This is a genomic window from Rickettsia koreansis (assembly GCF_046532895.1).
GTDB lineage: Bacteria > Pseudomonadota > Alphaproteobacteria > Rickettsiales > Rickettsiaceae > Rickettsia > Rickettsia rickettsii.
In genome coordinates this window covers 1-115,343 of the sequence record NZ_WHLZ01000001.1, presented here as the reverse complement: position 1 = coordinate 115,343, position 115,343 = coordinate 1, and the positions used below count along the sequence as shown (strand labels likewise).

Here is a 115,343-nt window from a genome sequence, read left to right as displayed (position 1 = left end):
ACTTTCAAACTTATGGCTACAACTAAACTATCTTGTAAGTACTCTAGTAAATTATTTTGCAGTAATAATTTTACTAAAGTCCTAGCACTATTTTGAGAATAAAGTAATATAAAATCAATATTATTTTTAAATTCTTTTATAATAGATACGGGCAGCTCATTCAAATATTCTACATTATAAATGATATGTCTAGCTATTTTGCTAGGTAAATCTTTAGTAATTTCATTTGAAGATAAATATATAGTCTGCTCATATAAATCAGAAGGAAAATGCTTAATCAAATCTTCCACGTTTTTAGCAGTATACATTACTTTCTTGCCTAATAATCGTTTTGACTTACTACCTACTACCCAAATATCTTGTTTTAAGTTATGACCGGTTAAGATACTTGCCGCATATTTACTAGTTATTATTATATTTGAGTAATTATCTAAAATATCTATATTAAAATCTAGAGTTTTATATTTAATTAAAGGACAATGAATATCACGTAAATCTAAATTATATTTACTTATTTCCTTTATAGTTTCATTATTTTCTTCAATATGTCTAGTTAATAAAACCGATTTCATACAATATTTGTACTCCAATATAAAAAGCAACTGCCCAAATAATAATAGCAGCTATTTTATTAATTATAGTTAAAATCGTACTACTTTTATTTAGCTTTCTAATATTATAACCTGCAACTGCTAAAGAAAAAAACCATATCCAAGATATAAGTATGCAAGTTAAGGTAAATATAATTTTTGCAATACCGCTATACTTTAAAGCACTAATACCTATTACTATAATCGTATCCATAATTGCATGCGGATTTAATATTGACACCGATATAGCAAATAAAATTTGTTTTTGAGCTGAAAAAGCCCCGGAATTCATTGTAAGATCAATAGGCGGCTGATTCCAAGTATTATAGCCCATATAAATTAAGAAAATAAATCCAACAATAAATATAGATAATTTTAACCAAGCAATTTCAAGAATTAACAAAGATATCCCAAAAACTGCCATACATATAAGCATAGTATCACATATTGAGGCTGCAATTATGCTAGGTAAAGCCTTGCTAAACTTTGGCTGTTTTGCTCCTTGATTGAATATAAAAATATTCTGTACTCCGAGCGGCACTATTAAACCGAGAGCTAAAACGATGCCATGTAAAAAAGCACTTAATATATCATTATTCATTGTAAATAATTTTAATGTCATTTCCTTATTTAATATACTCATTATATATGGGTTTAATATAGATAATATTGATAAACTAAACTTTGTTTCCACATAGAAATAGGCTAAGGTTCTATTGTTAAATTAAAATATGATTGATTCCAAGTATTATATTCCATACAGATTAGAAAAATAAATCCAATTATGAAAAAAGGTATTGCTATATACCAAATCATAAAAATAAAGAAGAAATCATGATTGAAAACGATTATATGTATAAGTATATTATAACATATCGAAACAACAATTACACTAGGTAGAGCTTTTTTGAAGTTACGATATTTTGTACTTTGATTTAATATAAAAATACTTGGTATAATGGAAGAAATAGCAAAATACGGTATTAAAAATATTATACTTAATATATATCATTCATTATTGTAATTTAGTTTTTATTTTTAATAAAATTAATAAAGACGGAATAGTTATAATAGTAGTAAATAAAAAGAAATTTTGCCAACCGAAATTTACTACCATATAGCCTGAAATTATAGGAAAAATTGAGCGCGAAATCCCCATCATCGATGAAAGAAAAGAATATTGAGTAGCTCGAAATTTACCTTGACAGAGTGCAGAAATAAAAGCGATATAAGCAGTCATTGTCATACCGCCGGTAATACTTGCTATTCCTATCGTAATAAATAATAATAAAGAATTTTTACCGTTTATTTCAAGGAAAATAAATAAAATATGTCCTAAAGCATGAATAATACCAAATAAAAATATACTATTTAATATATTTTTATGTTTCATAATAACACCGCCGACAAGTCCACCGATTATAGCTCCTACAACTCCACAAAACTTTCCAACGCTTGCTATTTCAAAAGCATCATACTCAAGATGAAGCAAAAACGGATTAATCATAACATTAATTAAGTTATCCGGTAACCTATATAATACTAGGAAAATTAATATAAGAATAATGAAATAAACAGAACCTATAGGTTTTAACGCATTATATATAAAATTTATTATGTTTTTTTTATTTTGATTATTTTTTATATCATTCTTGGTTATCTGTATATGTATGTTCTCATTTAAATAACAATACTTAATTCCTACCATCAATAAAATTAAATAAATAAATACTAAACCGGCAAAGATTTTATATATTTCATTAAATGTTAAATAAAGAGATAAATAAATAGCTCCAGAACCGGCTAAAAGCATACCGACCCGATAACCGAATATATATATTCCTGAAGTAAACCCAAGAGATTCTTTAGGTACTATTTCCGTTCTTAAAGCACTTAATATAGTATCTTGTGCAGCACTAAAAAAAGAAATAATTAAAGCCGTGAAAGCAAATAATAATAGATTAGTACTAGGATCTAGAAAGCTGAAAATATATATAAGAAATATCAATGCACTACTAGTTAAGCAAATCCAAGATAATCTATGACCAAATATGTTGTTTAAATATTTAATTTGCACTGCATCAAAAATCGGTGCTAACAAGAAATTAATAGAGTAGGGAAGCGTTATGAATGATAATATACCGATTGTTTGCAGTGCTATATCTTCTTTAGCAAGCCAATAATTTAAAGTATTACCGGTAATCATTAGATTAAAACCGCTAATAAACCCAAACAACCAAATAATACATAAACGAGAGTTATTTAACATGAATTTATATACTTCGAGTAAATGAAGAATTGATAGACGAAGATCAACTTCAAAAAGAGCAAGGAGTCTATAAGGCGAGGAGCGGAGCATATACTTTTTTGAAGTTGATCGGAGTATATATGCCTTTAACTCTAAGTTCCTATAGGCTTAATATGCAAAAATGTGAGTATTCTGTTTATTTGCGGCATGTAATGTAATCATGTTATTTTAATTTCTCAATATCTTTCTTATCTAATTTTGTTATTTTCATAATAGCTTCTAAAGAAAGTCCTTCTTTTTTTATTTCTTTAGCCATAGTAATTTTCTCTTTTTTTCTACCTTCTTCAATACCTTCTTGTTTCCAGCTATGAGCTAAGCTATTCATAAGGTTTCCTCCTAATGCAGGGTTTAAATGCGATTTAAGCATTTTTTCTATTTCTATTTTATCATTTTCCCTAATCTTATTCAAGGTGTAGAGGACAAAATTAGCTCTATATAATTAATCTATACCGATATTAACTTTAATAAATTCACAAGATCAGCTACTTCTTGCCATCTCTTTAATAACTCTCGTTCGTGGATATGTTTAAAAAAAACTGCAAGATTCCAGACCAATCTTTTTCTTTTAATTTTTCATCAGAAATATTTTGAACATTAATGAACTGATAATCATTAATCCATGTATTTTTTACAAGTTCACTGTTCTCAAATAACTCCCATAGAGATATGTGGCAGTAGGTAGGTTTCAAAGAACTCTTGAGTAACTATAGGGTTTTCAAATGCAACTCTTATAACCTCGTCATGTTTTGGCTTGCTATTTTTCTTTTTAGACATAAATGTTATTTTTTGACAAAAAACATTATATAAGGTTCTTTATTATGAGTATATAAATAACTAATAAATTTTTTATCGCTATTTGTAATAATTATTGCTCTTTTGTTATTAATGGTTAAAATCCATGCATTAATTTTTATAATATGTAAATGTCTCGTACGAATTTAATACTAGTTGCATTTCAGCATTATATTTATCCCTTATCGATGAGATGGAACTGTTGTACATATTTTGAGACTCAAAGCCCTTATTTTTCTTATTGCATTTTACACTATGCAGGACCTAAGCCATGGACTACCGATAAGCAGAAATTATGGAAGAAAAATCAGGACAAATTAGATAAGATCACAAAATATTACTGGTGATATAAAGAAATAACACCTTGGAGTAGTATAAATTAATTATTTTAATTGACTTTAGCACTTAAGAGATTTAAAAGTTAACTTTAATATGTAAGGTTACAATAAAAATGTTACCGCCTAAAATTTTCTTTGAAAAAGTTAAAGGAATAATTTGGCCTATAGAAAGGAAAGAATTAAAGCTATTTATACCTATGGCTTTAATGATGTTATGTATCCTTTTTAATTTTGGGGCTTTAAGATCTATCAAAGATAGTTTAGTAGTACCCTCTATGGGGGCTGAAATTATTAGCTTCTTAAAATTATGGTTAGTATTACCCTCGTGCGTAATTTTTACCGTACTTTATATTAAACTTAGTAATAACTTAAATTTTGAATATATTTTCTACATTATAGTCGGCAGTTTTTTACTATTTTTCTTATTATTTGCCTATATTATTTATCCAAATCAAGATATTTATCATCCTAATGATGAAATGATAAATAAATTAATTGCTTCATACCCTAATTTTAAATGGTTTATTAAAATAGGTAGTCAATGGAGTTATGCACTGATGTATATTTTCGCGGAATTATGGAGTGCAGTAGTCATAAACTTAATGTTTTGGCAGTTTGCCAATCACATTTTTGATACTTCTAAAGCTAAAAGATTCTATCCCGTTCTTGGAATGGTCGGTAATATCGGTCTTATAATAGCAGGCAGCGTACTTGTCTTTTTCTCAAGCGGGCAGGACGTCATTGATTCAGAATTATTACCGGATTCTTTTAATTCATCTGCCGGAAATGCTATAATGCTTCAGCCAATCATGTCAATTATTGTTACTGCAGGAATAATTGCTATGCTTCTATTTAGAATAATAAATAGATTTATTTTAACAGATTCCATAAATGTTTTAGATGCAAAAAAAGTTACAGCTAAAATGAAAACAAAACTTTCGGTAATTGAAAGTATCAAATTAGTAATTCACTCAAAATATATAGGTCGTATTGCCTTATTAATAATCTGTTATGGATTATTAATAAATATAGTTGAAGGACCTTGGAAAGCAAAAATAAAAGAATTACATCCAAACACTATAGACTATGTTAACTTTATGGGCAGGTTTAATATTTGGATGGGGATATCATGCGTTACTTTCATGATAATAGGCAGTAATATTCTTAGAAGACTCGGTTGGCTCATTTCTGCATTATTAACTCCTATTATGTTGTCTATTACCGGCTTGATGTTTTTTATCTTTATAATTTTTATTGAAGAAATAGGAGAATGTTTCGGTGATTTTAATCTTCTATATGCAGCGATTATTGTTGGAGCAATTCAGAACATACTGAGTAAATCGTCCAAATATTCATTATTCGATTCAACAAAAGAAATGGCGTATATTCCTTTATCTTTAGAGCTTAGAACTAAGGGAAAAGCTGCCGTAGAGGTAATAGGTACTAAATTCGGTAAATCGCTTGGAGCATTTATACAGTCTTTGATATTTATTATTATTCCGACTGCTACCTTTGATTCTATTATAATATATTTATTAGTAACTTTTATAGTTATGATGAGTTTATGGATTTGGAACGTTATAAAATTGAACAAGGAATATATAGAGCTGTGTAAGTAAACGTCATTGCAAGCGGGCATTGTTGCGTAGATACCACCCAGTCATTGCGAGCAGTCGTAGACTGCGTGGCAATCTCATGAAATAATAACAAACTCCTGAGATTGCTTCGTCAAAATTTTCAATTTTGCCTTGCAATGACGAAAAAACTTATCCATACAACAACAGAAAACACACTATAATACCGATTTAAAGATGAAAAAAATTCTTAAAATAATATTATTTATAACTATCTTTATTATACTCGCATATAGTGGGCTGTGGTTTACTATTATGTTCTCTTTATCACACTCTATAAATCAAAAATATGCCGGTACCAACCTTAATATAGAAGAGGCTGATAATAATCCTAATCAGCAATATCTTATTAAGTTTTCTAAAGTTCAGCCATATGGTTTTCCTTTCAAATTAGGTATTTCAGTAATTAATTGGCAAGAAGAGAGTATTAATAGAATAACTGAATTTACCACACCGATAAATATCGGTTATGATTTACTTAAGCAGAAATTATTTATACATTTTTCCGGAGAAGCATTCGGAAAATTTAAGCCGGTTCAAAGAGGCTTTGGAGTAAGATTTTATAATGAGAACTGTATATTATCAACAAAAATACCGTTAAATTTAAAATTATTTGAAATAGTACGATTTAAAAAAGATTTATTTGAAGTTATAAATTTAATAGAAAATATTAAATTTACTTCCGGTAAAACAGAAATTTTTGACTTAGTCGATAATCAAAAATTATATGAAGAAGATCATACTATACTTACTATGTTATTTGACAAAAGTAAGTATTATACAAGTAAACAGGATTTCCTTGATAACATACCGCAAAAATTAGCAATTTATTATGAAACCGAAATAGTACAAAGTAACCTTGAAGATAGAATAATACCTGCCGGCTTATTATTATATCGACCCGCTTGGAATAATCATTTCAAATTTTCCGGTAATTTCTTGATTAGTACTAGTAGTGTGCATTTTAAAGATATTGCTAAAGATTTAACAATTGAAGTTACTAATGCAAAAATCAATAGTAATAACTTTGAAAATAATATTAATTTATTATATAAAGGTAAGTTAAACGATTTCGGCAATAATAATATTGATCTTTTGGTAGATTCGCAATTTAAGCTAAAACCTGGTTTTATAATAGGTTCATTAGAATTTATAAAGAAATATTACGATAAGCAAACCTATTTATTTAAACTTTCTGATAATAAGCTATATAAAGATTTTAATAATGAACTAAGCTATATTTTAAATAATAATAAACAATATAATTTTAGTATTTTTGAAGATAGGGAATATAATTTTAATTTAAATATTAATTTAGTGACTGAATTAAACAAATTAACTAGAGCACAGATAAATGCTTTAAGTCTCTATTCAAACGCATCGGGATTTAATATAACAAATGAAACTATAGTAAATACTCTTAAAGATTCTTACAGTAAAGGTACAATAGTAATTAATGATTACTCTAGAATAATAGATGTTTTAAGTGCATATATATACGGAGTAGGGGATTTTAAAGATTTTTCAGAAGAGAGTAAGGAAGTATACGGGAATGCTTTGAAATCATTTTTAAAAACTATTTCCGATCACCCGAATTCATCTAATTTAATTGATGCTAGCATTGAGTATGTGTTTGATTTGTCCGATTTAAACAAAGCTAAAATAGGTAATATAGATGATATAAATAAACTTATACCTTTATATTATTTATCTTTATATCAAGCAGCAGTAAAAAAAGTGCAACCCGGTGAAAATGTAAAAGAAAAAATTATGGAGTTAATTCCTAATGTTAATCAAAAAATATTAGAGGAATGTATACTCGATGAACTTCGTTAATCATCATATTGAATCATTAGCTGTTTAAAAAGTGATGAAGAGTTAATAGAAAAGGTCGGTAAATATTTACTAGAAGCAGGAGGTAAAAGAATTCGTCTGCTTTTAACTCAATGACAGAACAATTTATAAAAATACCAACCATGAATATTATAGTAAAAATACAGCAAGATTTAAAAGATGAAGTAACTAAGTTAAACAATTTAATCATTAGCTGTTTAAAAAGTGATGAAGAGTTAATAGAAAAGGTCGGTAAATATTTACTAGAAGCAGGAGGTAAAAGAATTCGTCCGCTTTTAACTATAATAACTGCTAAAATGTTTGATTATAAAGGCGATAATCATATAAAGCTCGCAAGTGCCGTTGAATTCATTCACACCGCCACATTGCTTCATGATGATGTAGTAGACGACAGCACTTTAAGAAGATTCAAACCTACGGCTAACGTTATTTGGGGCAGTAAAACAAGTATTTTAGTGGGTGATTTCCTCTTTAGTCAGTCTTTTAAGTTAATGGTAGCTTCCGGCTCTATTAAAGCTATGAATGTTCTAGCTAAAGCTTCAGCAATTATTTCCGAAGGGGAGGTAGTACAGCTAGTGAAGTTAAATGAACGACGTATTATAACTATAGACGAATATCAGCAAATAATTAAATCTAAAACCGCCGAACTATTTGGAGCTGCTTGTGCAGTTGGAGCTATTATAGCAGAGCAGGTAGACCATATTTCTAAAGATATGCAGGACTTTGGGAAATTACTCGGTACGATATTTCAGGTTATAGATGACTTGCTTGATTATTTGGGTAATGATAAACAGGTAGGCAAAAATATTGGCGATGATTTCTTAGAAGGAAAAGTTACGTTACCGCTGATTTTTTTATATAATAAGTTAGAGCAAGATAAGCAGCTTTGGCTTGAAAATATAATTAAATGTGATAAGCGTACTAACGATGACTTTGTAAAAATACATGACTTAATGGTAAAGCATGAAATTTACAATGAAACAGTTAATTATTTGAGTAACTTAGAAAATGAAGCAAGTAAGTTATTAAATAAAATTCCGGTTCAGAATATTTATAAAGACTATTTGTTTTCGATTATTAAATTTATGTTGGATCGCTCTTATTAAATTGCATTCGTAGCTCAGCTGGATAGAGCGTTGCCCTCCGAAGGCAAAGGTCGTTGGTTCAAATCCAATCGAATGCACCATCACTAATGTAGATAAATTATCATTTATTTTCCATAATATAGATTATAGAACAATTACTTAATAATGAAAATTTAGATTAGGGTATGTTTAGGGATTGTAAAAATATTGAAAATTGACGAATGGCTGGGACGGGAGGATTCGAACCTCCGGATGACGATACCAAAAACCGTTGCCTTACCACTTGGCGACGTCCCAATGTAGAAAATGTATAGACTTTATACCAATAAATAGCGGAAACGTCAATATAAATTTATTTCATTATTAAGCCAATTCCTCGCTTGCGTGGATAATAAATCATAAATTTTAGCTCTAATTTTGTTATAATATTCCTTGATATAGTTTATTTCATCAATATTAAGTAGTTTCATATCAGTCAATTTACTAGCATAAGGCACTAGGCTTAAGGTCTCAAACTCAAGCCATCCATTATTTTCTTTTACATACATCAAATTCTCAATCCTAATACCATATTTGCCAGGAATATAAAAACCCGGTTCATTAGATAAGATCATACCTGCTTTAAGTATTGTTTTATTATGAAGATTTATGCTTTGCGGTCCTTCGTGAACACTTAAGAAGCTCCCTACCCCATGCCCTGTACCGTGTGAATAATCTAGCATTTCTTGCCATAAATATTGCCGAGCGAGTATATCAAGATTAGCTCCTGTGACAATATTTTTTGGGAATTTGGCTTTAGCTAAAGCAATATGTCCTTTAAGTACTTGCGTATAACGCTTTTTCTGCTCATCTGTCGGTGTACCTATTACTATTGTTCTAGTTATATCGGTAGTAGCACCTTGATACTGACCGCCGGAATCTATCAGTAATATCCCCTGCCCTTCAATTTTTTTAGCAGTTTTTTGGTCAGCTCTATAATGAATAATAGCACTATTTTCCTGAAATCCGCAAATAGCAGGGAAACTATCCGAAACATATCCCTCTTGTTTAGCTCGTTGCTCTGTAAGCTTTAAACCGAGGGAATACTCGGTCAATTCGTTATTTCCTATGTCATTCCCGCGGAGGCGGGAATCCATATTATGTTTTTCTGGATCCCCGTTTTCACGGGGATGACATTGAGCAAAATCAGCAAAAAATTCACATAAAGCTACTGCATCTTTAATATGCAAATCGATTGCATGCTTAATTTCTACATCATTCTTACAAGCTTTAAGCATTAAGCATGGATCGGTAATTTGTTGTACTTTTTTATCAGCTACTAAGTCCATTATATGAACAGATGCTATAGTATCATCAATAAAAATATTAGACATCTTCCCACACTTCACTTCTAGAGGTAATTTAGACATCGATCCGATACTCGCATCCTCACTTACGCTTTTGTACGCTGCGGTGCTGCGTTGCGTATCTCCTTTAAGTTCCTCTCTATAAGCTGGTTTGGAAAGATGTTTATTCTCGCTATCTCTTAAAATATTTTCAAATTCTTCTTCCGGTAAAATCGTTATTTCAGGACGAGCATTAATAATTTCGGCATCGATTCTTGTAGGATTTATAAACAAATATAATTGTGTAGAAGTGAGTATAACTTTTGCAAACATTAAAGGCGTATAAGCAACGTCACTGGCCCGCAAATTTAGTAACCAACATATGGAGGAGCTATCGAGAATGACTAAGGCAGATTGCTCGGTGTCATTCCCACTTTCCTCTATGTCATTCCCGCAAAAGCGGGAATCCAAAAAAATTTCACGACATTTACTTATTTTATCAGTATGACTAACGCCCGCAAACTTAATATCATGCAAATAAACTTTAGAGTTTGGCTCTAGCGGCTGATTTGGCCAAATCTTATCAACTAAATTTCCATTAATCTTCTGAAAATTGAACTTTAAATTTGATATAGTGGGATAAGTAAATAATTCAGAATCGTATCCTATTTTTGCATCTTTACCAAACTTAGATATATCTTTTAAGTCAAAAAGCTTAAAAAGCTCTAAATCCAGCTCTTTATTTGCTTGCTCTAAATAACGTCCATCGGTAAAGAATAACGCTGTATCTTTATATATAATAGCTATACCGTTTGAACCAGTAAAACCTGTTATATATTCAAGTCTCTTTGCGTAGTTTGGAACATATTCACTCATATATTTATCGTTAGACGGAATTATATAACCGTCTATATCATATTCTGTGAATAAATTTCTAAGCAGATTAATACGGATTTTTGCCATGTTTATATCTCTTATGTCGTGCTCTTGCCCGCTTGGAGACTGAGCCGTCATTGCAAGGAAATTACTTAAGTAATTGACGAAGCAATCCAGTTAAAAAATTCTGATTTACAGAATTTTTTTTATTATTTTTTCTGGATGGCCACACTCCTTGCAGTCACTCGCAATGACAGCTCAGCATCCAGCTAGGCAACGCTCATAGACGGGAATGACATTTATACCATCCATAATACAAAGGAATACCAAAGATAGTAAAAGAACTAGCTATAATCAGAGTTTTAACAGGTGTTTCATAGATAACCCATGCACAAAAGATAATCGATATTATAGCTATAAGTAAATAATAATAAGAAAAATTTTCTTTTGAGCTAAAAATCACCTTTAAAAAAGCTAAACTACAAATTAAATAGACGAATAAGAATGTGATTGCCGAGAAATCTATTATTTGTGTAATCTGTTTGGCAAAATTATCATTTGCCGTAAAGACTAATAACGGCACAATGCCAAGGCAGCTTACAATAATTCCGTGAGTTGGAGCGTTATTGCTATTTTTCTTAGCAAAAAATTTCGGTAATAAACCGTCTTCTGCAAGCCCAAGAGCTATCTGTCCGCTAGTTAGCACCCAAGCATTGAGCGTACCTATACATATAATCGAGGCTATAACCGTAATTACGCTTGACCATTTACCTCCGAATAATAATGAAGCGGCATCGGTATAAGGAGCTTTAGCACTCATAAGTTCAGAAGCAGGGATTAATCCCATTATACCTATGCTATTAATAATATATAACACTGCTACGCAAAAAGTTCCAACTATTATGGCTCGTGGAATGGTTTTTGCCGGATCTTTTACCGCACCTGCCGTGGTAGTTGCACATTCTATGCCGATAAATCCCCAAAAAGTAAGAAGTGCAACTCTTCCCATAATGCTCGGAATGCTTAAATTCTCCACTTCCTCGGCAATAGTTATATTATCTATATTAAAATGTAATAAAGCACATAAACCTACTACAAGCAATGGAACAAATTTTAAGAGAGTTAAATAAAACTCTGCTTTTCCTGCTACTTCAGGACCTTTTAAATTTAAAACCATAATAGCACCTAATAATATGATTTGTAATATTAAGTCTAAAATCGCTTGTGATTTAAAAAAAGGCGTTAGATAACCTATTGCCGAAATGACTACTATACTTGTACTGACAAAGGATATAACCCAGTAAGTCCAACCGGTGAAAAAAGCTATTTTATCCCCGAAATTTGCCCGTACATAAACGTGCGGACCTCCTGTTTTAGGAAATTTTGCACAAAGGGTAGAAAATACAAGTGCTATACTCATAGCACCGAATAAGGAAAGTACCCAGCCCCAAATGCTGTATATACCGAACGGTGCTAAACTTAACGGCAATATAAAAACGCTAGTACCGATTTGACTGCCGGTTACTAAGGCAAAAACCGCCCAGAAACCTAATTTTTGTGACATATTAATCTAATTTAAAGAAACAGCTTTAAAATAGCTGAAATAATGATTTTTAGCAATAGTTAAAACTACTATAATTATTTTACTCTTGATTTCTAAACAAAAGATTAATAGCTTTTTAAGCTATCAAAAATAATCTTAGGAGCTAATATGCCAAATCGCACCACTAAAGTTTATAAAGTGAAATCAGGAGATGCTTTATCAAAAATTTCACAAAATTATGATACTCCTGTTCAGGATTTAGTTAAATATAATAATATTATACGCGATCCTAATCATATCGCAGTAGGCTGGGGGATTTTATTTTCCGGTGATTTGCATGATTTTTCTTAAAATAAAGCTATTGGTGTAATAGTCAACTGCAATTGACTTTTTATGGATGTGCTGTAATTGCTAGAATAGTGTGATATTATCTTTGTTTGGTCCATAATACCAAAAAATTCTATAAGCAGCAGGAGTATTATTTTCAGCATAAGTTTCAAATATTTCTTCTCCGTTATGTCCTTTAACAGATTTTTATATTTATGGGTATTTAAACTAGGATGACGAGGGTTTGCCTGTAGATATGCCAGTGTTTTTTTACTGCTTTTAAACGTTTTTCTAATCCTTTATTATTTTCGAGTTCTTCCAAATCTTTACTAGCTTGAATAGTAAAAAGAATTTTCAAAGTCATCATCTAAATATTTACTGCAATCTTCTATTTTCAGCCCTTTCCTTTTCTTCTGTATTTAGCAGAGAAAAGAAATCAATTCTTTCCTCTAGTGCTTTTCGTAAGATTTCAATATTAGGTGAAGGATAAGAGAATATTTTATTATAAACCCAGTTAAACATATTTTAAAACCTTTATTGATTTTAAAGTGTTACACGCTAAAAGATTTGCCACAGCCGCAATTAGCTTTTTCGTTAGGATTGGTGAAAGTGAATTGGGATTTGAATTTAGTCTCTACATAGTCCATTTCAGAACCTAGAATATACATTAATGCCTTTGGGTCGATTAGTATCCGTACGCCCTTTTCTTCAACTACTTCATCGAATTGATTTTTACTCTCAGCATATTCCACGTAATAAGTCTGACCGGCACAACCGCCTGACTTAACCCCTACCCTAATACCAAAGGTAGGCTTGGCGCGTTTTTCTATTAGCAATTTTACTTGCTTTGCAGCAGAATCGGTTAATGAAATAACATTTTTCATGTTTTAAGAGTCTTTTTTGCTTTCTTTTTTCTGTTTGTAATCGGCTATAGCTGCTTTTATTGCATCTTCAGCAAGTAGTGAGCAATGTAATTTTACCGGTGGAAGTGACAATTCTTTTGCTATTTCGGTATTTTTAATAGTCTCGGCATCTTCTACCGATCTTCCTTTAACCCACTCCGTTACTAAAGAACTTGAAGCAATAGCTGAACCGCAACCGAATGTTTTAAATTTAGCATCTGTAATAATCCCGTCATCATCAACTGCGATTTGTAACTTCATAACGTCACCGCAAGCAGGAGCTCCAACTAGTCCTGTACCAACATTTTTATTTTCTTTATCAAGCGATCCAACATTACGAGGATTTGCATAATGATCTATCACTTTTTTGCTATAAGCCATTGTTATTCTCTCAAATTTGGTTTTGTATGTTATACTTGCGTGAACACCTGAGCCGTCATTGCGAGGACAAACTGCGCAATCTCAGGATATTTGACAAGATTGCCACGCAGCCTACGGCTGCTCGCAATGACTATATTCTCAATGTACAGCCCATTTAATCTTTTTCAAATCAATTCCCTCTTGCATCATTTCCCAAAGAGGGCTTAATTCCCTTAGTTTATCGATTTTTGAGCATATTAAATTTACTGCGTAGTCAACTTCCTGCTCGGTAGTAAATCTACCTATGCCGAACCTAATTGCGGTATGGGCAAGCTCTTCACCGATGCCCATAGAACGTAAAACATATGACGGCTCTAAAGAGGCAGAAGTACAAGCAGAACCGGAGGAAACCGCTAAATCTTTAATGGCAAGGATCATTGATTCTCCTTCAACTCCGGCAAAGCTTAAATTTAAATTACCTTTATATCTTTGATTTTTATCGCCGTTTAAATAAACTTCTGAAACTCGCTTATGTATATTATTTAAAAATCTGTCGAATAAGTAATTTACGTGCTTAGTATCTTTTTCCATCTCACTATACGCTATTTTAGCAGCCATGCCAAGCCCTACGATTAAAGGAGTCGGTAGCGTACCTGAACGCATACCTCTCTCCTGCCCACCACCGTTTATGAGCGGTGTAACACGCACACGAGGTTTTTTCCTTACATATAATGCACCTATTCCTTTCGGACCGTAAATTTTATGCCCTGAGATACTGGCAAGATCAATATTAAATGCGTTAACATCAATTGGAATTTTACCAAAACCTTGAGCAATATCGGAATGAAAAAAAACACCCTTTTCACGGCAAATTTTCCCGATTTCCTTTAAAGGCTGAACAACACCTATTTCATTATTAACCACCATAACTGAAACTAACATAGTCTGATCGGTAATGGCATTTTTTAGAGTTTCTAAATCGATTATTCCATTTGGCTTAATCGGTAAGTATGTGATTTTTATACCTTCTTGCTCTAAATGCCTGCAAGCATCAAGTACACATTTATGTTCACTGACTACGGTAATAATATGATTCTTTTTATTGCTGTAAAATTTTGCTATTCCCTTTATTGCAAGATTGTTAGACTCAGTTGCACCGGAAGTGAAAATAATTTCTTTAGTATCCGCTCCTATTAACTTTGCTACCATACTCCTTGCCTCTTCAACGGCGTTTTCTGCCTCCCAACCGAAAGAATGGCTGCGTGAATGAGGATTGCCGAATTTGGTAGTAAAATAAGGCAACATTGCCTCCATTACTCTTGGATCTATTGGAGTCGTCGCCTGATAATCCATATATATCGGTAAGGTTAAATTGTTTAATTGTTGGTTCATATGGTTAAATTAATTCATGTTTTGGTATAGTTTAAACAGTCACCGATGTCATTCCCGCGGAAGCGGGAATGACATAAACGGAACCGTGCAACAACGTCGCTTTTAGCTAGGAATGACATCGTAAATCTCCTCAAAAGCCTCTATAAAAGCCTCTATATCACTTACCGTATTAGTATGGCTTAAAGATATCCTAATCGAAGATTTTGCTTCTTCTTCCCCTACACCCATATTGGTTAATACATGCGATCTAGATATTTTTCCCGATGAACAAGCAGAACCGGAACTTACGCAAATATTATGTAAATCAAACCCGATTAATTTCACTTGTGCATCCGTATTTGGTATAGTAATTAAGGTAGTATTAGGCAACCTAGCTACGTTATTACTAACAATATTTACATTAGGATATTTTTTTAATTTTTTCTCTAAATTTGCTTGTAACTTTTTGATTTTTATATAATTTTCTGAGATATTGTCTGTCCTCAATGCAGAAGCTAAACCAAATCCTGCAATTGCTAAAACATTTTCAGTGCCTGAGCGTACTGATTTTTCCTGCCCTCCTCCTATAATCATTGGAGTAACTTGAAAATTAGAGCTAGAAATTAAAGCAGCACCACCCTGCCCCCCTCCTATTTTATGCCCTGAAATTGTAGCAAAATCTAATCCTAATGCTTTGATATTTATTGGTATTCTGCCAAAACCTTGCACTAAATCGCTATGAAATTTTGCCTCATATTTTTTAGTTATTTTACCTATCTCAGCTATATCTTGTAAAACTCCGCTTTCATTATTAGCCATTATTATGGAAACTAGTTTTTTACTAGTATTACTTTGAGCTAACAACTCTTCTAAATGTTCTAAATCAACTAGCCCTTGCGTATTAACACTTATAACTTTAATATTTGGAGCGTAGTTTATATGGTTATAGATCGATAAATGTTCAATAGCTGAAATAAAAATATCGCCGTCATAAAAATTTTTCATTATTAAATTATTACCTTCAGTCCCTGATGAAGTAAAAGTAATATCATATTCTCTAGATGATAAGGTTATACCAAGAGCCATCGCTATTTGTGCGCGTACCGTTTCTATGAGATTCTTAGCAAATCTACCTGAGCTATGTGCTGATGAAGGGTTAAGCTCCTTGTCCATTAAACTTATTATGAATTCCTTAACTCTAGGGTCGATAAAAGTAGTAGCATTATGGTCTAAATATATCATATATTTAAATTTGAGTTTAAAGCATCTTTAATTGAGATATTTTCAAAATAATCTCTAATATGCTTACCAAGACCTTGCCATAATTTATGCGAATTACATTTTATTGTATCAGGCACGCAAGTTTTAACTGACTTCTTATAGCAGGTAGTCATTATAAAATTTTCGTTAACGGCGTCCATAATATCGGAAATTTTTATTTCTTCTAGGTTACCGATTAAAATATACCCACCTTTCGATCCTCTAATAGCCTTAACTAGATCAGCTTTTTTAAGTTTAGAAAATATCTGCTCTAAATAGTTAAGCGATATATTTTGTTTTACGGACATTTCATTCAAAGTGACCGGTTCGGCACTTGATTTTGAAGCCATTTCAAGTATTGCCATTACGGCATATCTTCCTTTCGTCGTCAGCATCATATAACCAACCTATTAAAACTTAAAATTGTTTTATATCTACAATACCCAAGTAATTTAGTCAAGTATATAATTATTAGTACTTTAAATTATTTTTATGGTCCCAGTGGTCAAGCGAACTAGGTGACATAATGGGTTTTACCAATCCACGCAACAATGCCGGAGTATGACATTTAGCTAGATACCTGCTTGCGCAGGAATGACATTTAATTATAAATTAATTATAAATAGTTAATTATTTTATTATCCACGCCCTCTGTTTGTTATTCTATTTCTGGCTTTAGGTTTTGAAGAAGCAGCAATATTTTTTAAATTAGTTTGATAATTTTTAATTTTCTCTATTCTTTCCTATCTTAGTTTTGCATAATGAGTTTTAGCATTTTTTCTGAAACCTACTGTGGTTTCCATATTTTTTACAAAATCAGTAACAAGTATTCGTAGATGCCCTTGAATATCGATTTGACAATTTTTATCTAAAGCACCGGGCATAGTTTCTTGTATTTTTTTACAGCACAGTACATATCTAAAGCTTCAGGTTGATAATGACCGCTATTATTACGAAGGTAATCAATTTTTCCCCTATCATTTATACCTATAACTCCTGCTGCTTCCGCAGGCTTTCCACTTAAAAATGAACCGTGAACAAGATTTTTAGTATTTGGCAAATATTGATTTTTATGAGTACCCATATAAATTGTTCCATCCTCTCCCATTACAAATGCTTGAACATTATTCATGCTTTTACTTTCTTTACCGATAGTAGAAGCTACTTTACCGTTAGCATCAAGTAATCTTTGAGAGGAGGTATCATAGAATAATTGGTGCTTTTTTTCCTCTGGTCCCATACATAATATTTTAAATTCATGCCTATCCCATATTTGTTTACCTTGAGCTATTTTTTGAAGATGATGTTCTGCAAGTTTTGGATTTGGATGAACTACTTTAACTCTTACAGAATCTAATATTGCATCGTTTAATTTTCCTAACTCATGTTCCAGTATTAAAGCATGCTTAAATTTCTTTATTAATCTATTCCAATTATCTCTAGCTCTAGTTTTTGGATCTCTAAAAGGTGCATTAATCTTTCTTCCGACATCTCCAACTAGATAAACTTTATTATCTTTTTGGACTAAGTTATCTTTGTATAAAGGCTCTCCTTCTTGATTTATAAGTAGACCTTTTCTTTCAATAGCAGCTAATTGACTATCCTTATAAAGAATAATTTTTGCATTACTTAGTCCAAACTTTGAATTAATTTGTATTTTACCCTGATGATTTAAATGACCAATACCGATACCGTCAATATCTGCCATTTGAATATCTCTATTTTTATCAACAAATTTTCTAATTTCTTCAGAATTATTAATAAATTGACCGTTATCCTTTAATATTCCTTGTATATCGCCGGTAGTATAAGTAAATTCTTCTTTGATTGTTTTTGTGTCCTTTATAAGACCTACTGCAGCGAAAATTTGTTGAAAGAAATTTAGATTGCTCTTGACTTCAACATTTTTTACTCCAATAGCTTCTCGTTCATGAATTACCAATTGATCCGGCTTTAAGTAGCCACCTTTATCATAAATATTAATTACTCTGCCTCTTATAAGGTCTACTGCAGCTCTTCTGCAAACCTTACTTTCTTTTTTTCCTTACCCATTTAAATTACCTAAATTTATAAATAAATAACTTTAGGTTTCATTTTAACAATAAAAACTTTTATTTTTTTAATAATAGGCTGTTTTTTTAGTAAATTGAAAATTTAAAATCACATATTATATGATAACTGATTTTTCTTATATATAGTGCGATAGGTTCTTGTTAATTTGCCAAATAGCGACAAATACTAAACAAGTTGTAAACATTTGTAGTAGCTGTAATAATATGCTTAATTCCGGTATTAATATAACAACAACCGGTTGTAATATTATCGGGACTCCGCTTGAAAACATTACTAGCCTTATAGAAGTTTGTATTGAAGTTTTAGTAGTAAGTAAATTAGCTAAGCTATATACTAACAAAACTATAATACTTCTCTCTAATAAGAATGTTACAAACCAAAATAATATAATAGCCGGCATACCGAAATAAATAAATAAATTTGGTGCATATAATAAATGATCGGCAAAATATTTTTTTATTATTTCAGGAGTTAAAATGACTTCATTTTGCTTGAATATCTCAGAATAGTTAACAGTACTTGGAAAATTTTTCTTAGTATTGGCTACAATTAAATTTATCTTCAGCTTATTCTCTTCAAATACAAACGGTATTTTGCTTTTTTCTTTGTTAGAAACTTGATTTTTTGTATCAATGACGACTATTTTATTGTTATTCTTGCTATATAAATATATAGGCTCTACTTCTTCAACTGAAATGTTTGAATTATTATATTTAATTTCCGGTAATTGATTGATAATATATTCAATGTTGGCTGTAACTTTTGATGATTGTATTCCGTTAAAATAATCTTTTAAAGTTATTATGTAATTTAATATAAAAATACAATAAATTATTGATGGAATAAAAGATAAGGTAAATACATATCTTATTCCGTACCCTTGATAGTTTTTATATACATCTTTATAAAACTCTATAGAGCGAATTGATAACTGTAATTGACGGAGTAGTGCATTTAATCCTCCTAATATAAATGATAATAAATACATGTATAAGTAATTTATTTAAGTTTTTCAACCTCTTCCTTCTTTAATCCGGTTGAGGTAGCTATTAAATCAGTTTTTACACCGGCTGTGATTAAATTTTTGGCTATATTAATTGTGATTTAAGTATTTTTTCTATTTCTATTATATCATTTTGACCAAGTTTGGTCAAAATGTAGAATAACATTAACTCTATATAATCAATCCCTATATTAACCTCAGCAAATATAGTAAAAGGTCTGCTATTTCTTACCATCTCTTTAACAAATCTCGTGTATGAATGTGAATGTGCTTCATAAAAAATTATAAAATTCCGGACCAAGTATTTTCTGTCAATTTTTCATCAGGAATTTCATGAACATTAATTAGCTGATAATCATTAATCCAAGTAGCTTTTACTAATTCACTATTTTCAAATAATTCCCATAAATTTAAAGGAGCAGTATATTTTTGTATGCCATTATAAAACACTAAAGGATATATGAAAGGAAATTTTGTGTTTTTTAGTACTTTCTATGATATTCAGCAATATTTAACATAATATCATCACGGTTTGTATATAAAGATTCAATAAATAAAATAGAGTCCTTTAAAGCTAGTTGCACAGCTATATTGTTCTGATCATGTCTTTCTATAGCTTTAGAAGAAAGCCCAAATTCTTTAACTACATTACCTAATTCTTTTATATTAGATATATTTTTCAGTATTTTAGATGCGTCATGTAATATATTGGGGTTTATTTGTATTATCCAACCTAGGACTTTGGCGATTGTAAATTCAATATAATTACTAGGGTTATTAAGTAGTGTATTCAATATTTTTAATGTCTCTTGGGCTAAACTAGGATTTATACGTACTGTTTCAGTTAAGCTCCAAATAACTACAATTTTAACTTCGTTGCCGGAATCGTTTAATACTTCTTTCAATATACTTAATATTGCTAATGTTAAACTTGGTACAATATAATTTATTTTTTTATTTATTGCAACTATTAATTATTAATGTATAAGAAATTATACACTCAACAAAATTAGCACTTATAGTTATGAGATATAAAAATATGAAACGAATATCTAAAATATTAGCCATAGGAATTTTAATAGCCGGTAATAATATATTTGCACAGGATAAGAAGTCTGCTAAAGAATAAGAACAAAGCAGGATTATTAGAACTAAGCTGTAAAGGGCTTTAGCAACTATAGGACTATGCACTACGTACAATCTCATCATGTTTAGGCTTTTTTTGTATAATATAATTTTACGAAGAAAATAATTTTAATTAGAGGTAGTATTAAAGTGCAATATTATATATAAGTTTGTTGATAAAAAATGATTTATTTACTAATATCTATATTTCCATAAATAATATTAGTTTTATATGCTACTGCTACTTCCTGAAATAACTTTGACTTTAATAGCACTTTTAGGGCAGTTTTTTGCCGTAATGATCCCAAATAAAAATAGAATTATTTCTAATATCATTATTTTACTATGCATATTATCAATTTTTCTTACCTTTAAGTACTCAAGTTATGAAGGAGTATGGTACTCATTTGCTACCGGAATAAATATCGGTATTAGTAAAAGCATAGTGCTACTATTCACTATTATCTCCATGATTATATACCGTGATTACTCTATCCTTGTTGCTGAGGAATTAAAGTTTGAATTTATTACTTTAATGTTATTATCGGTTGTAGGTATTTTTGTTGCAATTTCATCACGGAATTTTCTATTATTATTCTGCGGTATGGAGCTTACTGCTTTAACTTCATATGCACTTGCAGGATTCAAATTAAATGATATGAAATCATCGGAAGGTGCTTTAAAATATTTTATCTTAGGTAGTTTAGTTAGTTGTTTATCATTATTCGGTATTTCTTTTATATACGGATTTGGCGGAAGCCTACAATTTGAGGATATCTTATATAAACTAAATGATAATTCCGGAATGAATCTTGGTTTAATAATCGGTATTGTACTATTTTTAAGTAGTATTTTCTTTAAACTCTCAAGTGTTCCACTCCATTTTTGGGTCCCTGACGTATATGAAGGATCACCGATTACTTCGGTTACTTATTTCACCGCTGCCTCAAAAATAGGTATGGTTATTGTTTTATTAAATATCAGCAAATTAATTATAGGTAATTACTACCTTATTAATTATAATTTAATAAAGATAATTGCTATATTATCTATGCTGTTTGGAGCTTTTGGAGCCATTCGTCAAACTTCTCTAAAAAGATTAATGGCTTATAGTACTATTTTAAATATCGGTTATGTATTAATCGGCGTTCTTCTGCATAATCAAGAAGGATATAAAGCAGCTCTACTATATATTCTAATATATGCGGTAGGGAGTATAGGATTTTTTACTTGCTTAATTATATTGCTCGGTAAAGACGTCGATAAAGCTAGTTTTAAAACTATACAAGGAATTGCAGAGCATCATAAAACTATAGCTGCCTTAATTAGCATAGTTATGTTTTCAATGATTGGAATCCCTCCTCTTACAGGATTTTTCGGTAAATATTACCTTTTTTACCAAGCAATTAATCAAGAAGAATTCGCATTAGCTTATTGTGGTATTTTTACCAGCGTAGTTGCTGCGTTTTATTATCTTAAAGTAGTAAAAGCCATGTATTTTTCTAAAAAGATTGAGATAATTAAGCTGCCGATGCAATATGGGCTTTTACTGATTAATTACTTAGTTGTAGGCTTCTTGTTGCTTGGTTCATTTATTATTTCGTTTTAGCCGGTGTAGACTTTTTCTTTTTATTAACAACACTAACTGCATTAGTTTGAGTAGGCTTCATAACCTTTTCTTTTAGATTCTTTATATGTTTTAGATTTTCTTCATCTAATTTTAATAAATCTTGGTCTTTTTGTTTAGCTTTTTTAGTTAGACCTAATTGACTTGGAGTAACACTAACCATATCATCCGTTCCAACTGCTTTCTTAAATTTTTCTAGAGTATCTACATATTCTCTGTTTGCATATATATTTGTCTTTACCAATTTTTGTTTTGGTTCTTTCTTTATTTTATCAGAAGAACCAGCTAAATTTCTTTCATCTTTAATATCTTCATTTAAACTTTTTATTGTCTTTATTAAATGTTTTTTCGCACTATCTCTAATACCAAGTATTTCTAAAATTCTTGCAAAATTAGTAGTAATTTTATTTCTTAATTTAAGTTTTTGTCCTCCTTTTTTTCTTTCTTCATAATTAAGAATTTTCGCAAAATAATCAGGATACTCTTTCATTAATGTTTTTAATCCTTGCTCTTTCACTTCGTAATAAGGAAAACTATATTTTTTAGAAATTAAAGTATTTACTTTAATTTCTAAGCCGTATTCCTTTAAGGATTCTTGCCTTTTTTTCATTGTATCTATTAAACTAGCCTTAATTGCTTCAGGCGTTATTTCTTTAGATTGTTTATTATTAAATTGTTTTGGCATCGCTTGTTTTGCAAATTCTGCAATTGCTTCATTACTATAATATTTAGTTAATTCATCAAAACTTTTATCAATAGTTTTGCTTAAATCAATTTTAGAAACTGCAAGTAAGCTATCGGCAAAATTAGGATTTTTTGTTCTTAAATTAGAAGGAAATTCTCTAAAATGGTTAGTGGGACCGAATCCAGGCAAATGTTTGGCTCTTGAATGCGGATATATATTATTTGTTAAATTATCAAAACTACCAGCAAAATCAATTCTTACTAATTTAGGTAAAGTTTTTGGATTTTTTTGATCTCTGATAACTCCTATATTTCCAACATGTATATCAAAATCGCCGATCAATAAACTTGCCGGCATAATGTTTTCAAAGTTCTGATACTTAATTTCCTTAAAAGCATTTTCTAAGGTTCTAAATAATTTATTTCTAGCCCCCATAAAAAGTGGTCTACCGCCGTCCTTTCTAAACCAAGAACTCGGTTTAGTTTTAGCAGACATATGTTTATCCATGTCCACATACATATCGCTACTATAATTCTCAAAAAATTCAGATTTGACATATATTTGCGAATCAACGGTTTTAGATTTATTAAAATCATCAGGAGCAATTAAATTAACCTTTGCTCCATTTCCAGGACTTATAGCTTCAAAAATTTGAGATCCTAAAAACTCGGCTATATTTTTTGAGCTTGAAGCCTCTTTTTTTATCATCGCCGTAATTTTACCGTCTAAGCTTTGATATACTCCGCCATGCTCTCCTACCTCATTAGCTCCGCCTACTTTAGGCTTTAAAAAATTCCAACCTTTAAATACTGATTTCTTATTTTGCGTCATCTTCGCCTCTTTATAATGATTTACATCAAATTGATAATTTTGATATAATTATAAAACATATTATTTATTTTATATCAAGAACAGAAGCCGTTTTCTACTTAATTTTATTGTTCTTTAATATTTCAGCTACTTCAAGAGCTGCATAGGTAAATATACCTGTGGCACCGGCACGTTTAAAACTAATTAATGACTCCATCAAAGCTCTCTCCCAATCAATTGCCCCTGCTTCTGCTGCAAATTTTAACATTGCATATTCTCCACTAACCTGATATGCAAAAATTTTAGCATTAAAATTATTTGCCGCTTCACGAATAACATCCAAAAACGGCATACCAGGCTTCACCATTACCATATCGGCTCCCTCTGCTATATCATGCTCAATCTCAAGCATTGCTTCCTTAATATTACGTACATCCATTTGATAGCTTGATTTATCTAAATAATTCTTTTTATTACTCTTAACAGCATCGCGAAACGGACCGTAAAAACTTGATGCATATTTAGCGGCATAAGCAAGAATTCCAACATTTATAAATCCCTCTTTGTCAAGATATTCCCTTATAGCCCTGATTCTTCCATCCATCATATCGGAAGGTGCAACAATATCTAATCCAGCTTTTGCTAGCACTAATGCCTGATTACACAAAGCTCTTACTGATCTATCATTATCAACTTCCCCATGATGCACAATACCATCATGACCATGTGTAGTATAAGGATCAAGTGCTACATCGCATATTATACCAATATCGATATTAGCGTTTTTGATGCTTCTAATAGTTCTACATATTAAATTATCTAAATTATAAGCCTCATCGGCATTTTCACTTTTTAGACTTTGATCAATACTCGGAAATAATGCAATAACATTAATACCAAGCTCTGCTGCTTCTTTTGCCGTTTCTACTATTTGATCAATCGATAAACGATATATACCAGGCATAGTTTTAATTTCTTGCCTTTCATTATGTCCTTCAACAACAAATAAAGGCAACACTAAATCACTAACCGATAAATTACTTTCGGATATTAATTCTCTAAGCCAAAAAGCTTTTCTATTTCTTCTAAGTCTAATATGGGGATACATAAAATTCATATCTCATTTTAGTTAATAACTTGGATTCTAATATATAAAATATATAACCTAACTATCTTATAGTAAAAATATTGCATTACAAAAAGAAATTTTGTTTGCAATTTATAAAAAATTTAAGCAAGCTGTTTAATTATGTAAATAAACATAGGAGTTTAATATGGCACAATATAATATTCCAACATCAGTAAAAGATAGAATACAAGAGTGGGGAAAAAATCAACAAATATGTCAAATAACCCACCAAAAAATACAAAACCGACTGTTCCTCCAAAACCCACTTCTGAGCAAATAAAGGCATGGAACGAGGCACATAAAAAACAGACTGACTGAACTATTAAAGCTTATGAACAATCATTAGGACGGCTAATAAAACAAGTAGGAGTACCTCAAAAAGAGTTTGTTTCTTTTATAGAAGATGATCTAATAAAAAATCATACACACAAAGATAAATTTGAAAAAATCAATCAACATTATAAATTACCTGAACCACCTAAACTATCTGAGATAATTGATAATCTTAGAGAATTAGTAAACAATGATGATATAATAGCTTATTTGAAACAAAATAGAAAACACATTGAATTTAAAGAAAAAGTAAATAATATTATTCAGATTTATGATGATAATAAACATAATCCAGCTGCTATAGCTAAAGTTGAAGCAAAACTGCAAGAGGTAGGTAAATGGTGTGAAGAAACTACAAAAATGGATAATAATCCTATTTGGAACAATATTGGTAATTTTATAAAATATTCTTTTACCGGAGATAAAGCTAAAGCTGCTTTTTATAAAGATGCTATAAAATTTTACTCAAAATACTAAAAAAGCTATAGCAGAAATACAAAAATCTCTTACCAATCCTTCTTCCTCATTCATCTAATGTTCCACCGTCGAAGAATCAAGGAGCAAGATATAGAAGCTAATAAAAACTTTTAGGATCGATATCTATTTTTAGATGGCAAAAAGAAGGAATTTTTATAAGGCTTAGCCAAAATTTTAAATATTTCTGCAAATTAAATTTCTTATCAGCTATAATAAGTATTCGGTAACGATATTTACCAGCGAGCTTTGACATTAATGAGCTTGCCGGTCCTAAAATTTTCACGTTTGCTTTTGGTGCAATTCGGACCATATCCCTAGCAATTTCTAGAATTTTAGCCTCACTGGAACCTGATAAAATTACCGATGCTGTTTTGGAAAATGGCGGCATATCTGCTGATTTTCTTATTTCAAGTTCATTTGCAAAAAAACTATCTTCATCACCGGCTTTAACATAACTAAAAATTGTATTATCAGGATAATAGCTTTGTAAATATACTACACCTTTACTATCTCCTCTACCCGCTCTACCACCTACCTGATGTAGTAGCTGAAAAGTTCGCTCAGATGCTCTAAGATCGGCATTATTGCTTCCAAGATCGGCATCTATTACTCCAACTAAAGTAAGATTCGGAAAGTGATAACCTTTTGTTATTATTTGTGTGCCTATTAAAATATCAATTTCTAAATTTTCCATTTGATGTAGAAGCTGTGCTATTTTTTCCGGGCTTTTAGCATGATCTTTACTTATCACCGCAATTTTACTCTCAGGAAAAAGTGCTTTTGCTTCTTCCTCTATTCTCTCTATACCTGGACCACAGATAGTTAATGTTTCATCCTCTAGACATTCAGGACAAGAACTAAAAATTTTACTTTGATAACCGCAATGGTGACATTCAAGTTTTTTAGTCGCTTTATGTACTACCATCCAAGAAGAGCAGAATTTACAGGTCAACCTGTGACCGCAAGCTTTGCATAGCATGAGCGGAGCATAACCACGCCTATTAAGAAATAATAAGACTTGCTTTTTATTATCTAAATTACCTTTGATAGCTTCTATAAGAATCTTGGATAAATAGGAATTCTTAGATAGCTTTTCTTTAGTCATATCGATTATTTCTATATTTGGCAAATCGACATTTTTGTATCTATTAACCAATGTAACCAATTGATATTTACCCATTTCTATATTATGTATCGTTTCAATAGACGGTGTTGCCGAACACAAAACAATTTGTGCTTTATCAAATGTACCTCTTACGATAGCCGTATCCCTAGCATTATATAATATACCGTCATCTTGTTTATAGGAATCGTCATGTTCCTCATCTATAACTATTAAACCGAGATTTTTAAAAGGTAAAAACAAACTACTTCTAGCCCCAATTACTACTTTAACTTTATCGCTTAATATACCTCTTAAAATCATTTTCTTGTGAGCCTTGGTAACGCTTGAGTTCCATATGATAGGCTCAAAACCGAATCGCTCTATAAAACGATTAATAATTTGTGTACTTAAAGCAATTTCAGGCAACATAACAAACACTTGTTTGCCTTTTGCTAAGTAATCTGCTATTAGATGAAAATATATTTCTGTTTTACCTGATCCCGTAACACCTTTAACAAGTGTTGGCTTATTACTTTCATTTAAAATTGTTACTGCTTGTTTCTGCTCTTCTGACAAACCAGGTAGCACAAAGTTATTATTGACTTTCTGCTCCTTAACTTTAATCGGTTTTTCAGCAATATCTATAGGTAATACTAACTTGGCTATGCTCCCAAGCTCTGACATATAGTAGTTACTCATCCATTTAATTAATTCTAAAACTTCTGAAGTAATATTTAAGTTTAACGGTACTTTCGCTCTAATAGTTTTTATTTTTTTTGCCTCGGAATTTGAAACAAGCTCCCATACTATGCCGGTTAATTCCTTATTTCTAAAAGGCACTACAACAAGATCACCTATGTTTAGCTCTAAATCTTCAGGTATTAAATAATCTAGCGGAAATAATTTTGCTACCGGTAATAATATTTTTGCTATTCGCATATATAATGTATTTTATAATTTTTTTTTTATTATATACTAAACTGATAAATTATAGAAACCTAGATGAATAAAGAAACAAAAATTGTTATAGCAATTTCTGGAGCTTCAGGAGCAATATACGGTATTCGTTTGCTTGAAGTACTAAAGCAACAAAATATCGAAACTCATTTGGTTATTTCAGAGGGAGCAGCTCTTACTATAAAGCTCGAAACTCAATATTCTATAGATGAAGTTAAGCTACTGGCTAATGATTATTATGACGATAAAGATTTAGGTGCTACTATTTCAAGCGGCTCTTTTAAAACTTCAGGCATGATAATAGCCCCTTGTAGTATGAAGACCTTAGCCAGTATTGCTCACTCAATGGAAGATAATTTAATTAGTAGAACGGCAGGTGTTGTACTTAAAGACAGAAGGAAACTTATTTTAATGACCCGTGAAACTCCTTTGCATATCGGACATTTAGAAAATATGTTAAAAGTAGCGAGTTATGGCGGCATTATATCGCCGCCCGTGCCGGCTTTTTATAATAACCCTGTAAGTATAGATGATATAGTGAATCACTCTATTACTAGAGTTTTAGATTTTTTCGATATCGAAACTAATTTAATTAAACGCTGGGATAGTTATGAGCAATAAAACATCAACTTTACTATTAAAACTTGCATTTAAAAAAGCCCGTAATATCATTAATAAATATTTTTCACCGGAAGAAAGTTTAGTAGATAAATTAATCGCTGAACGTAGAAATGAAGCAAAGTAATGAATAATGTAAAATGTTCTGTTTTGGGCTTTGTTGTGTGGATCGGTTTTAACGTCATTGCGAGGAAATGACATAAGTAATTGACGAAGCAATCCAGTAAAAATTCTGATTTACAGAATTTTTTTTATCACCACGCAGCCTACGGCTGCTTGCAATGACGACTCGGTATCCTTTCAAACCATATAATAATTTAACAAACAACAATGGCACGTAATAAAATAAATAACGAAACAAATATATTAGCTGATAACAAAGATAATTTACCTATATCAAGGGTTTTACCTTCAAATGTTCAAGCAGAGCAAATGCTACTTGGGGCGATTTTAACCAATAACGAATTACTAAATTACGTATCGGAATTTTTACGTGATGAACATTTTTTTGAACCTATTCATCAAAAAATCTATAAGGCAATTGAGACAATTACTGAAAAAGGGCTGACAGCTACACCTATTACTTTACGTAGTATGTTAACTCAAGATGAACTATTTCAAGAAGTAGAAGGAGCGGCGTATTTAGCAAAATTGATAACTATGTCAATGATGGTAATAAATCCGGTTGATTATGGTAAAATAATATATGATTTAGCAATAAAGCGTAATTTAATAAATATCGGTGAAGAAGTAGTAAATAATGCCTATAATTCTTCATTAGAAGTTGAAGCAAAGGAACAGATTGAACATGCCGAAGCTAAACTTTACGATTTAGCTAGCGAAGGCTTGAATGAAAAAAGTTTTACCAAAATCGGTATATCTATTTCAGAGTCACTAGCTAGTATTAATAGGGCTATGAAAAATAATGATCATATAATCGGTATATCTACCGGTTTGATTGATCTAGATAATAAATTATGCGGCTTTCATAATTCCGATCTTATAATTCTTGCAGGACGTCCGTCGATGGGTAAAACGGCATTTGCTATAAATCTTGCACTTAATGCCTGTAATAATATGCGCCTTAAAAATATTAGAGATAATCAAGAAATTCAGTCAGTAGGTTTTTTCTCTTTAGAAATGTCCTCAGAACAGCTAACCACACGTCTACTTTCAATGTGTGCAGAAATTGATTCTACTTCTCTTCGTACGGGGATTCTAGGTGAAGAAAAATATAACCGTCTTCGCAAGGAAGCAAATACTTTATCGGAATTACAATTTTTTATCGATGATACCCCTGCTCTATCTATTTCCGCTATAAGAACAAGAGCTAGAAGAATGAAACGCAAGCACAATCTCGGTATATTATTTATTGATTATTTACAATTAATTAGAGGAGTAAGTAAATCTGAAAATAGAGTTAGCGAGATTTCAGAAATAACCCAAGGTTTAAAAGCAATAGCAAAAGAGTTAAATATTCCGGTTATTGCGTTATCTCAGCTTTCAAGAGCGGTAGAACTACGTGAGGATAAAAAACCTATGCTATCCGATCTTCGAGAATCGGGAACTATAGAACAGGATGCTGATATAGTAATGTTTATTTATCGTGAAGAATATTATTTAACTAGAAAAGAACCGGCAGCAGGCGATGCTAAACATGCCGCATGGTTAGATAAGCTCAACAAAGTATATAATATTGCCGATATAATTGTTGCAAAACATCGTAACGGACCAGTTGGAAATGTTCCGCTTTATTATGATAGTCAATTTTCTAAATTTGGTAATTTGGAGACAAGAACTTTTAACTCTAATTAAATCAGAATTGTTTTACGTCATTATTGCGTGGATACCAAATCGTCATTGCGAGCGAACGTTAGTGAGCGTAGCAATCTCAGGAATTTTGCCTGAGATTGCTTCGTCAGTTACTTCATACCTTCCCCACAATGACTATATTTATCTTTTATTTTTTTCTGTCCATCCTATTGCTCTATCAAGCATCTCATTATTATTGTTCCTATAAAGCCACATCTCATTATCAGGAATGAACTTACCGGGCTTTATTATTATAGTACCGTCACTTAATGTTAAAACTTGTATCTGTTTTCCTGCATATTTCTTCCCCATGGATATTTGCCCGTTATTTCCTACATGTTTGATTGTTTCTATATTATTTCCTATTATCATAATATACACAATTCCTATTTTTCAATATTACTAGTATATGTATAAATAATAAATAGCCTTATTATTTAGTTATTATATTAACAAGTTCATAGCTTTATATAACAGATAAACCGGTAATAAAATTGCAATAATTACAAGAATCATACCAGCCAAATCCTAAAATTATAATAAAAGCATTAGGTACTACTACTGCTACAATATAAGCTGGTAATATAGTAACTATTACTACATTCGGTATCGAATTCATAAACATAGTTTTAAGGGAATCACATAGCCCTACTCCGAGTATTGATGTAACGATAGCAAGAGCTGAAATTATCCAAACTAATAATTGTACGGACGGCCATTTTGCTATATTACTTAATTCCTTAAATCTCTGACTGCTACATTACTGGTAATCATTTGTTGATAAAATGTTGGATTATTATGATGTGCTACAATAAGAATACTACAAGTCCAAATTATATATACTATTGCAGGAATTAAGCTTCCAAATAAAAACGCCGTCTTTAGCATTTTTGTTACAATAATTAGTTAAGGTATGGAAGATTACTTGGAAACCAAATGAAGTAAAAACTACCGGAGTGACTATACCACATATAGATATTTCTTTTAGAGGTAATAATAATACACCATGCTCCTATATAAGTTATACTTGTATTTAAAGCTAATAACTTCTGTAATATTGAAGAGCCTCCGTATATAAATACTGCAAGTAAAGCATATGAAAGGAGCTTAAGGCTTACCATACCGATGATTTGAGCAGTATGTCCTGAAAAATATTTTCCCAATGCCCAAGTGTTAAGCCTTTACCCGCTTGAAGATTAAGCTCTAGGTTAATTAAAGAAGTATAATACATTATAAACCAAATTATAAACATCAATATTATACTAGGTATTATACCTAATTTTGCTAATACCATGGGTAGTGTATCATACCGCTACCTATACAAGTACCTGAAATTAACAGGATTGAACCAATAAGTTTTTGCATAATTTAATGTAGATTAAAGCAAAGGACTTAATTTTTGTTAAAAAGAAAATCAGCTAAAAAAAGACGATAAGAATTTTAAAGAATAAAAAGTTTTGATAAGTAAAATTAACATTCGTATAATTAGTATAATTATATTAATAATTTTACATTAATTATTAATATTGCTTTTTAAGGGTATTTTTATATATTCTTATTAGACCTCTTCCCAAACCAACTTATAGAGAGGAATTGAAAGAAGACACGGAACACAGCACCACAGCGTATATAGAAATACGTGAAGATGCGAGTACCGGATCGACGTATAAATTATCTCTAGAAGCGACGCTTGGGAAGAGGTCTATTGAAAATTACTATATTTAAAAATGCATAGATTAGCTAAAATAATTAGTAATGCAGGAGTTTGTTCTAGGCGTGATGCTGAAAAGCTGATAGTTGAAGGACAGGTAAAAGTAGACGGCATTACAATTTTATCACCGGCTACAAATGTTGATATTAGTAATCAAATTGAAGTATCAGGCACATTAATCAATAATATACACAAACCAAGGCTTTGGATTTATTACAAACCTGTTGGTTTAATTACCACTCATAAAGATCCTTTATCTCGTAAAACGGTGTTTGAACAGCTAACCGGTTTACCTCGTGTTATTTCAATAGGTAGGCTGGATTTAAATAGCGAAGGTTTATTATTACTAACTAATAGCGGTGATTTAGCTCGTCAGTTTGAGCTCCCCTCAAGTAGGTTAAAGCGAGTATATCATGTTAGGGCGTATGGGCAGTCTGATATTCTACTAAAAAGCAATTATAAAAATTTAGAAATTGACGGGATATTTTATAACCCTCATTCGATAAAATTACTTAAGCAAAATAAGACTAATTCTTGGTTTGAAGTAGTTTTATTTGAAGGAAAAAATCGTGAAATTAGAAGAATATTCGAGTATTATGGACTAAAAGTTAACAAATTAATTAGGATGCAATATGGTAGTTTTACAATAGATAATTTAAAACCCGGAGATTATAAAGAAATAAATAATAAAATACTGGAAAAATAATTAGTAATGTGTTATTATTAATACATTTTAACTAATCATATAGAATACATATGACAAATCTTAATATATATAAATGTGCAGAAAAAGACCTAAACGATTACCTTGGTTATATAAAAGATAACCCTAGTGTCTCACTAAATGATTTTATCAAAAATAAATATTTCGCTGAAGATAATGATAAAATTATCATTACTAGTTTAGAAAATATGGAAATTAACGCAGATTTAGCCAATGCTAATTTCCAAGGTACAATACTAACAGATGCCGTATTTAATAATTGTGACTTAACAAATACCATATTATGTGATTCAGATTTAACAAATGTAAAATTTAATGATTGTACATTTATCGGTACCGACTTTAGAGGAGCAAATCTTCATTATACAGATTTTAATTATAAAGATTATGATTATGATAACTATAAAATCCCCAATCTCAAAGATAAAATACGAGATATAAAACTATCTTTTTCAGATCTTGAAAGATTAAATCAATATATAGATAAAGATTTAGAAAAAGAACATATCAAAGAAATAGTTATAGATGAAGCTACGAAGACAAAGAAATATATTTTGGCTGGAGAAGACGAAAAAACTTTATGGGAAATCAAATCAAAAGAGCTAAAGACTAAGCAAGAAGAGTTAGAAACTCTAAAGCAAAATTTAGATAATCCTGGGATTGCTACCAATCTTTTAAATGCTTTTTGGAATAGTGCAGAAACTATTGCTAGAAACCGACAAAACGAACTAGAAAAAATCAACAAGTTACAGCATGAAGTAAACAAATTAGAAACTGAAGTATATGCTTTAGATAATCTTAGAATGTTCTGCGGTAAGGGTTTAGATGGTATTTTTGAGCAGTTAAAAGACGAAGAAATACAAATAAAACTAGACCCATCATATATTATAGGTTCGACTGCCAAAGAACGAGATATACCGAAAGAATATATAAAATTAACTTCTGCCGAATTTGATCTGTATTTAGCTGAAGCAGCAAAACAATCCAATACAAAATTATCTCTTACCGAATTTGTTAGAAAGCAAAAAAATCTTTCAGAAGATTTAAATATAGTTCCTGATCTTTCAGCGATTAATTTATCAGGTAAAACTCTTACTAATCTTAACCTAAAGAATACATTATTTGCTTCAGCCAACTTAGAGAATATCAAAATCTCAAATTGTAATTTAGATTTTACTAATTTTGAAGGAGCTAATTTACAAAATGCCGTTTTTCAAAATGTTACGGCTCGTAACGCAGGATTTCTTTTTGCTGATCTTAAAAAGAGCAAAATTGAAAATAGTGATATGTCGAGAGCTTACATGCCTAAAGTAGATTTATCTGAAGTAGAGGTAACAAATAGCAAATTTAATGCGGTTATGATGGTTAATGCCGATGCCGAAAAGTTCATTATTAAAGATTCAGAATGGAAAAATTCTAATCTTACCGGTATATCGCTTGCCTATGCAGATATGCAAAGAGTTCAAATGCAGGGGGTAGTTTTAAATAATGCACTTCTAGATCAAGCAAATATCGTTTCTACTGATCTTGAAAATGTTTTTATGAATAAAACACATGCATTAGAAGCAAAATTTAAAGAGCAATGTAACATGCAAGGCATAACTGCAAGAAATGCCTATTTTAGCGATGCTGAATTTGAAAATATACTATCTTTAAAAGAAGCGGACTTAAGAGAAGCTATAATGCAGCGTGTTAAACTTAAGAACGCTGATTTAACAAAAGCACAGCTTGATAAAGCAAATCTTGAATATGCCGATCTTACAAACGCTACGCTTACTAATGCAACTGCACAATTTGCTAAGTTAAGTAATGCTACTTTAGAAAAAGCAGAAGCCGAAGGATTAAATATTTCGGATGCTATTGCTAAAAATATTAATGCTAAGGAAGCTAACTTTAAAAATGCAATTATGAAACGTGCCGATCTTACTAAAGCCAATTTCACTAAAGCAGTGTTGGAAAATGCCGATATGCAAGCATTGGAAGCAGCCGAGGCTATATTTAAAGAAGCAAATCTAAAACAAGCGAATCTAAAAGCAGCAAATCTAGCTGGAATTAATAAAGAAGGAGCAGATTTTGATAAAGCAAAAATCAACGATGCTACAAAGATGCATGATACTAAAGGTGAGGCTAAAGGGAATTTAGATCATCAAGATAAAGACGGTAAAAAAACATCTGTCAATGTTAACGAACATGCTAAATTACAAGATAAAATTCATGCAAGAGAGAAAAGCGGTTGGTTTCTGAAAACCGGAGTAGGACAGCTTTGTACCAAACTTGCTAAAAGTACTACATCAGGAATTAGCCACGTAACAAATTTTTTAGCAAGTAAAAAATTTTTAGTAGGATTTGCCATAGTAGCGGGTCTTGCAGTAACAGCTGCACCTTTCATAGCAATGCCTGTGTTATTGGTCACCGGCACGGCCCTTACTACTAAAGCTGTCATTCTAGGAGCAGGTATTTTGGCCGGAGGGCTAGTCGCTACCGGAACTTATAAACTCACTCAAAAACCTTTACGCAATCTTCAGAAGTCATTTGAAAACTTAACTAGTAGTATAGATAAATACATCTCACCGCCTCCTAAAAATATTGATGCATTAGTAACAGAAAAACAACAAGCAAGACAAAAAGCTGAGACAGAAAAATCTAAAGAAAGGGAAGAAAATTTAAATAATGTAAATAATAATATTTATAAAGCTAAAGAACAAGATCTTTTAAAACAAGCAACGCCAAAAGTAGAAATAAAAGAAAAGCAAGATAAAACTGTAGAAACACAACAAGCAAAATCTAATACATTTGCAGCAAAATTTAAGCCTAACACTAAAGGCAAAGGATTTGCCACAAAAATAAAAGACGAAAAAAAATCACGCTTAATAAAAGAAGTATATAACTAAATAAGTGTTAAAAATAATATCCGGTAAATATAGAAACCAAATTATACCTACCGCTAAAAATATCAAATATCGACCTTCCACCGGTAAGCTCAAAGAGGCAATATTTAGTATATTAACCTCCGGTGAGTTTACCGGTAATAAATTATTTAACGAAAATACTCACATTCTTGATTTATTTGCCGGTAGCGGTAGCCTTGCTTTTGAGAGCCTATCAAGAGGAGCAGGTTTTGCTACCTTAATTGATATTGATACATCCTCATTAAAAATAGCAGAAGGATTTGCTAAATCTCTAAACATTGAAAATAATGTTAATTTCGTTAATATTAATGCTTTAAATCTACCAAAAGCTACTAGACATCTTTTTAAACCAGCTTATAGAGAGGGATCTAAAGGAGACACGGAACGCAGCACCGCAGCGTACACACTAGTACGTGAGGATGCGAGTACTGGATCGACATCTAAATTACCTCTAGAAGCGAAGTTTGGGAAAATATATAATAAATCATTTGATCTTGTCTTTATAGACCCCCCTTATCATAAAAATATAGTGCCTAAAGTAATGAAACTGCTGATAAAAAATAATTGGCTTAAAGACGGTGCTATTATAGTTATTGAGATGGCTAAAACAGATGATTATGTTTTAGATGAAAATATTGAAATTATACGTGAAAAACTATATGGTAAGAGTAAGCTGTTGGTTTTGAGCTTTACCGTCATTCCCGCAAAGGCGGGAATCCAGTAAAACATATAAAATATAAAAACTTGTTTTTATATTTTTATTTTATTAATAGTATGTAATTTTGTACCTGTATTGCGTAACAAGAAATTAAAAAACAAACATGACCAAAAAACATTACATATGTTCTAACTGTGGAAATATTAGTCCTAAATGGTCAGGGCAGTGCTTTGATTGCGGTGTATGGGGTAGTATTGTCGAAGAGATAGTCAGTACAAATCAAGCAATTGTTAAAGTCGGTAGCAAGCAAAACTTCGATAAGCTTTCAGGGCATGTAACCGAGCAGTTACGCATCCCTACCCCTATAGGTGAATTAAATAGAGTACTAGGCGGCGGTTTAGTGCTTGGTTCTGCTATATTAATAGGAGGAGACCCTGGTATAGGCAAATCTACTTTGTTACTACAGCTAGCAGCAAGTAATTTTGCATCAAAGATGAATTGCTTATATATAACGGGCGAAGAATCGTTAGACCAAATAAAATTAAGGGCCATAAGGCTAAACCTAACTAACTATAATACCGATATTTTAGCAGCTACTAATTTGGAAGATATTATTGCGAGCATAGAAGCTAATAAAAATAATATTGATTTAATAGTGATTGATTCTATTCAAACAATTACCACAAAAGAATTATCATCACCTCCAGGCACTGTTTCGCAAATTCGTACATGTGCAAATGAGCTTGTTAATTATGTTAAGCAAAACAATATAATTATTTTATTAAGCTGTCACGTCACTAAAGACGGACAACTAGCAGGTCCTAAGATACTTGAACATTTAGTTGATACCGTGCTATATTTTGAGGGAGATCATAATAATCATTTCCGTATTTTACGCTCATATAAAAATCGTTTTGGCGGTGTGGGTGAAATAGGAGTATTTGAGATGAGCGGCAGCGGGCTTATTGAAGTAACAAATCCGTCTGAACTATTTTTAATGAAGCGAGAGCAGAACGTTATAGGTACGTCTATTTTTGCAGGAATCGAAGGTTCAAGACCGTTACTTATGGAAGTACAAGCCCTTATAGTACCCTCAAATATGGTAACTCCTAGACGCTCTGCGGTGGGCTGGGATGCTAATAGGTTATCAATGATACTTGCCGTGCTTAGTAGTAGGATAGGACTTAATCTTGCTAATTATGAGGTATATTTAAGCATTGCGGGGGGACTTAAAATTGCCGATCCTGCTTCTGATTTAGCAGTAATAGCGAGCTTAATATCTGCTGCAACCGGCAAACCTGTATCCGAACATAGCGTCTTTTTCGGCGAAATAAGCTTATCGGGTGAAATAAGAAAAACTGCAAAAGCAGAAACAAGAATAAAAGAAGCCATAAAACTTGGATTTAATAAGATTATCTGCTCTAAATTTGAAAATTTAACGTATGACTTTATATCTTCCGTCTCACATTTAAAGGACCTAAAAGAGATAATTAAATGAGTATAGTTTATGAAATAAGAAATTTGGAAGAAGCACGTAATTTTTTATCTAGTGTAGAAGAGCAGCTGATATTAACAAATCATGCCTCTAGCGTAAAATATTACGGTATACTAGCAATTGATTACATGTTTAAAACTCTAAGTAAAGAATTTCCGGAAAAAATTTTAGATCTTACCGTAAATGTAGGAGAGGATCACGCCGCTTTATTTACTGCAATCAAACTAGGGTATAAGAATATATCATATACAGGGAATTCTGAGGAAGCTAGGGGGTTGTTGTACGGCTATCAAACCGTCATTACGAGCGACTGAAAGGAGCACGGCAATCCAGAAAATAATTAAAAAAATGCTAAAATTAGCATTTTTAACTGGATTGCTTTGTCAATTACTCCGTAATTTTCCTCGCAATGACGAAAATTTAATAATAAAAATCATGAATATCAAAGATATAGGAGTAATAATTGCTAAAAAACCTTTGAAAGAAAATACATTTATTATTACGGTTTTTACTAAAAATCATGGTTTATATTCGGGAGTTGTAAAAGAATTTTCTAGAAAAAGTAAATTTATATATCAAGAAGGGAATATTATAGATTTTCTTTGGCAGGCAAGATTACATGAACATATTGGTATGGCTAAATGTGAACTCATTAAATCTTACACCGGTTATTTTATCACAAATAAAGCTAAATTATATGCCTTTAATTCCGTTATATCTTTAATCAAAGAGTTATTTCATGAAAGAGAAGAACATTCTAAATTTTTTTCATTTCTAATTAACTATTTAGATAATTTATCAAAGAATTTTTGTTTTCGTGATTATATTAATTTTGAGCTAGCTTTACTTGCCGAGACGGGTTATAAGCTTGATCTTACCAAGTGCGGCGTGAGCCATGTTACAACTGATTTAATCTATGTATCACCTAAATCAGCTAGAGCATTATCATATGAAGTAGGAAAACCTTATAAAGATAAATTATTGATGTTACCAAGATTTTTACTTTCAGATAATAGTGAGATTACATTAGAAGAAAAACGGCAAGCTTTAGCTCTAACAAACTATTTTTTTAATAGATATTTATTTCATAATAATAGACAGGTTGAAGCACGCCAAACTTTTATTGAATATACTTTAAATAATTTTTAGAGACTATATTTTTACTTTTATTTTTCTTATTTTATTGATATACTTACTTAAGTAATTACTTAAATAAGTATGTAATATGACTAGACTAAGCATAGATATACCAAACGAATTACATCATTTTCTTAAAGTTCACACTGCACATAAAAATGATACTATTATGAATTTTGTAAGAGAAGCGATATATCATAAAAATTTAATATGATTCTGCAAACCTCTACTATTTTATTCCATGTCATTCCTGCGAAAGCGGGAATCCAGTTGAGTAAAGCTTTTAAGAAGCTTTACTCAATAAGAAAGTAATATAATAAAAAAATCTTTAAAATCAAGATTTTTTTTAGCCTGGATTCCTGCCTTCGCAGGAATGACATAAGGGCTTTTCAAAAATTTCCCGGCTCACTATTTTATACATACCGGTACACATAGTATAATAATCTATGAAAATACTAGCATTTGACACAGCCAATAATACTGCATCGGTAGCAATATCCGAAAATGAGAATATCCTTGCATGTATAGAAGAATTACGTCCTTCTATGCAAGCAGAAAATCTAATGCCGATGATAGAAGACGTGATGAAATCAGCTAAATGTTCATATGATGATTTAGATTATTTAGCGGTAACTAACGGACCCGGTAGCTTTACCGGTATTAGAATAGGACTTGCTAGTGCTAAAGGTATATTATTTTCCAAGGAGAGTATTAAAGCAGTAGCGGTTAGCAATTTTGAATATGCTTATTTTAGAGCCATAACTCAAGTTAAAGATTATGATAAAATATATGTCTTTTTAAACGCTTATCGCTCACAGCTTTATATGCAAGTTTTTCATAAATCAGGACAAATAGAAGAGCCGTTGTTGATAGATTTCGAGTATGCTATAAAACTGCTTACAAATGAGAAAGGGAATATAGTTTGTTGCGGTAGCGGACTTGAATTTATATATCACCAAATTATGCATTTGCCGAATATAATAACCTTGCCACGTTTTGCACGAGTTAAAGCTTGGGTTACCTGTAGATATATTGCTAGTAGATTATCGAGCGATGTAAAATTAAATAGCTCTATCGAGCCACTATACATACGCCCTCCTGATGCTAAAATCGCAATCAATTATGCCATTCCTAGTTAAAAATAGGAATCCATTTACTGGATTTCTATAATCAACGAAATGACATAAGAGCTTTATTATAAGTATACTACATAATCTTCATAATCAAAGACTCCAAAATAATTATAAGATAATTTCTCACCTGATAACTTCATAGTAAAATCACTATTAGAGTGTTCTACTTGATTGTCTGATACTTCTATTTCATCTTCATAATCAGAGAATCCGGAATCACTATCAGATACTGCACCTGATTCTTGCTGTACACACTCCTTGTCGTGTATTAAGGCTATTATTTGCCCAACTAATGATTTCGATAAATCATGATTATCCGAGTTAATAATATCAATGATTCTTACTAGACTTTCATCTGAGGCGTGCGAAATTATTATTGCTAGCTTATCACTTGAAATATTACTAATGATTCTTACTAAATTTTTATTTGGAATAATATCAAAATTTTCTACAAGTTTTTCTTCTCCTGCTAAAATAATTATATTTTCAAGCTGTTCATCAGAAATATCCTCATCTGATAATTTTTTTAGTTCCTGCTCGGTAAGCGTTTCTAAAGAAATGGTAGTATCTATATATGTATTTAATTTATCTAATGGAATAAATTGCATTAATTTTTCAAAATGCTCCGGCAAAATATAATGAACTAATTTTTGTGCTTGTTCGTTGGAAATATTATTAATTAATTCTACCATTTTTTTATATGTTATCCTTTCAAAAACTTCATCTAATGCATTTTCAGACGTGTTTAAAATTTCTTCTACTAACTCATTATCAGGAAGAGTTTCTAGTTGCTCTAAGAAATTAAATGTTTCTTCAGCGTTATTATTTAAATAAGAAAAAACTTTATCACTCACAAAATTAAAAGTTTCAGCAACTTTAGAAGAAAGAATACTAGATGTATTTTTTATAATATTAAAACTCTTTACTCCGAAATCATAAACTGTTTTTAATGATGAACTCAATGTACTGAAAAAACCTTTACTTTTAGGTGTGTTAGTTACTTTTTCACTACCATCAAGCTTATTTAAAAGATCTGTAAATCTGATTTGAGAGATGCCTAGAGTATTAGTAGTTTGCTTTGGAGAAGTTATAAACTCAAATTCATCGTTAGCAAGATAGGAGGCTAGCTTTGGAGAGGTATTATGTGGGATTAAATTTTGTAACTTATTAAAAATTGATGTTATGGCCATAATTTTTCCTCATTTCAATAATCAACATTGCATTATAATAGAAATTATGAGGAGGTCAAGATAAAGGATAATAATTATTAACTTTTTATTATATTTTACTTAAAATTGATTAATTTATCAAAAAGGGATATTCTACTAAATGTCATGCCCGCGAAAACAGGGCGTTGTTACGTGGTTCTAACTTTTCGTCATTGCGAGGAAATTACTAAGTAACTGACGAAGCAATCTCAGAAGTTTGTTATTATTTAATGAGATTGCCATGCAGTATACAACTACTCGCAATGACGATTTAGTAGTATCCATGCAACAATGCCGCAGTACTTGTATGATAATGTAGCCAATTTTTGAAGTTCAACGAGTATATTATAATTGTCTTTGTTCTTGAATTAGCTCAAACACTTCAACTGTGTCTCCTTCTCTAATATCTTCGTAATTTTCAAATGCTATACCACACTCATATCCTTCTCTAACTTCTTTCACTTCATCTTTAACGCGTTTTAAAGTTTTGAGTTTTCCTTCATGAATGACTACATTATCACGTAATAAGCGTACGCCCGCTCCTTTCTTAATAATCCCTTTAGTTACATAGCTACCGGCGACTTTACCGACTTTGGTAATATTAAATATTTGTCTAATTTCTGCGCTTCCGATATACTGCTCTCTAACGATCGGATCAAGCATACCGCTCATAATGGCTTTTATATCATCAATTAAATGATATATTATACTATAATATCGAATATCGACTTTTTCTTTTTCTGCGGCAGTTAAGGCATTTGCCCCTGCTCTAACGTTAAAGCCGACAATAATAGCCGAAGAAACATGTGCAAGAGATACATCGGATTCCGTTATCGGACCTACGCCGCTATGAAGTATACGAAGCTTTATCTCATCACTCGGTAATTTTAATAGGCTACCTGAAATAGCTTCAACCGACCCTTGAACATCACCTTTAATAATTAAAGGTAATTCCTTAATTTTACTATTACCGGAAGCTTTTAAAAACAAATCTTCTAAACTTGAACGCGGTGCAATAGATATTTTTTTTTCTTTAGCAAGACGCATTCTATATTCGGCTATATCTTTTGCTTGTTTCTCATTTTGTACTATGTTAAATTTATCGCCGGCAAAAGGCACTTCATTTAACCCCTGAATTTCTACAGGAACAGACGGAGTTGCTTCTACTATTTCTAGTCCCTTATCATTAGTCATCTTTTTAACTTTACCGTAAGCAGTACCAGCTATTATAATATCACTGTTTCTTAAAGTACCTCGCTGCACTAATATAGTGGTTAGCGTTCCTCTTCCTTGTTCAATTTTTGACTCGATTACAACACCGGCAGCTGAACCGAAAGGATTTGCCTTTAAATCCTGCATTTCTGCAATTAATAAAATTGCTTCTTCAAGTTTATCTAAGTTAATTTTCTTTAGTGCCGAGATAGGAATAATCATAACGTCACCACCTGCCTCTTCGCCGATAATTTCGTGGACATATAATTCGTTCTTTACACGCTCAATATCAATATCAGGCTTATCAATCTTATTAATAGCTACAATTATAGGCACACCTGCTGCTTTCGCATGATTAATTGCCTCAACCGTTTGCGTTTTGATTCCATCATCTGCTGCGACCACTATAATAACTATATCCGTTACTTTAGCACCTCTTGACCGCATTTCCGAAAAAGCTTCATGCCCCGGAGTATCAATAAAAGTAATTGCTCTACCGTCTGCAAGAGTTACTCTATAAGCCCCAATATGTTGTGTAATTCCGCCTAGCTCACCTGCAGCAACATCTGTAGACTTAAGAGCGTCAAGCAATGAGGTTTTACCATGATCGACATGACCCATTACCGTCACAACCGGAGCACGCGTTCTTAAATCCTCAACCTTATCATCACTAATTAAAACATTTTCAACATCTGACTCTTGGACTCTTTTTACCGTATGCCCTAAATTTGTTGCAACTAGTTCTGCCGTATCGGCATCTATTGTTTGGCTAGCATTTGCAAGAATACCGAGTTTCATTAATTCTTTAATTACATCAGCCACTCTTTCAGACATAGCATTTGCAAGATCGCCGACTCCGATAACTTCCGGGATCGTCACTTCTCTATATACTTTCTCAGGTGCTTGTGATACTAATTTACGCTTTTCTTTTTCTCTAGCTCTTTTTATAGAAGCAAGACTTCTAGTTCTACCGCTGCCGCTTTCGTCGTCGCTAAGCATATTGAAAAGATCGGCTTTTTTGAATTTTTTTGGCTCTTCTAGCTTAATTTTTGGTGCTACTATTTTACTATCTGCTGTTTTATCTAATTCTTTCTCTGATTCTATACCATAACGTGTCCGCATTCCTACTAAAGGAGACTTTACAAAAGTTTCTTCTTTCTTTTTAGGTATTTGTGACGGTATATCTTCATCATCTTGAACGATTTTAGCACTAACTTCTACTTTATTTTCTTCGGTATTTTGCTGTTTTTGTTCAACTTCTTTATCAGTTTCTAGCGGTTCTATTTTTGAGTTAGCAGACTGGTTAATACTTGCAAGTTTACTTAAAGTGCTTATTTTTGAAGGGTCATTTAATTGAGATTGCTCAGCAGCTTTTTTCAGAATAGATAAACGTCTGTTAAATTCTTCCTTATTAGCATCAATAACAGTTTGATCTAAGCTATTCCTTTCTTTATTTAATGAAAGGGTAGTAGCACTACCGGTAGAGCTTTTTCTAACTTCTACTAGCGTTTTAGATTTAGCATTAACAAAGCTTTGAGCTCCTGTAAGAGAGTCAAAAGACTTATTAAGCGATAATTTTGAATTGCCAAGTGTCAACTTTTTGGGTTTGATTTCCTGGTTATCCGTCATATTTAAAACCTTTGTGTTTCTGTTTTTTCCGTCTACTACTTGATTATGTCATTCCTAGCTAAAAGCGGCGTTGCTCGCATGGCTCGTGTATGTCATTCCCGCGAAAGCGGGAATCCACTAAAATTTATAAAAAAACTTATTTTTATAGGTTTATTTTTCAAGAATGCCCTAATGACTAAGCTATTTATTCTGGATGCCTGCTTTCGCAGAAATGACATACACCCTACATTCAACCCACTAACTATCCTTCAATTCACCATGCTGTCTAGCAGTTTTGATCAGCAATTTAATATTTTCGTCCGTTATATTAGAATTTGGAGCTAAATTTTTAAATTCATTTACACTCATCTCTCCTAAATCTTCTATGGTCTTTATACCATATTCGGCAAATTGTAATATTAATTCAAGCGATAATTCTAATATATCTATTAATTCTTGCTCAACTCCTAGATCCTCTAGCTTTTTGATAATCTTTTCATTCTTAAGGTCGACGTAATTAATAGCTCGATTTTTAATCTCTACGGCAAGTTCTTCCTCAAAGCCTTCGATTCTTGTTAAAGTACTAATCTCACTACTAGCAATTTGTTCTACTGAATTAAATCCCGTTACTGATAAAAGCTGACCTATAACTTCTTCAACATCTAAAGCTTCCATAAACAATTCCGTAGAAGTTAAGAACTCTTCATTTCTTCTTTTGGATTCTTGCTCTTCGGTCATTATATCGATATTCCAACCTGTAAGCTGAGAAGCTAAACGAACATTCTGCCCTCTTCTACCTATTGCAATACTTTGATTTTCTTGCGAAACTACTACTTCTACCTTATGCCTATCCTCATCAATCAAAATTTTTGTGATTTCCCCAGGTGCAAGCGGTGCAAGAGCATTAACTATAAACTGTGCAAGATCATTACTCCATAATACTATATCAATTTTCTCTCCGTTTAATTCATTTGTTACGGCTTTTACTCTATTACCTCTAATACCTACGCATGAGCCTACGGGATCTATACTACTATCCGAAGCAAATACCGCTATTTTTGCTTTTGAACCAGGATCACGTGCTACTGATTTTATTTGAATAATAGATTCAAGAATTTCAGGCACTTCTAGCTTAAATAGTTTAACTAGCATCTGGTTATCTACTCTAGACAAGAAAATCTGCGGTCCTTTTGTTTCTTGCCTTACATCCTGTACATATGCTTTTATACGATCATTAGGTTTAAAATTCTCACCCTTAATTAATTGATCTTTTTTTATTATTGCTTCAGCACGACTCAAGTCAACTATTATATCACCGTATTCTATTCTCTTAACTATCCCATTTATAATTTCGCCTTTTCTATCTTTAAAGTCATGATATTGTTTTTCACGTTCAGCTTCTATAACACGTTGAGTTATAACTTGTTTTGCAGCTTGAGCCGATACTCTAGCATGATCAATCGGCGGTAAATATTCATATATCTCATCACCGATTTTAGCTTCCGGATTCTTTATTAAAGCTTCTTCAAGTGAGATTTGCGTTAAGTAATCTTCTACATCTTCTACTATTTTTAAGATCCTTAAAAGATTTATCTCACCGGTTTTCCTATTTATCTGAGCTTTAATATTATATTCATTACCGTATTTTTTTCGTCCTGCTGCTTGTACCGCTTGTTCAACCGTTGAAATCAAAATTTCTTTTGATATTCCTTTCTCACGAGCTACAGAATCTATAATTTGTAAAATTTCTACATTACCTATATTAGACATACATTATCTCTTATTGCTTTAGCAATTTTTTAAATACTTCTTCAGTTAAAACTAGATTAGCATTTTTAATTAAATCATAATCAATTAGTATTTCTTGTTCTTCACATTTTAAATATATTTTATTATTTTCGGCTTTAATTATTTTACCCTGATAACGAGTTTTGCCGTTCAATAATTCTTTAAGTTTGATTTTAACTTCTCTTTCTAAAAATCTATTATAATTTTCAAACTTTACTAACGGACGTTCAAGACCGCTTGATGCTACCTCTAAAGAATATGCAGCTTCTATTAAATCTTCAACATCTAGAATAACTGAGATAGTCCTACTTGCTTTAGTACAATCTTCCACAGATATTTTTTCGCCGTTTAAGCTATCAATCAATATCTCGACTACTTTAGGGTTAACACCTTTAAACTTAACAAGAACTAACTCAAACCCCATATCCGTCAAGGATTCTTCTATTACGTTTGTTATTTGTTGTTCAATAGTTTGCATATTTGATATTTATAACAAAAAAGGTGGGATAAACCCACCTACCTATAATTTTTATAATGCTTATCCGTAACGAAAATACACTAATTAGAATATATAAGCAATATTTAACTTTATATTTTTGTAAAACTACATATTCATAAAGGGGCAAATACTCGATAATCCCTCTGGTCCGCTTAGAGATGGATCATAGTCTCCTCCTGATGAACAAAATGCTTCTACATGAATCTGACATAACCCCCATTTTCGCTTCTAATATATGCTGCACATGCTCGTTAAAAGAATGAGGACCACAAATTTCATCAGTTTCACCTTTGAAAAGGCCTAATAAAAATTCTTCAGCTATTCTACCAGTATGATAATGTATATTATCGTTCTCATTAATATTATTATAACTATCTTGAGTATAAAATTTATCATAGTGAATTTCAGTATCGCATATTGCTGCAATATCAGTTAATTTTTTTACAGCTGCATCTAATTGAAATGTATCACTGTTTTTATTTCTAGTAGAGTGAATAATGTGCATAACGGCAGAAAGCTTAACATTTTCTTCATTTGTTATACTATTAATTCTAGAAATAGAACGACTTGCTCCCGACCCGCCGCTGATAAGAACGAGATCTTTATTGTTGTCTATATCTGATTCAATATATGAAGGGTGTACTTTTACCAGCTGATTTTCAGAATCAAATAGATAATTTGTTACAGTTCCATTAGGATTTTTCTTTATTAAGCATTGCTTGTTACCCTCATCTACATTTGATATAAGCTCTTCAGCAACAGGTTGATATAACTCTGAAGGAAGATTATGCCCTACATGTATACCAACAATTTTTGATACCGCCCTTTTAAATGTATGATCATTCTCTAATGCTTGATTGGATCACTTCTAAAAGATCTATTTCATCTGTTTCGCTATATGCACTTAAAACCTTTAGGATACTACTGCCGATAAGATTTAAAAAATTTTTCATTGCATTTGGCTGTATTCCTTTCTCAGGTTTTTCAGTATTAAAACTATTACTATTAAAAAATTCATTTACCACTGCTTCATATTTAGTTGCTAAATTTCCATAAAAATTTAAAGATTTAGTAATATCAAAATTCTTAAATAGCTCAGCAGTTTTTTCTTATTTCTCTCACTATAGTTGTTCTAGACATGATTACTCCTTTTTAAATAATATAACCTTTACTATATAATATACATTTAAAATACATATTATAGTAACTAGACTTATATAGACGTTTTTTATTCAAGGTAAAAATAAATAAAATTTTTATGCAGTTAACAAGTTTTACCGACTACGGATTACGTAGCCTTATATATCTTGCTTCAAAACCGGAAAGAATTTGTAGTGTAAAAGAGATATCAGAGTACCATAATATTTCCCTTAATCATTTGATAAAAGTGATTCATAGATTAGCACAATTAGGATATATTAATAGTAGTAAAGGAAAAGGAGGAGGAATTAAGCTAGCATTTAGCCCTTCTTCCATGAAGTTGGGAGATATAATAGAAAAATTAGAACCTAATATGGATATAGTAGAATGTTTCAATAAAAATACTAATAGCTGCAGAATTACAAATTCATGCCAATTTAAACATTTTATTAAAGAAGCAAGTGAAACATTTATAAAAACATTGAATAATTATACATTAGAAGATGCAATGATTACTAAAACAATTCAAATTAAGGATAAACTATAGAAAAATAACTGTTTTTCTTTTTCCGCATATTAAAAACTCTTGATTCCCCTTAGCTCCTAGTATTGGACTTGCTATTATACCGAATATTTTAAAATTATGCTCTTTCTCAAGCCAATCTTTGATTTTATCGCATACTTTTTGATGTAAGAGAGGATTTTTAATAACTCCTCCCTGCGCTACTTCATGCTTTTCAACCTCAAACTGCGGTTTTATTAAAGCAATAAGCATGCAATCTTCTTTAACTAAATTTAGTGCAGTCGGTAATATAGTAGTTAAACTAATAAAGCTGGCATCGCAAACAATTAAATCAGGCTTCGTTATTATTTGTTTATCGGTTAAATATCGTGCATTAGTCTTCTCAAGCACCTTAATGTGTGGATTGTCGCGTAATTTAGGATGAAGTTCGCCATAACCGACATCTACGGCAAAAATTAATTTTGCTTTACGCTCAAGTAACACTTCCGTAAAACCGCCGGTGCTACTACCGATATCAATACAAACTAAATTTTCGGGATCAATTTTAAAATAATCCAAAGCGGCAATTAATTTTAATGCCCCTCTTGAAACATAATTATGCTGCGGTAGCTTTACCTTAATGTCGGTGTCATTTATATTAACCTGTATCCCAGGCTTAATTAACTGCTCATGCTTATTATGTACTTTACCTTGGATAATCAAACTTCGTGCTATGGTAATATCTGTTACAAAACCTTTTTGCAGCAAATATTCATCAAGCCTTATTTTAGTCATTACTGTTTAAATTTGAATTTAACTTATGTTATAAGGACCCATTAGATAGAAAATATACAATTTGTCTAATTGAAAGTTACAGTTTCAATTAGACATAATATATTTGAGCCATACAATAATGCTGCAACTGAAGGGAACATGGTAATCTAGAAAAATATTCAAACCCTAACCAATATATGTCTTTTCTTACCGGCAGAGAGCTTTATAACATTTTTATCGAGTAAGAAATTAGTGTTAATTATCATATTTTCATCTTCAACTAATCTATCATTTATCTTAGCACCATTCCCTCTTATAAGCTTGCGTGCTTCAGATTTAGAAGTAACAAACCCTGCTTCATGAAATAATTCATATGCACTAATACCTGCTTGTAATACTTCCTGCTCTAAAACAACGGTAGGTAAATTCTCATCGATTTGTCCTTCTTCAAATATCTTTACTGCAGTTTCTAGAGCTGAGTTTGCTGCCTGCTCCGAGTGACAAAGCTTAGTTAGCTCATAAGCAAGCTGTTTTTTAGCTGCATTAATATCTTCTGCTGCTAAACTCTCAAACCTATTAAACTCTTCTTGAGTGAACTCGCTATATAATTTGGCAAATCTAACTATGTCGGCATCTTCGCAGTTACGCCAATATTGGTAATAATCATACGGGCTTAGCAAATCTTCATTAAGCCATGCCGCTCCCGCAGCAGTCTTGCCCATCTTAGCACCGGAGCTAGTCGTAAGTAGCGGTGTCGTCATACCGAATACTTCTTTGCCGCTTATTTTACGAATTAAATCCGCTCCCATTACGATATTGCCCCACTGATCACTACCGCCAAGCTGCAAGCTGCAATTGTAATGCTTGCTTAAATAGTAAAAATCATAGGCTTGCAATAACATATAGTTAAATTCTAAGAAGCTTAAATGCTGCTCACGCTCAAGCCTTAGTTTTACCGAATCCATAGTCAGCATACGGTTTACCGAGAAATAGCTACCGAAATCCCGTAGAAAATCTAGATAATTTAACGAATCTAACCACTCTGCGTTATCCAGCATAATAGCATCACTTTTACCGTCACCGAATTTGATAAACTTCGACAAAGATTTTTTAATACCTTCGGCATTTTTAGCTATATCTTCTTTGCTTAAAATTTTGCGCACTTCGTCTTTCCAAGTAGGATCACCGATTTTACTCGTACCGCCGCCGATAATTACAATAGGCTTATGCCCGTGCTGCTGCAGCAATCGCAGAATCATTATCTGCATTAAACTACCGATGTGGAGTGATGTAGCAGTACAGTCAAAGCCTATATACGCAGCTATTTTTGTTTCTTTCGTTATAGCAGTTAACCGATCCAAATCGGTACATTGATGGAAATATCCTTTATTTATAAACTCTTCTATAAAACGCATATATTATTTCTTATTTTTTAAAAATTCCTTTTTTGCTTTTCTGCTAGGAAATAAAGTGTTAAGGAAAATAGCATCTTTATCACCTTTTATATAAGTACTGCATATACTTGCGCAATCATTCGAACATATAAAATTTTTTGACCTTTATATTTCTCTTGATTATGATGTAATTTAATATCTAATAAATTACCGTCAGCAATCGACTGTATTATTTCTTCAAAGCCTATACCACGCTCATGCAATAACTTAACGTTCTTTTCATGATTATATCTATACTTGGTCATAATAATTTAGAGTTTAGTAGTGTCTGAATGAATTAGCATATTAAGATAGGTCTGATAAGGCAAACCATGCTTAGAAGCTTTAATTTTTATTGCTTCTATATCATGTTCTTCAATCCTAATAGTAACAGATCTTTTTTTACTAAGATGTGCTTTTGCAAATTTTTGAAGCAAAGCTATTTCACTTCTATCATCAATTTTTTGCTGCTTTTCAAAATTATCTTCAATATCTTGTTCGTAAGAATCTAGTTTGATACTCATAATACAAACATTTTCAATGTTATAAATAATGTAAGTACTTTGTCAATACTTGATATATTAGATTATCATGCGAATATTTGTAAAAGCAGCAATATCAACGGCTGCATGGAGATTTTATGTTCATCCTACAGTTGCTATGGGGATTTGTGTTGGAGCAGCTTTTGCATATTCGCCGGAGAACACATTTGAGTTATTAAAAAATACGACTTATACAGGCATAGAAGCAGCAAAATTTGCTTATGAAAATACAGCAGGGATAGTAAACGGAATAGCTGGCTTATCTCATCTTGTGTATGATAACTTACCAAGCTACAGCGAAACTCCTCAAGTGGATCTAGCCGGTAGCATAGAAATTTCATGGGTAAATGCTGTTGCATAACTCTCTAAAATAGCCAATAACTAAAAAAGCTGATTATGTCATTCCTGCAAACCAGGGACGTTGTTGCATAAATCGGCGTCATTCCCGCAAGACATTGTTGCGTGAATCAGTAAAATCCACTGTGTCATACCGTGGTTTGACCACGGTATCCAAAAAAATAACTTAAAACACTGGGGGGGCCCGCTGCTGCAAGAAGACATTGCCTGCGTAGATCGATTCCACCATTGTCACCCCGTACCTGTACCTGCTGGGTCCAATTAAAAATACTAGTATTTTTTTATCATATTTATGAATCCCGTGGTCAAGCCACGGTGTGATAACAGGAAATCGATCCACACAGGCAATGCCCCACGGGAATGACATAGAATAAAAACTGTCCGGTTACCTTACTGATATCTGTTATATTTTATAATAATAAAAATTTTTTTAAATGCATCTTTTTTATTCCTAAAACCCTTTTTCAAAGAGCTACAGGAAAAATTAATATTACCGGCTTGAGCCGTGTCCAGTCCTTCATTTTTTATTTTCTCTATATCCTTACTACTTGGTACTACAACGGCAATATGCCCTGCTCTTTTGGATTAGCATTTTTATATACGGATACAACAAAATATCCTTGATTAGCAAATTTTTGTGCTTGAATAAAACTATCATTACGATTTCCTGCTTTAACAAAATGCCATCCATTCTTCGTCTGTTTCAAGCCACTCAGCTTGCTTGTTTGATAAAGTAGGTATAAATTTCTTTATCGCTTTCAGGATGAGGAAGTAGAGACTGATTTGGCAGCCCCAAGGCCGCACTAGCAGCATACGCAAAACAACTACAATGAGTCAAACGCTTTAGCTTAGGAGAATTATATTTTTCTGTTTCTTCTAATAAAGTTTCTCTCGACTTACAATTTACTACATTACCTTTCTGCTACTTTTCCTCAACATTTAAAGAGTTAATTACTGCTAAATTTTTTTTAGCACTTTCTGATATATTGTCTGCTTGTGCAGTCATATTAATCCAAAGTAAGTAAATTATGATTAATTTTATTTTATTCATTTTTTTCTCATATCATATATACAATATATAATATGATAATTTGACTATTAATTGTAATTTTTTATATTTTATTATTCAGAGAAACATAAGAACACTCTATATTTCTTGACAAATGCTATGCTTTTATATATGCTTCTTCGTATGTTAGCAACAAGAAATAAGGCTTAGAAATAAATACTTCAAACTTAGCACCCGTAGCTCAATTGGATAGAGTATATGACTACGGATCATAAGGTTAGGGGTTCGACTCCTCTCGGGTGCGCCATTTTCAATTTCTTTCACTTTTATGAATGAATCAAACGGTGGACTCAGCATAAAATCAAGCTTTTCAGGTTTAAGTGTTAGGTTAGCAAAAACTAAAGGTGGTAAAAAAACGATGCGGGCAGCATTATATATGGCAACTGTTACGTCTGTAAGATATAATTCTGCAGTTAAACCTTTTTATAAAAAACTTGTAGAAAAAGGAAAAGCCAAAAAGTTAGCTCTTATCTTGACTTCTTAAACACAATTACCTATGTAAAGGCTAAAGAACTTAAATTAGAGTGGTTTTTAATAGCATCTATTAATATTCTTAAATCTTCTATTTTCAGCGAAATAGAATTTAAAGATAAATATTCAAGATAGGTATTATCTGCTAAAGCATCAATAAGAATTTTTATTTTTTCACTATCTAAAGAAGTAGAATTCAGGTTTAAATGTGATATTTGATTTAACTTTACAATTTTACTTAGATTTTTTATATCATCGTTACTAAGGTTGCTGCCATATAAATCAATTTCTTTTACTACAGTATTTTTCTCTAAAGTTTTAATTACAATTGACAAAAAACTACTATCTTCTTCATAAGGTAGCTCTACACGAACAATTTCAGGATCATTATTATTAATTTTCTGCAACAATAAATCATTTCGACTGAGGTCAATTTTTTGTCTTTTGGGAGACTCATCTTTCTTAACATCATCTATGCTAGGTCACAGTGTTTATTCCAAAGGACGTTTTAAATCTTCTCTCGTCTTTAACTCTTGTGCCACTTCTCTCATATTAAACTCTTGTTTTAAATTAATCATATTTTTCTAATTCTGTATTTCTATTTTAGAATTATTAATAAATTACTAAATTTTTCATATTTTTTCAACTTATATTTTATTTTTATGAGATTATACTGATAATCTCTTCTAATATATTTAAGTAATGAAGTTAGATATGGTTTGAGAATAGTACGAAATTTATGTTGCAGTGAATGGAAAATATGGTCTAATTAGCAACGTAAATTGATCTTTCATGATAAGACTCCTATATTACGCACTAATAAGCCAAACATAACTATAAATGTTATTGCCATTACAATTATAATTAAATCATACTCTGACAACAAAAATAATAATTTATTCTGACTTTATACTTTACTAGGAAGCGAAGCTAGATGAGTATTTTTTTAAAAAATTATAAGATATTTATATAAGTTAAAACATAAATTAAATATTCTCAAATGTAATCTAAAGAAAAATTAATATAATTTAATAAACTGTAACTTTTTTAGCCGGTGGCTACACTTCCAATGATGAAATGCCTTTAATTGGGTAGCGGTACCACCATGTATAGTACCGGACAATTTTTAAAAAACCCTCGATGTCATCCCCGCAACAGCAGGGAATGCAGAAAAAAAGCTTAATAAAAAAGGCAAATAACAAAACAGAATGAAGTTGTTTAAATATAAGGTAACCAATAGTTATTAATATATTTAAAGTTAAAAATTATTTTGTTATTGCAATTTTTAATTTTTGCTTTAATTATAATTAACTATTATTAATAACAATAGACTTATTGTATAACTTGTTTCTAAAGGTAATTTGTACGTCAATCTGATGCTCAAATCCTCACGTACTATAGTGTACGCTACAGTTCTGTGCTTCGTGTTTCCTTCAAATGCCTGTTTATTAACTACGTTATGCAATAAGTCTAATAAAAAATAACTTTTTATGGAAGATATAAACTCTTGGAAAGAAAAGTTTGAAGTTTACGTTTATGCTAAGAAACTACTTGATAAACTTGAATATTTAAACACTAAAGAAAAAACCCCGTCGATATAGAAGAAGTTAAAAAAGGCATTTTCTATACTCGTAAATATCACGACTCACAAATGCGTCAGTCAGGCGATCCATATTATTCGCATCCAATCGAAATGGCGATTATGGTAGCAGAGTTTACAGCTTATAAAGAAACAAAATTTTTCACAGCTGATATTATTATTACTAGTTTACTACATGATACTATAGAAGATACTAATCTTAACTAAAGAGATGATAACTGAAATTTTTAATAAAGATATCGCTCACAATGTAGAAACATTAACAAGAATTAAAATTGATACTAAAATTAGTGCTGCAGATACGATCAACTTTTTGTATTGTAGTGCTAAAATAGAATTAATTATTGTAAAACTATTTGATTGTCTTCATAATTTACAAACTTTAGGAGCAAAATCTATAGAAAAACAAATAAAAATTATTAAAGAAACGCTTATTTCATTTTTATCTATTGCTATTACTATAAGCTATAAGCGAGAAAATAAAATTGTTCATCTTTGTTTAAATGCCTTAAGCGCGTTAGAAAATCATTATGATTTTTATTCTAATAATAATTTCCAGCATTTATCTCTAACTTTTAAAAAGTTAGAGATAAATTTTAAAATAATTTATACCAAAACCATAACCCACGAGAACAGGCAAAATTATAATTAATAGCCCCAGTAAGCAAAATAATTTGTTAGGAAAACAACGCCAAAGGATGCCAAAGCATATATTAAAGCACGTGAAATTGCAAAAATAACGCTAGTATATAAAAAACGTTTAAAAACAGGAAAGTTCATACAGAAAATAGCAAATGCTGTAAATCCTGTAGGAGCACAGCCCCCAATAAATGCTTGAAAAATAAATAATTGGTAAGCAGTAGTTATATTATTTAATAAAGTAAGGATAACTAAGGAAAAAAAGCTAAATATAATTAATCTTATTTTAAGGAGTTTTAAAGGATGTATTTTTAAACTAAATAAGTAAAAACTTTTAGTTTAAAAAAACATATAGTGGATATAAGTTCTAATATTCCAACTCCCAAATTTTGCTGTATTACTTGAGAAGCAGTAAAATTAAATTTATCTTTTAAAATACTCCCGCAATAGATATAAATAATACAAAACCATAAAGGTCCGTACATTCAATTAAAAAATAAGCAATTGTAGTTTTTCTGCTAACCTTTTGTTATAAAGCTGGAACCACAAAAAATGCTAAACGCCAGTTTAAACTATAAGAGGTAACTAAGGCTACTATTCCTAGAACAAATTTTGCTCCTAATGTGCCAAACACTCCGATAATAGATACAGCCATGTATCTTGCAGGTAGCTGTATAGTTTCTACTAAATATAATGCTGCACCTAGAATAACTCGACAAGCTGTTACTAACCATACAGCTTTAATTCCTATTGCTTCATATGAGGACAAAGTAGCCATAATTAACAAGATATAGACATTGAAAAAGGTGGTAGTAATAATTGTTGTTTTACGTCCTATAGCGTCTCCTATCCAACCAAATATTAAAAAGCTCTAAAAGGTCTTAATAAATATGTTGAATAAAAAGCAGACGCAGAATAAATAAAAACTACTTTTGGATCAGCCTTTGGAAAAAACAATTCATTGAATACTACTACCATATGTACATAAAGCATAAGGTCAAAATATTCAAGAAATGTACCAACAGATAATAAACCTATTGCTTCTTTTTTATTACGATTTAAGTTACTTTGTTCTTTCTCATAGCCGAGCATAATGTCTTTATAAAAAATTAAATTGTAAAGAAACTTATACTGTTTTATATAAAAGTCAATAGGAAATTTCGCTTTATACGATACATAAGAAAATGAAGTGCAACTTAACTCACTTCATATAATAATGCGTTGATCTTATATGAATATGGCATAACCTCACCGATAGTGGCAAACTAAAACCTATTAAGAACCAAGTTAAATAAAACTTATATCTCAAATATTGTTTGAATAAATAATTAATATATTCAATCAAAGCTACTGGAGTGACAATGATAGCTAAATTAATAAAACGATTTAATTTTGATTGAGGAAAATCAAAATATTTATAAAACAGCCCCCCAGAAATAGTAAAACCGAGTAATCCCCAAAATACCGTCCATACCCAAGCAAGACAATTCACATCAATAATTTTAAGATAAGCTACCATCGGTACGGTTAATAGCCATAAAAACGCTCCAAACATATAAGGGTATTTTTGAATAATCTCTTCTTTGGTTACACTATATATAACAGCAATAACCATTATTCCAATTGTTATAGATGCAATAATATCAACCGGATAATGATAGCCCTTATAAATCAGCGAAAATCCCATACCGGTTAAAATCACTACTATTTATTATTCTTAATCAGGAATATCTAATATTTGCAAAAAACCAACCATAAAATACTACGCCGCTGCTCATATGACCGCTAGGGAAAACAAAACCTTTAATATTTAGAGCAGGATTCAAAGGTATTTCAAATGTATATTTTAACAATATATTTAAAATTGTAGTGAACAGTAATACACAAATAGCTTATGCAAATAGTTGCCTCCTAAATATATTCAATCCGAGTATTATGATAATCTCATAACACTCTTCTTGTCCACATAACAAAAAAATTTTTGTTAAATATTGAAAAAAATATCCTTATTCATTACTTTACTTAATTTTATTTATATATAATTGCAGTTATCATAAATAATAAGCTATAGATATGAAAAATATTTTCCACAAATTTGTATTTACTATTTTCGTATGTTTAATAAATTTACCACTAATTGCTGCAAGCTTTAACGAAAAAATACCTTTATATTTTAAATTAACTAACGAAAATCTGTTAGAAGGACAAAATGCGTTAAAAATATTGACCTTTGCGACTCTAGAATTAAAGAATGGTGTACAAAGCCACAAAGAGAGCTAGGGCTTAACAGAAAAAAATAAATGATTACATATCTATTTCACCTGATATTAAAGGAGAATGGCGATTTGGCTGGTGGTATAACATAAATTTTACTCCAGAAAGCAATTTTGTAGCTCATCAAACTTATAAGATTACTATCGAAGATTATATATTCCCTAATTTTATCGGTTTAAAAAGTAATAATATAAGTTTCACGACTTTACCGCTACTTCCTATTATTAAAGAAATGAATTATCTACAGGATAATATCGATATTTCCAAAAAATTCGTTCAAACTAAAATAGCTTTTAACTATCCTATCGATCCTAAAACTCTAGAGAAAAGAATAGAGTTTATAAAATCTTCAACTAAAGAAAAATTACCGTTTTCTATCAAATTCAATACCAATAATACGGAAGCTACGATTATTACTAATATACCACCGCTTAGTTTCCGTAATTATAAAAGACGGTGTTAAACCTCTACATGGCGGAGAAGTTTTCACATATAAAAATGTAGAAGATCAAAATAATAAGACGCCAAATAACATAAGATATTCTTATAAAGAAAATGTATTAATTCCAAGTCTATCCTCATATTTAAAAATCACTAATAGTACTGCTACAATTGTTAAAGATGATAAACTAAAACCAGAACAGATAATTATAATTACCACAAATACACTGGTTTCGGGTGAGGAAATAAAAAAACATTTAGAGTTATTTTTATTACCGCAGGATAAGCCAGCTTTCTTAGGAGTTGCAGGCAAAAAAAACTATAAATGGCAAAATCCGAAAGAAATAACCGATGATATTCTTAAATCGAGTGAAAAAATAAATTTTGAGCTTTTATCTTCCGTCCCAAGCATTACTACTATGCATAGTTTTAAAGTAGATACGTTTGCCTAAAGAACTTTGCTTGTTAAAGTAAATCAAGGTGTTAAAACATCGGATAATTTAACACTCGGCTCAGATTATTTTCAAATCGTACAAATACCGGGTAACCCTAAAGAAGTTAAGCTAATGTCCGATGGTTCTATTCTTTCATTAGCCAGAGAAAGAAAGCTTCCCGTATATTCACTTGGCATAGATAAATTATATTTAGAAATCGATAAGATTAATCAGCAAGAAGTGAATCATTTAATCAGCCAAACAAATAGATATAATATTTTCCAAAATCCGACTTTTATAAATGAATATACCTTTAATGAGTATAATATTTCCGAGGTATTTCAAGAGGAAGTAATAGTTAACTCTCAAAATTTAAATTTACCTCATTATACCGATTTAGATTTCAGTAAATATTTTAATTTAGAAGAAGTAGGTAGCTATTCCAAGGGGCTATTTCTAGCAAAAGTTTATGCTAAAGACAATAATAACATTATATCTCAAGATAAAAGATTAATTTTAGTTACCGATCTTGGTTTTATAGTAAAAACCGATAAAACCGGGACGCATCATATCTTTGTTTCTTATATCAGTAACGGTAAACCGGCTGGCGGCGTAAAAGCAGATATTATAGGACTTAACGGTGAGGTGTTAGTAAGCAGCACAACCGATAGTAAAGGACATGCCGTTTTATCAAATATAAATGATTTTACAAAAGAAAAAACTCCAGTGGCTTATATATTAACTACTAAGGATGATTTTTCATTTATGCCGTATAGTAGAATTGATAGACAAGTTAATTATTCTCGGTTTGATGTAGCAGGAGCCGTTAGTTCTGATCAAGGGTTAAAAGCTTATTTATTTTCCGATCGTGGCATCTATAGACCAAGCGAGCAAGGTCACATAGGCATTATGCTCAAACAAACCAACTGGCAAGGAAAATTTGACGGCTTACCTTTAGAAATACAAGTAACTAACCCTAGAGGAAAAGTAATAGATAAAAGTAAAATAGCTTTAGATGCAGAAGGATTCGGCGAATATTTATTCTCAACGCTTGATGATTCCTTAACCGGCTTATACAATATAAGCTTATATTTAGTAGGAGATAAAGGCAGCAATAACTATCTTAATAGCGTGTCTGTCAGGGTTGGTGATTTTCAGCCTGACCGCATGAAAATAAACATAAACTTCAATAACTCACAAGATGAGCTATGGACGGATCCAAAAGATCTGAAAGCAACCGTTAATCTCATAAATCTTTACGGCACTCCTGCAGAAAATAGAAAAGTCAGCGGCTTTATTGATATTAGACCTACCGAGTTTTTCGTACCTAGATTTAAAGAATATAAATTTTATAGTAGCAAAGGAAATAAAGAGTTTCTTAACGAACGTTTAGGAGATATTACTACCGACTCTAAAGGTACGGCAAACTTTGACCTTAACCTTGAGAAATATTATAACGCTACTTTTAATCTAACATTTGCAGCAGAAGGATTTGAGCCTGATTCAGGAAGAAGCGTAAACGCAAGCAAATCGCTTATAGTTTCACCTCTGCCTTATATTATAGGATTTAGAAGCGATAGCGATCTAAAATATATTAAGACAAAAACAAACGCGGCAATAGAATTCATAGCCATATCAAATAAAGCAGAAAAAGTAGCTGCACCTAATTTAACTCTTCACTTAAAAAAGATTAATTATGTAAATAACTTAGTAGCAGATAGTAACGGTAATTATTCTTACAGTTCAGTACCTATTGAGACTAATATATCTTCTGACAAAATTAATATCACGGCAAACGAAAGTTATATTTATAAAGTGCCTACTAAAGAAGCAGGCGATTACGTTATTTACTTAACCGATAAAGAAGATACAATCTTTGCCCAAGCTGAATTTTCGGTAATAGGTGAAGGAAATGTTACGGCTAATTTAACAAACAAAGCAAATTTAAAAGTTAAACTTGATAAAGATGATTATAAAGCCGGCGATACTATTCTTTTAAATATTATAACTCCTTATACAGGTTATGGGTTAATTACTATCGAGACCGATAAAGTACATAATTTTGAATGGTTTAAAGCTGATGAAAATAATAGCATTCAAGAAATAAAAATTCCTGACGACTTTGAGGGTAAAGGATATGTAAATGTACAATTTATAAGAGACATAGAAGCTACGGAAATCTTTATATCACCGTTTAGCTATGCAGTAGTACCGTTTACTGCGGGCATTTATAAACATAAACAAGATATTGGATTAACACTTCCTGCAAAAATCAAATCGGGAGAAAAGCTAGCAATTCGTTACCGTACTACAAATCCCGGTAAAATAATAATATTTGCTGTTGATGCAGGGATATTATCATTTGCTGGTTATCAGACTCCCGACCCGCTTAATTACTTTATTAACGATAAAGCCTTGGAAGTCCGGACATCACAAATCATGGATTTAATATTACCTGAGCGTCCTTTATTAATGAAAGCTTATATGGCGGCTCCTGCCGGAGACGGTTTTATAAATGTCGCTCGAAACCTTAATCCGTTTAAAAGAAAAAGCCAACCTCCCGTAGCATTTTGGTCAGGAATTTTAGAAGCGGATCTTGATGAGAGAGAAATCACATTTGATATACCAAGCTATTTTAACGGCACTTTAAGAGTTATAGGGGTAGCCTCAAGCCTTGACTCTATAGGAACTTCCAAAGCTGATTTATTAGTCCAATCCGATCTTATTATCAATCCAAATTTACCTTTATTTGTAGCTCCAAATGATGAATTTACAGTACCGGTCACAATATTTAATAACCTAAAAGATTCAGGAAATGCTCAGGTTTTTCTAAATATTGAAACAAGTGAAGGACTTAAAATATTAGATTATCCTAAAGAGATCCCGATAGACGAAAATAAGGAAGCTACTATTAATGTTAAATTAAAAGCAACTGATCAACTCGGTTCGGCAGATTTAAAGGTTGTGGCTTCTATAAATCACCTAAAGCCGGATATAATATCTATGGCAGTAGTACATAGCTCCATTAACTAGTACTACGAGTGTTCGCTCTGCTAGTCCGAGCGTTACAACAGCTAATACAGGCTTTATTACAAACAACAAGGCTAATTTAAAAATCTTACGGGATATATATCCTAAATTTGCTAAACTGCAAATTTCCGCTTCTAAATCACCGCTAGCCATTATTTCTGGCTTTAAAGATTTCTTAGATAATTATCCTTATGGTTGCACTGAACAATTAATAAGCCAAAATTTTGCCAATATTTTATTATATAATGAACAAGAGCTAGTTCAGATGCTTAAAACTGATCGTAAAAAAATGGATGAATCATTATCAAAAATATTCCAAACTTTATCGGAACGTCAAAATTATGACGGTGGATTTAGATATTGGAACAATTTTAATGACGATTCTGATCCATTTATTTCCGTTTATGCTATGCATTTCTTAAGCGAGGGAGCAACTAGATATTTAGCCGTTCCAAGTGATACATTTAATCAAGGTATTTACTATTTAGAGAATATGGCTAACAGATCAATAAACTCCTTAGATGAAGCAAGAGAAAAGGCATATGCGGTTTATATCCTGACGCAAAACAGCGTTATTACTACAAGCTATATTGCAAATATTTTAAAATATTTAGACGAGTACCATAAAAATACATGGCAAGATGATTTGACTAGCGTTTATTTAGCAGCTAGCTATAAAATGCTGCAAATGAATGAAGAAGCGGAGAAATTATTAGACAGATTTACTCTAAATAAACCTATATCCAAAACAGACTATCAGTATTACAATCCTCTAATAAAATATAGTCAGTATTTATACTTAATTTCTATGCATTTTCCGGAACGGTTAAAAGACTTTGACCCAAAAATTGTACAGGATATCGCTCTTTTTGCTAAAGATAACTATAATAGCCTATCCGCAAGCTATGCTATTATGGCAAGTCTTGCCTATGCCGATAAAATAAATAATGTAGATGAGGCTACTATTAAAGTAACCTCTATCGACTTAACATCCTCAAGTAACGGCTTTTTCTATCAGCTTTTAACTTCAGGCTATGATAAGCACTTAACAGAAAATAAAGAGATAGTTAAAGGCATAGAAATAACAAAAAAATATCTCGATGAAAATAATAAAGAGGTTAGCAAAGTAAAATTAGGTGATAATATTACGGTGGAAATCACCATGCGTTCAGGTAGTAATAAAACCTTGAGCAATATGGTGCTACTTGATTTATTACCGGCAGGCTTCGAGCTTTTACCGGATAACAACCACGTAAATATATTAGAACGCACACAGGAAGTAATGATATGGAAACCGATATATATAAATAATCGTGATGATAGAGTTATGATTTTCGGTACTATTTCTGATCAAAAAATGACGTATCAGTATAAAATCAAAGCAGTTAATAAGGGCATATTCTCTACTCCTGCTATTTACAGTGAAACTATGTACGACCCTCAAACTTACTATCGTGGTGTTATAGGCAATATTATTGTGGAGTAGCGTTACCAGCACGGTATGTTATTCCCGTGAAGCATTGTTGCGTGGACCGGTAAATGCTCTCTATGTCATTCCTGCGAAAGCAGGAATGACATAGTAGGAGTTTATCCCACAATTACTTTCAGCTTCTCTATAGTTTTTGGATCTTTTGCAAGTTCTAAAAATATTTCCTGCTCATAGGCAAGTAGCTCTTCTTCATTTGTTTCATTATGTGTATCAATAATATCTTGAAATTTGCTAAGTACCTTATTTTGTAGATCGTTATATTTTGATGTATCTATTGCTGTGGCTAAATTTATTTTAGGCAAAGTAATTTTATGCGGAATCGGTACTATCTTTTTAGGTAGGTTTAATTTTAAAGCTTCCTCTAAAATATAATGCTTGTTCATATTTACGTGCATATTCTCTACATCATAATCTGCTTTAAAGTAATCGGCTGAACTTGTTTTATTCTTCAATATTGCTGATATTTCTAATTAGTTTAGTTTTATTACCATTACTTCGAGCAAACATTTCGGTAACACCGCCCCACCCGGGTATTAAACCAACACCAAGTTCTACAAACCCTGCGTTAAGTTCTTGATTTCCTATAATAAAGCTTGAGTGCAGTAACAGCTCATATCCAACTCCAAGTGCCACACCAAGACCACAAGCTAATAACATGTACAGAGGAATATTTTAAGTGGAGCATGGTTTGCTGTCCCAGCTTTAGTAAATTCTCTAGATCGTGAAAATTCTTATCTTCAATATAAGAAAGAAGAAGTTTTAAATCAGCACCGGCAGAAAAATTATTTCCTTGCGGATAAATATAAAGATTTTTACCATCATTTTCGGCTTTACTTGCTGCTTCTTGTAGTAAATAAAACACCTCATGATTTAAACAATTCATTTTTGTAGTAATAACAAAAATCAAAACATCTTGATAAAGTATTAATTTTGCTGAGCTATTCTCCAATACTATCTGACTTTCTTGTAAAATATCTTTGTGAGAATTAAATTTTTGTTTATCGATTTTTTGATATTCTTTATTGGCTAAATATTGCGGAAGTGGGATATGCATTAAATCGGCATTTTTAATTACCGCATTCCAACCGTTTTTAGCAGCTATAGTCAATAATTCAAATGGACCATATTTCCAGCTGTAACCCAGCTTCATAGCAGCATCGATATCATAAATATTATCCGTAACCGACAGAACTAGACTTGCTAAATAAACATAAAATTCCGTGATAATTTCAGTAAAAAATTTACCGTAAACCGAATCACTTACAAGAAGCACATCAAGATTAAAATATCTACTTTTTGAACAGAACTATATTATAAGTCGTTTATATTGATAACTTCTTTAATCTTTTTGCCATTTGATACCGATAAACGATAAAATCCACCGTCACCTTTACGTCCAATTAACTGCTTCTTCTATCATCTTATCAAGAACAGGGGTCTTTACATATATTTTATGATAAGCATCATTTGCAGGAAAAGAGGTAAGTAATGAACTTGAAATTAACTTCATTACGTCATACCCGATTAGATCATATAAACCGAAAATTCCGGTACTCGGCAGCCCCAAAAATGTAGTAAATATTTTATCTATAGTAGCACATTAAGATTCTGACTTATCGCTTTACGGGCTACTAATTCAAGTAAAAAACACCCTACTATATTAGCAATAAAACCAGGCGTATCATTACATTTTACTCTAATTTTACCAAGCGTTTTCGTTAAGAACTCTGATACTCTTTCTATTACTTCAGCCTTTATCGTAGGGTCTACAATTAACTCAAGCAGTTCCATATTATCTTGGCAGATTGAAGAAATACGTAATAACGAATCTAGATTTAATATTATCTGGTAAATTCTCTTTGAGTCTTTTAAGCGGTAATGTAGAGGTATTAGAAGCAATAATTGCATCTTCTTTAAGATAAGGAATAATTTTATTATATAATTGGTGTTTGATTTCTAACTTCTTAACAATAACTTCAATCACTAAATCACATTCTTTCATTAAATCTAAATCATATTCTAAATTACCGATGGTAATAAAATTTGCTTTATCAGGAAAAGATAAAGATGGGGGTTTTTGTTTATGCAAACTTTCTTTAGCGGTTTTAACTATTTTATTAGGATCATTGGAATCTTTAGCGATAATATCAAGCAGCACTACTTTATAAGAGGAATTAGCAATTAACGCTGCAATCCCTGAACCCATTACTCCCGCACCGATAATACAAACTTTTTTTATTTCATTTTGTATAAGTTACCTTCTGTGTTACCCCGTTGCTTGACCATGGGATCCAGTTAAAAATACTAAAACTTTTTATTATTTTTTGGATCCCGTGGTCAAGCCAAGAGATGACATCGAGTGTGTTTTTCGATATACACAACCACGTCCCCTTGCAATGACGTTATGTCATAGCAACACTTAAGACTTTGACCGACGCCACCCCCGGCTTGTAGTAAAATTTTAGCACATTCATTTATAGTAACAGCAGTGGTAACGACATCATCACCTAATAAGATTTTTTTACTTACAATATTATACTTTGTGTTAAATTTGATACTACCCTTTATATTATTTTTGTGTTGTTTTCGTGAGAGAAAAGTCTAAGACTTAGTCCATTTTGCTTTAGTTAAAATATCAGCTTTTAACATTTTATCGGTAACTTTTACAATTTCCATAGCTAAAATATAAGCAGGATTATACATTCGTAGTAACCTCTTAAAGCTATTCATAGGTACAGGTATGATTTTTATATCCTCGCTGCTATATCTATTATATAAAAGCTTAGCAAAGGTCTTAGCAAATATCGTCTTATCTTGATATTTAAACTGATGAACTATTTTTTTGCTATGCTAATTACACTTAAATAAGCTGCGAGCAAACTCATAATTAGGTTTGTTGCTATAACAATTTCTACAAATACAGTTATCTAAGATTTTTATACTAAATCTTTGTCCACATATACTACAATAGGATCTTGCTATAAATTCTAGCTTCTTCCAATAATCGCTACAAAATTCACCGTTCCCCCTAGTATTTCTGCACCGCTTAAACATCTCTGCGGCAAGATATAATCTATAAGATAATTATAAGTCTTTATTAACAATTAAAATCCTCTTGAAGATTCATGGTGTTTAGAAGCATGCGGTGTTGATTGTGATGATGGTGAGCTAACACCATAACGACCCCCCTTGCCGCATGACAAATTCTCTTGCATATGTTGGCTTGCTCATGAGCTTTATTTTGCTCAGGTTTTACTTTATTGCTAACATTTAGAGTTATAAAAGATTGAGATGTTTCTTCTTTTTTACCGTATATTTCTTTTAAATCACCAAATTGCGATTCAACAAAATAACCGACTCCTACTTTTAATGCCGATTTAACTTTTTCAAAATTAGTTTTTTTAGCAGGAGGAGCAAATTCATGTCTCGCTGCAACCTTTGCTCTAGTTACATTAAAATGCTCTCTTAGCTGCCCTTCACTTAATTGATCAATTTTAGGGGGTATAGTTAAAAATTCTTCTAATGCTTTGGTATCTATTTTTGCTTGCCTTTCTTTTTCAAGCAAGTCTTTCTTATCTTCATAATTTCCTATTTATGTTTTTAAACTATTTATTTTATCTTTTTTATACGCACTAAATTAGCATCTCCTTCACCTATTACAATTAGCTCCTCCTCCAATAGCACCTGCTACTAAAGCGCTTATAATACCGCCTACAGAACTTGCTTGTGCTACTAAAGATACTGTTTCTAAGGTAGTACTCGTATTACTTTTAAAATCTCTTTAGTTCTAGTTGTATTTAATTTTTCAGGTTCAACTTTTTCTTGGTAAATTTTAGGTAATTGAGTATCCAAGACATTTTTAAGTTCAGGGCTATCTTTTGCTTTATCTATTCAAGTAGTAACTACTAACTCTGCTTGCTTCACATAATTAGCTTTAATATTTTCTAAAGTTTTTTCTTTCTATCTAAACACTTATCTTCTTTTACTTCTAAAGTTTCTTTTCCAACATTATAAGCAACGGCTGATAAAGAAAGTGCAGCAAGCCCACAACCCCGACTGGAGTGGGATTAAGGACTAACGATACTGCAACGCCGCCAATTCTAGCAGCACGTCTTACTGCTTTACTACCTATGTTTTCTCTAGAACATTTGCTGCAATTTCACCACCGGGTAGTGTCCTGATTTTATTTAATGCCTTATCGGCTAAACCGGGACTTGGGGGACCTTTTTCTTTAATTTTTGCACCTTGCTGAAGTGTATCAACCGGATCATAAGCTTTTGCTGCTTTTTCTCCAACGTTAATTACTCCTTACTACTAATATGAATAGGACTAGCGATAACTTTACTGCCCTCCTGTACCACTTCGATTGCTACTCCACTTGCAGCGATTCCGGCACAAGCAACTCTAGCACCGTAAAGTGCCGTATCCTCTTGCAGCGTTCTTTTTCCTGCTGGCTTATTTCACGATTGCCGTTCTCCTGTGGAGGCTCAAAAGCTTTTGTTTGTGCTGCTTCTAAAAGCTCTATTCTTTCAGGGGTATTTATTGAAGATTTAAGCTTATTATCTTCTGCTACATTTTTTATTCCTTCTTCAGGAGTATTAATAGATGATTTACTGCTTAAATTTTCTTTACTCACGCATATCTCATAAAATTATGTTCTATGTTATTTCATATTCTATGTCATTCCCGCGAAAGCGGGAATCCATCTTTTAAAAAGTATAAACAAATAATGCTTTTATCGATTCTTGATTACTGGATTCCCACTTTCGCGGGAATGACATCAGAACTAGCTAGAAATGATACAAAAGAACACTCACCTCTTCCCCATCGCATAGCTAGTAATCAAGTTTTTTACAGGTTTAAAATTATTTATCACCTTAAATCCTATTTGTCTTAAACATCTTAAATTTGTGGAATAATTTGAAAAAATATTATTTAACTCATCAGTCAGCTTATACATAATAAAATTATCCTCTTGCCTTAGCTTTTGATATTCTTGTAATGTGCCATTATTACTAACTATCATACTCAAAATCTCTATATCCTTTATGCCCTGATTAAGCCCTTGTCCGGCGAGCGGATGTACTGTGTGGGCAGTGTCGGCAATAAGCACTATACGGTTATGAAAATATCTATTTGCTATACGGGCTTTTAGTGGAAAGCTACTAATCTCACTATCAATAGTAATTTTACCTAGGGAATTACCGGCATTTCTTTGAGTTAAAAACCTCACTTCTTCTACAGGCAAATTAACAATTAAAGCAGCCTGATCAGAAGAAGTAGACCATATTACGGATGAAGCATATTGATCTTTTAAAGGCAGCAAAGCAAAAGGACCAAGCGGCAGGAAATGCTCCATAGCACAATTTTCATGCGGCTTTTCATGCTTAATATTAAATGTAAGAGCAGTTTGATAAGGTTTCTCAATTTCATTAGCAAAGTAATGAGACCTCACTTTTGAATTTGCTCCGTCACATATAATTAATAAATTACACTTAATTTGTTTATCATTAAATTTTATAATCGAGTAGTCATTATGGTTTATAACCTCTTGATATTGATTATTATCAATTAATGTTATCAACGGATTATTAGTTATTTTTGACAATAGCATTTTTTTAAAGTCACTATTCTTAACCACATATCCAAGTACAGCGTCAGCGTCATTTCGTAAGTCTAATATCTCTGAAGCCTTATTATCTACTACATATATGTCTTGCATTTCTGCTACAAACTTCTCAAGCGCTTCCCATATATCAATAGAGAATAAGAAATTTTTAGAATGCGGCGTTAAAGCAGTAGTTCTTATATCTTTAAAAAACTCTGGGCTTTTTACCGATTTACTCTCGAATATAGTAGTTTTTATACCCTTTTGTGCAAAAGAAAGCGCCGTTAACATGCCGCTAAGACCGCATCCTAAAATTACCGTATTAGACATCTTCTCACACTCTACTTCTAGAGGTAATTTGTGCGTCGATCCGATACTCGCATCCTCACGTACGCTTGTGTACGCTGCGGTGCTGCGTTTCGTGTCTCCTACAAATTCCTCTCTATAAGCGAATTTGGCAAGATGTCTATCAATCTGTTTTGTTTTCATTCGATTCATTTATGAAATATTTTAAATATCCGTTTGTTGCTATAAAGCTTAGAAGAAAATAAATAATTGCTATATCCAAATATGAACTATTGCCTGAGTATAAACCTAAACAACAAATCAATAAGCTCACTAAAGTCGTGAAGCTATTTAAAATCAATAAATTTGTAAAAATATCCGTTTTGCTGATAAATAGGTAGGTTATTAAGCAAATAAATAATGAAATAATAATTAAAAAGATGTTAAGCATAATTTTTAAAATCAGTTTTACTGTTGGATACACAATCGTCGTCATTGCTAGGAAATTACGAAGTAATTGACGAAGCAATCTCAGAAGCTTGTTATTATTTCATGAGATTGCCACGCTCTCTACGTTCGCTCGCAATGACGACTTGGATATCCTACCCCTCTCATTATATATAATCATTTATAACACTACAAACTGCAAATAAAATTAACTAAAATTACTTAAATAATTTTAATATTATGTAATCTTAGCCAACCTTTACATTATAAATAGCTATTGTGACAAAAATGTTATAAAAAAATGTTGCTTTCTTTTACATTCGGCATTAACCTATATATTTAGGTTCTTACGTACGATTTCTAAAAAGATTTAATTTTGACTATTTTTTGCTGCAAATTACGATATTTTTTTAAGATTTTTTTGAAAAATGAATAACTAATTCTTTCAAAAATCTTGTTAATTTTCGCTAAAAAATATCGTAAAATAGTAAATCAATTAGAAATCGTACGCAAGAACCTAGTATTAATATTTTTAAGGTAAATTGTAATGTCACAACTAGATGTTTTAATAGTAGATGATGAAGAGAGTATACGAAATCTCATTGCTGCAAATTTGAAAGATGAAGGTTTTAACCCTAAGGTTGCCGCTAATAGTACTCAAGCCCTTAAAATACTTTCCGAAAAACCGGTCTCTGCAGTTATACTTGATATTTGGCTTCAAGGAAGCGAAATTGACGGGCTTGGGATTTTAGAGATAATTAAAAAACGCTATCCTTTAATGCCGGTAATAATTATTAGCGGTCACGGTACTATAGAAACAGCAGTAAATGCTATAAAAATGGGTGCTTACGATTATATAGAAAAACCATTTAATAATGATAAATTAGTTATTTTACTTACAAGAGCTTGTGAAGTCACAAAGTTAAAACGCGAAAATATAGATTTAAAATCAAAGGTTATAGATAAAACTGAATTAGTAGGCGGATGTTCGGTAACTTTAAAATATAAAATGGCCATAGAAAAGGCAGCTAGCTCTAGCAGTCGTATAATGATTCACGGTAAAGTCGGTAGCGGTAAAGAACTTGCAGCAAGATTAATTCATAAACAATCTAAAAGGGCTAATAATCCGTTCATTATTTTCAGCCCTACCTGTATGACTACGGAAAAAATCAATCAAGAATTATTCGGCGAATCGGAAAAGCAGGCAAATAATAAACGCCCTACTATCTTAGAATTTGCCAATAACGGTACTTTATATATAGATGAGGTCAGTAATATTCCTATTCCTATCCAAGTAAAATTATTAAAATTCCTTAAAGATCAAACTATTACAAAACCTTGCGGAAAAAATATTAAAATTGATATAAAAATTATCACCGGTACTTCTAAAAATATACAAGATGAAGTTAATAACGGCAAATTCCTAGAAGATCTATATTATCGCCTTAATGTATCTTCTCTAAAAGTACCTTCATTATATGAAAGAAAAGAAGATATACCGCTACTCGTTAAGTATTTTGTTAAGCAACTTTCAAAATTTTCAGGTTTAAAAGAACGTAGCTTTGCCGATGAAACTATTGCTGCTCTTCAATCCTATGAATGGCCGGGCAATATTAGACAATTACGTAACGTTGTTGAATGGACTTTAATTATGAATCCGTTAACTACAGGTAATAATGAAATTATCAAACCTTATATGATACCTTCTGAAATATTAGCAAATAGTACTAATCTTACAAAACTTGAAGATAGCTTTGATATGTTATCTATGACGCTTAGAGAAGCTAGAGAAGTTTTTGAGCGTCAATATCTATCGGCACAAATGAGTCGTTTTAATAATAATATTTCAAAAACATCCTCATTTGTCGGTATGGAAAGATCGGCTTTGCATCGTAAATTAAAATTATTAAGCTTACATATACCTCCTACAAATAGAATAAATGAAGAAGAATATGAGGAAGCAAATGCTTAAAGTCATATCAATAATTACGATTTATTTGTTATTAAGCAGCTGCTCCGAATCTACTCGTGATGCGAACGGATTACTTACGGACAGCCAAAGTACGGTAATTCGGAATTATATAATATCGCAAAATTCTAAAAACCTTAAAGTGAACCTTAAAGAGAAGTTCGGTTCAAATTTAAAAGGAGTAAAATTAATAGGAGTACAGCTAATAAATGAAGATTTATCAGGAATAGATTTGACTTCCTGCGAAATATCACGTGCTGATTTTGCAGGTAGCAATTTAGACAAAGCAATACTTACAAATGCTATAATTCAAGAAAGTAATTTTGCAGATTCGGTAATAAAAAATATTTCCGGATATAATTCTGACTTTCAAGGTTCAATTTTTCACAATATAACATTACAAAATACAAATTTTGTTCAATCAAATTTTAGCGATACTGCTTTTAATAAAACTACTATAATAAATGTTAACTTTGAAAATTCTAAATTTAGTCATGTATTATGGAGCAATAATACTATCGACGGTGTTAATTTTCAAAAAGCTAACCTAAAGAATAATAGCTTTAAAAATACTAATATAACAAATTCAATATTTTACGGTACGGATTTAGAAAAAAGTGTAATAAATAATACCAATTTTACTAATAATTATTTTGAATCTAGCAACCTAAGTCAAACTACATTAACAGCAGTAATAATTAAGGATTCTAACTTCACACAAAGTATTTTTAATGAAGTAAATTTTAATAACGTACAAAGTAATAACTCTTGCTTTTCATACGCTTCCTTTCAAGATTCAACATTACAAAATATTAGCCTTACTAAATGTGATTTACAAAATAGTACAATTAGTAGTTCAGTTTTAAATCATTTTAAAATCGATAATGCGATATTAAATAATATGAGTCTAAACGATAATAAATTTAATAATTTATCAATAAAAAATAGTAATGCTAATTTTGTAAGGATTAATAAAACTAAAGGCTCAAATATTACTTTAGATAATATTAGCTATACTAATAATATTTTTAGCAATAATGATTTTAAACAATTTATAGTGATTAATACTGACTTAAACAGCAGTGAAATAATAAACTCAAATATAACTAACGGACAATTTAATAATATAAATTTTTCTAAATCTTTAATACAAAACGTAAATTTTTCAGATGTTAAAATTACTTTAGGCAATTTAAACCAAGTAGCTCTAATAAATTCCAATCTAACAAATACTGCGGTTATTAATTCCGTCCTTTCTAATTCGCAAATAAATAATATTAACTACCAAGCGTATTCCGGTTTTATTAATACTAATATTTCTAATAATATTATTTTAAATAGTGATAATTCGAGCAAAATTCTACCAAATAATATAGTAATAAGTTCGGTAAAAGATTTGCAAAAAATAACTCACTTAGCAAATATGAATTTAACAAATTTTGACTTGAGCAACTTAATATTTGATAGAGTAGATTTTTCAAATAGTATCTTTAAAAATGCTAACCTAACAAATACGGTAATAAAAAATTCTATTTTAAAAGAGGCTAATTTTTCTGCAGCAATACTTACTAAAACAGATTTTTCAAACTCAATATTAACAGATAGTATATTTAAATTAGCTAAAATTGATCAGGTGGGCTTTAATAACTCCGACCTAACAAATGCCGATTTTACCGAAGCAGCAATTAAAGATACTTCGTTTGATAAAGCTAAGACAAGCGGAATGAACGGAGTAGAATAATCTTTAAATACCTTGGTCCTTATACGAATATTCAGTATGTCATCCCCGCGTGGCATTGTTGCGTGGATCAGTAAATGCTCTTTATGTCATTCCCGCGAAAGCGGGAATCTAGTAAAACATATAAAAAATTTTTTATATGCTTATTTTGTTAAAGGTATAATTTTGTCCAATATTAAGGGTTATTTTTCTAGATGCCTGCTTTCACAGGAATAACACAGCATTTACCTTTGGTTGCTCTTGGAAGACCTTGCTTTATTAGTAGGAGTATTAGACGGTGTAAATGAATTATTATTTATAAAAGCAGTAGGACTTTGCTGCTTCATTCTATTAATAATTTGTTGTTGTTTAAGAGTATTTATCTTTTGTTTTCCGGCGATCCTTATAGATTTAGTAATCTTGGCAGTTTCTACAAATATTTCCTTAGGAGTTTGCAGCTGATCAATTCGCTCATAATGTTTTTTAAGAAACTCTTCTTTTATCTTTGGCTTTATTCCTTTCAAATCAACATATATTCTATATAACTTCTTTAATTTTATTTGTTGCTTGGAAGATTTGTGAGGAAGTGATTTAATCGAATTAACAAGACTACTACCTATTTCTTTTATAATATTAACTGCAGGCGAAGCTATTTTCTTTATTCCTTCATAAATTTTACCTAACCCACTAGCAATAACATCTAATAGTTTAGGCACATATTCTTTAGATATAGGGGGTATATCCCTAATAATATCTCTCGCTTCAGTTAGATTATTAGCTAAATGGAGTAATGCTTTTTTCTCCTCTAACTCGGTAGAGCGATTAGCATATGAACTAGCTATATCTGCCTGAGCATCTATAGTATCGGTAATTATTGATTTAGTATCATTAAAAGAAAGATCTATAGGTGTCTTTTTTTGCGTTATAGGACTGTCTTCTCTTAATTTATCTAGCCTATCACGTATTGCTTGGTCTTTTTGATCATTAAGGCTTTTACTTTTTTGTTCTAGTTTAAGCTCAGATTGCAGCTGCTCAATTAGCTCGTCTACTTCATTACCAGATTTTTTTATGGGGATATAAGGTCTATCTTGGAGCTTTGCAAACCTTTCTTCTAATTCTTCAAGTGATGGAGGAGTGCCTTTAAGTTTTGCTAGTCTTTCTTCTAATTCTTTTATTATTTGATCGTCCTGCTTTTTCTTAGACATATATATACCTCTATAATAATTCCTAAGTTTTGTAAAAGAACATTAATAAGATTTTTGCAATAATAGTTATTCCTATTTCAAAAAAATCTTATGATTTACAACAAAAAATAGATTAATTTAATTTTCCGCACGCAAAGCCTAGTTATTAATAACACAAACTACTAACTAAAATAAAGTATTTTTTGATATGAGTTAAGATATAATTATATAAGGCTAGCATTATCCGCATGGATCAGTTTTGCCATTGTCACCTAGTTCCTTGACCACGGGGTCTAGTTAAAAATACTAATAATATTAGTATTTTAAGTTGTTTTCTGGATACCATACAATTCAGCTAATTCTGCACATGCCTTATTTTCTCATATAACTTTAAACATTTTTCTTTTTTAACCATTCCCTAACTTCGTCAGTAGTGTAAGTTTTAAAATCAGGAGCATTAAATTCTTTGCAAAGCAATTTTAGCCTCTTCTGAATCTTCTTGTATTTCCTGTAGATAATATTCAATTGCTTTACATACTATAGCCCTTTTGATCTGTCTAAGTTTTTTGCTGACTATGCTAAACTATTATTTAGTTCGTCCGAAATAGTTAAATTCAGTCTTGCCATCTTGTAACCTATCTTTAATTAATAACACATTACGACACATAATAGCACAAACTACAAACTGAAAAAAGCTATAAATACTTATCCAACACATCCGACATAATTTTACGAGCTACAGGGGCGGCGGCTTTACTACCGCCTCCGCCATGATCAATAAAGACGGTAACGGAATAACTAGGATCGTGATAAGGAGCGAAGCCTAAGAACAAGGCATGATTACGCCTCTCCCAAGCAATAGATTTACGGCTTAAATCATCTTTAGCATTTAGTTTGCCTTGCACCTGCGCAGTACCGGTTTTACCAGCGAGCTGCCTATTTTTGCCTAAAATTCTATTATAATACGCCGTACCTCCCGCAACATTAACGGTATTATACAAACTTTCTTGGATTATTGTGATATTTTCGGGCTTAATATTGACATTATAAAATTCCGGATCATTTTTTAATATTCTAGGCGTATACAGTTTACCGTTACTTGCAATAGCTGTAATAAACCTTGCAAGCTGCATCGGCGTTACCCCTAGAAACCCCTGTCCGATTGCTAAATTAAAACTATCTCCTATTGACCAAGGAAGCTTTAATTTTTTCTTTTTCCACTCTTTTGACGGTACAAACCCGCTACTTTCAGGAGCTAAATCAATACCGGTTTTTGAGCCGAGGCCAAATTCTCTTGCAACTTCAAGAATTTTATCCGGACCTACTATTCTTGCTAATTCATACATATAAATATTACAAGAATGCTTTAAAGCAGACATCATATCTAACGTTCCGTGTCCGCTATGATTCCAACATCTAAAGCTATTAGTACCAAGAGCAGAGCTACCGTCGCAAAAAACGGTTTTATTAGGATTAATGCCTACTTCAAGGGCTGCAAGTACGGTAATTATTTTAAAAACCGAGCCTGGAGGATAAGAATTTTGTATTACCTTATTAATTAAAGGCTTATAAGGATCACTCATTAAACTTTGCCAATAATTTTCCGATAATTTACTGAAATGATTTGATTCAAAACCTGGGGTGGAAGCACAAATTAGTACATTTCCGGTTTTAGTATCCATAACTATTGCCGAAGAACCTTTAGGATTTAAATATTGCTGGATATTTTGCTGAAGAGATGCATCGATATTTAAATGCATATCTTCACCCGATTTAGTAGGGGTTCCTGCTATTTCTCTTACCTGCTTACCGTAAGCGTTTACTTCAACTTTTTTATAACCAAATGCTCCTCTTAGTTTGTTATCGTAATATTTTTCAATACCGGATTTACCGATATTAAAATTGCTTAAACTATGTATATTTAATTCCTGCTTCTCTTGCTCATTTATTTGACCAAGATAACCGATTAAATGAGAAGTAACACTTGAAAAAGGATAAAACCTTAAATAACCTATATCAATAAATATTGAAGCGAGTTTATGCTTTTGTTCTTCAATCATTGATACTTGCTGCCAATCAAGCTGATCAAATATTATTAAAGGAGTGTGGCGACTAGATTTTTTAATTTTTTGCTTAATATAATTATATTTTTCCGGAGATAAATTTAGAATATTACTAATTATCTCTAATTCATCCCTATAATTATTATTAATGTTCCTATCTATGACTAGCTGATAACATGGTTTATTAGTAGCTAAAATATTGCCGTCTAAATCGTAAATTCTTCCTCTAGTCGGTGGCAGTACAACGAAATTAATACGATTCTTATCCGATAAAGTCTTATATTCTTCACTTTTAATAAGCTGTAAATAAAACATTCTTATTCCAAGCAACGATAAAAATCCGAGTTTACCTAATCCGATTATAAAGGCTCTTCGTGAAATTAACTCACCATGTAGTATTTTCTTATTTAGCATACTTTTTAAAGTAATTCATAGGAGAGTCAAGTATAAGACGAATTATATTATAAGAAAATATAGTTGTTAAAAATTGAAAGAAAATTATTAAATATCCGTCTGCTTCTAGCTTCTTGATTGTTATTAGTAAATATTTAAAATTCAATATAAATAAACAATAAACGCAAAAAATAATGAAATTTATTAAATAGTTTTTAGCTACAAAATATTTTGAAGATAATTTATAAATCGTATATGCCGATAAAAAAACTAGCGAATTTGTACCGATAGGCATACCACTTATTTGATCTATAAATAGACCGAAAAAAAATATGTTAAAAATATTTAAGGAATATAACGACATAAAATAATAAATAAATATAATTTCCATCGCCGGAAAGATTCTGCTTTGAATATTTATTTTATAACTCACTAACGGAAATAATATTATAAAAAAACATAGCAAAGCAAACAGCAATTTTAATATTATTTGTAAGCTATTTTTATATATTTCCTGTTTTATCTTTAACATAATAGTTTTGTACTGTGTCATACCGTGACTTGATCGGCAATTAGGTTGTCATCCCACGACTTGATCGCAGGATCTATATAAACAACATTTTGTGTGGTCATTTTTACTGGACCCCGTGGTCAAACCACGGGGTGACAATAGAAAAATCGCAACCACCCAACGACCATATCAACCGTATACAAAATATAAATTAATTTTCTATTTTGTACAGTTTTAAAAAATGAATATGGATTCTACAATAACTCACAACAACTAGGGTTAGGTCTTTTATCATTATCGCTAAGCTCTAATTCTTCTTATGCCTCGGAACTTGTGGATATAAATAGTTGTTTTGATATAATATTATTTATTGTTGTCGTAGGATCAAAAGACTTAAGCCGTGGGATAGGTATACTAGGTTTATCTGTTATATTTTTATTTTTTGACATATAAAAACCTCCTTTTTAGCTTATAAATGCGTCATTGCCAGAAAATTTAGGCTTTTTGTTGCACAGATCGTTTTATGTCATTCCCGCATATGCGGGGATGACATCAAGTAGGTTTTACCGATCTACGCAACAATGCCTGCTCGCAATGACAAAATCTATAATTATTAGGTAATATTTTAACTTTCTTCCTCACTTTGTTCTATCGGTTCTAAACCATATAAAGATATCATACGTTCAAATACTCTACCGGCAGTAGGGGCAGCCGTCCAACTTGCAGTTGCAAAGCCAAAGCTTTCTTTAGTCGGTTTCGGCTCATCAAATCTAATAAAAATAATATATTGCGGGTTAGATGCAGGCAGCATACCTAAAAACGATGACGCTCTACTATTTTTTAGATATTTCTTTTTTCCCCCTGCCCCTTGTGAAAGTTTTTCTGCCGTACCGGTCTTACCGCCGATAAGATAGCCTTTGACCTCTGCTCTTTTACCGTTACCTTCTTTGACTACCGCTCTAAATAATTTCTTCATTTGGGTGGAGGTATTTTCACTAAAAACTTTTGTACCTATTACTTTTTCATCCTTTCTTTTTAATAAAGTAAGATCATATAAAGTACCGCCGTTAACAACCGGTAACATTGCTCTAACAAAATGCAAAGGGCTAATCGAAATGCCGTAGCCATACGACATAGTAACACTCGTTAACTCATTCCATCTTTTCTCGGAAGGAAATAACGGAGTACCTCGTTCAGGTAATTCTATTTGTAACTGATCTAATAGACCTAATTTCTTTAAGTACTTTTTAAAATTGCTTTTACCGATTTCAAGCATAATTTGACTTGTGCCAATATTTGAAGAATATAGAAAAATCTCAGGTACACTATGCCATCCTTGCCTTGGCGTATAATCCTTAAGCTGGAATCCTCCTACTTTCATATAACTTATATCATAAGCATCATTCATATTTATTGTACCGGTATCAAAGCCGACTGCCATAGTTAATGCCTTAAACACCGAACCCATTTCGTAAATGCCGAGACTTGCTATATTAAACAGCTCTTCCGGTTTGGCTAAACTCGGATAATGCGGATCGAAATCAGGCTTATTTACTAATGCTAAAATCTCGCCATTATTTGGATCAGCAATAATGCCTACTGCTCCTATGGCCTTAAATTGCTTTAAAGTTTTATCAATCTCCTCACTTAAAATACTTTGTAATCTGATATCAATAGATAATTGAAGCGGTTCTTTCCGATTCTTTGGTTCGTTTAATTCATAATCAGAATTAGTTAAATACTTATCATAAGCGAGCTCTAAGCCACTAAGCCCTACCGAGTCTCTACCTACATAACCGACAACATGCGACAATAAATTAGAAAAGGTATAAATTCGTTTCTGCTCTTCTTCAAATTCAAAACCAAGTAACCCAAGGCTAGTTATCTTTTCTTGCTGACTAGGTAGTAAATCCCTTTTTACCCATATAAAGCTTTTATTTGACTTAAGTTCTGCAAGTAATTTAGCTTTATTAATATCAGGTAGAATTTCTGCTAGCTTTTTTACGGAAGTTTCAGGATCAAGTACTATTTGTGGATTAGCAAATAATGAGGCAGAAGGTAGGTTCACTGCTAATAAATTACCGTTTCGATCAACTATTTCTTTTCTAAATTGATGATTTTTTTTAAAGGAATTAATATTTTTATCGTAAACATTCGTAGCAACGATTATCAATCTGTAAGATAAAGTACAAAAAAGAAAAGAAAAGACACAAATAACCATTAATAATCGGATTTTTGTATTTTTACTACAAACATTCCAAATTGTTAGACTTTTAATTGTAGGTTTCCATTTTTCCAAAATTTGTTTCATATGTTATTTATGGTGTTTCAAACACTAATATTTCCGCAATCCTTATGTCATTCCCACGAAAGCGGGAATCCAGTACTTTAAAACCTTTTCAAAACTTGATTTGAAAAGTAAAAAATCTTTGAAATCAAGATTTTTTGAAAATCTCGATTTATCTCGCTTTACCCTAGATTCCCGCTTTCGCGGGAATGACATCGAACGCTTTTTCCAAGCCATACAACAATCCTACCAAGATACGAAAATCAACTTCAAAAAGAGCAAGGAATCCACAAGACGAGAAATGGAGCGTATACTGAATACGTGAGTACCGCAGTACTTGTAGGATGACGTAGCCAATTTTTGAAGTTCATCGAGTATCCTTCACTCTACTCGAAACAGTCTGTATATACTTATTATTTGTAATTCTTTTGTAACGCCATTTACTACTCTTGGAAATACTAATATTATGATTAAATTTAATATTTTGATCGATATTTGGCCCTAACGGATCTTTGATCATTTGATAAGATTTAACTGTTTCTAATTTTAAATAAGCCGCCGCAAGTTTTGCTAATCTAGCCGGCAAAAGTAGATAAGCTTGCTCTGCTTTTAAAATATGAATATTATTATTCTCACTATTTATCTGTTTTACAACGCTACTTAATTGATAATCAAGAGTTGAGACTCGCTCCTTTATGCTAAACAAACTACATATTGCTATAATTGTTATCAATAATGTTAAATAGTGAAGCTTGCTTATACTCATAATTAATTACTCATATATCGCTTTTGCTGCTCGAAGTTTTGCCGATCTCGCTCTAATATTTAGCCCTACTTCTTTATCTGACGGTGCTAGAGCTTTGTTAGTAATAATCTTAAGCCATTTATTTGGATCAATCGTCATGTCGTCTTTAGCATATTTTGATCTTACTACCGGCTTTTCCGAATTTTCTTTAAAGAAATTCTTAACTATCCTATCTTCTAAAGAGTGAAAAGACACCACAACTAAACGTCCGTCTTTCTTTAATATATTTTTTACATTCACTAAAAACTGCTCTAACTCCCCAAGCTCATCGTTTACATAAATCCTAATGGCTTGAAAGGTTTTAGTTGCAGGATCAATTTTGCCTTTTCCAAATCCTATACTACTTCTAACAATCTCGGCTAACTTGCCTGTACTATCAATTCTCGCCGTTTTTCTATATTCTATAATTCTCTTAGCGATTCTTCGTGAAAAGCGCTCATCTCCGTATTTGTAAATTACGTCAGCTAGCGCTTTTTCCTCTGCCGTATTTACAAACTCCTCGGCACTAAGCCCTTGCCCGCTCATACGCATATCGAGTGGTCCGTCATGCAAAAACGAAAATCCTCTATCTGCTATATCTAACTGCATTGATGAAACACCTAAATCCAGCACTATCCCATCAAATTTTTTTTCCTTAAGCTTTGCAAAACTATCCGCAAAATTTGTTTCTACAAAATCAAACCTCTCACCGTAATTTTGCTGAATTTCTTCGGCTCTTTTGATCACGTTTGGATCACGATCCAAGGCTGTGACATAACAGTTACAGCTTTCTAATATTGCTTTGCTATATCCTCCTGCTCCAAACGTACAATCTAAATAAGACTCACCATCTTTTGGGCTTAAGGCCTCTAACATTTCATTTAGCATTACAGGCACGTGAGATTGTATCATTAATGAGCATTCCTTAGAGTTAACCGCTTTTCATGAGCAATTTTTTGAGCGGCATTTAAATATTTCTCAAAATTCTGCGGCTGCCAAATCTCAAAAATCACCCCTTTACCTACAAAACATGCTTGCTCTTCGATTCCTGCATGCTTCATTAAAGATTGCGGCAATATAACTCTTCCCTCCCCATCAAAGGAAAGTTGTACAGCTTCCCCGAATATCATAGTCTCAAACGCATCACGCTCCTCGGAATAAGGATCAAGCGTCTCTATCATCTGCCTTAATTTCTCGATATGCGAAATACCGCACACCTCTATACAATTATTCCTAATCGACGGATAAGCAATTACACCGTTAAATAATTCTTTCCCTAGTACCGCACGGTAATTCGCCGGCACCGACACCCTACTCTTTTTATCAACACCATTTACATACTTAGATAAAAATACATTCATATGGGTTCATTTGGGATTTAATGGGAAATTATAGGATATTATAGGAATATCAAGGAGTCAAGGGTTTTTAACAAGGATGAGTTAAATTATTAAGATGTCATACCATGGCTTGACCACGGTATCCAAAAAAATAATTTAAAATACTAATATTAGTATTTTAGAATGGATTCCGCGATCAAGTCGCAGGATGACAGAGGGGGAATTGATCCACATAACAACGCCATACAGGAATAACATCGAACCACACAACAAAGCTTAATCCAATGATTTTATGGATTTTTTAAGTGATTTTCACCTTGAAAATTCATATTATTTAATATATTAATTTAAGGTAAATGATTATAGTAATTTGATGGCTAAAGTTAGAGAAATAGAAACGAACATGGCTACTCTAATAACAGAACAAACATCTTCTTATGATACAGGTATGGTGTCTGGATATTACCTTACTAGAGCAAGACGACATCCTAAATCCTATTGCTTCTTCCAATTTTATCCCTAGCATTAGTTTATCAGCCATTCAAGAAGTACCACTGATATCCTCATCTTCTGCACAAGACTCCGGCTACAACATTACACTAGATAAACTATTCGAACAGTTTCACATCACTTACGGAGCATATTCTTTTTACCAATCCAAGTTTTTTCAAACCGCTCAACTAAAACATCTTATAAAAAAGGTTTTAGATCATCAAGGTGATGATATCAATATTCAAGCTTCGTTTAATCATACAGTTCTACATAAGGCTATTTACCGCAAACTTTATGATATAGCTGAATTTGTACTAGAAAAAGGAGCTTCAACAGAGTTAAAAGATTTAGATGGATATACACCTCTTCAATTAGTTATTCATGAAGGCTACACATAAATGGTTAAATTTAATAATATGGAGCAGATCATCGAGATAAAAAACTAATAGAATTAGTACCCGATGATAAACCTGAATTAAAAGCTTTTTTAAGCCTTGCAATAGCATCTCAAAATAATAATTCTAGCACAATAGATAATTCTCTTGTTACCACTAAAGATATAGAAAAATTAAATGATACTACAAATTTCTATACCGGTTCAAGAATATCTAAAATTGTTGTGGTTGCTGATGAAAATCCTGAAGAGTTGGGACTTGAATTAGCTGGTGAAGTACATGAATAGGTTTCTTAAACATACTCAATAATGACCTATAGAACTATTTTAATATAGGTTATATTATGTTTTATTTGCAATAATTATTGATTAATGTTAATAATGATTTTATTTTTTACATCAATAAAGGTTAATGATGCCGCAACTTAAAATAGGTATTTTTAAAATACATAAATATTGTAAAAATATAAACGCTAACTATCCCCTAAAGAAAAAAACTACTGAAAAAAAATTAAACCCCACGGTAAAATATATAAATATGATCCCAACCAAGATATTTGGACACCGGATACTGAACTTCTTGGAACAGATTATGACACATAATTATAAATCTAGCATTCTTGACTACATATATATTGTGAACAAATGCTAAGTTTGAGCTGTAAAATCTAATTTATGTTTAATTTACCTATTGATAATATTATCGTATTCATATACCTAATATCTATTCTACTTATTGGTATATATTACCGAGCTAAACATAGTAGTTTTAAGAACTATGCAAATGTTGAAAGTAAAGCGCAAAATAGTAAGCTGTTATTAATAGCTACGATATTTGTAAGTTCTGTCGGAGGAGCCACCACTTTCGGCATTATGGAAAAGGCTTTTTTGGGGCATGAGTATTATGCTTACGCTCTTATACTTACAATACCTATAGATATATTAATTGCAATCTATATAGTGCCTTTAATTGCCAAACATTACGGAGCTGAAAGCATCGGCGATATCATGAGTACATATTACGGTAATATAGGTCGTTTTATCGGAGGGGTTAGTTCGGTTATCGTTTCAGTGGGGTTTTTGGCTGCTCAAATAAGCGTAAGCGGCTATATTTTTCAATATATCTTAGAAATAAATGATGTAAATGGGGTAATTTTAAGTTATAGTATAGTACTTATATATACTACAATAGGCGGTTTACAATCTATTGTTTTTACTAATTTACTACAATTTTTGGCGATGATAATCGCTATACCAACCATAACTTTTATCAGTTTAAATAAAATCGGTTTTGTAGATTTTATTAATAACCTACCTACGGAAAATGCAAATTTTGATCAGAGCAACCTACTTTCTTATACAATTGCAGCAGCTTTAAGTTTTAGTGTCATGAATCTATATCCTACATTTATTCAAAGAGCTTTAATTAATAAAAATCCTACGCAAACAACTAAAGCAATATATGCAAAATCCGCTATATATTTTTTCTTCTTGATTTGCATTACTTTAAATGGTTTAATTGCTTATAAGCTTTATCCAAACCAACCATCAAATTTAGTATTACCTTATTTAATCAACCAAATCATCCCAACTTTAATTCAAGGGATAGTAATGAGCGGACTCTTAGCTGCCGTTATGTCTACTGCTGATTCTGATTTAAACGTTACTTCTATAGCTATTGTTAAAGATATAATCAATCCTATTTTTAAGGTTAAAAATCAGCAAAAATTATTATTAATTGCTCGAATTATTAACGTTATAATAGGAAGTTTTGCAATAATTGTAGCTTTAAAATTTAGTAATGTAATTGACTTAGTAGTATTCTTCACTGGTTTCTGGGGACCGGTAATATTAGTACCGTTAATAACAACGCTTTTTGGTATCAGAACATCTAAAACTATAATGGTCTTATCATCACTTGGCGGAGCAGCTATCTTCTTAATATGGGAATATTATTCTTTATCGTTGCAATATTTCAACCTTAGAGGAGTGTTTATAGGGACGATGGTGAGTTTTGTGATATTTATTCTAGGATGGTGGTATTCTAATGTCATTACGAGGAAAGTCATATAAAATATATTATCTATTTACTTGAAGTTTTAAATAATTTAATATATTAACTCAAGGTTAATAATTGAATTATGAGGATTTTATGTCTAAGCAAAATAGTATTGAAGGAAAATATAGCATAATAATTCCTATTGAAGACGAGAATGAGAGAATAAAATTTAAGCTTAATTCACGTGATGACATTAATGGCAGCACTTTAGCTGATAATAGCTACGTATTCAGAAAATATGCGTAATATGTATTACTCTACTAAGCAAAAAAATGATGCTGTTAACTCTTTAATGACAGGAACTTTAAATTATTCTATTCATGGTACAATGACGCTATATTATCCTGACTTAACTAAATTTAATATTAATGATTTATCTCAGAATGATGAACCTAAATTAATAGGCGAAGCATGCCAAGAACTTAAAGATCCTATTGAGGATATAAAAAGCTAGCCTTATTGCATGAATCCAGAAACCTGCGCGATGTCATTCCTGCGGAAGCAGGAATTCAGTGACAAGTAGAAAATCGAGCTTTTAATTTGTAAAATTTAGTATGTCTAGACTTTTTAGTGACTGGATTCCCGCCTCCGCGGGCATAACATAGCGACTCATACAACTAGGTTTTTCATGAGTTATAATATTAGTTTTTTCTGTGCAAAACATTAAAAATTATCTCAGCAAGTAACTTGTTAACACCATTTACTTTAGCAAGCTCATCTATGGTTGCGTCGCATACTGCTTTATACGAACCGAAATAATGCAGTAATGCTTTTTTTCGAGTTTCACCTATACCCTCTATATCGTCAAGGCTTGATATTTTTATAGCACGTGATCTACCTAGTCTATGATTCTTTACGGCAAAATTATGTGCCTCATCTCGCAAGATTTGTAAATATTTCATAACCGGCAAATTCTTATCTAGAGTAAATACTTCCTTACCTATCACATGGAACTGTTCAAAACCGGCATTTCTATCTACTCCTTTTGACATACAAACAAAAGGAATATTCATTTCAAATTTATCCATCACCTCTTTAACGACGCCTAAATGCCCTTTGCCGCCGTCTATAATCATTAAGCTTGGCAATTTATGCGGCTCTTGCCTTAACCTTGTAAGCCGCCTTGTTAGGACTTGCCGAAGCATCTCATAATCGTCACCTTTTATGTTATCCCCGCAGTTCTTTATGCCATTCCCGCGAAAGCAGGAATCCATTAACCTTTTTGGATCCCCGCTTTCACGGGCATGACATACGAGAGAGGGAGCATGGACATTAAAAACCCGATATTCTTTTTTATCAAAACCGACTTTACCAGCAACTACCATCACTCCAACCGCAAACTTACCTTGAATATGGCTATTATCATAAATCTCAATTCTTTCAGGAATTTCAGAAAGACCAAATAGCTCTTTAATTTCAAACATAATCTCTTGATTTTTTGCAAATTTCTTCAAATACTGTTCTAGAGAAAATAAAGCATTTGTCTCGGCATTTTGAACTAATTTAGCCTTACCGCCTTTATTAGGTACTGTAATATTAAGCTGAAGTATATTGTTGATTTTCTTAATCGCCTCTATCACATTCTCTTTATCATTAATTTCATGATTAATTATAATTGCCGCAGGCACGTGTTGTTTTTGGTAAAATTGTAATAAAAAATATTCTAATACTTCTTCTTTGGTACTATTTTCGGTAGAAGTAGGAAAATAAGGAATATTACCGCATGCTTGCCCTGCCCTATATAAAAACACTTCCACGCAATAATGCCCGTTCTTGTCCACAATAGCGATTATATCTGCGTCTTTAACGACATCTGAAACCCCTGCCTTAAGCTGCACATAACTAAGTGCTTTAATGCGATCTCTAATTTCTGCCGCTTCTTCAAAACGCATCTGACTACTTAGCTCTTCCATCTTTCTAGATAGGTTCTCTTGGAGTTCTTTAGTGCGACCTTGTAAGAAATCTTTAACCTGAGTTACTAAGTCTCTATAGTCTTCCTTGTTTATTTTACCGACGCAAGGAGCATAACAACGTTTTATTTCATATTGTAAACAAGGACGAGTACGTGAATTAAAGTAATTATCCGTGCAGGAACGTAATTTAAAAATTTTTTGTAGTTCGGTCAAAGTAGTATTAACTTCCGCACTCGAGGCAAAAGGACCAAAAAACTTCCCGTCACTTAGAGTTTTACCGCGATATTTTAGTAATTGTGGGAAATCATGATCTAAACGTAACTTAATGAAAGGAAAAGACTTGCAGTCCTTAAGAAGAATATTAAATTTCGGCTGAAATTTCTTGATTAGCTGTGCTTCTAAAAGTAGTGCTTCAACTTCGGAATTAGTGATGCTATACTCTAAAAAACAAGTATTTGCAATCATCCGAAGCGTCTTATTATCTAAAGTGCTTTTAATGTAATTAGTAAGGCGTTTCTTTAAATTTTTAGCTTTACCAACATAGATAACTTGCTTGTTAACATCAAACATTCGATAAACCCCTGAACGTTCAGGAGCATCTATAAGTTTAGATTTAATTAACTCACTTCCGGTAATTTCTAGGGTCATGTGTATAGTGTCCTATGTCATTTTTAGCTAAAAGCCGAAATCCAGAAAAAATAACCTTAATATTGATATAAAAATTACACATTAAACCTAAAAAAACAAGTTTTTTATAGGTTTTACTGGATTCCCGCCTTTGTGGGCATGACATAGAAGAGTGCACCATGCAACAATAACCTTCAATTCCCCGTTTTATTATACGGATTGTCATTTGCAACTTTAACATTCACTATTTTTCGTGTATTGTCATCAAAGAAAAAGGTTATTTTAAACTCATCTCCTACATTTAAATCTACTTTTGGGTCATAAAGCATAATATGCATGTCACCGGGCTTAAAATCAACATTAATATTACCGGCAATTAAAAATGGATAATCCACTTTTACCATTTTACTAACCCCTTGATCATTAATTGTTTGATGAATTTCTATTCCACTTATCTTATCTGAAGATATATTCACTAAATTATAACTCTTACTTCTACTATTTATTAATGTAAAATACATAGCAGAATTGCTAACTTTACCTTGCACATTTGTTGTAGGTCTTGCCCAAGGCTGTGCAAAGTGAACGGCTGCCTCTGCAGGTAAATCATCGGGCTGATCAGAAGAAGAATTTGTAGCATTAGGATTTTGAGCTGTTTGGTTATCAGCATAGCTTACTGCACAAATTAAAGTTATAAAACTAATTAGTAATGTTTTTAGCATAATAATACCCTTAATAAATTAAAATGAAATATTAGCATAGATTAAATATAAATCTAGTTTTTTAAAAGATATTTTTTGTACACTTCTTGTGGTAATCTCTCTATAGCATAACGAACTGCGTTCTTGGCATTTGTAAAGTATAACAATCCAAAAAATCTATTAATTGTTTTTCATCTTTTTTTCCTGCTTCACTTAGCATCCAACCTACTGCTTTATGCATTAAATCATGTTTATCGTTTAAGAGTAATTTTGCTATTTCAAAAGTCATATCTAATGTATTATTTTTGATAAAATACCAAGTAGCAACTATAGCTATTCGTCTTTCCCATAGAATTTCCGATTTTGTTAATGTAAAGAGATAATCCTTTTCTTTATCCCATAAATAAGCTCCGATTATATGATGAGCTGATGCATCCACTAAATTCCAATTATTTATGTGTTTTATATTGTTTAAATAAAAATTATACAAAAACTCTTTATCTTGTGCTGTCTGATATTGCATAATCAAAATAGCTATAAAAATCTCTCTTCATTAAATTCTGAAGTAATAAGTTGGCTTAAATCCTCCATATCCAAATTATAATAACTTTTAACTATTGTACGTAAAGTCGGCACGGTAACACCAATAAATCAGCCATGCTCTATACTCTCCTTCTCTAGTGTTCAAGAATAGCGCTCTACGCTCTACAGGAATAGTAGCATTCTCAAGTAAAATATTTCTAATTTGCTGTAAATTTTCTCTCATGTTCAATAAGCCATTTTTTACGATGTAATCCCCTGCTATAGCCTCCAAGTTTGCCATTGCTATTAATAATACGATGACAAGGAACAATGATTGCTAACTGATTCATACCATTAGCATTTGCAACAGCTCTATAAGAATTAGGTTTGCCCAAAGCTTTAGCCTGATTTAAATAGCTTCGTGTTTCACCGTAAGGTATATTAATTAATTCTTGCCAAACCATTTTTTGAAATGGGCTTCCTAAAAGCCATATAGGCGTATTAAATTTTTGTAAAGTACCGTTAAAGTATAATTGAAGATCCTCTTCAATCATTAAAATCGGTTCAGTGCTTCCAGGAATAATAGCAGATTCTGTCTTAATCCTGAGCCTCTCAATTTCACGCTCCAAACCTCTTCTATCAACAAACTCTAGCAAATAAAGCAATTTTTCATCACTAATTGCCAGCATAGAACCAAGAGGCGTATCTAGCCAAGCCGCTTTTAAACTCATTATTTTACCCTAAATATGATTTCTTAATATTATAATATTGATTTTTTATTTAACAATTTTATATTTTTAAAACTAACAATTTATAGGTAATCACTATGATAAAAGCTCATGTTTTTAAATATTCTCAGGTAATTTTAACCAAGAGGGAACTCGCTATAATAAAATTTAGCGAATACAGCGGACTAAGCATAACGGATATTGCTACTATGGCAAAAGAAGAAGAAAAACTAACGGAATAATAGATCAGTATAAAACCGGTAAAATAACTACCGCAAAATTTCGTAAGAAAATGAATGAGCTTATACAAGAAAAAAACGGTAATCCTATACGAGATAATGAGGTATTTGATAAAGGCTGGAATACTATGTGCAAAATAGCACCTGAAAAGCTAACAGAGCTATATCACTTCAACAGACGCATAAATTGCATATCCACATTATAGGCAATACAAACGAATTACAGTATAATTATATTCAATAAAAAATAGAAAAAGCCCCAAAACCATTTCTTATACACTTTCATACAAACTTGGTAACTCAGGTGAAATTAAAACATTATACAAAACATTTTTTAGCAGCTCGCGATTATGAACCGGTATGGCATATGGAAGCTCAAAATGACTATGACCAAAACGCTTTAAACATATTAGGAAAATATTACGATAATACAACTACAGATATTATATAAATATTGATAGCTTAAAAATTCTAAAATAGCGCATTATGCAATAATTCGCTATTTGCATTATTTAAGCCAAATCATTTAGCTTCATGATCTTTAGCAAAATCAATTAGGCTTTCCACAACATCACTTAAATTTTCATTATTAAAGTCAATCCTCAGTTCTTTTTTAACAACATCAACAAAATAATCATCAAGTGAATTTTTCATTTAAAATGGAAGTGTTTTTGTCCAATGAACAATTATTTTCTGCTTAATGATGTCATAGGTATCAAGAGCAATTTGAATGGCATTTTCACGCTGATTTTGATCTTTTCGATTCTGTAAGAAGCTAAGTGCTTTTCTATAAAAAGCTATTATTGTTTTGTTAGTGCCGAGTTCACTTGGCACATCATTTTTAAATTCAGCTCTTATTTTTTTAACTCTATTTAAAAGATCACTATCCGATAAACGTTTATTATGATGCTGTATTATTGTGTTATTTATAATGGTAGAAAATTTTTGATAAAAGGCAGGATCGATATTGATATAATCCTTAATAGTATCTTGTATTTGATTAGCCATATCCATGACCGTGATATCTGTCCTTTTGATAAATTGTTCAAATATTTCATCGTCCAAAATGTTAACCGCTTCAGTTTTAGTAAAATGACCAGCAATAACATACTCATCAAGCAACTTCATGATTTGAGCGGTATATATTTTTTTATCCGGTTTTTCTTTATAACGCTTTTCCACTATCTCTTTGAGCTTATTAAATTTTATTCATATTGTAAATAAACTTGTTCTTTTTCTTCATAAAATTCATAAGAATTAGAAGCTATAGAAATAAGATTTTTAAAGTTATTCAACAAGACATAAAACTTATTGCGTATAGCTTCATCGGCTAAATGCTGTTCGAGCTGTTCAAAATCCAAATCGTTAGGCACATGTATAAAAATATTTTTAATTTCTTGTAGTAACGGAAAAAATACTTTCAATTTATCATCTACAAAAAATATAGCATCTTCTAAATCTTCTCTATTAAAATTGTTTAAACCATAATTTTTATAAAATTGATGTGCTTGTTTTAATTGATTCGATAACCCTACATAGTCAATTATGCAACCGTATTCTTTAGTTTTCCCTTTTTCTTCAAATAGACGATTTGCACGAGCAATTGCTTGTAAAAGATTATGCTCTTTTAATTCTTTGCATATGTAAATAACGACATTACGCGGTGCATCAAAACCGGCTAGTAATTTTGAAACTACAATTAAAATTTCAGGATCATCGGAACTTTTAAATTTTTTAATAATTCTATTATTGAATTTTGCTCCATATTGTTCCCTCATGTTTTTTATAAATGTATCTACTTCATTTTCGCTTTCAATATCTTTATAACCGTCCCAGTCATCAGTAGAAGATATAACAACTTCAGAACTTACTTTTTATAGTATATTTATGAATTAGCCCACCAAACTTTCTCATAGTGTTTTTTTGCTCTTTTAAAAGCGGTGTACCGGCAAATGCTATATAACAAGCGTTAGGCAAAATAGTTCTCATGTTATCTGCTAAATCACCGTATTGAGTACGATGACCTGCGTCAATAAGAGCCAAGATCTTATCATTAGAATCTTTATAATAATCTTCAAGAACTGAAATGTATTAATTACCGTAGTTATAATAGATACATCGCTTCTGATTAATTTAATTAGCTCTGCCGATATAGTTGTAAGTTTAGGTTCAAGTCCACAAGCTTTAAAAGTACTTTCGATTTGTCCGTCAAGTTCAATTCTATCGGTTATAATTATGATACGTGGACTCGCAAGATTAGCGGATTTTAGTAGACATTTGGCAATCATTACCATTGTTAAAGATTTGCCCGTACCTTGCGTGTGCCATATTACCATACCTTTTCTAATGTTATGCTTTTCACGTTCTCCTATCCTTTTTATAGTTGCATGCGTGCCGAAAAATTGATGATGACGAGCTATTTTTCTTACATCATTATCAAAAACACAAAAATTTTTAACTAAATCAAGTCATCTTTCAGGACGACATAGAGCATAAAGTACTTTATCTTGCTCGGTAGGCGCTACGTTACCTGCTAATTGTTGTTTATCAAAATAATTTCTACAAATAGCAAAATCACCGGCCTAAAGAAGATTTTTGACCTCTTCAGTTAACGGCTTGTTAATTAAATTACGTATAATATTGATATTTTGTTTTTTTCTCCCTCTTCTCGCCAAATACTCCAATATTTGTCCGAGCTGCCTACAGTAGCATATTTCGCTTCATTTTTATTTATAGCAATTAATAATTGAGCATAATGAAAAAGATGCGGTATTTCATCTGATTTTTGATTACATATATGCTGAGATATAGCTTGATCTAATGGCTCGATAGGCGATTTACATTCAATTACTACAAAAGGTATGCCATTAACGAATAATACAATATCACATATACATATACTACCTTTACGTATTTTGACTCTCTACCGGCATTTCAAAAACAGCATGATAAACATTATTTTTAGGCGTTATACCTACAATACTATCGGGAAAGGCTGAATCGGAATCAAGCATTACAGTAATTCCTATGTTAGCTGCAATTGCTAATACAATAGTTCCTTTAGGAAATAATCTACTTACTTTTAAACCTTTTTCGTTTAAAGTCTGTTTATAATATCTAACGTCACTACTTGACTTAGGTATATCACCAGTTTGGATAAAAGGAATTTCACCACCGTAATATCTAGGGTCATTTCTTGGACGAATAGAAAACTTACCACGTTGAATATAAGCTATCTCTCTAAGGGTACTCTTGAATCATCCTTTAACAACCCCAAGCTCTTTTAGATGAATATCCAGCTGTGAACGTATATTTACTAAATCTTTTTCGAATTATTGGATTTCTTATTGTTGCAGTTCTGCTATGTTAACTTCTTCCTCATTCTCATATGTATCAATAATTTTATTAATATGCTCGTCTTCTAAAAAATTCTGCCCTTTACCTGCGTAAAAAAATCCACTAGCATCGATAAATAATATATCTGTTCGTTGTTCGTTTTCTCCTTTCTCTTCTCTTGAGCAATCAAATACTAAAATAGCAACAGGAATACTAGTTGAAGTAAAAAGATTAGCAGGCAGACCAATTACTGCATATAATAGATTATCTTCGATTAAACTCTGACGAATTAAAACTTCGCTTCCCCCACGCAATAATACGCCGTGCGGTACTACTATAGCAGCACGTCCACTCCGCAGCTTAGTGGTTTTAATCATATGCAAAATAAAGGCATAATCTCCCTTACTTTTAGGAGGGATACCACGCTCAAAACGATTATACTCATCATTAGCTGCGTTTTCATGCCCCCATTTTTCTAAACTAAAAGGCGGGTTGGCAATAACTATATCAAACTCCATAATCTTATCGTTTTCAAGTAACGCCGGATGATTTAGTGTATCACCCCAATAAATATGTGCTCCGCCTTCCGCGTGCAAAAACATATTAATCTGTGCTAATGCCCATGTTGTATTAGTCATTTCTTGACCGTAAAGTGCATAATTATCATCCTCTACTTCTTTAGCCACTCTAATTAATAGTGAACCCGGAGCCACAAGCCGGATCACAAATTGTATTGCCGGACTCCGGAGCAGCAAGCTTGGCAAGTAAAGTTGATACGGCAGCAGGAGTATAAAATTCTCCGGCTTTTGTGCCTGCATCTGAAACAAAGCGTTATATTAGATAAATATAACATGCGCCTATAATATCTGCACTAACTCTATCGGGATTTAAATCTAATTCCGATTTGTTAAAATCTTCTAACAACATTTTTAAACGACGATTTCGTTCTTTGATCTTACATAAATTATATTCTGAGTTAAAATCGACACGCAATACTTCACCTAATTTAGCAGAGTTGTCCGAAAACATCATAAAAATTTGCACCTTGTGGTATTACAAATTGTTCTCGTTTTAATTGTTGTGCGGCTCTTAAAGGTTCGTCTTTATATTTTTCTTCATATTTTTTTGCATGCACTTTCCAAACATCTGAAATATATTTAAAGAATAGCATTACTAATATGTAATCTTTATAATTTGCTGCATCCATAACACCGTGAAAAGTATCACAAGCAGCCCAAGCAGCGCTATTTATTTGATTTTGTTTTACTTGATTAAGCATATCTTTATTTTATCTAGTGATAGATTATATAGGTTAAAAATTGCAAAACAACTAATCTAGTTTTCATAAAAATAGATGGTAACAATTATTTTTCAACTATATGTTTGTTTATAGCTCAAAATTAATAATAAAATATTTAGTTATAAATAAAAACTTACTTAATTTGAACAATTAGTTTATTTGCAGCATATAGAATTTTTAGAAAATTTAGAAAGGTTGGAAAACCTGAAGATATTTGGTGGAGACAAAGGGGTTCAAACCTACGACCTGCTGTGTGACAGGCAGAGGGTCTATTTTTATATAATTTGAGAACTATCATAATTTCTTCTTATTTACCCTCTGAAATCCTAATAGTTATAACGTTTTAATCCATTTTATTCAAATAGTCCTTAAATACTATTTTAGATTGCCTTATCTAGCAATTATTATTAAATTCCAAGTCAAATTTTAATTAAATGGAACATATTGGAAACATTATAATTTCGTCAATTGCTATGAATTTTTTTGCAATGATGTTAATTTATTAACTAATCTGTTTTTAGTTAGCAATGCCATAATATTTTTTAAAATTAGGACTTGCATATCCTTTTTAATCGAGTTATATCAGTCAACTTATGGTTAAATATAAAATTTTAATTAAAAAATAATTATGACTAAGGACTCATTTCATTTTACACATAGCGAGCTTATTAAAATTACAATGCCCAAAGAAGGTCAAGTAAAATATAAAGACGATAAATTAGAAGGCTTAGTATTAATAGCATCTTATGGCGGTAGTAAAACTTTTTATTATGGTAAAAAAAATAAACGCTAGGTACAAATTAAAGTAATGACTTAACTAAGGCTAAAAAACTTAGAACTGCAAACGTAGCAGTGGAAAGGTTTAAAAGAATATTTAATAAACTTATTACATAGGGTTTTCTTGAAAAGAACCCTATATATGATGATAATATAACACTTAATGATGAAGAAGAAATACAAGCTTTTTTTAAAGCATTTAAAAATGCTACACCTACACCGTTAATGAGAGATTATGTTTGTATTTCTCTTTATACTGCTGCTAGGAAAGGAAATGTATTGGCAATGGCGTGGTGGAAAGATATTAATTGGGAAAAAAGACTTGGGAAATTCCAAATACTAAAAATGGGAAACCGCATGTAATACCACTATTGTCACCAGCTATAGAGATATTAGAAAGAAGAAAAAAAGAAGCCGACACAAAAGAAATAATTAGCGAGTAAAGCAAAAATAGACAACTTGAGAATACACGATCTTCGTAGAACCTTAGCCAACTGGATGGCAAGTGAAAATATTGATACAAATATAATAGGTAAAACTCTTGGTCATAAAAGTATTAAGTCTATTCTAATTTATGCAAGGCTTAATGTTAAGTCAGTAAGAACCCACATGGAACAAGCACTAGAGGGAAAAATATCGATTATTCAATAATGAATATTGTGGCATTTATAACGATTTTTAATAACTTTGAATATTTATTATCTCTATTTTGTTCGATAGACCAAATATATTTAATATAATTTCAATTTAAAGCAAAAATAATACTAGATTTATTAAATAATCCGAGCTAAATATAGATCCGGTGATATTGCATAAGGTAATATAAAACGTAGAAATTAGCTAAAGTCGACAAACCAATCTAATTCATACACACCATTTGAACAATCAAAACAGTGAAGACACATTATGACAAAAATAATACCCCACAATCAAAACACAAAAAAGCTAATCTTAATAATTCAAGCAATACTTCTAAAGTGACCCCAAAATCACATAATAGCTGGGAACACCAAACAAAGCTTTTACCGGTAGTTGCTAGCTTAAAATCCTTAATGGAAGGTGGTAGCGGCAGAAACCATATACAAGAAGACAATTCAGAAAGTGATTGTAATATTCATCAATGTATGATTTTACAAAATGAACTAAGAACCACATAACATGAATTTACTTCACGTTACATAGGGGAACTGCTTTGTTTTTATGAAATGCTACACAATGATATTACTGAATTCTTAAAATTAGAACGTGTCAAGAAAAAAGCCTTAATTTAACAAACATTAAAAATACTATAGAAGCACTAATAAAACATAGTAATAAATTAATTACTTTCACTAATACTTTGTCACATACTAATCCTTTATTACACAAAAAGATTACTTCTAAAGAACTATGCTATAATAGATTTAATGAAACAGGAAGCAAAGAAAAAAAAATTTAAGACTCAGCTATATACCTAAGGATATGCCTTATACTATAGTTGGAAATTATTATAAGATTAGCAATATATTAAAATATTTAATCACTAATGCAATCGAATATAATGCTAAGGGTGCTATTACAGTAACTGTTAATTCATTTGATAAAGCTCACCAAGCAGTAAAATACGATAAGCCTAAAGAAGTTGTTTTAGCATTCATAATAAAGTCGAGCACACCGATTCTATCTAAAGAGGACGAGCAACTTATATATTGCTATAACAAACGTTTCAATTTAAACATAGCTATAGTAAAACAGTTAATAAACGAAATGGGCGGTGAGCTTGATGTTATAAGTACCGAAAAAGAAAGCACCGTTTTTGTTTGTTTTTTACCTATAACTTTACCATTTATTGATAATATAATTAACGAAATAGAATAAATTAAAATTCTTAGCAGAGGATAGAAACTGATTATTTGGTTTCTCATCCTCTGTTTATGTGAAATTTGTCTGAAGAATTAATATAAGCTAATAATTTTTATATTTTTCTTTAACCAATCGCAAAGTAAAAGTACTATTTAGATTACCCTTAATTTAGGATGTATTTAAGCTTCTTTATCCAAATAAATCCTTTGAATAATCAATTTTTTCATCACTTAATATAAAGCTTTCTTCTGTTATAGACTTTGAAGGAGCAGGATATTCTTGATAACTAACTTCTTTATTCTCTAATTTTTGTAATCTAGTAGTAATTAATGCATTTATTTTATTATTCACTGGTAAAGATAAATTCCTAGTTATTGAGGTGATGTCTTTAAAATTCATTTTTTCAAGAAGTAATGCTGTTATGTCAGTATCACCATTGCTAACAGCCCAATGTAATACAGTTTGACAATGCTTATCAACTGCATTGAAAAGTTGTGATCATTTATTTAAATCAGTGCTAAGAACGCTTAATAGTTTTGTAACTATATTTTTATTACCACTATGCACTTCTAGATGTAACACGATGTAACTGTTGCTATCTTCAGTTGATTTGATAATATTTTCAAAATCCATTGCTTCAAGAAGTAATTTTGTTATATTTGTATTACATTTGCTAATCGCTAAATGTAGACCACTTTCATCAACAGAGTTTACAAGTCGCAACAATTTTTCTGTGTCACTTAAAAAGCTAAACAATTTTTGAACTATTATTAAATTACCATTTTGTACTGCCAAATGCAAGACAGTATATTTATTACTATCTTTAGTTGGTTTAATAATAGCGTCATTATTCATATTCTCAAGAAGTAACCCAACTATTTCAATGTTTCCTATATCAATAGCCATATGTAAAGGAGTCTGCCCATCTTCATCACATATATCGGTAAATTCTGAAGCAGTCCTCAGCACTGGCTTAACTTTTTCTATACTATTATCTTGTACGGCTAGGTGTAATAGATTTTTCTTAATTTCTCTTTTTAAAATATACTACCTTATTTATCTTTTTGTTACAACTACTTGAACAGTGGTTGAATTGCCGGTTGATTACAAAATGTTTCTACTTCAGTTAGCAATCTATCAAACTTCTGTAATTTTGCTAAAGTCGTCATACCTCCCTTTTGTGCAAGATTAGTATTACCTTTATATTTTGTTAATAAATTAATTTTAATTTGATAAAGATTTTATACGATCCAATAGGGTTGCTATATTATTAATACCTTTTTGTTGTTCTTCGTTTTTTAAATGCAATTTTAACTACAACATCTGTGCAATCTCTTGAATTATTTGTTCCTCTTCCAACAGATATTGTTGGATCAGATTTATAAAATTTTTGCTTATTACCGTGAATATTTTGTTCTATTTCTATGGTGAAAGGTGGGACTAGGTTAGGAAATAGAGATGGCCCAAGAAATTTAACAAAGTTTTCTAATGGATTACTAAAAATGAAATTATTTGGATCAATTAAAGTGACTATATTATTTTCTTGTTCCACAGTATGAATGCCAGCAGGAAAACCAGTAATATTATTTATTTGTATTTGCTGAGTACCTAGGTCTCTTTTAAAAAAATCTACTAATACTACGTTATTTAGAAAATTACCTGGTCCAACCCCAATAATAGAACTTGCAGGGCTTGTAAGCATTAATTCATGCAAGGCATAAGTAAAATATATCTTGTTCAATTTGGGTTAATCCTGAGATTGAGTTAGGTAATATATGACTGTTCAAACTTACAGGATCTGAAGGATCAAATTTTACTGCAAAACGTATAACATATAGATTTGAATATCCATTCTGCAGAATATGTTCTTGATATTCTTTAATAATAATAGGCTCTGTTCCTCCTAAGGTTGCTGTTATAGGAGTATTAATTACTGCATTCATTGTTCTAGGAGTAATAGATGCAGATTCATATTGTGGCACTGGAGTAGCCACTGTTCCATTAGTACCAGTAGAACTTGTAGGATGAGTTGGAAGCACTTCTCCTAAGCCTTGGTGATCTAAATAAAGTTTATACTCTCCATCACATTCTTTATTTCAATAATTTTATTATCTTCACTTAATATACGCTGAAACTTTTTTAATTATCGGAGAATAAATAAGGTGGATTTTTTGTCCATTAATGGCGGTTAACTCCTTAATTAATGGATTTTCTTCAGAAGATGATATATTATTAAGTGACGTATGTGGAATCGAATTTATCTTATTTAAAATATCCAATATATTAAAAGAATTGTTTTCTATATATAATTCTAATGTGGCGTCTTTTTGTTCAATTTGAGATTCAAAATCTAATATATTTTGTTACTCTTTTAGTTACTAAATTTATTTATCATATATTTATCGTACAACTAATAGAGTAAAGTAAATTTTTTTGATAATTCTGTTGTCCGCACTACATCTCGGCTAGCTACTTCAGCTTTACCTCCTAGCTTCTTATATGTTCCGGCATTATTAAAGCCAACGCTCATCTGCATACCGGACATCCGTGCTTGTATTACGTCCTACAAACTCTCAACTACTAAATTATTTGTAGTACTTACTACCCTTGATACCTACATACCAAATCTTACAGAGTCAAGATTTTGTAAATTTTTCTTTAAGTCTACCAGCGATGTGCTTGCTACTAGCTTTCTTATATCGCCTGCTATCTGCATAGTCTGAATGCCTAGCTGGTAGGTATAACTTTAATGTCTGATCTAAAACATCAAGCCATTGCGTACCATTTTTATGTATTAAGTGATTGGCAAGCTTTGCCGTGTAGCTTAAAATCTTCTTGCATGCCAATATGTATTGTATGCCAGCTTGCATTGTAGTAGATAGAGGATTTAGCTGTCATTGCCTATTATATCGACTTCGTCCTCTAAATAAGAAGCTATATGATATTTTAAGGTCAACAGGCAGTAGATTAAGGATTGGACTTTCTTCTAAAGACTTGTCTACTAAAAAAGGATTTTCAGTTTGATCAGAGCTATAAAAAAGCTTATAATTTTGTCCTATAAATAAATTTAATACCTCTTTATCTATTGCTTTATATTTATCTGCAATCTCCTTTATTTGCAATCTCCTTTATTTCTTCTAGCGTATAATTATTAGATAAAATTTTAACAAATTCTTTATGAGGTAGATTAGCTATTTTTACTAACGTATTTATATCTTGGAAACTCATTTTATCTTGATAATGATTGGTAAAAGTATATTGCTCATTTTCATAGATAAAATTAACTTTAGCATTTTGCCCCAAAGTTATAGGCATAGAAGGACATTCTTCGTCTAGTATTCTAAGAGCAATGCCTTGATATATCTCTATTACAAGAGAATCATAGGTGTTAAACTCTGCAATTTTTATAGAAAAATTCTCGTCTACAATCAATTTAAACGGTCTGTTATTAGCATTTATTTCTAAAGCTCTATTAGTTATATTCAAATTAACACGTGCATTATTTATGTCTATACTACCTAAGCCATTATAGTAATTCATAGTATCGGTGATACCTAAAAAATATTATTAGTATCTAAACTAAAAGAGTGAGTAATATTATTACCTACAGTAACGCCAAGCCAACCATCAAGACCCATGCTCCCTTTGCATTTATATTTTTTGTTGTACCACTCATATTATGTCCTTATTTTTTTATTAATTTATAAGAAAATAATAATTAATAAGTCAATAAGTTGTATTTAATAATTTATTATTCTCTTCACTGCTATAATTACTGAGTGCTAGCAAAGCTTCGTATATTTCTTTCTCAAGTAAATAGTAACCTCAGTTTTTGAGTACGTAGATTATTTTGTTTTTGCCTAGATTCTGCTGTTGTAAATACTTCCCATAACCAATAATAGTAGGTACAGAATATTTTTTTAGCAAGACATGGAGCGAAAATTAAAACAAAAGGAATATTCAAAGTTTTTACTAAATTTCAAAAAGCCTTAAAACCCTTATCGGAAGTGGTGGAGGCAAAGGGAATCGAACCCTTGACCCTCTGCGTGCAAAGCAGATGCTCTACCCCTGAGCTATGCCCCCGATTATTTATTAGCGAGGTTTTTGGAAATGAAAATATTAAGATAAGCTTTTAACTAATCCCCAAGGTAATGGCTGACCATTGCTCCCTACGACTAAATCTCCGGAAGATTCATATTCGGCAGCTAGAAAAGACTTTTGAGCAGCAATAAGCTTGACCGGTTTGATCTTCTGACCGTTATGAAAATATTCTTTAGCCTGTTCCCTAGAAGTCGGGTTATTTTTGGAAGCTGTTTTTGCTTTAGACATATACTATTAACTTTTTCTTAAACTTGTGAAGAATATAAAACTTTTTCCTAAACTTGTCAATAACTACCGTGTCGATAAATAGACATTGCCTAGAAAAAGTTGATAATTTGAAAAGTTGAAGTCATTACGAGGAAAATTACAAAGTAATTGACGAAGCAATCTCAGGAGTTTGTTATTATTTCATAAGATTGCCACGCTCCTTACAGTCGCTCGCAATGACGATTTGGTATCCATGCAACAGGAGCCTACAGCCGCTTACAATGACGGTATCAACGATTTCTAGGCAATGCCTATAAATATGTTAAGATATCTCAAAACATCATTATTCTTCCGTTATTACTTAACTTTCACCGACAAATGCTATTTTAAATTCTACTATTTCTGATATCGTTTTTCCATCATATATACTAAACCCTACTCCTTTAAATGCTACTTTTGCGTTGATATCAGCACCATATGATACTAACAGCTTATATATTTCATCATCCTTCATATCTTTAGAAGTACATCGAACGTTTTTAACAACCGCATGCAAAGGTATTCCTCCGGATTTTCTTTGATCCACCTCAGCTCCGTTCTTAAGTAATAGTTTTGCTACATTAAAGTGCTTACTGCTTCATATAAAGGTGATCCTAGCCAAGCTCCATCGTTCCCGTTTACTGCAACGCCTTTTGATATTAGATATTCTGCTACTTTATAATTTCCGTGACGTGCGGCTGAATTTCAAGGAGTATTCTTCAAAATATCACTACACATATTAACATTTGCTTTTTTTTCTTCAACTAACCATTTAGCCAACTTTTAGTGCATTATTTGTAGATACCGAAAATAGTTCAGTAGTAGAGACTGCAAGTAATTCATTTAAACTCCTTACTACGCTCACTTTATCAAGAAAAATAGACTCTTTTAAAACATTTTCAAAGCTACATTGTTTTACATAATGTTCTATATCTTGCACTACTACTCTATTTGACTTTAGCAACAGAGTTAAATTACTATTTAATAGTTCTTTTATCATATTCTACTTATTTATACTTTGTATTTCTTAAAGGTAATAAAGAGCTCATTGTCATTCCTGCAAAAGGCTTGCTTGGATACCCAAATCGTCATTGCGAGCAGCCGTAGGCTGCGTGGCAATCTTATGAAATAATAACAAACTCCTGAGATTGCTTCGTCAATTGCTATGCAATGTCCTAGCAATGACGATTAGGAGGTCACACGCAGACAATACTGAGAACTCCTACTGATTAATCCTTGCCGTGCAGATTCTTTCGGTTATTTCCTTCAACTTTTCTACTCTATCGATTAAATAAGCAGCTGTTCTTTTGTAATTTTATAGTTTTTATCATATCTTGCGTCAACATAAGCTTTTTGAAGTAACTCAAAACATTCTTTTTGCTCAGAGGTTACTATAGGAAATACTTGCAATATCACTATTATAATTTTCTGCCATACTCCCTAATTCTTCTATATCATACAATTTAGGTTTGTAATTGGAAAAAACTAACAAGATGCTACTGTAAAAACTCTCCGTAGCTTGATGAAGATAAAAAGCACTTTTGTTTAATTCGCCTCTTTCAAATGGATATTGGCAATCAATCAAAAACCCGCATCCACTTCTAAACCATTCTTCATAGTAATCTTTAGCAATTTCTTTCATCTCGCTCCAAGGGAAATCTTTAGCTTCGCTAAGTGTAAATTCCTTGCTATCATATATAAAGAATGCCTTCTTTGTTTATATCCGTATAAAAATAACGTCCTTTTTCTAACTGCCTGTTTACTTCATCTATTGATTCAAGAATTATTGATATTCGTGAGTCATATGGGATAATTTGCGGCTTTATTCTCCTGTCTTTTTTAATTTGGTATATATTGTATCTTGTAATCTTAAAGCAGTATATCCTTTATATTTACCTTTCTTCAGAATTATCAAAATATAGGTATCGCTATGGTAACCATTAGTTAGATCACGCACCCCATCACCTCTTGCAAAAGAGCAATACAAGATAATCATAGCAATTTTATCTTGTGCAATATCTAGAATTTGCTACACTATAAAATTAAGCCTAGCTTGGGATTTTTAGAGAACGCTGAGGTAAAGTGGTTTGCATTATAATACCCTACAATTTTTAAAAAGGTTGTATTGTCTTAAGAATTAATGGCTTGTTTTATGTCATTCCCGAGAAGGCGGGAACCCGGAAAGTATAAAAATCTCGAAGAATTTTTACTTTTTCTAAAAATGTAAAGAAATTTTAAGAAATAACTATAATCTTTTGATTGTTTCGAGTTTTGCTGGATTCCCGCCTTCGCGGGAATGACATAGAGTAAAAATCGTAGGGTATTATAGGTTTTCATCTATTCATTTGCACCATGACAATATTTATATTTCTTGCCTGAACCGCACGGGCATAGCTCATTACGAGATACCCTACCCCAACTAGTAGGATCTTCAGGGTTTCTATCTTTTGGGTCAATGCGTGATACGAATGGTTTAAGGTCAGTCTCAAGGCTACTTCCTGCGTTATATTTACTAAATGCCGGATCTTCTCGACTCTCACGCATATTTTTCTGAAGTTTTTTATACTCAAGTGAAACATCTTCTTTTTGAACATGTTTTAAGTCAATATGGAAATGGTATACGGTTTGAATAAATAATTCTTTTAAATTATTAAGCATCTGCTCGAATAAGTTAAATGCTTCTCTTTTATACTCACTAAGAGGGTCTTTTTGGCCATAAGCTCGAAGAGATATGCCTTGTTTTAAATGATCTAAGCTATATAAATGATCTTTCCAAACTTGATCAAGGGTAGTTAATAAAATATATTTCACGGCATTATGCATTAACTCGCTACTATAGGCTTCTTCTTTTGACTTATATATATCATAAGCCATTTGTATAACGGTCTTCGTGATTTCTTCTTCCGTTACATCATTTTTACTTACTACATTATGATCAAATTTTATAGAAAAAACACGATGTAATTCTACGCTTAAATTCTCTATATCCCAATCTTCTCTATAAGAGCCTACCGGCATGAAAGTTAATACTATCTTTTTGGCGAGTTCCTCAGTAGTACTATTTAAGAAACCGTGACTATCTTTAGATTTAATAATTTCAGTACGTTGCTCGTATATTATCTTACGTTGGTCATTCATTACATCATCAAAACGTAATAAATTTTTACGCATTTCGTAGTTATGTCCTTCCACTTTTTGCTGCGCTTTCTCAAGTGAACGACTAATCATTGGATGGTGGATAGCCTCTCCGTCTTTCAATCCAAGTGTTCTAAGGACTCCTGATATACGATCTGATGCAAAAATACGCATTAAATCGTCATCAAGCGATAGGAAAAACTTAGTTTTACCAGGATCACCTTGTCTACCTGATCTTCCTCTTAGCTGATTATCTATCCTACGGCTTTCATGCCTTTCCGTACCTATCACAAATAAGCCGCCTGCTTCAATAACCTGCTTCTTTTCTTCGGCAATTTGAGCTTTTATTTCAGCTATTTTAGCTTCATAATTATGTTCTTTATCCAGCTGTTCTATTAACATTTCAGGATTACCGCCAAGCATAATATCAGTACCGCGCCCTGCCATATTAGTTGCAATCGTTACTGCCTTAAACCTACCTGCTTGAGCAATAATAAAAGCTTCCTGCTCATGAAATTTGGCGTTTAATACTTTATGAGGGATTTTTTCTTTATTTAAAACGCTTGAAAGTTCTTCTGACTTTTCTATGCTTATCGTACCGACAAGTATAGGCTGTCCACGATCGTAACAATCCTTAATTAGCTTTAAGATAGCATCATATTTTTCTTTTTTACTGCCGTAAATTTCGTCATCAAGGTCAAGCCTTGTAGCTTTATTATGGGTTGGGACTGCGACCACATCGAGATTATATATATCTTTTAGTTCCGGTGCTTCGGTCATAGCCGTACCGGTCATACCCGATAATTTAGGATAATTACGAAAATAATTTTGGAAAGTAATAGAGGCTAAAGTTTGGTTCTCATTTTGAATTTTCACATTTTCTTTTGCTTCTAATGCTTGATGTAACCCTTCCGAATATCTACGCCCTTCCATTACACGACCGGTAAACTCATCAATAATCATTACTTTACCTTCACGCACCAAATAATCTACATTAACAGTAAACATATTATGAGCTCTTAAGGCTTGGTTAACATAATGTACTAAAGTTAAATTCTCAAAATCATATAAACTGGTCTCCGGTTTTATAATATTTTCTTTACTTAAAAGCAATTCTATATGTGTAATGCCGGTTTCCGTTAAATTGATAGTTTTTAATTTTTCGTCTTTTTCAAAATCACTTGCATTAAGCAGACGTACTATTTTATCAATTTTACCGTATAACTCTGCATTATCATTAACCGGACCCGAGATAACGAGCGGAGTTCTTGCTTCATCTATCAAAATCGAATCAACCTCATCGATGATAGCAAAATTAAAAGGACGAAGTACCCGCTCCTGCAAGCTATACTTCATATTATCCCTTAAATAATCGAAACCGAGTTCATTATTTGTTGCATGAGTAATATCGGCGTTATAGGCGGCTCGTTTTACCTCATCAGGCATACCGCCAACAATACATCCAACCGATAAACCTAAAAAATTGTAAATTTTACCCATGGAAGCAGAGTCACGGCGTGCTAGATAATCATTTACGGTTACAACATGTACACCTTTTCCAGTTAAAGCATTTAAGTAAGCAGGAAGCGTTGCAACTAAGGTCTTACCCTCACCGGTACGCATTTCGGTAATCATGCCTCGATGTAATATCAGGCCGCCTATAAGCTGAACGTCAAAATGACGCATACCGCAAACTCTTTTAGCTGCTTCCCTAACTACCGCAAACGCTTCATATACTATATCGTCTAAAGTAGCTCCGTTTTTAAGCTTTTCTTTAAACTCCACAGTTTTATTCTTCAACTCCTGATCTGATAATTTTTGTATAGCAGGTTCAAGCGAGTTAATTTTTGTAATTTCAGAAAATAGTTTTTTTACAGTACGATCATTTGCAGTACCGAAAAGTTTTTTTAAAATAGAAAGCATTAAAGTCCTTATGATATTTTTAGTATTTTAGTACTTAAATATAGGTATATTTTATAAAATTATCAAATGTTATAATTTTATTTAAATGAATAATTTTTTACTACAAATATTTGTAAATTATTATTAATAAATAAAATATTCTCAAATAGCTGTTGACGGTTATATATTATTTTTATAAAATTTAAGCTTATATTTAACACAATTATGAGTCATAAATGAAAAAATTATCTGTTATATTTTTATCAGTTAGCATGCTTTCCGGTATTGCTTTTGCTGATAAAGACAAGGTAGTTGCTACCTATAAAGGCGGTGAAGTAAAAGAATCGCAAATTATGAAAGAATTTAAGCCTCAGCTTAATCTTCAATCAGGTGAAACAATCAAAAATTTTGATGATTTTCCACCACAAGATCAGGAAAAATTAATAAAAATTTATGTTAATAATCTTTTGTTAAAAGAAGAAGTTGCTAAGTCAAATATTACTTCTTCTAAAGAATTCCAAGAAAAACTTGAAAATACAAAAAATCAATTAGCTCAACAAGAATTACTAGCAAACTACATAAAATCTAACATTACAGATAATATGTTTGATGATGAATATAATAAATATGTCGGTAATCTTAAAGGTAAAGAACAAATAAAAGTTGCTCATATTTTAGTTAAATCTCAAAAAGAAGCTAATGATATAAAAACCAAATTAAGCAAAGGCGGAAACTTTACTAAGCTTGCAGAAGAGTTATCTCTTGATAAAGCTTCAGCTTCAAACGGCGGCGTTATCGGTTACATTCTACTAAATCAACCTGGGCAGTTAGTACCGGAATTTGAAAAGAAAGCTTTTGCTTTAAAAGTAAATGAAGTTTCAACTCCTGTAAAAACCGATTTCGGTTGGCATATTATCAAAGTGCTTGAGAAAAAACCTGTGCCTATTCCAACAAAAGAAGAAGCAAAAGTAACTATTGATAATATATTAGCTGCAGAAATACTAAAGAAATATATTGCTGATTTAGAAGCTAAAGCTGATTTAAAAATCATGTTACCTAAAGCAGACAACAAAGCCGGATCGTAATTTATATTTTGTCATTGCGAGAGCGGGCACTCCCCGTATACCAAGTCGTCATTACGAGGAAAAACTGTAAGTTTTGACGAAGCAATCTCAGGAGTTTGTTATTACTGCATGAGATTGCCACGTCGCTTCGCTCCTCGCAATGACGGTTTGGGTATTCACGCAACAATGCCTCCGCAGGAATGACATAGGGTTCACACAGTAACACGCCTCTACCCAAGAATAACATTATAACTACTCTCAATCACAGCAAATGCTACACATACAGGATAATCATCAGCAAGAGAAAGGTGAATATTAAAAGGAGAGAGTTTGTTTGTATAGTTTGAGCTAACTTCTACTATAGGCTTACCTAAATCATTATTTAGTATAGTAATATCTTTAAAATTTATACCTTGACCTATACCGACTCCAAAGGCTTTACTAACCGCCTCTTTAGCAGCAAAACGCTTGGCTAAAAAAGCAGCATGGTTTATTTTCCCCAACAAAGCAAACTGTTTTAATTCCTTTGAAGTTAGAATTTTTTTAGCAAAAAGTTCTGGATATAAATGTAATATTTTTTCGATTCTAGGAATTTGTACTATATCAGTACCAACACCGATAAGCATTTACTTATCGGTTTCATAATCTTCGCCATTCTCATCAATAAAGATTTGATCATCTAAATCAGAATAATCGTCCCCGATATAAACTTCAGGTAAATACTCAAATTTTTCTCCTACAGCTTCTGATTCATCTTGATTAACAAGCGGCTCTATAATAGTTCTTGTACGCAGACTATTTATTAAATCTTGTTCTAACTGAGCTACCGATACTTTTCCGGCAGCAATTCTACGTAATGAGATAACGGGAGGCTTATCACGCTTTTCTTTTTTGATTTGATTAGTTTCTACTTTATAATTTAATAATTTAGCATATCTTGTGGCTAGGACAACAAGCCGAAACCTATCCGGTATAATTTTATTACAATCTTCTGCTGTAATTCTTGCCATAATTTTTCTCCGTTAAAAATAGTATACTACAAATAAATAGGAAACGAATTATACACAGATCAACTTCAAAAAGAGCAAGGAGTTCACAAGGCGAGGAACACAGCGTATACTTAATACGTGAGTACCGTAGCTCTTGTAGAACGACTTAGCCCATTTTTGAAGTTGATCTGTGTATATTATACCCTTTTTATATCTGCACCGCAATTACTTAATTTTTTTTCTAAATCTTGGAAACCACGATCTAAATGATATATTCGGTGTAATACGGTTTTACTATTAGTACTAAGACCGGCAAGTATTAGCGATACCGAAGCTCTAAGATCACTTGCCATAACTTCTGCGCCTTTTAACATTTCTACACCTCGAACAACCGCCTTATTACCTCGTACTACTATATCTGCTCCCATTCTACATAATTCAGGGACATGCATGAAACGATTTTCAAAAATATTCTCGGTGATCATTGAAACACCGCTACTAAGCGTCATAAGGCTCATAAATTGTGCTTGCAAATCAGTAGCAAAGCCAGGATAGGGATTAGTTTCTAAATCAACTGAATTTAACTTCCCTTCATAAGTTACCTGAACTCCGTTATTGATCGGCACGACTTTTATACCCGTTTCGATAAGTTTTAAAGCTATATTTTCTACAATATGGTAATCAATCCCACAAATTTTTACATCACCTTTAGTAATAGCTGCCGCAAACATATAAGTACCGGCTTCAATACGGTCAGAAAGTACTTTATAGCTCGCTTTATTTAAAGAATCCTTGCCTTTAATTGTTATTTCGCTAGTGCCGATACCTGCAATCTCGGCTCCCATTGTGATAAGACAATTACATACATCAACTATTTCCGGTTCTCGACCGCAATGAAAAAGCACAGTTTCCCCCTCTGCTAAAACAGCTGCAAGTATTGCATTAATCGTAGCACCTACGGAAACTTTATCAAAAACAAAATGAGTACCTTTTAAGCGTCCTTTACTTGAAGCGTTAATATAACCGTCTTCTATTTCAATCGCAGCTCCCATAGCTTTTAACACAGCAATATGCAAATCTACTTGCCTTGCTCCAATAGCACAACCACCCGGAAGCGATACTTTTGCTTTACCGTATTTGGTAAGCAAAGGACCAAGAACCCAAATCGATGCTCTCATTTTACGGACTATTTCATAATCTGCAGTAAAGTTATTTATATTTTTGGTATCAATTATAAGCTCCAATTCATCTTGATGTTCTATTATTTCAATATCTGCCCTGTGACTTCGGAGCAAATCTTTCATAGTACTAACATCCGTTAACTTTGGCACATTAGTAATATGCAGTTTATCGGTAAGAATAGACGCTGCCATAATAGGTAGTACGGCATTTTTAGCACCGCTAATATTAATACTACCTTTAAGAGGTGTACCACCGTGAATAATTAATTTATGCATAAATTATTTTGATAAAATTGTAACGTCATTGCGAGGAGAAACTGATTAAATTGTCATACTGTGGTCAAGCCACGGTATGACACCGATTATACTACACATCCAAATTCACGACATTCAACGCATTTGCTTGGATAAATAACCTGCGAGGTTCAACAACGTCACCCATTAAAGTAGAGAAAATGCCTTCTGCTTCATCAATTTCTGCAACTCTTACCTGAAGCAAAGTTCTTTTTGTAGGGTCAAGAGTAGTTTCCCATAGCTGGCTGGAATTCATCTCACCAAGACCCTTAAAACGCTGAATATTTATACCTCTTTTTCCGCATTCTATAATGGTATTTAACAACTGACTCGGTGTTAAAATATCGAATTCCTGACTTTTCACTATAAGCTTTAATTGCTTACTAAATATATCAAAAATCGTTAAAGCAAGCTTTGATATTTGTACAAACTCAAATGATTCTAACTGCTCTTTCAATAATATTTTACTTTCTTTTAAACCCCTACTAAAGCGGAAGAAATCTATTTTATTTTCATGTTTTAAAACTTCCCAATTAGTCTTATCAGGCGAATCTTCTAAGCTATTTAAAACATCTAAAGCTTTTTTAAGTCTTAAATCACTTTCAGGCTCAAATATTTTGTTATTAAGTAAGTCATTAATCGCAAGAATTTCGGTAATTGAACGATTAAATTTTTTGCTAGCATGGTCAAGCAAGCCGTTAAACTTAACTACTTTATTAATTAGCTCTTCTAAATTATCACCCACTAACCGCTCTTTATCGTCTAGAATTATGGTTGTATCATTAATAGTTGATTTGATCAAATAATCTTGCAGCGCTTGCTCATTCTTTAAATAAAGCTCGGCTGCTCCTTTCTTTACTTTATAAAGCGGTGGCTGAGCTATATATAGATAGCCTTTATTTATTAGCTCAGGCATATGACGATAGAAAAACGTGAGTAATAAAGTTCTAATGTGCGAACCGTCAACATCAGCATCGGTCATAATAATAACTTTATGGTATCTAAGCTTTTCTAAGGAAAATTCTTGTTCAACACTAATTCCAAGAGCTGTAATTAACGTACCGATTTGGTCCGAACCGAGCATTTTATCAAATCTTGCACGTTCAACGTTTAAAATTTTACCACGCAAAGGCAATATAGCCTGAATTTTGCTATCCCTACCCTGCTTTGCAGTACCGCCCGCAGAGTCCCCCTCAACAATAAACAATTCTGAAATAGCAGGATCTTTTGCATGGCAATCTGCAAGTTTACCTGGTAAATTCGAAACTTCTAAAGCTGATTTTCTTCGAGTGAGTTCCCTTGCTTTTCTAGCAGCTTCACGAGCATTCGCAGCTTCCATAATCTTAGCTATAATTGCCTTAGCCTCTGCTGGATGCTCTTCAAACCACTCAAGAACCTTTGTATAAACGGCATTCTCAACAACCGGTCGTACTTCGGAGCTTACTAGCTTATCTTTTGTTTGAGAAGAAAATTTAGGATCAGGCACTTTAACGGAAAGCACACAACATAGCCCTTCCCTAGTATCTTCACCGCTAAAGTCATTTTTAGCTTTTTTATTAAGACCCGTAGTATCAAGATACGAGGTAATAACACGTGTTATCGCTGATTTGAAAGCACTAAGATGAGTTCCGCCATCACGCTGCCTAATATTATTAGTAAAGCATAAAATATTTTCATGATAAGAATCATTCCAATGCATCGCAAGCTCAAGGCTTATACCGGACTCAGCATTCTCTGTATTAACTACTATACATGGATGGATAGCGTGCTTCGCTCTGTCTATATATTTTACATAAGCTTCTATACCGCCCGTATAATAAAACTCTACTTCTTTAACTTCTTCAAAGCGATTATCGACGAGTAAAATCTTTACGCCTGAATTTAAAAAAGCAAGCTCTCGAAGACGATGCTCTATAGTGCCGAAATCAAATTCTATATTAGTAAACGTTTCTACAGACGGAAAAAAAGTAACTTCCGTACCTTTTTTATCAATATTTTCTTTGACAACCGCAAGCGGAGCTTCCGTTATACCGTTATTAAATCTAATCAAATATTCCTTATTACTACGCCAAATACGCAGCTCAAGCCATTCAGAAAGAGCATTTACAACCGATACACCAACACCGTGTAGACCGCCTGCAACCTTATAAGCGTTCTGGTCAAACTTACCGCCGGCGTGAAGTTGCGTCATAATAACTTCAGCTGCCGATATTCCTTCTTCTTCATGAATTTCAACGGGTATACCTCTCCCGTTATCGGATACGGTTACTGAACCGTTTTTATTTAATGTTACTCGTACTAGATTACAATAACCAGCAAGCGACTCGTCGATAGCGTTGTCGACTACTTCATAAATCATATGATGTAGACCCGACCCGTCTCCAACATCCCCGATATACATTCCCGGTCTTTTTCTTACGGCTTCAAGACCTTTTAAAACCTTTATGGAATCAGCACCGTATGATGATTCGTTAACTTTTTCTTCAATTTCCGACATATTATATATTTGGCTCTATTACTTGTTGCTAGAAACAATAAAAATAACTATAACGTAACTTATTAAAATAGTAAAGTTTCTTGATTTAAAATTAGCGAGATAACAAAATAAAGATTGATAATTTAAAAAGTTTACGTCATTGCAAGAAAATTACGAAGTAATTGTACGTCCGCAATCTCAGGATATTTGACGGGATTGCCACGCAGCCTACGGCTGCTCGCAATGACGATATCAATTGATTCTAGTCAATACCAAATTAGCGAGATAACAATGAATATATTAAAGTTAAAAAATATTTTCGACGTAATTAATGATTATGACGTGTTTTTATTCGATCTTTGGGGGGTAATAATTGAAGGGGGGCGTACCTATCCGGGCGTCGTACAAAATATCAATAAGATTATTGAACGAAAAAAAGTATATTTTGTCACTAATGCTCCACGCAATATTTTTTCACTGCATCAAACAATTAAATCGTGGGGATTAAATGCAGAACCGGAAATGATCATTAGCTCAGGCGAAATAGCAGTAGAAATGATACTAGAAAGTAAAGAGCGGTTTGGTATAGAAAAACCAGCAATATATCATTTAGGACATTTAGAAAATGATATAATAAACAGAATTCAATGTCCTATCACTGATGATATTAACAAAGCTAATATTTTCTTAATGACTATTTACAGAGATGAAAACGAAAATTTAGATTTAAACGAATTCAATGAATTATTTAAAATTGTTGTACAACGTAAAATGGTCAATATTTGTGCTAATCCTGACCTTGGAATAAATCAGCACGGTGTTTATAGATATTGTAGCGGCTATTATGCCGAAAAAATAAAGCAGCTTGGCGGAAAAGTAATTTATAGCGGTAAGCCATATAAAGAAATATATAGCAAAATTTTAAAAGAATGTCATAATACCCCTAAGAATCGCATGTTAATGATTGGGGACACTTTTTACACCGATATACTTGCAGCAAATCGCCTTGGTATAGACTCTGCCCTAGTGTTAACCGGAAATTCTAGAGAATATCATATTGATTTTGATAATATTGATGAAAAACTAGATAGTTTAATGAAAGCTGCTGTTAAGCAATCGATTACACCTAGTTTTGTTGTTGATTTATCTTGAATAGCTTTGCCGTCATTGCGAACGACTAAAGGTGTTGTAGCATGGCTAGTTTATGTCATTCCCGTGGAAGCGGGAATGACATAGAAAGGCGGAAATGACATTAAAAGAACTCTATTGATATTTTACTCATAACCTGCTATAGAGTAAAACTTAAGCGGTCGTGGCGAAATTGGTAGACGCGCAGCGTTGAGGGTGCTGTTCTGTAAAAAGATTGGAAGTTCAAGTCTTCTCGACCGCACCATTCACCGGTTTTTCACAAAGTCAAATTTTTGTCTATTTCGACACTTCAGATTTTATATTTACGCCTAAGTTCGTCTTGTTAGCAAATGTTTGTGCTAATTGTATACTCCTGATACATGAAAAGGAGTTGAAATAAAAACTATTGCTTATTTGTACTCTGTGATTTATATTGATTAGCAAATTGTACACAATTCTATGCCAAGCCTAGCTACCCAGCTTTAAATAATTATAAAAGTCTATAATAAACTATTAGGTCAATAGGCTATGCCTAATTTTAATATATTTAAAAGCATCTTACCAGATCATCACGATCAATTTGCTGAAATTTTTGATCAAATTAACGATCTGATCGAAGATCACAATTATGATGCTGCTGCAAGCAGGCTGGCCAAGCTTCATTATGCCGATTTAGCAGATTTCTTAGATAATCTTAACAATAAAACATATAAAATAATTATTCCTTTATTACAGGATGAAATTAAGCCTGAAACGTTAGTATCATTAAATGCTTATAGTAAACCTTTAATAATAGAAACTTTAGGCATAAAAAAATCTGCAGAATTAATCAATAAGCTAGTTATAGAAGATGCTATTGAAGTAGTAATCGATCTAGACGATGATATAAAAGACCTTATCCTAAGTAATCTCACTAAAGAAAAAAAACACCAAATTACCGTAGGTTGTACATATCCCGAAAATACGGTAGGTAGGGTAATTGAGCGCGATTTTATTAATCTTCAAGAAGGATGGACGGTCGAGGAATCATTAAATTTTATCAAGAACGTAAAGAATGACTTTTATGCGGCAATCGTTACGGATAATAAATTACGCCCTATCGGTATTATTTCTCTTAGCACGCTAATTAAAGGCAAAAAAAATGAATTGATAAAAGATTTGATGAGCAAAGATTTTAAGCTTGCAGATGCTTTTACCGACTTAAATGAACTAAGCTTCATTTTTAGACAATATGCTTTAACTATTGTACCGGTAGTAAATAAAAGCGGTAAGTTAGTAGGTAGCGTATCAATCGATAATATAATTTATATTATAGAAGAACAAGCCGGCAAAGATATATTATCATTAAGCGGGGTACACACTCAAGATACTTTCTTCAATGTATTTTATACCGTTAAACATCGTTTTCCTTGGCTCTTTGTTAATCTAATCACTGCCTGCATAACCTCACTTATCATTAACCATTTTAACGATACTATTGCAAAACTTGTAACGCTTGCAGCCACTATGCCTATTGTAGCTTCAATGGGCGGAAATGCCGGAACACAAGCTATGACCGTTACGGTTAGAGCCCTTGCTAATAAAGATATTCATTATAATAATGTCAATAAAGTTATATTAAAAGAAATAGCCGTATCGGCTTTTAACGGTTTTGTACTGGCAATTATCGGAGCAGGACTTAGCTTTGTGATGTTGCTTGACTTAAATCTTAGCGTTATTTTTGCTATTGCAGTTATTTTAAATTTTTTAGTAGCCGGATTATTCGGCTCTGCTATTCCTATAATACTGCATTATTTTGATATAGACCCCGCTACAGGCTCCGGTGTATTTCTAACAACCATAACCGATGCTCTAGGTTTCCTAACTTTCTTAAGCCTTGCTCATATTTTTTTAGTGTAAAATTTGGTGTTTATTCAAATAAAAATACATACACATTGCAGCAAACAGTAGCTATCGCTCCAAGACATTTACATATACCACAACTTGTATCCTGATTTTCAAAGTCGGTAATATTATTAATATTATTCTCATAAGATATATTATTATCTCTTTATATATTCTGATTATTATTAATATTTGACTCTTTGAACAATAAATTTGCAACAGTTAGTATTAACTCACCCTGTGATGCAGTTAGATTAGTATTATTTAAGGAGCTAGCTTGTGCGTACTCTTGTACTTCTAAACTATTACGGTTTGACATAGTTATATTTTGACTTTAGGATTAATATTTAAAATAATATAACTATAATCTTTAGGTTCTGTGAAGGAAAATTAAATTATTTATATTTTCAGATATTTTTTAGCGAACATTAATAAGATTTTTGCAGTAATAGTTGTTCCTATTTCAAAAAAGTCTTATGATTTACAGCAAAAAATAGCAAAAATAGATTAATTTAATTTTCCTTCACAGAACCTAATCTGCAGCTATTTATTACTGCAATTTTTGGCATTTCCTCGAAACGGTTGATATCGTCATGAGCTAAGCAACTGCAAAGAGCGTGGCCATGACGTAAACTTTTCAAATTATCAACTTTTTCTAGGCAATGCCTAATTTTTTAATTAATAGCCCACAAATTAATAATGAAATAAGAAATAACTTTTATGGAAGATATAAGGCTCTTGGAAAGAAAAGTTTGCAATTTGTGTTTATAGTAAAAAATTACTTGATAAACTCGAATATTTAAATACTAAAGTAGCAAATCCTATAGAT

At 31.8% G+C, this 115,343-nt stretch carries 120 protein-coding genes, 5 tRNA genes and 16 pseudogenes (1 of these 141 running past the window's edge); 43 read left to right on the top strand and 98 right to left on the bottom strand.

Annotation, left to right across the window (positions count from 1 at the left end; genetic code table 11):
- The 5 genes from GCO76_RS00705 to GCO76_RS00685 all read right to left on the bottom strand — a co-directional run.
- A protein-coding gene (locus tag GCO76_RS00705) for a uroporphyrinogen-III synthase (protein WP_410955845.1) crosses the window boundary here: on the bottom strand, positions 1 to 572 show its 5' portion. 103 nt of this gene lie to the left of the window's left edge; 572 of the gene's 675 nt are visible here — the first part of the coding sequence; its start codon is at positions 570 to 572; its stop codon lies off the left edge, out of view.
- Positions 550 to 1,191: a LysE/ArgO family amino acid transporter gene (locus GCO76_RS00700; protein ID WP_410956437.1), complete on the bottom strand. Its 642-nt coding sequence runs from the start codon at positions 1,189 to 1,191 to the stop codon at positions 550 to 552. Before GCO76_RS00700 ends, GCO76_RS00705 begins: the two co-directional genes overlap by 23 nt.
- Before the next feature lie 414 nt (positions 1,192 to 1,605).
- On the bottom strand, positions 1,606 to 2,859 hold the full coding sequence (locus tag GCO76_RS00695) for an AmpG family muropeptide MFS transporter (RefSeq protein WP_410955844.1): 1,254 nt from the start codon (positions 2,857 to 2,859) through the stop codon (positions 1,606 to 1,608).
- A 202-nt stretch (positions 2,860 to 3,061) separates the two neighbouring features.
- A complete protein-coding gene (locus GCO76_RS00690) occupies positions 3,062 to 3,307 on the bottom strand; it encodes an RpnC/YadD family protein (protein ID WP_410955843.1) in 246 nt (81 codons plus the stop codon).
- Between the two features lie 236 nt (positions 3,308 to 3,543).
- Entirely contained in the window at positions 3,544 to 3,672 is a 129-nt protein-coding gene (locus tag GCO76_RS00685) for a hypothetical protein (RefSeq protein WP_410955842.1), read from the bottom strand.
- A 161-nt stretch (positions 3,673 to 3,833) separates the two neighbouring features.
- On the opposite strand from GCO76_RS00685, the pseudogene GCO76_RS00680 reads away from it, so the two are divergent.
- From GCO76_RS00680 to GCO76_RS00660, 5 genes and pseudogenes are all read left to right on the top strand, one after another.
- Positions 3,834 to 4,037, top strand: a pseudogene (locus GCO76_RS00680) (glycosyltransferase family 8 protein); the annotation flags it as partial.
- 104 nt (positions 4,038 to 4,141) lie between these two features.
- Positions 4,142 to 5,647, top strand: a complete 1,506-nt coding sequence (gene tlc3, locus GCO76_RS00675; RefSeq protein WP_410955841.1) for a nucleotide exchange transporter Tlc3 — start codon at positions 4,142 to 4,144, stop codon at positions 5,645 to 5,647.
- A 192-nt stretch (positions 5,648 to 5,839) separates the two neighbouring features.
- Positions 5,840 to 7,498 (top strand): hypothetical protein, encoded by a 1,659-nt coding sequence (locus GCO76_RS00670; protein ID WP_410955840.1) that lies wholly within the window; start codon positions 5,840 to 5,842, stop codon positions 7,496 to 7,498.
- Between the two features lie 140 nt (positions 7,499 to 7,638).
- Complete coding sequence (locus GCO76_RS00665) at positions 7,639 to 8,622, top strand: polyprenyl synthetase family protein (protein ID WP_410956436.1); 984 nt, start codon at positions 7,639 to 7,641, stop codon at positions 8,620 to 8,622.
- A gap of 3 nt (positions 8,623 to 8,625) precedes the next feature.
- Positions 8,626 to 8,702, top strand: a tRNA-Arg gene (locus GCO76_RS00660).
- 121 nt (positions 8,703 to 8,823) lie between these two features.
- On the opposite strand, the gene GCO76_RS00655 is transcribed toward GCO76_RS00660, so the two are convergent.
- The 3 genes from GCO76_RS00655 to GCO76_RS00645 all read right to left on the bottom strand — a co-directional run bounded on the left by GCO76_RS00655 (position 8,824) and on the right by GCO76_RS00645 (position 12,366).
- Positions 8,824 to 8,898 (bottom strand) — tRNA-Gln (locus GCO76_RS00655).
- 44 nt (positions 8,899 to 8,942) lie between these two features.
- The gene (locus tag GCO76_RS00650; protein WP_410955839.1) at positions 8,943 to 10,889 is read right to left on the bottom strand and encodes a M24 family metallopeptidase; all 1,947 of its coding nucleotides are present in this window, start codon (positions 10,887 to 10,889) and stop codon (positions 8,943 to 8,945) included.
- A 193-nt stretch (positions 10,890 to 11,082) separates the two neighbouring features.
- The gene (locus GCO76_RS00645) at positions 11,083 to 12,366 is read right to left on the bottom strand and encodes an APC family permease (RefSeq protein WP_410955838.1); all 1,284 of its coding nucleotides are present in this window, start codon (positions 12,364 to 12,366) and stop codon (positions 11,083 to 11,085) included.
- A gap of 147 nt (positions 12,367 to 12,513) precedes the next feature.
- Between GCO76_RS00645 and GCO76_RS00640 the strand changes: the two genes are divergently transcribed.
- Positions 12,514 to 12,696, top strand: coding sequence for a LysM peptidoglycan-binding domain-containing protein (locus tag GCO76_RS00640; protein ID WP_410955837.1), 183 nt, complete (start codon positions 12,514 to 12,516; stop codon positions 12,694 to 12,696).
- Positions 12,697 to 13,047: 351 nt separating this feature from the next.
- Here the strand turns inward: GCO76_RS00640 and GCO76_RS00635 are convergent, their stop codons facing one another.
- The 12 genes and pseudogenes from GCO76_RS00635 to GCO76_RS00580 form a co-directional block, all read right to left on the bottom strand.
- Entirely contained in the window at positions 13,048 to 13,194 is a 147-nt protein-coding gene (locus tag GCO76_RS00635) for a hypothetical protein (protein ID WP_410955836.1), read from the bottom strand.
- A 29-nt stretch (positions 13,195 to 13,223) separates the two neighbouring features.
- The gene (locus GCO76_RS00630) at positions 13,224 to 13,556 is read right to left on the bottom strand and encodes an iron-sulfur cluster assembly accessory protein (protein ID WP_410955835.1); all 333 of its coding nucleotides are present in this window, start codon (positions 13,554 to 13,556) and stop codon (positions 13,224 to 13,226) included.
- A gap of 3 nt (positions 13,557 to 13,559) precedes the next feature.
- Positions 13,560 to 13,955 carry a Fe-S cluster assembly scaffold IscU gene (gene iscU, locus GCO76_RS00625; RefSeq protein ID WP_014014436.1) on the bottom strand — a complete coding sequence of 132 codons (396 nt, stop codon included), beginning with the start codon at positions 13,953 to 13,955 and terminating at the stop codon, positions 13,560 to 13,562.
- A gap of 138 nt (positions 13,956 to 14,093) precedes the next feature.
- On the bottom strand, positions 14,094 to 15,326 hold the full coding sequence (locus GCO76_RS00620) for an IscS subfamily cysteine desulfurase (RefSeq protein ID WP_410955834.1): 1,233 nt from the start codon (positions 15,324 to 15,326) through the stop codon (positions 14,094 to 14,096).
- 102 nt (positions 15,327 to 15,428) lie between these two features.
- The gene (locus GCO76_RS00615) at positions 15,429 to 16,547 is read right to left on the bottom strand and encodes a cysteine desulfurase family protein (protein WP_410955833.1); all 1,119 of its coding nucleotides are present in this window, start codon (positions 16,545 to 16,547) and stop codon (positions 15,429 to 15,431) included.
- Entirely contained in the window at positions 16,544 to 16,963 is a 420-nt protein-coding gene (locus GCO76_RS00610) for a Fe-S cluster assembly transcription factor (RefSeq protein ID WP_012150915.1), read from the bottom strand. The genes GCO76_RS00615 and GCO76_RS00610 overlap by 4 nt, the downstream gene beginning before the upstream one ends.
- Positions 16,964 to 17,203: 240 nt before the next feature.
- Positions 17,204 to 17,449: pseudogene (locus tag GCO76_RS00605) on the bottom strand (hypothetical protein).
- A complete protein-coding gene (locus tag GCO76_RS00600) occupies positions 17,434 to 18,507 on the bottom strand; it encodes a hypothetical protein (RefSeq protein ID WP_410955832.1) in 1,074 nt (357 codons plus the stop codon). Before GCO76_RS00600 ends, GCO76_RS00605 begins: the two are co-directional and overlap by 16 nt.
- 246 nt (positions 18,508 to 18,753) lie before the next feature.
- Positions 18,754 to 19,626: a DUF1189 family protein gene (locus GCO76_RS00595; protein ID WP_410955831.1), complete on the bottom strand. Its 873-nt coding sequence runs from the start codon at positions 19,624 to 19,626 to the stop codon at positions 18,754 to 18,756.
- 100 nt (positions 19,627 to 19,726) lie between these two features.
- Entirely contained in the window at positions 19,727 to 19,876 is a 150-nt protein-coding gene (locus tag GCO76_RS00590) for a hypothetical protein (protein ID WP_410955830.1), read from the bottom strand.
- 47 nt (positions 19,877 to 19,923) lie between these two features.
- Positions 19,924 to 20,091 carry an Rpn family recombination-promoting nuclease/putative transposase gene (locus GCO76_RS00585; protein ID WP_014120874.1) on the bottom strand — a complete coding sequence of 56 codons (168 nt, stop codon included), beginning with the start codon at positions 20,089 to 20,091 and terminating at the stop codon, positions 19,924 to 19,926.
- A 32-nt stretch (positions 20,092 to 20,123) separates the two neighbouring features.
- Positions 20,124 to 20,546, bottom strand: a complete 423-nt coding sequence (locus GCO76_RS00580) for a hypothetical protein (protein ID WP_410955829.1) — start codon at positions 20,544 to 20,546, stop codon at positions 20,124 to 20,126.
- 452 nt (positions 20,547 to 20,998) lie between these two features.
- Here GCO76_RS00580 and nuoN point away from each other — a divergent pair, with 452 nt between their 5' ends.
- Positions 20,999 to 22,375, top strand: a complete 1,377-nt coding sequence (nuoN, locus tag GCO76_RS00575; protein WP_410955828.1) for an NADH-quinone oxidoreductase subunit NuoN — start codon at positions 20,999 to 21,001, stop codon at positions 22,373 to 22,375.
- Here the strand turns inward: nuoN and GCO76_RS00570 are convergent.
- A complete protein-coding gene (locus GCO76_RS00570) occupies positions 22,362 to 23,909 on the bottom strand; it encodes a hypothetical protein (RefSeq protein ID WP_410955827.1) in 1,548 nt (515 codons plus the stop codon). The genes nuoN and GCO76_RS00570 overlap by 14 nt on opposite strands.
- 94 nt (positions 23,910 to 24,003) lie before the next feature.
- Positions 24,004 to 24,996 carry a porphobilinogen synthase gene (gene hemB, locus GCO76_RS00565; RefSeq protein ID WP_410955826.1) on the bottom strand — a complete coding sequence of 331 codons (993 nt, stop codon included), beginning with the start codon at positions 24,994 to 24,996 and terminating at the stop codon, positions 24,004 to 24,006.
- A gap of 564 nt (positions 24,997 to 25,560) precedes the next feature.
- Here hemB and GCO76_RS00560 point away from each other — a divergent pair.
- Complete coding sequence (locus tag GCO76_RS00560; RefSeq protein WP_410955825.1) at positions 25,561 to 25,827, top strand: hypothetical protein; 267 nt, start codon at positions 25,561 to 25,563, stop codon at positions 25,825 to 25,827.
- Positions 25,828 to 25,924: 97 nt separating this feature from the next.
- Here GCO76_RS00560 and GCO76_RS00555 read toward each other — a convergent pair whose 3' ends face one another.
- On the bottom strand, positions 25,925 to 27,871 hold the full coding sequence (locus GCO76_RS00555) for a primosomal protein N' (RefSeq protein WP_410955824.1): 1,947 nt from the start codon (positions 27,869 to 27,871) through the stop codon (positions 25,925 to 25,927).
- Positions 27,872 to 27,934: 63 nt separating this feature from the next.
- Between GCO76_RS00555 and GCO76_RS00550 the strand changes: the two genes are divergently transcribed.
- The 3 genes from GCO76_RS00550 to GCO76_RS00540 all read left to right on the top strand — a co-directional run bounded on the left by GCO76_RS00550 (position 27,935) and on the right by GCO76_RS00540 (position 30,322).
- The gene (locus GCO76_RS00550) at positions 27,935 to 28,510 is read left to right on the top strand and encodes a UbiX family flavin prenyltransferase (protein ID WP_014014448.1); all 576 of its coding nucleotides are present in this window, start codon (positions 27,935 to 27,937) and stop codon (positions 28,508 to 28,510) included.
- The gene (locus GCO76_RS00545) at positions 28,500 to 28,634 is read left to right on the top strand and encodes a hypothetical protein (RefSeq protein ID WP_410955823.1); all 135 of its coding nucleotides are present in this window, start codon (positions 28,500 to 28,502) and stop codon (positions 28,632 to 28,634) included. Before GCO76_RS00550 ends, GCO76_RS00545 begins: the two co-directional genes overlap by 11 nt.
- Before the next feature lie 203 nt (positions 28,635 to 28,837).
- A complete protein-coding gene (locus GCO76_RS00540) occupies positions 28,838 to 30,322 on the top strand; it encodes a replicative DNA helicase (protein WP_410955822.1) in 1,485 nt (494 codons plus the stop codon).
- A gap of 138 nt (positions 30,323 to 30,460) precedes the next feature.
- Here the strand turns inward: GCO76_RS00540 and GCO76_RS00535 are convergent, their stop codons facing one another.
- From GCO76_RS00535 to GCO76_RS00520, 4 genes and pseudogenes are all read right to left on the bottom strand, one after another.
- Positions 30,461 to 30,691: a hypothetical protein gene (locus GCO76_RS00535; RefSeq protein WP_410955821.1), complete on the bottom strand. Its 231-nt coding sequence runs from the start codon at positions 30,689 to 30,691 to the stop codon at positions 30,461 to 30,463.
- 72 nt (positions 30,692 to 30,763) lie between these two features.
- Positions 30,764 to 30,944, bottom strand: a pseudogene (locus GCO76_RS00530) (aromatic amino acid transport family protein).
- A 277-nt stretch (positions 30,945 to 31,221) separates the two neighbouring features.
- Positions 31,222 to 31,482 carry a to amino acid permease gene (locus GCO76_RS00525; RefSeq protein WP_410955820.1) on the bottom strand — a complete coding sequence of 87 codons (261 nt, stop codon included), beginning with the start codon at positions 31,480 to 31,482 and terminating at the stop codon, positions 31,222 to 31,224.
- On the bottom strand, positions 31,434 to 31,571 hold the full coding sequence (locus tag GCO76_RS00520; RefSeq protein WP_410956435.1) for a hypothetical protein: 138 nt from the start codon (positions 31,569 to 31,571) through the stop codon (positions 31,434 to 31,436). Before GCO76_RS00520 ends, GCO76_RS00525 begins: the two co-directional genes overlap by 49 nt.
- Positions 31,572 to 31,876: 305 nt before the next feature.
- Between GCO76_RS00520 and GCO76_RS00515 the strand changes: the two are divergent.
- The 9 genes and pseudogenes from GCO76_RS00515 to tsaB all read left to right on the top strand — a co-directional run.
- Positions 31,877 to 32,029, top strand: a pseudogene (locus tag GCO76_RS00515) (palindromic element RPE1 domain-containing protein); the annotation flags it as partial.
- A 17-nt stretch (positions 32,030 to 32,046) separates the two neighbouring features.
- Positions 32,047 to 32,736, top strand: coding sequence for a pseudouridine synthase (locus GCO76_RS00510; protein ID WP_410955819.1), 690 nt, complete (start codon positions 32,047 to 32,049; stop codon positions 32,734 to 32,736).
- Between the two features lie 50 nt (positions 32,737 to 32,786).
- Positions 32,787 to 35,645, top strand: coding sequence for an effector protein SrfD (gene srfD / locus GCO76_RS00505; protein ID WP_410955818.1), 2,859 nt, complete (start codon positions 32,787 to 32,789; stop codon positions 35,643 to 35,645).
- Positions 35,646 to 35,649: 4 nt separating this feature from the next.
- Positions 35,650 to 36,387, top strand: a complete 738-nt coding sequence (locus GCO76_RS00500; RefSeq protein WP_103897043.1) for an RsmD family RNA methyltransferase — start codon at positions 35,650 to 35,652, stop codon at positions 36,385 to 36,387.
- A gap of 97 nt (positions 36,388 to 36,484) precedes the next feature.
- A complete protein-coding gene (gene radA / locus GCO76_RS00495; RefSeq protein WP_410955817.1) occupies positions 36,485 to 37,819 on the top strand; it encodes a DNA repair protein RadA in 1,335 nt (444 codons plus the stop codon).
- Positions 37,816 to 38,130: a hypothetical protein gene (locus tag GCO76_RS00490; protein WP_103897045.1), complete on the top strand. Its 315-nt coding sequence runs from the start codon at positions 37,816 to 37,818 to the stop codon at positions 38,128 to 38,130. The genes radA and GCO76_RS00490 overlap by 4 nt, the downstream gene beginning before the upstream one ends.
- Before the next feature lie 121 nt (positions 38,131 to 38,251).
- A complete protein-coding gene (gene recO / locus GCO76_RS00485; RefSeq protein ID WP_410956434.1) occupies positions 38,252 to 38,965 on the top strand; it encodes a DNA repair protein RecO in 714 nt (237 codons plus the stop codon).
- 76 nt (positions 38,966 to 39,041) lie between these two features.
- Positions 39,042 to 39,167: a hypothetical protein gene (locus GCO76_RS00480; protein ID WP_410955816.1), complete on the top strand. Its 126-nt coding sequence runs from the start codon at positions 39,042 to 39,044 to the stop codon at positions 39,165 to 39,167.
- Positions 39,168 to 39,399: 232 nt separating this feature from the next.
- A complete protein-coding gene (tsaB, locus tag GCO76_RS00475) occupies positions 39,400 to 40,092 on the top strand; it encodes a tRNA (adenosine(37)-N6)-threonylcarbamoyltransferase complex dimerization subunit type 1 TsaB (protein WP_410955815.1) in 693 nt (230 codons plus the stop codon).
- A 56-nt stretch (positions 40,093 to 40,148) separates the two neighbouring features.
- On the opposite strand, the gene srfC is transcribed toward tsaB, so the two are convergent.
- The 6 genes from srfC to GCO76_RS00445 all read right to left on the bottom strand — a co-directional run bounded on the left by srfC (position 40,149) and on the right by GCO76_RS00445 (position 47,426).
- The gene (srfC, locus tag GCO76_RS00470; protein ID WP_410955814.1) at positions 40,149 to 41,276 is read right to left on the bottom strand and encodes an SrfC family effector protein; all 1,128 of its coding nucleotides are present in this window, start codon (positions 41,274 to 41,276) and stop codon (positions 40,149 to 40,151) included.
- A 363-nt stretch (positions 41,277 to 41,639) separates the two neighbouring features.
- Complete coding sequence (gene infB / locus GCO76_RS00465) at positions 41,640 to 44,135, bottom strand: translation initiation factor IF-2 (RefSeq protein WP_410955813.1); 2,496 nt, start codon at positions 44,133 to 44,135, stop codon at positions 41,640 to 41,642.
- Positions 44,136 to 44,372: 237 nt separating this feature from the next.
- Positions 44,373 to 45,884 (bottom strand): transcription termination factor NusA, encoded by a 1,512-nt coding sequence (gene nusA, locus GCO76_RS00460; RefSeq protein WP_014014462.1) that lies wholly within the window; start codon positions 45,882 to 45,884, stop codon positions 44,373 to 44,375.
- 10 nt (positions 45,885 to 45,894) lie between these two features.
- On the bottom strand, positions 45,895 to 46,380 hold the full coding sequence (rimP, locus tag GCO76_RS00455) for a ribosome maturation factor RimP (protein ID WP_410955812.1): 486 nt from the start codon (positions 46,378 to 46,380) through the stop codon (positions 45,895 to 45,897).
- Positions 46,381 to 46,564: 184 nt separating this feature from the next.
- Positions 46,565 to 46,906: a ferredoxin reductase domain-containing protein gene (locus GCO76_RS00450; RefSeq protein ID WP_410955811.1), complete on the bottom strand. Its 342-nt coding sequence runs from the start codon at positions 46,904 to 46,906 to the stop codon at positions 46,565 to 46,567.
- 334 nt (positions 46,907 to 47,240) lie between these two features.
- Entirely contained in the window at positions 47,241 to 47,426 is a 186-nt protein-coding gene (locus tag GCO76_RS00445) for a hypothetical protein (protein ID WP_024704592.1), read from the bottom strand.
- Positions 47,427 to 47,659: 233 nt separating this feature from the next.
- Here GCO76_RS00445 and GCO76_RS00440 point away from each other — a divergent pair, with 233 nt between their 5' ends.
- A complete protein-coding gene (locus GCO76_RS00440) occupies positions 47,660 to 48,088 on the top strand; it encodes an Rrf2 family transcriptional regulator (RefSeq protein ID WP_410955810.1) in 429 nt (142 codons plus the stop codon).
- Here the strand turns inward: GCO76_RS00440 and GCO76_RS00435 are convergent.
- From GCO76_RS00435 to GCO76_RS00420, 4 genes and pseudogenes are all read right to left on the bottom strand, one after another.
- A complete protein-coding gene (locus tag GCO76_RS00435; RefSeq protein WP_410955809.1) occupies positions 48,083 to 48,838 on the bottom strand; it encodes a TlyA family RNA methyltransferase in 756 nt (251 codons plus the stop codon). The genes GCO76_RS00440 and GCO76_RS00435 overlap by 6 nt on opposite strands.
- Positions 48,839 to 48,996: 158 nt before the next feature.
- Positions 48,997 to 50,232 carry a tyrosine--tRNA ligase gene (tyrS, locus tag GCO76_RS00430; protein WP_410955808.1) on the bottom strand — a complete coding sequence of 412 codons (1,236 nt, stop codon included), beginning with the start codon at positions 50,230 to 50,232 and terminating at the stop codon, positions 48,997 to 48,999.
- Between the two features lie 3 nt (positions 50,233 to 50,235).
- Positions 50,236 to 50,516 (bottom strand): annotated as a pseudogene (locus GCO76_RS00425) (hypothetical protein).
- 6 nt (positions 50,517 to 50,522) lie between these two features.
- Positions 50,523 to 50,774, bottom strand: a complete 252-nt coding sequence (locus tag GCO76_RS00420; RefSeq protein WP_103897063.1) for a CopG family antitoxin — start codon at positions 50,772 to 50,774, stop codon at positions 50,523 to 50,525.
- Between the two features lie 67 nt (positions 50,775 to 50,841).
- Between GCO76_RS00420 and GCO76_RS00415 the strand changes: the two genes are divergently transcribed.
- Positions 50,842 to 51,153 (top strand): hypothetical protein, encoded by a 312-nt coding sequence (locus GCO76_RS00415; protein WP_410955807.1) that lies wholly within the window; start codon positions 50,842 to 50,844, stop codon positions 51,151 to 51,153.
- 550 nt (positions 51,154 to 51,703) lie between these two features.
- On the opposite strand, the gene GCO76_RS00410 is transcribed toward GCO76_RS00415, so the two are convergent.
- Entirely contained in the window at positions 51,704 to 51,856 is a 153-nt protein-coding gene (locus GCO76_RS00410) for a hypothetical protein (protein WP_410955806.1), read from the bottom strand.
- Positions 51,857 to 52,388: 532 nt separating this feature from the next.
- Here GCO76_RS00410 and GCO76_RS00405 point away from each other — a divergent pair.
- Positions 52,389 to 52,465, top strand: a tRNA-Arg gene (locus GCO76_RS00405).
- A gap of 21 nt (positions 52,466 to 52,486) precedes the next feature.
- Positions 52,487 to 52,702, top strand: a complete 216-nt coding sequence (locus GCO76_RS00400; RefSeq protein WP_410955805.1) for a transposase — start codon at positions 52,487 to 52,489, stop codon at positions 52,700 to 52,702.
- 19 nt (positions 52,703 to 52,721) lie between these two features.
- Here the strand turns inward: GCO76_RS00400 and GCO76_RS00395 are convergent.
- Positions 52,722 to 53,165 (bottom strand): annotated as a pseudogene (locus tag GCO76_RS00395) (hypothetical protein); the annotation flags it as partial.
- Positions 53,166 to 54,179: 1,014 nt separating this feature from the next.
- Here GCO76_RS00395 and GCO76_RS00390 point away from each other — a divergent pair.
- Positions 54,180 to 54,941: pseudogene (locus GCO76_RS00390) on the top strand (HD domain-containing protein).
- Positions 54,942 to 55,457: 516 nt separating this feature from the next.
- Here the strand turns inward: GCO76_RS00390 and GCO76_RS00385 are convergent.
- From GCO76_RS00385 to GCO76_RS00375, 3 genes are all read right to left on the bottom strand, one after another.
- Positions 55,458 to 55,706: a proline/betaine transporter gene (locus GCO76_RS00385; protein WP_410955804.1), complete on the bottom strand. Its 249-nt coding sequence runs from the start codon at positions 55,704 to 55,706 to the stop codon at positions 55,458 to 55,460.
- Positions 55,707 to 55,789: 83 nt separating this feature from the next.
- On the bottom strand, positions 55,790 to 56,020 hold the full coding sequence (locus tag GCO76_RS00380; protein WP_410955803.1) for a hypothetical protein: 231 nt from the start codon (positions 56,018 to 56,020) through the stop codon (positions 55,790 to 55,792).
- Positions 56,021 to 56,129: 109 nt separating this feature from the next.
- Positions 56,130 to 56,630, bottom strand: a complete 501-nt coding sequence (locus tag GCO76_RS00375) for a phosphatase PAP2 family protein (RefSeq protein WP_410955802.1) — start codon at positions 56,628 to 56,630, stop codon at positions 56,130 to 56,132.
- Positions 56,631 to 57,001: 371 nt separating this feature from the next.
- Here GCO76_RS00375 and GCO76_RS00370 point away from each other — a divergent pair.
- A pseudogene (locus GCO76_RS00370) lies at positions 57,002 to 62,593 on the top strand (alpha-2-macroglobulin family protein).
- A gap of 101 nt (positions 62,594 to 62,694) precedes the next feature.
- On the opposite strand, the gene GCO76_RS00365 reads toward GCO76_RS00370, so the two are convergent.
- The 12 genes and pseudogenes from GCO76_RS00365 to GCO76_RS00310 form a co-directional block, all read right to left on the bottom strand.
- Positions 62,695 to 63,048, bottom strand: coding sequence for a hypothetical protein (locus GCO76_RS00365; RefSeq protein WP_410955801.1), 354 nt, complete (start codon positions 63,046 to 63,048; stop codon positions 62,695 to 62,697).
- On the bottom strand, positions 63,038 to 63,229 hold the full coding sequence (locus GCO76_RS00360; protein WP_410955800.1) for an enoyl-CoA hydratase/isomerase family protein: 192 nt from the start codon (positions 63,227 to 63,229) through the stop codon (positions 63,038 to 63,040). The genes GCO76_RS00365 and GCO76_RS00360 overlap by 11 nt, the downstream gene beginning before the upstream one ends.
- A complete protein-coding gene (locus GCO76_RS00355) occupies positions 63,207 to 63,869 on the bottom strand; it encodes a hypothetical protein (protein ID WP_410955799.1) in 663 nt (220 codons plus the stop codon). Before GCO76_RS00355 ends, GCO76_RS00360 begins: the two co-directional genes overlap by 23 nt.
- 117 nt (positions 63,870 to 63,986) lie before the next feature.
- Positions 63,987 to 64,163 (bottom strand): hypothetical protein, encoded by a 177-nt coding sequence (locus tag GCO76_RS00350; RefSeq protein WP_410955798.1) that lies wholly within the window; start codon positions 64,161 to 64,163, stop codon positions 63,987 to 63,989.
- 20 nt (positions 64,164 to 64,183) lie between these two features.
- Complete coding sequence (locus GCO76_RS00345) at positions 64,184 to 64,387, bottom strand: hypothetical protein (RefSeq protein WP_410955797.1); 204 nt, start codon at positions 64,385 to 64,387, stop codon at positions 64,184 to 64,186.
- A 1-nt stretch (position 64,388) separates the two neighbouring features.
- A complete protein-coding gene (locus GCO76_RS00340) occupies positions 64,389 to 64,847 on the bottom strand; it encodes a 3-hydroxyacyl-CoA dehydrogenase family protein (protein ID WP_410956433.1) in 459 nt (152 codons plus the stop codon).
- 350 nt (positions 64,848 to 65,197) lie between these two features.
- The gene (locus GCO76_RS00335) at positions 65,198 to 65,326 is read right to left on the bottom strand and encodes a competence protein ComF (RefSeq protein ID WP_410955796.1); all 129 of its coding nucleotides are present in this window, start codon (positions 65,324 to 65,326) and stop codon (positions 65,198 to 65,200) included.
- A gap of 367 nt (positions 65,327 to 65,693) precedes the next feature.
- Entirely contained in the window at positions 65,694 to 66,161 is a 468-nt protein-coding gene (locus tag GCO76_RS00330) for a hypothetical protein (protein ID WP_410955795.1), read from the bottom strand.
- Between the two features lie 379 nt (positions 66,162 to 66,540).
- Positions 66,541 to 66,832 (bottom strand): annotated as a pseudogene (locus GCO76_RS00325) (hypothetical protein).
- A 133-nt stretch (positions 66,833 to 66,965) separates the two neighbouring features.
- On the bottom strand, positions 66,966 to 67,232 hold the full coding sequence (locus tag GCO76_RS00320; protein WP_410955794.1) for a hypothetical protein: 267 nt from the start codon (positions 67,230 to 67,232) through the stop codon (positions 66,966 to 66,968).
- 177 nt (positions 67,233 to 67,409) lie between these two features.
- Positions 67,410 to 68,693: a 2-octaprenyl-6-methoxyphenyl hydroxylase gene (gene ubiH / locus GCO76_RS00315; RefSeq protein WP_410955793.1), complete on the bottom strand. Its 1,284-nt coding sequence runs from the start codon at positions 68,691 to 68,693 to the stop codon at positions 67,410 to 67,412.
- Positions 68,674 to 68,940, bottom strand: a complete 267-nt coding sequence (locus GCO76_RS00310) for a monovalent cation/H+ antiporter complex subunit F (RefSeq protein ID WP_081497974.1) — start codon at positions 68,938 to 68,940, stop codon at positions 68,674 to 68,676. Before GCO76_RS00310 ends, ubiH begins: the two co-directional genes overlap by 20 nt.
- Before the next feature lie 543 nt (positions 68,941 to 69,483).
- Here GCO76_RS00310 and GCO76_RS00305 point away from each other — a divergent pair.
- The gene (locus tag GCO76_RS00305) at positions 69,484 to 70,908 is read left to right on the top strand and encodes a sigma-54-dependent transcriptional regulator (RefSeq protein WP_024704602.1); all 1,425 of its coding nucleotides are present in this window, start codon (positions 69,484 to 69,486) and stop codon (positions 70,906 to 70,908) included.
- Positions 70,901 to 72,646, top strand: a complete 1,746-nt coding sequence (locus tag GCO76_RS00300) for a pentapeptide repeat-containing protein (RefSeq protein WP_410955792.1) — start codon at positions 70,901 to 70,903, stop codon at positions 72,644 to 72,646. The genes GCO76_RS00305 and GCO76_RS00300 overlap by 8 nt, the downstream gene beginning before the upstream one ends.
- Positions 72,647 to 72,867: 221 nt before the next feature.
- On the opposite strand, the gene GCO76_RS00295 is transcribed toward GCO76_RS00300, so the two are convergent.
- The 8 genes and pseudogenes from GCO76_RS00295 to mraZ form a co-directional block, all read right to left on the bottom strand.
- Positions 72,868 to 73,827, bottom strand: a complete 960-nt coding sequence (locus GCO76_RS00295; RefSeq protein ID WP_410955791.1) for a hypothetical protein — start codon at positions 73,825 to 73,827, stop codon at positions 72,868 to 72,870.
- Positions 73,828 to 74,501: 674 nt separating this feature from the next.
- Complete coding sequence (gene mrdA / locus GCO76_RS00290) at positions 74,502 to 76,283, bottom strand: penicillin-binding protein 2 (RefSeq protein WP_410955790.1); 1,782 nt, start codon at positions 76,281 to 76,283, stop codon at positions 74,502 to 74,504.
- Complete coding sequence (locus GCO76_RS00285; RefSeq protein ID WP_014120901.1) at positions 76,273 to 76,794, bottom strand: hypothetical protein; 522 nt, start codon at positions 76,792 to 76,794, stop codon at positions 76,273 to 76,275. The genes mrdA and GCO76_RS00285 overlap by 11 nt, the downstream gene beginning before the upstream one ends.
- Before the next feature lie 233 nt (positions 76,795 to 77,027).
- Positions 77,028 to 77,222 (bottom strand): annotated as a pseudogene (locus GCO76_RS00280) (hypothetical protein).
- A gap of 176 nt (positions 77,223 to 77,398) precedes the next feature.
- Positions 77,399 to 79,084 carry a peptidoglycan D,D-transpeptidase FtsI family protein gene (locus GCO76_RS00275; RefSeq protein WP_410955789.1) on the bottom strand — a complete coding sequence of 562 codons (1,686 nt, stop codon included), beginning with the start codon at positions 79,082 to 79,084 and terminating at the stop codon, positions 77,399 to 77,401.
- Between the two features lie 343 nt (positions 79,085 to 79,427).
- The gene (ftsL, locus tag GCO76_RS00270) at positions 79,428 to 79,826 is read right to left on the bottom strand and encodes a cell division protein FtsL (RefSeq protein ID WP_410955788.1); all 399 of its coding nucleotides are present in this window, start codon (positions 79,824 to 79,826) and stop codon (positions 79,428 to 79,430) included.
- A 6-nt stretch (positions 79,827 to 79,832) separates the two neighbouring features.
- A complete protein-coding gene (gene rsmH, locus GCO76_RS00265; RefSeq protein WP_410955787.1) occupies positions 79,833 to 80,756 on the bottom strand; it encodes a 16S rRNA (cytosine(1402)-N(4))-methyltransferase RsmH in 924 nt (307 codons plus the stop codon).
- A complete protein-coding gene (gene mraZ, locus GCO76_RS00260) occupies positions 80,756 to 81,205 on the bottom strand; it encodes a division/cell wall cluster transcriptional repressor MraZ (RefSeq protein ID WP_010977464.1) in 450 nt (149 codons plus the stop codon). Before mraZ ends, rsmH begins: the two co-directional genes overlap by 1 nt.
- Positions 81,206 to 81,621: 416 nt before the next feature.
- Between mraZ and GCO76_RS00255 the strand changes: the two genes are divergently transcribed.
- From GCO76_RS00255 to GCO76_RS00240, 4 genes are all read left to right on the top strand, one after another.
- A complete protein-coding gene (locus GCO76_RS00255; protein ID WP_410955786.1) occupies positions 81,622 to 82,074 on the top strand; it encodes an ankyrin repeat domain-containing protein in 453 nt (150 codons plus the stop codon).
- 671 nt (positions 82,075 to 82,745) lie between these two features.
- Positions 82,746 to 84,143: a sodium:solute symporter family protein gene (locus GCO76_RS00250; protein ID WP_410955785.1), complete on the top strand. Its 1,398-nt coding sequence runs from the start codon at positions 82,746 to 82,748 to the stop codon at positions 84,141 to 84,143.
- 79 nt (positions 84,144 to 84,222) lie between these two features.
- Complete coding sequence (locus GCO76_RS00245) at positions 84,223 to 84,375, top strand: hypothetical protein (RefSeq protein WP_410955784.1); 153 nt, start codon at positions 84,223 to 84,225, stop codon at positions 84,373 to 84,375.
- On the top strand, positions 84,368 to 84,583 hold the full coding sequence (locus tag GCO76_RS00240; RefSeq protein WP_410955783.1) for a hypothetical protein: 216 nt from the start codon (positions 84,368 to 84,370) through the stop codon (positions 84,581 to 84,583). Before GCO76_RS00245 ends, GCO76_RS00240 begins: the two co-directional genes overlap by 8 nt.
- A 187-nt stretch (positions 84,584 to 84,770) precedes the next feature.
- On the opposite strand, the gene uvrC is transcribed toward GCO76_RS00240, so the two are convergent.
- The 5 genes and pseudogenes from uvrC to GCO76_RS00215 all read right to left on the bottom strand — a co-directional run bounded on the left by uvrC (position 84,771) and on the right by GCO76_RS00215 (position 88,623).
- A complete protein-coding gene (gene uvrC / locus GCO76_RS00235) occupies positions 84,771 to 86,690 on the bottom strand; it encodes an excinuclease ABC subunit UvrC (protein ID WP_410955782.1) in 1,920 nt (639 codons plus the stop codon).
- A gap of 173 nt (positions 86,691 to 86,863) precedes the next feature.
- On the bottom strand, positions 86,864 to 87,391 hold the full coding sequence (locus GCO76_RS00230) for a copper chaperone PCu(A)C (RefSeq protein ID WP_014014504.1): 528 nt from the start codon (positions 87,389 to 87,391) through the stop codon (positions 86,864 to 86,866).
- Between the two features lie 53 nt (positions 87,392 to 87,444).
- A pseudogene (locus GCO76_RS00225) lies at positions 87,445 to 87,961 on the bottom strand (DNA alkylation repair protein).
- A 12-nt stretch (positions 87,962 to 87,973) separates the two neighbouring features.
- Positions 87,974 to 88,136 (bottom strand): annotated as a pseudogene (locus tag GCO76_RS00220) (DNA alkylation repair protein); the annotation flags it as partial.
- Positions 88,111 to 88,623, bottom strand: a complete 513-nt coding sequence (locus GCO76_RS00215) for a methylated-DNA--[protein]-cysteine S-methyltransferase (protein ID WP_103897078.1) — start codon at positions 88,621 to 88,623, stop codon at positions 88,111 to 88,113. The pseudogene GCO76_RS00220 and the gene GCO76_RS00215, both read right to left, overlap by 26 nt.
- A 95-nt stretch (positions 88,624 to 88,718) precedes the next feature.
- On the opposite strand from GCO76_RS00215, the gene GCO76_RS00210 reads away from it, so the two are divergent.
- Both GCO76_RS00210 and GCO76_RS00205 read left to right on the top strand, forming a co-directional pair.
- Positions 88,719 to 88,862 (top strand): hypothetical protein, encoded by a 144-nt coding sequence (locus tag GCO76_RS00210; RefSeq protein WP_410955781.1) that lies wholly within the window; start codon positions 88,719 to 88,721, stop codon positions 88,860 to 88,862.
- Positions 88,863 to 88,912: 50 nt separating this feature from the next.
- Positions 88,913 to 89,065, top strand: coding sequence for a hypothetical protein (locus GCO76_RS00205; RefSeq protein ID WP_410955780.1), 153 nt, complete (start codon positions 88,913 to 88,915; stop codon positions 89,063 to 89,065).
- Between the two features lie 316 nt (positions 89,066 to 89,381).
- On the opposite strand, the gene GCO76_RS00200 is transcribed toward GCO76_RS00205, so the two are convergent.
- From GCO76_RS00200 to GCO76_RS00150, 11 genes and pseudogenes are all read right to left on the bottom strand, one after another.
- Entirely contained in the window at positions 89,382 to 89,513 is a 132-nt protein-coding gene (locus tag GCO76_RS00200; RefSeq protein ID WP_410955779.1) for a hypothetical protein, read from the bottom strand.
- Positions 89,514 to 90,041: a type I restriction enzyme endonuclease domain-containing protein gene (locus tag GCO76_RS00195; RefSeq protein ID WP_410955778.1), complete on the bottom strand. Its 528-nt coding sequence runs from the start codon at positions 90,039 to 90,041 to the stop codon at positions 89,514 to 89,516.
- A gap of 23 nt (positions 90,042 to 90,064) precedes the next feature.
- Positions 90,065 to 90,733: pseudogene (locus GCO76_RS00190) on the bottom strand (type I restriction enzyme subunit R domain-containing protein); the annotation flags it as partial.
- Complete coding sequence (locus tag GCO76_RS00185) at positions 90,720 to 90,902, bottom strand: hypothetical protein (RefSeq protein ID WP_186786307.1); 183 nt, start codon at positions 90,900 to 90,902, stop codon at positions 90,720 to 90,722. The gene GCO76_RS00185 and the pseudogene GCO76_RS00190, both read right to left, overlap by 14 nt.
- A complete protein-coding gene (locus GCO76_RS00180) occupies positions 90,857 to 91,279 on the bottom strand; it encodes a DEAD/DEAH box helicase family protein (RefSeq protein ID WP_410956432.1) in 423 nt (140 codons plus the stop codon). Before GCO76_RS00180 ends, GCO76_RS00185 begins: the two co-directional genes overlap by 46 nt.
- Before the next feature lie 203 nt (positions 91,280 to 91,482).
- Positions 91,483 to 91,722, bottom strand: a complete 240-nt coding sequence (locus GCO76_RS00175; protein WP_410956431.1) for a type I restriction endonuclease — start codon at positions 91,720 to 91,722, stop codon at positions 91,483 to 91,485.
- A 43-nt stretch (positions 91,723 to 91,765) separates the two neighbouring features.
- Positions 91,766 to 92,098, bottom strand: a pseudogene (locus GCO76_RS00170) (restriction endonuclease subunit S); the annotation flags it as partial.
- Between the two features lie 105 nt (positions 92,099 to 92,203).
- Positions 92,204 to 92,881, bottom strand: coding sequence for an N-6 DNA methylase (locus GCO76_RS00165; RefSeq protein WP_410955777.1), 678 nt, complete (start codon positions 92,879 to 92,881; stop codon positions 92,204 to 92,206).
- Between the two features lies 1 nt (position 92,882).
- A pseudogene (locus GCO76_RS00160) lies at positions 92,883 to 92,969 on the bottom strand (hypothetical protein); the annotation flags it as partial.
- Between the two features lie 57 nt (positions 92,970 to 93,026).
- Entirely contained in the window at positions 93,027 to 93,227 is a 201-nt protein-coding gene (locus tag GCO76_RS00155) for a hypothetical protein (protein ID WP_410955776.1), read from the bottom strand.
- Entirely contained in the window at positions 93,202 to 93,474 is a 273-nt protein-coding gene (locus GCO76_RS00150; protein WP_410955775.1) for a type I restriction-modification system subunit M N-terminal domain-containing protein, read from the bottom strand. Before GCO76_RS00150 ends, GCO76_RS00155 begins: the two co-directional genes overlap by 26 nt.
- A 649-nt stretch (positions 93,475 to 94,123) precedes the next feature.
- Here GCO76_RS00150 and GCO76_RS00145 point away from each other — a divergent pair.
- The 5 genes from GCO76_RS00145 to GCO76_RS00125 all read left to right on the top strand — a co-directional run bounded on the left by GCO76_RS00145 (position 94,124) and on the right by GCO76_RS00125 (position 96,129).
- Positions 94,124 to 94,288: a hypothetical protein gene (locus GCO76_RS00145; RefSeq protein WP_410955774.1), complete on the top strand. Its 165-nt coding sequence runs from the start codon at positions 94,124 to 94,126 to the stop codon at positions 94,286 to 94,288.
- A 292-nt stretch (positions 94,289 to 94,580) separates the two neighbouring features.
- Complete coding sequence (locus tag GCO76_RS00140) at positions 94,581 to 94,715, top strand: site-specific integrase (protein ID WP_410955773.1); 135 nt, start codon at positions 94,581 to 94,583, stop codon at positions 94,713 to 94,715.
- A 16-nt stretch (positions 94,716 to 94,731) separates the two neighbouring features.
- Positions 94,732 to 94,923 carry a tyrosine-type recombinase/integrase gene (locus GCO76_RS00135; protein WP_410955772.1) on the top strand — a complete coding sequence of 64 codons (192 nt, stop codon included), beginning with the start codon at positions 94,732 to 94,734 and terminating at the stop codon, positions 94,921 to 94,923.
- Between the two features lie 242 nt (positions 94,924 to 95,165).
- On the top strand, positions 95,166 to 95,429 hold the full coding sequence (locus GCO76_RS00130; protein WP_410955771.1) for a hypothetical protein: 264 nt from the start codon (positions 95,166 to 95,168) through the stop codon (positions 95,427 to 95,429).
- Between the two features lie 304 nt (positions 95,430 to 95,733).
- Positions 95,734 to 96,129 carry an ATP-binding protein gene (locus tag GCO76_RS00125; protein ID WP_410955770.1) on the top strand — a complete coding sequence of 132 codons (396 nt, stop codon included), beginning with the start codon at positions 95,734 to 95,736 and terminating at the stop codon, positions 96,127 to 96,129.
- Positions 96,130 to 96,303: 174 nt separating this feature from the next.
- On the opposite strand, the gene GCO76_RS00120 is transcribed toward GCO76_RS00125, so the two are convergent.
- The 15 genes from GCO76_RS00120 to secA all read right to left on the bottom strand — a co-directional run bounded on the left by GCO76_RS00120 (position 96,304) and on the right by secA (position 105,519).
- Complete coding sequence (locus GCO76_RS00120; RefSeq protein WP_014014516.1) at positions 96,304 to 96,513, bottom strand: hypothetical protein; 210 nt, start codon at positions 96,511 to 96,513, stop codon at positions 96,304 to 96,306.
- Between the two features lie 99 nt (positions 96,514 to 96,612).
- Complete coding sequence (locus GCO76_RS00115; RefSeq protein WP_410956430.1) at positions 96,613 to 97,143, bottom strand: ankyrin repeat domain-containing protein; 531 nt, start codon at positions 97,141 to 97,143, stop codon at positions 96,613 to 96,615.
- 241 nt (positions 97,144 to 97,384) lie between these two features.
- Complete coding sequence (locus tag GCO76_RS00110; protein ID WP_410955769.1) at positions 97,385 to 97,816, bottom strand: hypothetical protein; 432 nt, start codon at positions 97,814 to 97,816, stop codon at positions 97,385 to 97,387.
- 4 nt (positions 97,817 to 97,820) lie between these two features.
- Positions 97,821 to 98,153 carry a hypothetical protein gene (locus tag GCO76_RS00105; RefSeq protein ID WP_410955768.1) on the bottom strand — a complete coding sequence of 111 codons (333 nt, stop codon included), beginning with the start codon at positions 98,151 to 98,153 and terminating at the stop codon, positions 97,821 to 97,823.
- 371 nt (positions 98,154 to 98,524) lie between these two features.
- Positions 98,525 to 98,659 (bottom strand): hypothetical protein, encoded by a 135-nt coding sequence (locus GCO76_RS00100; RefSeq protein WP_410955767.1) that lies wholly within the window; start codon positions 98,657 to 98,659, stop codon positions 98,525 to 98,527.
- Between the two features lie 91 nt (positions 98,660 to 98,750).
- The gene (locus tag GCO76_RS00095) at positions 98,751 to 98,960 is read right to left on the bottom strand and encodes a hypothetical protein (protein ID WP_410955766.1); all 210 of its coding nucleotides are present in this window, start codon (positions 98,958 to 98,960) and stop codon (positions 98,751 to 98,753) included.
- 48 nt (positions 98,961 to 99,008) lie between these two features.
- A complete protein-coding gene (locus GCO76_RS00090; protein ID WP_410955765.1) occupies positions 99,009 to 99,236 on the bottom strand; it encodes a hypothetical protein in 228 nt (75 codons plus the stop codon).
- Positions 99,211 to 99,654 carry a hypothetical protein gene (locus GCO76_RS00085; protein WP_410955764.1) on the bottom strand — a complete coding sequence of 148 codons (444 nt, stop codon included), beginning with the start codon at positions 99,652 to 99,654 and terminating at the stop codon, positions 99,211 to 99,213. Before GCO76_RS00085 ends, GCO76_RS00090 begins: the two co-directional genes overlap by 26 nt.
- Positions 99,655 to 100,122: 468 nt before the next feature.
- Positions 100,123 to 100,197 (bottom strand) — tRNA-Ala (locus GCO76_RS00080).
- Positions 100,198 to 100,233: 36 nt separating this feature from the next.
- On the bottom strand, positions 100,234 to 100,443 hold the full coding sequence (locus tag GCO76_RS00075; protein ID WP_004998070.1) for a hypothetical protein: 210 nt from the start codon (positions 100,441 to 100,443) through the stop codon (positions 100,234 to 100,236).
- Between the two features lie 340 nt (positions 100,444 to 100,783).
- Positions 100,784 to 101,008 (bottom strand): hypothetical protein, encoded by a 225-nt coding sequence (locus tag GCO76_RS00070; protein WP_410955763.1) that lies wholly within the window; start codon positions 101,006 to 101,008, stop codon positions 100,784 to 100,786.
- 225 nt (positions 101,009 to 101,233) lie between these two features.
- Positions 101,234 to 101,461: a hypothetical protein gene (locus GCO76_RS00065; RefSeq protein WP_410955762.1), complete on the bottom strand. Its 228-nt coding sequence runs from the start codon at positions 101,459 to 101,461 to the stop codon at positions 101,234 to 101,236.
- Positions 101,462 to 101,842: 381 nt separating this feature from the next.
- A complete protein-coding gene (locus GCO76_RS00060; protein WP_410955761.1) occupies positions 101,843 to 102,103 on the bottom strand; it encodes a HEPN domain-containing protein in 261 nt (86 codons plus the stop codon).
- Between the two features lie 180 nt (positions 102,104 to 102,283).
- Positions 102,284 to 102,457 carry a hypothetical protein gene (locus tag GCO76_RS00055; RefSeq protein WP_410955760.1) on the bottom strand — a complete coding sequence of 58 codons (174 nt, stop codon included), beginning with the start codon at positions 102,455 to 102,457 and terminating at the stop codon, positions 102,284 to 102,286.
- Positions 102,458 to 102,798: 341 nt separating this feature from the next.
- Positions 102,799 to 105,519 carry a preprotein translocase subunit SecA gene (gene secA, locus GCO76_RS00050; protein ID WP_410955759.1) on the bottom strand — a complete coding sequence of 907 codons (2,721 nt, stop codon included), beginning with the start codon at positions 105,517 to 105,519 and terminating at the stop codon, positions 102,799 to 102,801.
- 215 nt (positions 105,520 to 105,734) lie between these two features.
- Here secA and GCO76_RS00045 point away from each other — a divergent pair, with 215 nt between their 5' ends.
- Positions 105,735 to 106,583 carry a foldase protein PrsA gene (locus GCO76_RS00045; RefSeq protein ID WP_103896891.1) on the top strand — a complete coding sequence of 283 codons (849 nt, stop codon included), beginning with the start codon at positions 105,735 to 105,737 and terminating at the stop codon, positions 106,581 to 106,583.
- Between the two features lie 209 nt (positions 106,584 to 106,792).
- On the opposite strand, the gene acpS is transcribed toward GCO76_RS00045, so the two are convergent.
- The 4 genes from acpS to gyrB form a co-directional block, all read right to left on the bottom strand.
- Positions 106,793 to 107,188, bottom strand: coding sequence for a holo-ACP synthase (gene acpS, locus GCO76_RS00040; RefSeq protein WP_045806006.1), 396 nt, complete (start codon positions 107,186 to 107,188; stop codon positions 106,793 to 106,795).
- A complete protein-coding gene (gene rpoZ / locus GCO76_RS00035) occupies positions 107,189 to 107,572 on the bottom strand; it encodes a DNA-directed RNA polymerase subunit omega (RefSeq protein WP_410955758.1) in 384 nt (127 codons plus the stop codon).
- 176 nt (positions 107,573 to 107,748) lie between these two features.
- Complete coding sequence (gene murA / locus GCO76_RS00030) at positions 107,749 to 109,008, bottom strand: UDP-N-acetylglucosamine 1-carboxyvinyltransferase (protein ID WP_410955757.1); 1,260 nt, start codon at positions 109,006 to 109,008, stop codon at positions 107,749 to 107,751.
- A 91-nt stretch (positions 109,009 to 109,099) separates the two neighbouring features.
- Positions 109,100 to 111,523, bottom strand: a complete 2,424-nt coding sequence (gyrB, locus tag GCO76_RS00025; protein ID WP_410955756.1) for a DNA topoisomerase (ATP-hydrolyzing) subunit B — start codon at positions 111,521 to 111,523, stop codon at positions 109,100 to 109,102.
- 270 nt (positions 111,524 to 111,793) lie between these two features.
- On the opposite strand from gyrB, the gene GCO76_RS00020 reads away from it, so the two are divergent.
- The 3 genes from GCO76_RS00020 to mgtE all read left to right on the top strand — a co-directional run bounded on the left by GCO76_RS00020 (position 111,794) and on the right by mgtE (position 114,529).
- Entirely contained in the window at positions 111,794 to 112,654 is an 861-nt protein-coding gene (locus tag GCO76_RS00020) for a TIGR01459 family HAD-type hydrolase (RefSeq protein WP_410955755.1), read from the top strand.
- Between the two features lie 154 nt (positions 112,655 to 112,808).
- A tRNA-Leu gene (locus tag GCO76_RS00015) sits at positions 112,809 to 112,895 on the top strand.
- A gap of 263 nt (positions 112,896 to 113,158) precedes the next feature.
- The gene (gene mgtE / locus GCO76_RS00010) at positions 113,159 to 114,529 is read left to right on the top strand and encodes a magnesium transporter (protein ID WP_410955754.1); all 1,371 of its coding nucleotides are present in this window, start codon (positions 113,159 to 113,161) and stop codon (positions 114,527 to 114,529) included.
- A gap of 10 nt (positions 114,530 to 114,539) precedes the next feature.
- On the opposite strand, the pseudogene GCO76_RS00005 reads toward mgtE, so the two are convergent.
- A pseudogene (locus tag GCO76_RS00005) lies at positions 114,540 to 114,833 on the bottom strand (hypothetical protein).
- Positions 114,834 to 115,343 lie beyond the last annotated feature (510 nt).

What these genes read in the sequence shown, in the direction of transcription:
- GCO76_RS00700 (WP_410956437.1), bottom strand. Translation starts at nt 1,191, where the DNA reads ATGAATAATGATATATTAAGTGCTTTTTTACATGGCATCGTTTTAGCT.
- GCO76_RS00695 (WP_410955844.1), bottom strand. Translation starts at nt 2,859, where the DNA reads ATGTTAAATAACTCTCGTTTATGTATTATTTGGTTGTTTGGGTTTATT.
- GCO76_RS00685 (WP_410955842.1), bottom strand. Translation starts at nt 3,672, where the DNA reads ATGTCTAAAAAGAAAAATAGCAAGCCAAAACATGACGAGGTTATAAGA.
- tlc3 (WP_410955841.1), top strand. Translation starts at nt 4,142, where the DNA reads ATGTTACCGCCTAAAATTTTCTTTGAAAAAGTTAAAGGAATAATTTGG.
- GCO76_RS00670 (WP_410955840.1), top strand. Translation starts at nt 5,840, where the DNA reads ATGAAAAAAATTCTTAAAATAATATTATTTATAACTATCTTTATTATA.
- GCO76_RS00665 (WP_410956436.1), top strand. Translation starts at nt 7,639, where the DNA reads ATGAATATTATAGTAAAAATACAGCAAGATTTAAAAGATGAAGTAACT.
- GCO76_RS00650 (WP_410955839.1), bottom strand. Translation starts at nt 10,889, where the DNA reads ATGGCAAAAATCCGTATTAATCTGCTTAGAAATTTATTCACAGAATAT.
- GCO76_RS00645 (WP_410955838.1), bottom strand. Translation starts at nt 12,366, where the DNA reads ATGTCACAAAAATTAGGTTTCTGGGCGGTTTTTGCCTTAGTAACCGGC.
- GCO76_RS00640 (WP_410955837.1), top strand. Translation starts at nt 12,514, where the DNA reads ATGCCAAATCGCACCACTAAAGTTTATAAAGTGAAATCAGGAGATGCT.
- GCO76_RS00635 (WP_410955836.1), bottom strand. Translation starts at nt 13,194, where the DNA reads ATGTTTAACTGGGTTTATAATAAAATATTCTCTTATCCTTCACCTAAT.
- GCO76_RS00630 (WP_410955835.1), bottom strand. Translation starts at nt 13,556, where the DNA reads ATGAAAAATGTTATTTCATTAACCGATTCTGCTGCAAAGCAAGTAAAA.
- iscU (WP_014014436.1), bottom strand. Translation starts at nt 13,955, where the DNA reads ATGGCTTATAGCAAAAAAGTGATAGATCATTATGCAAATCCTCGTAAT.
- GCO76_RS00620 (WP_410955834.1), bottom strand. Translation starts at nt 15,326, where the DNA reads ATGAACCAACAATTAAACAATTTAACCTTACCGATATATATGGATTAT.
- GCO76_RS00615 (WP_410955833.1), bottom strand. Translation starts at nt 16,547, where the DNA reads ATGATATATTTAGACCATAATGCTACTACTTTTATCGACCCTAGAGTT.
- GCO76_RS00610 (WP_012150915.1), bottom strand. Translation starts at nt 16,963, where the DNA reads ATGATGCTGACGACGAAAGGAAGATATGCCGTAATGGCAATACTTGAA.
- GCO76_RS00595 (WP_410955831.1), bottom strand. Translation starts at nt 19,626, where the DNA reads ATGTATTTATTATCATTTATATTAGGAGGATTAAATGCACTACTCCGT.
- GCO76_RS00590 (WP_410955830.1), bottom strand. Translation starts at nt 19,876, where the DNA reads ATGGTAAGAAATAGCAGACCTTTTACTATATTTGCTGAGGTTAATATA.
- nuoN (WP_410955828.1), top strand. Translation starts at nt 20,999, where the DNA reads ATGCTACTGCTACTTCCTGAAATAACTTTGACTTTAATAGCACTTTTA.
- GCO76_RS00570 (WP_410955827.1), bottom strand. Translation starts at nt 23,909, where the DNA reads ATGACGCAAAATAAGAAATCAGTATTTAAAGGTTGGAATTTTTTAAAG.
- hemB (WP_410955826.1), bottom strand. Translation starts at nt 24,996, where the DNA reads ATGTATCCCCATATTAGACTTAGAAGAAATAGAAAAGCTTTTTGGCTT.
- GCO76_RS00555 (WP_410955824.1), bottom strand. Translation starts at nt 27,871, where the DNA reads ATGCGAATAGCAAAAATATTATTACCGGTAGCAAAATTATTTCCGCTA.
- GCO76_RS00550 (WP_014014448.1), top strand. Translation starts at nt 27,935, where the DNA reads ATGAATAAAGAAACAAAAATTGTTATAGCAATTTCTGGAGCTTCAGGA.
- GCO76_RS00545 (WP_410955823.1), top strand. Translation starts at nt 28,500, where the DNA reads ATGAGCAATAAAACATCAACTTTACTATTAAAACTTGCATTTAAAAAA.
- GCO76_RS00540 (WP_410955822.1), top strand. Translation starts at nt 28,838, where the DNA reads ATGGCACGTAATAAAATAAATAACGAAACAAATATATTAGCTGATAAC.
- GCO76_RS00535 (WP_410955821.1), bottom strand. Translation starts at nt 30,691, where the DNA reads ATGATAATAGGAAATAATATAGAAACAATCAAACATGTAGGAAATAAC.
- GCO76_RS00520 (WP_410956435.1), bottom strand. Translation starts at nt 31,571, where the DNA reads ATGTTTATAATTTGGTTTATAATGTATTATACTTCTTTAATTAACCTA.
- GCO76_RS00510 (WP_410955819.1), top strand. Translation starts at nt 32,047, where the DNA reads ATGCATAGATTAGCTAAAATAATTAGTAATGCAGGAGTTTGTTCTAGG.
- srfD (WP_410955818.1), top strand. Translation starts at nt 32,787, where the DNA reads ATGACAAATCTTAATATATATAAATGTGCAGAAAAAGACCTAAACGAT.
- radA (WP_410955817.1), top strand. Translation starts at nt 36,485, where the DNA reads ATGACCAAAAAACATTACATATGTTCTAACTGTGGAAATATTAGTCCT.
- GCO76_RS00490 (WP_103897045.1), top strand. Translation starts at nt 37,816, where the DNA reads ATGAGTATAGTTTATGAAATAAGAAATTTGGAAGAAGCACGTAATTTT.
- recO (WP_410956434.1), top strand. Translation starts at nt 38,252, where the DNA reads ATGAATATCAAAGATATAGGAGTAATAATTGCTAAAAAACCTTTGAAA.
- GCO76_RS00480 (WP_410955816.1), top strand. Translation starts at nt 39,042, where the DNA reads ATGACTAGACTAAGCATAGATATACCAAACGAATTACATCATTTTCTT.
- tsaB (WP_410955815.1), top strand. Translation starts at nt 39,400, where the DNA reads ATGAAAATACTAGCATTTGACACAGCCAATAATACTGCATCGGTAGCA.
- srfC (WP_410955814.1), bottom strand. Translation starts at nt 41,276, where the DNA reads ATGGCCATAACATCAATTTTTAATAAGTTACAAAATTTAATCCCACAT.
- infB (WP_410955813.1), bottom strand. Translation starts at nt 44,135, where the DNA reads ATGACGGATAACCAGGAAATCAAACCCAAAAAGTTGACACTTGGCAAT.
- nusA (WP_014014462.1), bottom strand. Translation starts at nt 45,884, where the DNA reads ATGTCTAATATAGGTAATGTAGAAATTTTACAAATTATAGATTCTGTA.
- rimP (WP_410955812.1), bottom strand. Translation starts at nt 46,380, where the DNA reads ATGCAAACTATTGAACAACAAATAACAAACGTAATAGAAGAATCCTTG.
- GCO76_RS00450 (WP_410955811.1), bottom strand. Translation starts at nt 46,906, where the DNA reads ATGCACATTATTCACTCTACTAGAAATAAAAACAGTGATACATTTCAA.
- GCO76_RS00440 (WP_410955810.1), top strand. Translation starts at nt 47,660, where the DNA reads ATGCAGTTAACAAGTTTTACCGACTACGGATTACGTAGCCTTATATAT.
- GCO76_RS00435 (WP_410955809.1), bottom strand. Translation starts at nt 48,838, where the DNA reads ATGACTAAAATAAGGCTTGATGAATATTTGCTGCAAAAAGGTTTTGTA.
- tyrS (WP_410955808.1), bottom strand. Translation starts at nt 50,232, where the DNA reads ATGCGTTTTATAGAAGAGTTTATAAATAAAGGATATTTCCATCAATGT.
- GCO76_RS00420 (WP_103897063.1), bottom strand. Translation starts at nt 50,774, where the DNA reads ATGAGTATCAAACTAGATTCTTACGAACAAGATATTGAAGATAATTTT.
- GCO76_RS00415 (WP_410955807.1), top strand. Translation starts at nt 50,842, where the DNA reads ATGCGAATATTTGTAAAAGCAGCAATATCAACGGCTGCATGGAGATTT.
- GCO76_RS00400 (WP_410955805.1), top strand. Translation starts at nt 52,487, where the DNA reads ATGAATGAATCAAACGGTGGACTCAGCATAAAATCAAGCTTTTCAGGT.
- GCO76_RS00385 (WP_410955804.1), bottom strand. Translation starts at nt 55,706, where the DNA reads ATGGCTACTTTGTCCTCATATGAAGCAATAGGAATTAAAGCTGTATGG.
- GCO76_RS00380 (WP_410955803.1), bottom strand. Translation starts at nt 56,020, where the DNA reads ATGCTCGGCTATGAGAAAGAACAAAGTAACTTAAATCGTAATAAAAAA.
- GCO76_RS00345 (WP_410955797.1), bottom strand. Translation starts at nt 64,387, where the DNA reads ATGGAACTGCTTGAGTTAATTGTAGACCCTACGATAAAGGCTGAAGTA.
- GCO76_RS00335 (WP_410955796.1), bottom strand. Translation starts at nt 65,326, where the DNA reads ATGAATAGCTTTAAGAGGTTACTACGAATGTATAATCCTGCTTATATT.
- ubiH (WP_410955793.1), bottom strand. Translation starts at nt 68,693, where the DNA reads ATGAAAACAAAACAGATTGATAGACATCTTGCCAAATTCGCTTATAGA.
- GCO76_RS00310 (WP_081497974.1), bottom strand. Translation starts at nt 68,940, where the DNA reads ATGCTTAACATCTTTTTAATTATTATTTCATTATTTATTTGCTTAATA.
- GCO76_RS00305 (WP_024704602.1), top strand. Translation starts at nt 69,484, where the DNA reads ATGTCACAACTAGATGTTTTAATAGTAGATGATGAAGAGAGTATACGA.
- GCO76_RS00300 (WP_410955792.1), top strand. Translation starts at nt 70,901, where the DNA reads ATGCTTAAAGTCATATCAATAATTACGATTTATTTGTTATTAAGCAGC.
- GCO76_RS00295 (WP_410955791.1), bottom strand. Translation starts at nt 73,827, where the DNA reads ATGTCTAAGAAAAAGCAGGACGATCAAATAATAAAAGAATTAGAAGAA.
- mrdA (WP_410955790.1), bottom strand. Translation starts at nt 76,283, where the DNA reads ATGCTAAATAAGAAAATACTACATGGTGAGTTAATTTCACGAAGAGCC.
- GCO76_RS00285 (WP_014120901.1), bottom strand. Translation starts at nt 76,794, where the DNA reads ATGTTAAAGATAAAACAGGAAATATATAAAAATAGCTTACAAATAATA.
- GCO76_RS00275 (WP_410955789.1), bottom strand. Translation starts at nt 79,084, where the DNA reads ATGAAACAAATTTTGGAAAAATGGAAACCTACAATTAAAAGTCTAACA.
- ftsL (WP_410955788.1), bottom strand. Translation starts at nt 79,826, where the DNA reads ATGAGTATAAGCAAGCTTCACTATTTAACATTATTGATAACAATTATA.
- rsmH (WP_410955787.1), bottom strand. Translation starts at nt 80,756, where the DNA reads ATGATACAATCTCACGTGCCTGTAATGCTAAATGAAATGTTAGAGGCC.
- mraZ (WP_010977464.1), bottom strand. Translation starts at nt 81,205, where the DNA reads ATGAATGTATTTTTATCTAAGTATGTAAATGGTGTTGATAAAAAGAGT.
- GCO76_RS00255 (WP_410955786.1), top strand. Translation starts at nt 81,622, where the DNA reads ATGATACAGGTATGGTGTCTGGATATTACCTTACTAGAGCAAGACGAC.
- GCO76_RS00250 (WP_410955785.1), top strand. Translation starts at nt 82,746, where the DNA reads ATGTTTAATTTACCTATTGATAATATTATCGTATTCATATACCTAATA.
- GCO76_RS00245 (WP_410955784.1), top strand. Translation starts at nt 84,223, where the DNA reads ATGTCTAAGCAAAATAGTATTGAAGGAAAATATAGCATAATAATTCCT.
- GCO76_RS00240 (WP_410955783.1), top strand. Translation starts at nt 84,368, where the DNA reads ATGCGTAATATGTATTACTCTACTAAGCAAAAAAATGATGCTGTTAAC.
- uvrC (WP_410955782.1), bottom strand. Translation starts at nt 86,690, where the DNA reads ATGACCCTAGAAATTACCGGAAGTGAGTTAATTAAATCTAAACTTATA.
- GCO76_RS00230 (WP_014014504.1), bottom strand. Translation starts at nt 87,391, where the DNA reads ATGCTAAAAACATTACTAATTAGTTTTATAACTTTAATTTGTGCAGTA.
- GCO76_RS00215 (WP_103897078.1), bottom strand. Translation starts at nt 88,623, where the DNA reads ATGAGTTTAAAAGCGGCTTGGCTAGATACGCCTCTTGGTTCTATGCTG.
- GCO76_RS00210 (WP_410955781.1), top strand. Translation starts at nt 88,719, where the DNA reads ATGATAAAAGCTCATGTTTTTAAATATTCTCAGGTAATTTTAACCAAG.
- GCO76_RS00205 (WP_410955780.1), top strand. Translation starts at nt 88,913, where the DNA reads ATGAATGAGCTTATACAAGAAAAAAACGGTAATCCTATACGAGATAAT.
- GCO76_RS00200 (WP_410955779.1), bottom strand. Translation starts at nt 89,513, where the DNA reads ATGAAAAATTCACTTGATGATTATTTTGTTGATGTTGTTAAAAAAGAA.
- GCO76_RS00155 (WP_410955776.1), bottom strand. Translation starts at nt 93,227, where the DNA reads ATGATGTTTTCGGACAACTCTGCTAAATTAGGTGAAGTATTGCGTGTC.
- GCO76_RS00150 (WP_410955775.1), bottom strand. Translation starts at nt 93,474, where the DNA reads ATGCTTAATCAAGTAAAACAAAATCAAATAAATAGCGCTGCTTGGGCT.
- GCO76_RS00145 (WP_410955774.1), top strand. Translation starts at nt 94,124, where the DNA reads ATGACTAAGGACTCATTTCATTTTACACATAGCGAGCTTATTAAAATT.
- GCO76_RS00125 (WP_410955770.1), top strand. Translation starts at nt 95,734, where the DNA reads ATGCCTTATACTATAGTTGGAAATTATTATAAGATTAGCAATATATTA.
- GCO76_RS00120 (WP_014014516.1), bottom strand. Translation starts at nt 96,513, where the DNA reads ATGAATTTTAAAGACATCACCTCAATAACTAGGAATTTATCTTTACCA.
- GCO76_RS00110 (WP_410955769.1), bottom strand. Translation starts at nt 97,816, where the DNA reads ATGCTTACAAGCCCTGCAAGTTCTATTATTGGGGTTGGACCAGGTAAT.
- GCO76_RS00100 (WP_410955767.1), bottom strand. Translation starts at nt 98,659, where the DNA reads ATGTCCGGTATGCAGATGAGCGTTGGCTTTAATAATGCCGGAACATAT.
- GCO76_RS00085 (WP_410955764.1), bottom strand. Translation starts at nt 99,654, where the DNA reads ATGAATTACTATAATGGCTTAGGTAGTATAGACATAAATAATGCACGT.
- GCO76_RS00075 (WP_004998070.1), bottom strand. Translation starts at nt 100,443, where the DNA reads ATGTCTAAAGCAAAAACAGCTTCCAAAAATAACCCGACTTCTAGGGAA.
- GCO76_RS00065 (WP_410955762.1), bottom strand. Translation starts at nt 101,461, where the DNA reads ATGATAAAAGAACTATTAAATAGTAATTTAACTCTGTTGCTAAAGTCA.
- GCO76_RS00060 (WP_410955761.1), bottom strand. Translation starts at nt 102,103, where the DNA reads ATGAAAGAAATTGCTAAAGATTACTATGAAGAATGGTTTAGAAGTGGA.
- GCO76_RS00055 (WP_410955760.1), bottom strand. Translation starts at nt 102,457, where the DNA reads ATGATTATCTTGTATTGCTCTTTTGCAAGAGGTGATGGGGTGCGTGAT.
- secA (WP_410955759.1), bottom strand. Translation starts at nt 105,519, where the DNA reads ATGCTTTCTATTTTAAAAAAACTTTTCGGTACTGCAAATGATCGTACT.
- GCO76_RS00045 (WP_103896891.1), top strand. Translation starts at nt 105,735, where the DNA reads ATGAAAAAATTATCTGTTATATTTTTATCAGTTAGCATGCTTTCCGGT.
- acpS (WP_045806006.1), bottom strand. Translation starts at nt 107,188, where the DNA reads ATGCTTATCGGTGTTGGTACTGATATAGTACAAATTCCTAGAATCGAA.
- rpoZ (WP_410955758.1), bottom strand. Translation starts at nt 107,572, where the DNA reads ATGGCAAGAATTACAGCAGAAGATTGTAATAAAATTATACCGGATAGG.
- murA (WP_410955757.1), bottom strand. Translation starts at nt 109,008, where the DNA reads ATGCATAAATTAATTATTCACGGTGGTACACCTCTTAAAGGTAGTATT.
- gyrB (WP_410955756.1), bottom strand. Translation starts at nt 111,523, where the DNA reads ATGTCGGAAATTGAAGAAAAAGTTAACGAATCATCATACGGTGCTGAT.
- GCO76_RS00020 (WP_410955755.1), top strand. Translation starts at nt 111,794, where the DNA reads ATGAATATATTAAAGTTAAAAAATATTTTCGACGTAATTAATGATTAT.
- mgtE (WP_410955754.1), top strand. Translation starts at nt 113,159, where the DNA reads ATGCCTAATTTTAATATATTTAAAAGCATCTTACCAGATCATCACGAT.